General features: G+C 50.2%; 125 protein-coding genes and 1 tRNA gene (1 of these 126 running past the window's edge). 50 read left to right on the forward strand and 76 right to left on the reverse strand.

Annotated elements, in window-relative coordinates; all coding sequences use genetic code 11:
- Positions 1-180: 180 nt before the first annotated feature.
- Complete coding sequence (locus Q8P05_05430; GenBank protein MDP2666910.1) at positions 181-450, forward strand: hypothetical protein; 270 nt, start codon at positions 181-183, stop codon at positions 448-450.
- A gap of 68 nt (positions 451-518) precedes the next feature.
- Here Q8P05_05430 and Q8P05_05435 read toward each other — a convergent pair whose 3' ends face one another.
- Both Q8P05_05435 and Q8P05_05440 read right to left on the reverse strand, forming a co-directional pair.
- Entirely contained in the window at positions 519-2,711 is a 2,193-nt protein-coding gene (locus Q8P05_05435) for a DEAD/DEAH box helicase family protein (protein ID MDP2666911.1), read from the reverse strand.
- Positions 2,698-4,482, reverse strand: a complete 1,785-nt coding sequence (locus tag Q8P05_05440; protein MDP2666912.1) for a site-specific DNA-methyltransferase — start codon at positions 4,480-4,482, stop codon at positions 2,698-2,700. The genes Q8P05_05435 and Q8P05_05440 overlap by 14 nt, the downstream gene beginning before the upstream one ends.
- 148 nt (positions 4,483-4,630) lie before the next feature.
- Between Q8P05_05440 and Q8P05_05445 the strand changes: the two genes are divergently transcribed.
- Positions 4,631-5,614: a CAP domain-containing protein gene (locus Q8P05_05445; protein ID MDP2666913.1), complete on the forward strand. Its 984-nt coding sequence runs from the start codon at positions 4,631-4,633 to the stop codon at positions 5,612-5,614.
- A 5-nt stretch (positions 5,615-5,619) separates the two neighbouring features.
- Here Q8P05_05445 and Q8P05_05450 read toward each other — a convergent pair whose 3' ends face one another.
- The 4 genes from Q8P05_05450 to Q8P05_05465 are packed head-to-tail and all read right to left on the reverse strand — an operon-like array spanning position 5,620 to position 8,278.
- On the reverse strand, positions 5,620-6,132 hold the full coding sequence (locus Q8P05_05450; protein ID MDP2666914.1) for a hypothetical protein: 513 nt from the start codon (positions 6,130-6,132) through the stop codon (positions 5,620-5,622).
- Between the two features lie 18 nt (positions 6,133-6,150).
- Positions 6,151-6,681, reverse strand: a complete 531-nt coding sequence (locus Q8P05_05455; GenBank protein ID MDP2666915.1) for a hypothetical protein — start codon at positions 6,679-6,681, stop codon at positions 6,151-6,153.
- Positions 6,678-7,871: a thioredoxin domain-containing protein gene (locus Q8P05_05460; GenBank protein ID MDP2666916.1), complete on the reverse strand. Its 1,194-nt coding sequence runs from the start codon at positions 7,869-7,871 to the stop codon at positions 6,678-6,680. Before Q8P05_05460 ends, Q8P05_05455 begins: the two co-directional genes overlap by 4 nt.
- Positions 7,868-8,278, reverse strand: coding sequence for a hypothetical protein (locus tag Q8P05_05465; GenBank protein MDP2666917.1), 411 nt, complete (start codon positions 8,276-8,278; stop codon positions 7,868-7,870). Before Q8P05_05465 ends, Q8P05_05460 begins: the two co-directional genes overlap by 4 nt.
- A 126-nt stretch (positions 8,279-8,404) precedes the next feature.
- On the opposite strand from Q8P05_05465, the gene Q8P05_05470 reads away from it, so the two are divergent.
- Both Q8P05_05470 and Q8P05_05475 read left to right on the forward strand, forming a co-directional pair.
- Positions 8,405-8,608, forward strand: coding sequence for a hypothetical protein (locus Q8P05_05470; protein ID MDP2666918.1), 204 nt, complete (start codon positions 8,405-8,407; stop codon positions 8,606-8,608).
- A gap of 221 nt (positions 8,609-8,829) precedes the next feature.
- Positions 8,830-9,339 carry an SET domain-containing protein-lysine N-methyltransferase gene (locus Q8P05_05475; GenBank protein ID MDP2666919.1) on the forward strand — a complete coding sequence of 170 codons (510 nt, stop codon included), beginning with the start codon at positions 8,830-8,832 and terminating at the stop codon, positions 9,337-9,339.
- 130 nt (positions 9,340-9,469) lie between these two features.
- Here the strand turns inward: Q8P05_05475 and Q8P05_05480 are convergent, their stop codons facing one another.
- From Q8P05_05480 to Q8P05_05490, 3 genes are all read right to left on the reverse strand, one after another.
- A complete protein-coding gene (locus tag Q8P05_05480; protein MDP2666920.1) occupies positions 9,470-10,168 on the reverse strand; it encodes a hypothetical protein in 699 nt (232 codons plus the stop codon).
- Between the two features lie 576 nt (positions 10,169-10,744).
- The gene (locus tag Q8P05_05485; protein MDP2666921.1) at positions 10,745-11,137 is read right to left on the reverse strand and encodes a PIN domain-containing protein; all 393 of its coding nucleotides are present in this window, start codon (positions 11,135-11,137) and stop codon (positions 10,745-10,747) included.
- Entirely contained in the window at positions 11,121-11,339 is a 219-nt protein-coding gene (locus tag Q8P05_05490; GenBank protein ID MDP2666922.1) for a hypothetical protein, read from the reverse strand. The genes Q8P05_05485 and Q8P05_05490 overlap by 17 nt, the downstream gene beginning before the upstream one ends.
- Positions 11,340-11,487: 148 nt before the next feature.
- Here Q8P05_05490 and Q8P05_05495 point away from each other — a divergent pair, with 148 nt between their 5' ends.
- A complete protein-coding gene (locus tag Q8P05_05495; protein MDP2666923.1) occupies positions 11,488-12,081 on the forward strand; it encodes an HD domain-containing protein in 594 nt (197 codons plus the stop codon).
- Between the two features lie 81 nt (positions 12,082-12,162).
- On the opposite strand, the gene Q8P05_05500 is transcribed toward Q8P05_05495, so the two are convergent.
- Together Q8P05_05500 and Q8P05_05505 are read right to left on the reverse strand one after the other, a co-directional pair.
- A complete protein-coding gene (locus Q8P05_05500) occupies positions 12,163-13,257 on the reverse strand; it encodes an arginase family protein (protein ID MDP2666924.1) in 1,095 nt (364 codons plus the stop codon).
- Between the two features lie 4 nt (positions 13,258-13,261).
- Complete coding sequence (locus Q8P05_05505; protein ID MDP2666925.1) at positions 13,262-14,473, reverse strand: NAD(P)/FAD-dependent oxidoreductase; 1,212 nt, start codon at positions 14,471-14,473, stop codon at positions 13,262-13,264.
- Between the two features lie 121 nt (positions 14,474-14,594).
- On the opposite strand from Q8P05_05505, the gene Q8P05_05510 reads away from it, so the two are divergent.
- From Q8P05_05510 to Q8P05_05525, 4 genes are all read left to right on the forward strand, one after another.
- Positions 14,595-15,317 carry a 50S ribosomal protein L16 gene (locus Q8P05_05510; protein ID MDP2666926.1) on the forward strand — a complete coding sequence of 241 codons (723 nt, stop codon included), beginning with the start codon at positions 14,595-14,597 and terminating at the stop codon, positions 15,315-15,317.
- A 51-nt stretch (positions 15,318-15,368) separates the two neighbouring features.
- Positions 15,369-16,385, forward strand: a complete 1,017-nt coding sequence (gene dph2, locus Q8P05_05515) for a diphthamide biosynthesis enzyme Dph2 (protein ID MDP2666927.1) — start codon at positions 15,369-15,371, stop codon at positions 16,383-16,385.
- Positions 16,351-17,082, forward strand: a complete 732-nt coding sequence (locus Q8P05_05520) for a hypothetical protein (protein MDP2666928.1) — start codon at positions 16,351-16,353, stop codon at positions 17,080-17,082. The genes dph2 and Q8P05_05520 overlap by 35 nt, the downstream gene beginning before the upstream one ends.
- Positions 17,083-17,221: 139 nt before the next feature.
- Positions 17,222-17,830 (forward strand): hypothetical protein, encoded by a 609-nt coding sequence (locus Q8P05_05525; protein MDP2666929.1) that lies wholly within the window; start codon positions 17,222-17,224, stop codon positions 17,828-17,830.
- Between the two features lie 5 nt (positions 17,831-17,835).
- Here the strand turns inward: Q8P05_05525 and Q8P05_05530 are convergent, their stop codons facing one another.
- Positions 17,836-18,663 (reverse strand): hypothetical protein, encoded by an 828-nt coding sequence (locus tag Q8P05_05530; GenBank protein MDP2666930.1) that lies wholly within the window; start codon positions 18,661-18,663, stop codon positions 17,836-17,838.
- A 94-nt stretch (positions 18,664-18,757) separates the two neighbouring features.
- On the opposite strand from Q8P05_05530, the gene Q8P05_05535 reads away from it, so the two are divergent.
- Genes Q8P05_05535 through truD form a run of 3 tightly spaced genes read left to right on the forward strand, consistent with a single transcriptional unit; the run spans position 18,758 to position 23,222 of the window.
- A complete protein-coding gene (locus tag Q8P05_05535; protein MDP2666931.1) occupies positions 18,758-21,514 on the forward strand; it encodes an LAGLIDADG family homing endonuclease in 2,757 nt (918 codons plus the stop codon).
- Positions 21,515-21,523: 9 nt separating this feature from the next.
- Positions 21,524-21,955 (forward strand): GNAT family N-acetyltransferase, encoded by a 432-nt coding sequence (locus Q8P05_05540; protein MDP2666932.1) that lies wholly within the window; start codon positions 21,524-21,526, stop codon positions 21,953-21,955.
- 22 nt (positions 21,956-21,977) lie between these two features.
- Positions 21,978-23,222, forward strand: a complete 1,245-nt coding sequence (truD, locus tag Q8P05_05545; GenBank protein MDP2666933.1) for a tRNA pseudouridine(13) synthase TruD — start codon at positions 21,978-21,980, stop codon at positions 23,220-23,222.
- Positions 23,223-23,519: 297 nt separating this feature from the next.
- On the opposite strand, the gene Q8P05_05550 is transcribed toward truD, so the two are convergent.
- The 3 genes from Q8P05_05550 to Q8P05_05560 all read right to left on the reverse strand — a co-directional run bounded on the left by Q8P05_05550 (position 23,520) and on the right by Q8P05_05560 (position 28,570).
- Positions 23,520-24,275: a hypothetical protein gene (locus Q8P05_05550; GenBank protein MDP2666934.1), complete on the reverse strand. Its 756-nt coding sequence runs from the start codon at positions 24,273-24,275 to the stop codon at positions 23,520-23,522.
- Between the two features lie 265 nt (positions 24,276-24,540).
- Positions 24,541-27,585, reverse strand: a complete 3,045-nt coding sequence (locus Q8P05_05555; GenBank protein MDP2666935.1) for a hypothetical protein — start codon at positions 27,583-27,585, stop codon at positions 24,541-24,543.
- A 265-nt stretch (positions 27,586-27,850) separates the two neighbouring features.
- Positions 27,851-28,570 (reverse strand): hypothetical protein, encoded by a 720-nt coding sequence (locus Q8P05_05560; protein ID MDP2666936.1) that lies wholly within the window; start codon positions 28,568-28,570, stop codon positions 27,851-27,853.
- Positions 28,571-28,653: 83 nt separating this feature from the next.
- Between Q8P05_05560 and Q8P05_05565 the strand changes: the two genes are divergently transcribed.
- A complete protein-coding gene (locus tag Q8P05_05565; GenBank protein MDP2666937.1) occupies positions 28,654-28,935 on the forward strand; it encodes a transcriptional regulator in 282 nt (93 codons plus the stop codon).
- Between the two features lie 206 nt (positions 28,936-29,141).
- On the opposite strand, the gene Q8P05_05570 is transcribed toward Q8P05_05565, so the two are convergent.
- Genes Q8P05_05570 through Q8P05_05585 form a run of 4 tightly spaced genes read right to left on the reverse strand, consistent with a single transcriptional unit; the run spans position 29,142 to position 32,853 of the window.
- Entirely contained in the window at positions 29,142-29,918 is a 777-nt protein-coding gene (locus Q8P05_05570; protein ID MDP2666938.1) for a PAC2 family protein, read from the reverse strand.
- A gap of 1 nt (position 29,919) precedes the next feature.
- Entirely contained in the window at positions 29,920-30,867 is a 948-nt protein-coding gene (locus Q8P05_05575) for a S1 RNA-binding domain-containing protein (protein ID MDP2666939.1), read from the reverse strand.
- A gap of 51 nt (positions 30,868-30,918) precedes the next feature.
- Positions 30,919-31,602: a hypothetical protein gene (locus Q8P05_05580; protein ID MDP2666940.1), complete on the reverse strand. Its 684-nt coding sequence runs from the start codon at positions 31,600-31,602 to the stop codon at positions 30,919-30,921.
- An 18-nt stretch (positions 31,603-31,620) separates the two neighbouring features.
- Complete coding sequence (locus Q8P05_05585) at positions 31,621-32,853, reverse strand: DNA primase small subunit domain-containing protein (GenBank protein ID MDP2666941.1); 1,233 nt, start codon at positions 32,851-32,853, stop codon at positions 31,621-31,623.
- 106 nt (positions 32,854-32,959) lie between these two features.
- Between Q8P05_05585 and Q8P05_05590 the strand changes: the two genes are divergently transcribed.
- Entirely contained in the window at positions 32,960-35,623 is a 2,664-nt protein-coding gene (locus tag Q8P05_05590) for an HAD-IC family P-type ATPase (protein MDP2666942.1), read from the forward strand.
- Here Q8P05_05590 and Q8P05_05595 read toward each other — a convergent pair.
- The 3 genes from Q8P05_05595 to Q8P05_05605 are packed head-to-tail and all read right to left on the reverse strand — an operon-like array spanning position 35,587 to position 38,041.
- Positions 35,587-36,684, reverse strand: a complete 1,098-nt coding sequence (locus Q8P05_05595) for a hypothetical protein (protein ID MDP2666943.1) — start codon at positions 36,682-36,684, stop codon at positions 35,587-35,589. The two genes, Q8P05_05590 and Q8P05_05595, sit on opposite strands and share 37 nt — an antisense overlap.
- Before the next feature lie 25 nt (positions 36,685-36,709).
- A complete protein-coding gene (locus Q8P05_05600) occupies positions 36,710-37,297 on the reverse strand; it encodes a hypothetical protein (GenBank protein ID MDP2666944.1) in 588 nt (195 codons plus the stop codon).
- A gap of 12 nt (positions 37,298-37,309) precedes the next feature.
- A complete protein-coding gene (locus Q8P05_05605; protein MDP2666945.1) occupies positions 37,310-38,041 on the reverse strand; it encodes a hypothetical protein in 732 nt (243 codons plus the stop codon).
- Between the two features lie 54 nt (positions 38,042-38,095).
- Here Q8P05_05605 and Q8P05_05610 point away from each other — a divergent pair, with 54 nt between their 5' ends.
- Positions 38,096-38,668, forward strand: a complete 573-nt coding sequence (locus Q8P05_05610) for a hypothetical protein (protein MDP2666946.1) — start codon at positions 38,096-38,098, stop codon at positions 38,666-38,668.
- A gap of 8 nt (positions 38,669-38,676) precedes the next feature.
- On the opposite strand, the gene pcn is transcribed toward Q8P05_05610, so the two are convergent.
- The 4 genes from pcn to Q8P05_05630 form a co-directional block, all read right to left on the reverse strand.
- Positions 38,677-39,423: a proliferating cell nuclear antigen (pcna) gene (gene pcn, locus Q8P05_05615; GenBank protein ID MDP2666947.1), complete on the reverse strand. Its 747-nt coding sequence runs from the start codon at positions 39,421-39,423 to the stop codon at positions 38,677-38,679.
- A 69-nt stretch (positions 39,424-39,492) separates the two neighbouring features.
- A complete protein-coding gene (locus tag Q8P05_05620) occupies positions 39,493-40,221 on the reverse strand; it encodes a hypothetical protein (protein ID MDP2666948.1) in 729 nt (242 codons plus the stop codon).
- Between the two features lie 168 nt (positions 40,222-40,389).
- Positions 40,390-40,665: a DNA-directed RNA polymerase subunit L gene (locus tag Q8P05_05625; GenBank protein MDP2666949.1), complete on the reverse strand. Its 276-nt coding sequence runs from the start codon at positions 40,663-40,665 to the stop codon at positions 40,390-40,392.
- Between the two features lie 2 nt (positions 40,666-40,667).
- Complete coding sequence (locus Q8P05_05630) at positions 40,668-41,192, reverse strand: exosome complex RNA-binding protein Csl4 (protein ID MDP2666950.1); 525 nt, start codon at positions 41,190-41,192, stop codon at positions 40,668-40,670.
- A gap of 81 nt (positions 41,193-41,273) precedes the next feature.
- Here Q8P05_05630 and Q8P05_05635 point away from each other — a divergent pair, with 81 nt between their 5' ends.
- The gene (locus Q8P05_05635) at positions 41,274-42,215 is read left to right on the forward strand and encodes a stage II sporulation protein M (protein ID MDP2666951.1); all 942 of its coding nucleotides are present in this window, start codon (positions 41,274-41,276) and stop codon (positions 42,213-42,215) included.
- A 139-nt stretch (positions 42,216-42,354) separates the two neighbouring features.
- Here the strand turns inward: Q8P05_05635 and Q8P05_05640 are convergent, their stop codons facing one another.
- Positions 42,355-43,365, reverse strand: coding sequence for an SPFH domain-containing protein (locus tag Q8P05_05640; protein MDP2666952.1), 1,011 nt, complete (start codon positions 43,363-43,365; stop codon positions 42,355-42,357).
- A 68-nt stretch (positions 43,366-43,433) separates the two neighbouring features.
- Here Q8P05_05640 and Q8P05_05645 point away from each other — a divergent pair, with 68 nt between their 5' ends.
- Positions 43,434-44,681 (forward strand): DUF373 family protein, encoded by a 1,248-nt coding sequence (locus Q8P05_05645; protein MDP2666953.1) that lies wholly within the window; start codon positions 43,434-43,436, stop codon positions 44,679-44,681.
- Between the two features lie 28 nt (positions 44,682-44,709).
- Here Q8P05_05645 and lonB read toward each other — a convergent pair whose 3' ends face one another.
- Positions 44,710-46,680 (reverse strand): ATP-dependent protease LonB, encoded by a 1,971-nt coding sequence (lonB, locus tag Q8P05_05650; protein ID MDP2666954.1) that lies wholly within the window; start codon positions 46,678-46,680, stop codon positions 44,710-44,712.
- Between the two features lie 196 nt (positions 46,681-46,876).
- Positions 46,877-47,902, reverse strand: a complete 1,026-nt coding sequence (locus Q8P05_05655) for a hypothetical protein (protein MDP2666955.1) — start codon at positions 47,900-47,902, stop codon at positions 46,877-46,879.
- A 53-nt stretch (positions 47,903-47,955) separates the two neighbouring features.
- Between Q8P05_05655 and Q8P05_05660 the strand changes: the two genes are divergently transcribed.
- On the forward strand, positions 47,956-48,918 hold the full coding sequence (locus Q8P05_05660) for a ribonuclease Z (GenBank protein ID MDP2666956.1): 963 nt from the start codon (positions 47,956-47,958) through the stop codon (positions 48,916-48,918).
- Between the two features lie 25 nt (positions 48,919-48,943).
- Here Q8P05_05660 and Q8P05_05665 read toward each other — a convergent pair whose 3' ends face one another.
- Positions 48,944-49,690: an MBL fold metallo-hydrolase gene (locus Q8P05_05665; GenBank protein MDP2666957.1), complete on the reverse strand. Its 747-nt coding sequence runs from the start codon at positions 49,688-49,690 to the stop codon at positions 48,944-48,946.
- A 106-nt stretch (positions 49,691-49,796) separates the two neighbouring features.
- On the opposite strand from Q8P05_05665, the gene Q8P05_05670 reads away from it, so the two are divergent.
- From Q8P05_05670 to Q8P05_05680, 3 genes are read left to right on the forward strand one after another with little or no spacing between them, the layout of a single operon-like run.
- The gene (locus Q8P05_05670; GenBank protein ID MDP2666958.1) at positions 49,797-50,753 is read left to right on the forward strand and encodes a hypothetical protein; all 957 of its coding nucleotides are present in this window, start codon (positions 49,797-49,799) and stop codon (positions 50,751-50,753) included.
- Entirely contained in the window at positions 50,753-51,244 is a 492-nt protein-coding gene (locus Q8P05_05675; GenBank protein ID MDP2666959.1) for a hypothetical protein, read from the forward strand. The genes Q8P05_05670 and Q8P05_05675 overlap by 1 nt, the downstream gene beginning before the upstream one ends.
- A 42-nt stretch (positions 51,245-51,286) precedes the next feature.
- Positions 51,287-51,865 carry a hypothetical protein gene (locus Q8P05_05680; GenBank protein ID MDP2666960.1) on the forward strand — a complete coding sequence of 193 codons (579 nt, stop codon included), beginning with the start codon at positions 51,287-51,289 and terminating at the stop codon, positions 51,863-51,865.
- Between the two features lie 240 nt (positions 51,866-52,105).
- Here Q8P05_05680 and Q8P05_05685 read toward each other — a convergent pair whose 3' ends face one another.
- Positions 52,106-52,333 (reverse strand): hypothetical protein, encoded by a 228-nt coding sequence (locus tag Q8P05_05685; protein ID MDP2666961.1) that lies wholly within the window; start codon positions 52,331-52,333, stop codon positions 52,106-52,108.
- Positions 52,334-52,384: 51 nt separating this feature from the next.
- Here Q8P05_05685 and Q8P05_05690 point away from each other — a divergent pair, with 51 nt between their 5' ends.
- On the forward strand, positions 52,385-53,644 hold the full coding sequence (locus Q8P05_05690; protein ID MDP2666962.1) for a cation:proton antiporter: 1,260 nt from the start codon (positions 52,385-52,387) through the stop codon (positions 53,642-53,644).
- On the opposite strand, the gene Q8P05_05695 is transcribed toward Q8P05_05690, so the two are convergent.
- Positions 53,641-54,048, reverse strand: coding sequence for a hypothetical protein (locus Q8P05_05695; protein MDP2666963.1), 408 nt, complete (start codon positions 54,046-54,048; stop codon positions 53,641-53,643). The two genes, Q8P05_05690 and Q8P05_05695, sit on opposite strands and share 4 nt — an antisense overlap.
- A 54-nt stretch (positions 54,049-54,102) precedes the next feature.
- Between Q8P05_05695 and Q8P05_05700 the strand changes: the two genes are divergently transcribed.
- Both Q8P05_05700 and Q8P05_05705 read left to right on the forward strand, forming a co-directional pair.
- Positions 54,103-54,957 (forward strand): 50S ribosomal protein L11 methyltransferase, encoded by an 855-nt coding sequence (locus tag Q8P05_05700; protein MDP2666964.1) that lies wholly within the window; start codon positions 54,103-54,105, stop codon positions 54,955-54,957.
- A 2-nt stretch (positions 54,958-54,959) separates the two neighbouring features.
- Positions 54,960-55,559 (forward strand): hypothetical protein, encoded by a 600-nt coding sequence (locus tag Q8P05_05705; protein MDP2666965.1) that lies wholly within the window; start codon positions 54,960-54,962, stop codon positions 55,557-55,559.
- On the opposite strand, the gene Q8P05_05710 is transcribed toward Q8P05_05705, so the two are convergent.
- Positions 55,556-56,134 carry an HD domain-containing protein gene (locus Q8P05_05710; GenBank protein ID MDP2666966.1) on the reverse strand — a complete coding sequence of 193 codons (579 nt, stop codon included), beginning with the start codon at positions 56,132-56,134 and terminating at the stop codon, positions 55,556-55,558. The two genes, Q8P05_05705 and Q8P05_05710, sit on opposite strands and share 4 nt — an antisense overlap.
- 29 nt (positions 56,135-56,163) lie before the next feature.
- Complete coding sequence (locus Q8P05_05715; protein ID MDP2666967.1) at positions 56,164-57,222, reverse strand: hypothetical protein; 1,059 nt, start codon at positions 57,220-57,222, stop codon at positions 56,164-56,166.
- Positions 57,223-57,274: 52 nt separating this feature from the next.
- Here Q8P05_05715 and Q8P05_05720 point away from each other — a divergent pair, with 52 nt between their 5' ends.
- Positions 57,275-57,790 (forward strand): hypothetical protein, encoded by a 516-nt coding sequence (locus Q8P05_05720; GenBank protein MDP2666968.1) that lies wholly within the window; start codon positions 57,275-57,277, stop codon positions 57,788-57,790.
- 349 nt (positions 57,791-58,139) lie between these two features.
- Here the strand turns inward: Q8P05_05720 and Q8P05_05725 are convergent, their stop codons facing one another.
- Positions 58,140-59,543 (reverse strand): replication factor C large subunit, encoded by a 1,404-nt coding sequence (locus Q8P05_05725; GenBank protein MDP2666969.1) that lies wholly within the window; start codon positions 59,541-59,543, stop codon positions 58,140-58,142.
- 36 nt (positions 59,544-59,579) lie between these two features.
- On the opposite strand from Q8P05_05725, the gene Q8P05_05730 reads away from it, so the two are divergent.
- On the forward strand, positions 59,580-59,990 hold the full coding sequence (locus Q8P05_05730) for a hypothetical protein (protein MDP2666970.1): 411 nt from the start codon (positions 59,580-59,582) through the stop codon (positions 59,988-59,990).
- Here the strand turns inward: Q8P05_05730 and Q8P05_05735 are convergent.
- The 3 genes from Q8P05_05735 to Q8P05_05745 are packed head-to-tail and all read right to left on the reverse strand — an operon-like array spanning position 59,987 to position 61,500.
- Positions 59,987-60,415 carry a hypothetical protein gene (locus Q8P05_05735; GenBank protein MDP2666971.1) on the reverse strand — a complete coding sequence of 143 codons (429 nt, stop codon included), beginning with the start codon at positions 60,413-60,415 and terminating at the stop codon, positions 59,987-59,989. The genes Q8P05_05730 and Q8P05_05735 overlap by 4 nt on opposite strands.
- Positions 60,393-60,662 carry a hypothetical protein gene (locus tag Q8P05_05740; protein ID MDP2666972.1) on the reverse strand — a complete coding sequence of 90 codons (270 nt, stop codon included), beginning with the start codon at positions 60,660-60,662 and terminating at the stop codon, positions 60,393-60,395. The genes Q8P05_05735 and Q8P05_05740 overlap by 23 nt, the downstream gene beginning before the upstream one ends.
- A gap of 1 nt (position 60,663) precedes the next feature.
- Complete coding sequence (locus tag Q8P05_05745; GenBank protein MDP2666973.1) at positions 60,664-61,500, reverse strand: hypothetical protein; 837 nt, start codon at positions 61,498-61,500, stop codon at positions 60,664-60,666.
- Between the two features lie 363 nt (positions 61,501-61,863).
- Between Q8P05_05745 and Q8P05_05750 the strand changes: the two genes are divergently transcribed.
- Complete coding sequence (locus Q8P05_05750; GenBank protein MDP2666974.1) at positions 61,864-63,645, forward strand: hypothetical protein; 1,782 nt, start codon at positions 61,864-61,866, stop codon at positions 63,643-63,645.
- A gap of 111 nt (positions 63,646-63,756) precedes the next feature.
- Here the strand turns inward: Q8P05_05750 and Q8P05_05755 are convergent, their stop codons facing one another.
- Positions 63,757-64,869: an AAA family ATPase gene (locus tag Q8P05_05755; GenBank protein ID MDP2666975.1), complete on the reverse strand. Its 1,113-nt coding sequence runs from the start codon at positions 64,867-64,869 to the stop codon at positions 63,757-63,759.
- Between the two features lie 168 nt (positions 64,870-65,037).
- Between Q8P05_05755 and Q8P05_05760 the strand changes: the two genes are divergently transcribed.
- From Q8P05_05760 to Q8P05_05780, 5 genes are all read left to right on the forward strand, one after another.
- The gene (locus Q8P05_05760) at positions 65,038-65,250 is read left to right on the forward strand and encodes a hypothetical protein (protein ID MDP2666976.1); all 213 of its coding nucleotides are present in this window, start codon (positions 65,038-65,040) and stop codon (positions 65,248-65,250) included.
- 101 nt (positions 65,251-65,351) lie between these two features.
- The gene (locus Q8P05_05765; GenBank protein ID MDP2666977.1) at positions 65,352-65,930 is read left to right on the forward strand and encodes a hypothetical protein; all 579 of its coding nucleotides are present in this window, start codon (positions 65,352-65,354) and stop codon (positions 65,928-65,930) included.
- A 1-nt stretch (position 65,931) separates the two neighbouring features.
- Positions 65,932-66,207, forward strand: a complete 276-nt coding sequence (locus Q8P05_05770; GenBank protein MDP2666978.1) for a hypothetical protein — start codon at positions 65,932-65,934, stop codon at positions 66,205-66,207.
- Entirely contained in the window at positions 66,188-66,652 is a 465-nt protein-coding gene (locus tag Q8P05_05775) for a hypothetical protein (GenBank protein ID MDP2666979.1), read from the forward strand. The genes Q8P05_05770 and Q8P05_05775 overlap by 20 nt, the downstream gene beginning before the upstream one ends.
- Positions 66,645-66,953: a hypothetical protein gene (locus Q8P05_05780; protein MDP2666980.1), complete on the forward strand. Its 309-nt coding sequence runs from the start codon at positions 66,645-66,647 to the stop codon at positions 66,951-66,953. The genes Q8P05_05775 and Q8P05_05780 overlap by 8 nt, the downstream gene beginning before the upstream one ends.
- Here Q8P05_05780 and Q8P05_05785 read toward each other — a convergent pair.
- Entirely contained in the window at positions 66,943-67,386 is a 444-nt protein-coding gene (locus Q8P05_05785) for a hypothetical protein (GenBank protein ID MDP2666981.1), read from the reverse strand. The two genes, Q8P05_05780 and Q8P05_05785, sit on opposite strands and share 11 nt — an antisense overlap.
- On the reverse strand, positions 67,352-67,558 hold the full coding sequence (locus Q8P05_05790; GenBank protein MDP2666982.1) for a hypothetical protein: 207 nt from the start codon (positions 67,556-67,558) through the stop codon (positions 67,352-67,354). The genes Q8P05_05785 and Q8P05_05790 overlap by 35 nt, the downstream gene beginning before the upstream one ends.
- A gap of 168 nt (positions 67,559-67,726) precedes the next feature.
- Here Q8P05_05790 and Q8P05_05795 point away from each other — a divergent pair, with 168 nt between their 5' ends.
- Both Q8P05_05795 and Q8P05_05800 read left to right on the forward strand, forming a co-directional pair.
- Positions 67,727-68,296 (forward strand): hypothetical protein, encoded by a 570-nt coding sequence (locus Q8P05_05795; GenBank protein ID MDP2666983.1) that lies wholly within the window; start codon positions 67,727-67,729, stop codon positions 68,294-68,296.
- A gap of 66 nt (positions 68,297-68,362) precedes the next feature.
- Positions 68,363-68,761 (forward strand): DUF202 domain-containing protein, encoded by a 399-nt coding sequence (locus tag Q8P05_05800; GenBank protein MDP2666984.1) that lies wholly within the window; start codon positions 68,363-68,365, stop codon positions 68,759-68,761.
- A gap of 291 nt (positions 68,762-69,052) precedes the next feature.
- On the opposite strand, the gene Q8P05_05805 is transcribed toward Q8P05_05800, so the two are convergent.
- The 4 genes from Q8P05_05805 to Q8P05_05820 all read right to left on the reverse strand — a co-directional run bounded on the left by Q8P05_05805 (position 69,053) and on the right by Q8P05_05820 (position 75,117).
- Positions 69,053-71,497, reverse strand: coding sequence for a CDC48 family AAA ATPase (locus Q8P05_05805; GenBank protein ID MDP2666985.1), 2,445 nt, complete (start codon positions 71,495-71,497; stop codon positions 69,053-69,055).
- A 38-nt stretch (positions 71,498-71,535) separates the two neighbouring features.
- Complete coding sequence (locus tag Q8P05_05810; GenBank protein MDP2666986.1) at positions 71,536-72,345, reverse strand: NFACT RNA binding domain-containing protein; 810 nt, start codon at positions 72,343-72,345, stop codon at positions 71,536-71,538.
- On the reverse strand, positions 72,342-74,549 hold the full coding sequence (locus Q8P05_05815; GenBank protein ID MDP2666987.1) for a DNA topoisomerase I: 2,208 nt from the start codon (positions 74,547-74,549) through the stop codon (positions 72,342-72,344). The genes Q8P05_05810 and Q8P05_05815 overlap by 4 nt, the downstream gene beginning before the upstream one ends.
- 100 nt (positions 74,550-74,649) lie before the next feature.
- On the reverse strand, positions 74,650-75,117 hold the full coding sequence (locus tag Q8P05_05820) for an Lrp/AsnC family transcriptional regulator (GenBank protein ID MDP2666988.1): 468 nt from the start codon (positions 75,115-75,117) through the stop codon (positions 74,650-74,652).
- A gap of 113 nt (positions 75,118-75,230) precedes the next feature.
- Here Q8P05_05820 and Q8P05_05825 point away from each other — a divergent pair, with 113 nt between their 5' ends.
- Complete coding sequence (locus Q8P05_05825) at positions 75,231-76,022, forward strand: asparagine synthase-related protein (protein ID MDP2666989.1); 792 nt, start codon at positions 75,231-75,233, stop codon at positions 76,020-76,022.
- Here the strand turns inward: Q8P05_05825 and Q8P05_05830 are convergent, their stop codons facing one another.
- The 16 genes from Q8P05_05830 to Q8P05_05905 all read right to left on the reverse strand — a co-directional run bounded on the left by Q8P05_05830 (position 76,023) and on the right by Q8P05_05905 (position 86,655).
- The gene (locus Q8P05_05830) at positions 76,023-76,649 is read right to left on the reverse strand and encodes a hypothetical protein (protein MDP2666990.1); all 627 of its coding nucleotides are present in this window, start codon (positions 76,647-76,649) and stop codon (positions 76,023-76,025) included.
- Entirely contained in the window at positions 76,646-76,951 is a 306-nt protein-coding gene (locus Q8P05_05835; protein ID MDP2666991.1) for a hypothetical protein, read from the reverse strand. The genes Q8P05_05830 and Q8P05_05835 overlap by 4 nt, the downstream gene beginning before the upstream one ends.
- Before the next feature lies 1 nt (position 76,952).
- Positions 76,953-77,597 (reverse strand): hypothetical protein, encoded by a 645-nt coding sequence (locus Q8P05_05840; GenBank protein ID MDP2666992.1) that lies wholly within the window; start codon positions 77,595-77,597, stop codon positions 76,953-76,955.
- Positions 77,598-77,603: 6 nt separating this feature from the next.
- Entirely contained in the window at positions 77,604-78,119 is a 516-nt protein-coding gene (locus Q8P05_05845; GenBank protein ID MDP2666993.1) for a hypothetical protein, read from the reverse strand.
- Between the two features lie 39 nt (positions 78,120-78,158).
- Complete coding sequence (locus Q8P05_05850) at positions 78,159-78,539, reverse strand: Mov34/MPN/PAD-1 family protein (protein MDP2666994.1); 381 nt, start codon at positions 78,537-78,539, stop codon at positions 78,159-78,161.
- Positions 78,532-79,494, reverse strand: coding sequence for a hypothetical protein (locus Q8P05_05855; protein MDP2666995.1), 963 nt, complete (start codon positions 79,492-79,494; stop codon positions 78,532-78,534). Before Q8P05_05855 ends, Q8P05_05850 begins: the two co-directional genes overlap by 8 nt.
- Entirely contained in the window at positions 79,481-79,843 is a 363-nt protein-coding gene (locus Q8P05_05860) for a hypothetical protein (GenBank protein ID MDP2666996.1), read from the reverse strand. Before Q8P05_05860 ends, Q8P05_05855 begins: the two co-directional genes overlap by 14 nt.
- A gap of 195 nt (positions 79,844-80,038) precedes the next feature.
- Positions 80,039-80,458: a hypothetical protein gene (locus Q8P05_05865; GenBank protein MDP2666997.1), complete on the reverse strand. Its 420-nt coding sequence runs from the start codon at positions 80,456-80,458 to the stop codon at positions 80,039-80,041.
- Positions 80,458-81,069, reverse strand: a complete 612-nt coding sequence (locus Q8P05_05870; GenBank protein MDP2666998.1) for a hypothetical protein — start codon at positions 81,067-81,069, stop codon at positions 80,458-80,460. Before Q8P05_05870 ends, Q8P05_05865 begins: the two co-directional genes overlap by 1 nt.
- The gene (locus Q8P05_05875) at positions 81,048-82,166 is read right to left on the reverse strand and encodes a prepilin peptidase (protein MDP2666999.1); all 1,119 of its coding nucleotides are present in this window, start codon (positions 82,164-82,166) and stop codon (positions 81,048-81,050) included. Before Q8P05_05875 ends, Q8P05_05870 begins: the two co-directional genes overlap by 22 nt.
- A gap of 3 nt (positions 82,167-82,169) precedes the next feature.
- Positions 82,170-82,343 (reverse strand): hypothetical protein, encoded by a 174-nt coding sequence (locus Q8P05_05880; GenBank protein MDP2667000.1) that lies wholly within the window; start codon positions 82,341-82,343, stop codon positions 82,170-82,172.
- 39 nt (positions 82,344-82,382) lie between these two features.
- A complete protein-coding gene (locus Q8P05_05885; GenBank protein MDP2667001.1) occupies positions 82,383-82,544 on the reverse strand; it encodes a class III signal peptide-containing protein in 162 nt (53 codons plus the stop codon).
- Positions 82,545-82,556: 12 nt separating this feature from the next.
- Positions 82,557-82,724, reverse strand: coding sequence for a hypothetical protein (locus Q8P05_05890; GenBank protein MDP2667002.1), 168 nt, complete (start codon positions 82,722-82,724; stop codon positions 82,557-82,559).
- Positions 82,721-83,644 (reverse strand): type II secretion system F family protein, encoded by a 924-nt coding sequence (locus Q8P05_05895; protein ID MDP2667003.1) that lies wholly within the window; start codon positions 83,642-83,644, stop codon positions 82,721-82,723. Before Q8P05_05895 ends, Q8P05_05890 begins: the two co-directional genes overlap by 4 nt.
- A 3-nt stretch (positions 83,645-83,647) precedes the next feature.
- Complete coding sequence (locus Q8P05_05900; protein ID MDP2667004.1) at positions 83,648-84,841, reverse strand: type II secretion system F family protein; 1,194 nt, start codon at positions 84,839-84,841, stop codon at positions 83,648-83,650.
- The gene (locus Q8P05_05905) at positions 84,841-86,655 is read right to left on the reverse strand and encodes a CpaF family protein (protein ID MDP2667005.1); all 1,815 of its coding nucleotides are present in this window, start codon (positions 86,653-86,655) and stop codon (positions 84,841-84,843) included. Before Q8P05_05905 ends, Q8P05_05900 begins: the two co-directional genes overlap by 1 nt.
- 128 nt (positions 86,656-86,783) lie before the next feature.
- Here Q8P05_05905 and Q8P05_05910 point away from each other — a divergent pair, with 128 nt between their 5' ends.
- Positions 86,784-87,209, forward strand: a complete 426-nt coding sequence (locus Q8P05_05910; protein MDP2667006.1) for a hypothetical protein — start codon at positions 86,784-86,786, stop codon at positions 87,207-87,209.
- Between the two features lie 72 nt (positions 87,210-87,281).
- Here Q8P05_05910 and dnaG read toward each other — a convergent pair whose 3' ends face one another.
- Positions 87,282-88,754 (reverse strand): DNA primase DnaG, encoded by a 1,473-nt coding sequence (dnaG, locus tag Q8P05_05915; protein MDP2667007.1) that lies wholly within the window; start codon positions 88,752-88,754, stop codon positions 87,282-87,284.
- A gap of 24 nt (positions 88,755-88,778) precedes the next feature.
- Positions 88,779-89,165: a DUF167 domain-containing protein gene (locus Q8P05_05920; GenBank protein MDP2667008.1), complete on the reverse strand. Its 387-nt coding sequence runs from the start codon at positions 89,163-89,165 to the stop codon at positions 88,779-88,781.
- A 47-nt stretch (positions 89,166-89,212) separates the two neighbouring features.
- Between Q8P05_05920 and hjc the strand changes: the two genes are divergently transcribed.
- Positions 89,213-89,632, forward strand: a complete 420-nt coding sequence (gene hjc / locus Q8P05_05925; protein ID MDP2667009.1) for a Holliday junction resolvase Hjc — start codon at positions 89,213-89,215, stop codon at positions 89,630-89,632.
- Between the two features lie 30 nt (positions 89,633-89,662).
- Positions 89,663-89,821, forward strand: a complete 159-nt coding sequence (locus tag Q8P05_05930; protein MDP2667010.1) for a hypothetical protein — start codon at positions 89,663-89,665, stop codon at positions 89,819-89,821.
- Between the two features lie 71 nt (positions 89,822-89,892).
- Here the strand turns inward: Q8P05_05930 and Q8P05_05935 are convergent, their stop codons facing one another.
- The 6 genes from Q8P05_05935 to Q8P05_05960 form a co-directional block, all read right to left on the reverse strand.
- Positions 89,893-90,579 carry a hypothetical protein gene (locus Q8P05_05935; protein ID MDP2667011.1) on the reverse strand — a complete coding sequence of 229 codons (687 nt, stop codon included), beginning with the start codon at positions 90,577-90,579 and terminating at the stop codon, positions 89,893-89,895.
- A 6-nt stretch (positions 90,580-90,585) separates the two neighbouring features.
- Positions 90,586-91,302, reverse strand: a complete 717-nt coding sequence (locus tag Q8P05_05940; GenBank protein MDP2667012.1) for a hypothetical protein — start codon at positions 91,300-91,302, stop codon at positions 90,586-90,588.
- 22 nt (positions 91,303-91,324) lie between these two features.
- Positions 91,325-92,098, reverse strand: coding sequence for a GTPase (locus Q8P05_05945; protein ID MDP2667013.1), 774 nt, complete (start codon positions 92,096-92,098; stop codon positions 91,325-91,327).
- 12 nt (positions 92,099-92,110) lie between these two features.
- Complete coding sequence (gene pth2 / locus Q8P05_05950; protein MDP2667014.1) at positions 92,111-92,464, reverse strand: peptidyl-tRNA hydrolase Pth2; 354 nt, start codon at positions 92,462-92,464, stop codon at positions 92,111-92,113.
- Positions 92,465-92,507: 43 nt separating this feature from the next.
- Positions 92,508-93,497: a sigma-70 family RNA polymerase sigma factor gene (locus Q8P05_05955; GenBank protein ID MDP2667015.1), complete on the reverse strand. Its 990-nt coding sequence runs from the start codon at positions 93,495-93,497 to the stop codon at positions 92,508-92,510.
- A gap of 113 nt (positions 93,498-93,610) precedes the next feature.
- On the reverse strand, positions 93,611-94,123 hold the full coding sequence (locus Q8P05_05960; protein MDP2667016.1) for a hypothetical protein: 513 nt from the start codon (positions 94,121-94,123) through the stop codon (positions 93,611-93,613).
- A 119-nt stretch (positions 94,124-94,242) separates the two neighbouring features.
- Between Q8P05_05960 and Q8P05_05965 the strand changes: the two genes are divergently transcribed.
- The 5 genes from Q8P05_05965 to Q8P05_05985 all read left to right on the forward strand — a co-directional run bounded on the left by Q8P05_05965 (position 94,243) and on the right by Q8P05_05985 (position 99,011).
- A complete protein-coding gene (locus tag Q8P05_05965) occupies positions 94,243-95,319 on the forward strand; it encodes a DNA double-strand break repair nuclease NurA (GenBank protein ID MDP2667017.1) in 1,077 nt (358 codons plus the stop codon).
- Positions 95,320-95,393: 74 nt separating this feature from the next.
- Entirely contained in the window at positions 95,394-96,950 is a 1,557-nt protein-coding gene (locus Q8P05_05970; GenBank protein ID MDP2667018.1) for a DUF87 domain-containing protein, read from the forward strand.
- Between the two features lie 223 nt (positions 96,951-97,173).
- Entirely contained in the window at positions 97,174-98,463 is a 1,290-nt protein-coding gene (locus tag Q8P05_05975) for a hypothetical protein (protein MDP2667019.1), read from the forward strand.
- Between the two features lie 49 nt (positions 98,464-98,512).
- Complete coding sequence (locus Q8P05_05980; GenBank protein MDP2667020.1) at positions 98,513-98,734, forward strand: DNA-directed RNA polymerase subunit K; 222 nt, start codon at positions 98,513-98,515, stop codon at positions 98,732-98,734.
- Position 98,735: 1 nt separating this feature from the next.
- Entirely contained in the window at positions 98,736-99,011 is a 276-nt protein-coding gene (locus Q8P05_05985) for a hypothetical protein (protein ID MDP2667021.1), read from the forward strand.
- On the opposite strand, the gene Q8P05_05990 is transcribed toward Q8P05_05985, so the two are convergent.
- Positions 99,005-101,368: an SMC family ATPase gene (locus Q8P05_05990; protein MDP2667022.1), complete on the reverse strand. Its 2,364-nt coding sequence runs from the start codon at positions 101,366-101,368 to the stop codon at positions 99,005-99,007. The genes Q8P05_05985 and Q8P05_05990 overlap by 7 nt on opposite strands.
- Before the next feature lie 123 nt (positions 101,369-101,491).
- On the opposite strand from Q8P05_05990, the gene Q8P05_05995 reads away from it, so the two are divergent.
- The gene (locus Q8P05_05995) at positions 101,492-102,646 is read left to right on the forward strand and encodes an ATP-binding protein (protein MDP2667023.1); all 1,155 of its coding nucleotides are present in this window, start codon (positions 101,492-101,494) and stop codon (positions 102,644-102,646) included.
- Here Q8P05_05995 and Q8P05_06000 read toward each other — a convergent pair.
- Together Q8P05_06000 and Q8P05_06005 are read right to left on the reverse strand one after the other, a co-directional pair.
- Positions 102,643-102,903 (reverse strand): hypothetical protein, encoded by a 261-nt coding sequence (locus Q8P05_06000; GenBank protein MDP2667024.1) that lies wholly within the window; start codon positions 102,901-102,903, stop codon positions 102,643-102,645. The genes Q8P05_05995 and Q8P05_06000 overlap by 4 nt on opposite strands.
- A 12-nt stretch (positions 102,904-102,915) precedes the next feature.
- Positions 102,916-103,080 (reverse strand): RNA-binding protein, encoded by a 165-nt coding sequence (locus Q8P05_06005; GenBank protein ID MDP2667025.1) that lies wholly within the window; start codon positions 103,078-103,080, stop codon positions 102,916-102,918.
- Positions 103,081-103,184: 104 nt separating this feature from the next.
- Between Q8P05_06005 and Q8P05_06010 the strand changes: the two genes are divergently transcribed.
- From Q8P05_06010 to Q8P05_06030, 5 genes are all read left to right on the forward strand, one after another.
- A tRNA-Arg gene (locus tag Q8P05_06010) sits at positions 103,185-103,259 on the forward strand.
- 65 nt (positions 103,260-103,324) lie between these two features.
- Positions 103,325-104,704 (forward strand): site-specific integrase, encoded by a 1,380-nt coding sequence (locus Q8P05_06015; GenBank protein ID MDP2667026.1) that lies wholly within the window; start codon positions 103,325-103,327, stop codon positions 104,702-104,704.
- A gap of 178 nt (positions 104,705-104,882) precedes the next feature.
- On the forward strand, positions 104,883-105,236 hold the full coding sequence (locus Q8P05_06020; GenBank protein MDP2667027.1) for a hypothetical protein: 354 nt from the start codon (positions 104,883-104,885) through the stop codon (positions 105,234-105,236).
- A 66-nt stretch (positions 105,237-105,302) separates the two neighbouring features.
- Positions 105,303-105,398 (forward strand): NmrA family NAD(P)-binding protein, encoded by a 96-nt coding sequence (locus Q8P05_06025; GenBank protein MDP2667028.1) that lies wholly within the window; start codon positions 105,303-105,305, stop codon positions 105,396-105,398.
- A 12-nt stretch (positions 105,399-105,410) separates the two neighbouring features.
- Entirely contained in the window at positions 105,411-105,938 is a 528-nt protein-coding gene (locus tag Q8P05_06030) for an NAD(P)H-binding protein (GenBank protein MDP2667029.1), read from the forward strand.
- A gap of 20 nt (positions 105,939-105,958) precedes the next feature.
- On the opposite strand, the gene Q8P05_06035 is transcribed toward Q8P05_06030, so the two are convergent.
- The 3 genes from Q8P05_06035 to Q8P05_06045 are packed head-to-tail and all read right to left on the reverse strand — an operon-like array spanning position 105,959 to position 109,464.
- Positions 105,959-107,233, reverse strand: coding sequence for an ABC transporter permease (locus Q8P05_06035; GenBank protein ID MDP2667030.1), 1,275 nt, complete (start codon positions 107,231-107,233; stop codon positions 105,959-105,961).
- A gap of 3 nt (positions 107,234-107,236) precedes the next feature.
- On the reverse strand, positions 107,237-108,736 hold the full coding sequence (locus Q8P05_06040; protein MDP2667031.1) for a hypothetical protein: 1,500 nt from the start codon (positions 108,734-108,736) through the stop codon (positions 107,237-107,239).
- Between the two features lie 5 nt (positions 108,737-108,741).
- Complete coding sequence (locus tag Q8P05_06045; GenBank protein MDP2667032.1) at positions 108,742-109,464, reverse strand: ABC transporter ATP-binding protein; 723 nt, start codon at positions 109,462-109,464, stop codon at positions 108,742-108,744.
- 84 nt (positions 109,465-109,548) lie between these two features.
- On the opposite strand from Q8P05_06045, the gene Q8P05_06050 reads away from it, so the two are divergent.
- Positions 109,549-110,139 carry a MarR family transcriptional regulator gene (locus tag Q8P05_06050; GenBank protein MDP2667033.1) on the forward strand — a complete coding sequence of 197 codons (591 nt, stop codon included), beginning with the start codon at positions 109,549-109,551 and terminating at the stop codon, positions 110,137-110,139.
- A gap of 147 nt (positions 110,140-110,286) precedes the next feature.
- On the opposite strand, the gene Q8P05_06055 is transcribed toward Q8P05_06050, so the two are convergent.
- Positions 110,287-110,987, reverse strand: the 3' portion of a protein-coding gene (locus tag Q8P05_06055) for a hypothetical protein (GenBank protein ID MDP2667034.1). The gene runs 247 nt beyond the window's last position; 701 of the gene's 948 nt are visible here — the last part of the coding sequence; the start codon falls outside the window, past its right edge; the stop codon is at positions 110,287-110,289.

Genomic DNA, 110,987 nt, shown 5'->3' on the forward strand with positions numbered 1-110,987 from the left:
ATGACACCGAATGGCACAATGACCTCAATAAACGCATTCGAACTCTAGAGGCGTGGGTTAAAACGCAGAAAGGACAAATCGTAATCATGGCAGCCGTCGAATCAATTGTCTTGAGCGCGGCGGTTAGCTACTTTCTATGACTATCACACTCTACAACACAGTGGAGAGGGGGAATCTTCTATGGAAGACCGAATTAGTATAATGCTGGCCGGACTTTTTGGTGGAGCTATTGCTGGTTTCAGCTGTGCCGCAAAAAATGTTGGTCCAGGAGAAGTTTTCGACTGGCGAAAGTTTTTGCCCGCAATGGTATGGGGCGCTTTCCTCGGACTAATTGCTGCCGGTGCCGGATTAAACACGAACGAACTCGAAACAACGGGATTCTCATTCGTGGCATATACGTTCCTAAATAACATATACAAGGGTATCAAATCCTGGCTTGAAAGACGGTAAAACTTTTCTAATTCCAGGATTAGGGCATTCTACAACAGGAATGACCCTTTCCTGATATTTTTCAGTTATCATCTGAAGGAAAGAAAGTCCCACTTCTCTCCAAGATTTTTTTCATTGAATTCATAATTCTTGCCACCATTGTAGCGGCAGCTTCCATCTTTGAATACAACAATGCCACCATATAGCTTCTTTGAATGCTTTGTATTCTGAGTATCAATATACTTTCGCAGCGCTTCTGCTTTTTCTTTGGCATCTTCTGCAGTGCGACCGCCTTTAGTATCAAATAAACCTATTCGACCATCTTTCATCTGCACAATAAAGTCAACGTAGAAGGAGCGCTCAATGCCCTTAATGTCAGCGTAGGGTATCGCAAAATATTTTATCCCGTTATCTCCGTTTTTGTACCACCATTTAACTTTATTATTATGATCTTCCAGTAGCCCAATAAAATCCTCTTCGGGTTTTGATTCTTTCCCAGCATAGAATGGTTTCATAATAGATTTGTTCATTGGTTTTTCTTTGAACTTGCTCGTATAACTGATCAGTAACGGAACGTTCCAAACGAAATGTTTTTTCTCTTTCTTATCCATGACTTTTTCAACGACTTCAAGCCAATATTTTTCTTTTGCTTTGTTCAGTTGGTCGATAAAAGTTGGGTTATTTTCTTTGCTTAGGATAATCCTCTGCGCAGTTGTATAGTCCAGTATATTGAGTTTATTCTCAAAAAATTTGTATAGCGATGTCTTGATTACACGCATTGAGTCAGCCGGAGCGAAAGGGGAAGCTATCAACTTAAGGAATGAGTCAAAGCGTTCTTGTAGCTCACGCTCAGAAATTGCAATTTCTAATTCGCCACCGTGTTTAACATCCTGAACTTTATCTAATTTTTCAATTTTCCCATCTACTAATATCTCGTTTACCAAGGCAGTTGGTTTCATATTTAACTTTTTGCTCAATCTATCCTCATTTACAGTATCTTGAAATATACGGGTAAATTCTCCAGAAAGTCGTGTTTTTTCGCGGGCTCTCTTCAAATAAACTGATTGTAGATCAACTGGGTTATACAAATCAGTCCTTCGTTTTGCTTCTAACACAGTAATGTAATCTTTCGCAATACCCTCAGCTATTTTTATCTCAGATAAATTAGTGAATACATACCCTTTATTCAGACCCTCGCTTTCATAATGGCGCGCTTCAGGCATACGCATGATACGACCAATCGTCTGAATCGAAAAAGTAATACTTTTCCAGTCACGAAATAGGATAAGAATTGCTGCTCTTGGACAATCCCATCCGAGCGCAATAGCTTGTTTGAATATCATTACCTCAGTTTCATTTTCATTCTTTTCAATGTTCTCTAAATTTATCTTATTGTCCTTTTCGGAAAGATATATAGCGAGTTTTCGGTTTTCGGTTGTTATTCCTTGATTTCGAAGAATTGCAATAACATCATCCTTCTTGTCATTTGATCCTTGCCGGCTATCCGGAATTTGAATTAAGATCAATGGGTTAACTGCTGAACCTTCACTTCTATATTGCTTCACTAACTCGGCCTGTTTTTCTAAAGCACACTGAATGACAAACTCATCTGCACTTTTCATGCCGACTTTTTTCTGATCTATTTCAGGATTTATCTGTACTTCATTTTTTATCATGCCTTCTTCTTTGACATCTTGAAAATCAACTTCAACTTTGGCATTGATATTTGTTATCTGGGGGGTAGCAGAAACTTCTATTGTAACTTTTGGATTAATTAGCTCAATTACTTCTAAAGATTTTGGCGCTTTAGCGCTATGATGACTTTCATCAATAACCAATAAAATATCTCGACCGTTTTCTTTTGTATTTTCCACAATTTTCGATAAATTATTGTCATACTCATTTTCTCTTATGTAAATATTATCCGCTTTATTGATACTTTGCCAATTGAAAAATAGGATCTCATTTCTTCCGATCATTCGATCTTCAAGATCTTCGAAATCGGAGCACTTTAATATGCGAGTGTCTTCAAAATAACGCTCGAGTTTGTCCTTGCTTTGGTTATGTAATTGGTTAACTGAAATCCAAATGAATGCTAAATCTTTCTTTTTCTCTTTTGAAACTGCCAAGCGTTTCAAGAACTCCGCCATCATTATTGTCTTTCCCGATCCAGTAGGAGCATCAAACACGCAAATTTTGCTCTCAGTGTAGTTGAGTAAGTCACTCACTTCGGCGAAAAGCTTCTTAACAGCTTTTTCTTGATAATCCTTAAGAGTAATCATATTTGAATATTCTCCTATAAACATGCAAAATTACTTCAGGAATTGGCCGTAGTTTCACGCGAGACTTTATTGACTTGAATTCGCTTTCTGGTACGGAATCGTCAAACGAAAACACGTAAACATTAAACTTTCCGGGAATTTTTTGAACCTCCTTTACAAAATCGCCAATTTTCTCTTCATCGAAAATAATTCCCATGAATGTTTTGGGGCTCTTGAAAATTTTGAATCCGTCTTTTTCAAGAACTGGCGAAAAAGAGTTCTCCTTTAAACAAAGCATTTCGGTTGACTTTTCTACTATTTTACGCTTATTAGCATCAGTTGGCGAAGAATCAACAAAATCAGTTTTGAAATATTTTAGATTTCCGCCTAAGCCATTTATCTTTGAGCCCTTTAAGTTAGTATAACCTTTAATGGCTTTTTTCATCCTCGGTAAACAAACATCTGTGCAAATATTGCTCTCATTGTTAGTGCAAAGAATGAATTTTCTATTTCCACCATCTTGTTTATTCAACTCTAAAACGGCGTGACCGGTTGTTCCAGAGCCAGCAAAAAAATCAAGAATGAGGGGGGACTTTTTTGCAGTGTTTTTCAGCAAATATTCAATCAATATCGTTGGCTTAGGGTAATTAAAAATCGCTTTGCCCCCATCTTCACCAAATATATCTCTTATTTCTCGAGTTCCATCTTGTGTGTAAAACATGTTATAGAGAACAGAGCGCATTATCTTTGTCCTTTCTTTGCCAAACGCGTTCAAGAATTGCTTGACCATCGGACGATAGTAGTAGCCACGTTGATCCTTTTCTTTCTTGCAATTTATTTTATGCCAAACAATGGTTTTATTCTCAAATTCTTCTTTGGCCCTACTTTCACTAAATCTCCATTGATATCTCCCACCTTTTGGCCTAATCTCTTTTCCGTCAGGATCTTTTATGGGGTAATACATCGTGCGAATTGGAGTCGGAATGGACTGTTCTAAATCCTTGAGTTTATACACCCCGCGAGAATCGTTATCTGGATTTTTGTAAGATTTTAATTCATCTTCGGTAAGTGCCTCTTCGAACCGTTGAATAAACTGAATGTTTTTAGCATACACCAAAACGTATTCGTGGTCTACTACAAACGCTTCTTTCTTCAGGACTTCCTCTGTCGGTTTATTTGGATTTTGCTTACCGCCGCCACCAGCCTTATTTTTCCAAATCAACATCCCGACATAGTTTTCTGCATTAAATACATCATCACACAATAGCTTAAGCTGCGCTTGCTCGGCGTCATTTATAGAAATAAACATCACGCCATCTTTTTTGAGCAAATTTTTTGCTAATCGCAATCTTTTGCTCATGAAGGAAAGCCATTTACTATGGCGGTAGGAATCTTCATCATCAACAATTTTGTTATTGTAGATGAACTTATCGCCAGTTCCGCTATTGTATGGCGGATCAATATAGATAATATCAACCGACTCGCTATGCGTAAAATTCAGAACAGCTAAGGCATGATAGTTATCACCTTCAATCAGGACATTGCTCTCAATTGCTTGATTAGTAACAACATCATTACTGAGAATTGACTTCAAAACTGGGAATTTGTGGTTCGCGTCGGTAAAAGTTTCCTTAGTTTTTATTCCGTCCCAGTTGATGTAATAGTCAAATTTTTCTTTTATTTTATCCTGTTCCCAGACTAATCCATAGGTTTTTTGTTTCCGCAGCGCTTCAATTTCCTTTACTAAGTCTTCTCTTGTCCAACCGTTATAATCCCCATTTTTTCCACCCATACCCATAGTGCAGTATTTTCGGGTATTTTAATGATTCGAAAGAAGCCAACGTTTTGAGACGTTTACAAAAGATGACTTTATTTAGCGCAAAATTTACTCCAAAAACGATGACCAATTTATATATACCCCACTACTAAAATCTTCTCAAATGACATCAAACCTCAAAGATGACATAATGAATTGGCTAACGGACCGGGACTATAATCACAAATTACGTGGGATGAAGTTGCTGCAGGATCTGACAATAGCTGTCGTTCTCCTGATTTTATTCTTTGCAATTTTCCCATTTGCCGCTCAATTAAACCAAGACCCAGTAATCTTCTTCAGAATTGGGGCAGTAATTTTATTGGCAATATTATTCTTTTCTCTTAAATTTTTTCATAAGTCCTACCGCAATGCAGCTTATGGATTCAAAGGAGCACCAAATTTTGTAAAGGTGTTGCTCCTAATCTTCGTGCTACTTGGGGCACTCTATCTATTCCAAAATCAAAAAATAGTTGGCGGAATATTTAATGAAAAAAACAAAGATGAATTAATTGACAAACTAAATCCAATCTATTTTTCGAATACAATAACTGCCAAGAACAACTCATCCTCATTAGTTAGTACATCAGATAGCCATCCAGGATTAGCTGAATATGTTGGTGGAACTATCAGCACAGCTCAAGAGGTACAGCAAGAGTTATTTCCACCACCCAATATCGATGAAATTGAAAAGATAGTCTTTGAAAAAACAAACGCATTGAGGGGCAAAAAGCTCATTTGGAGCCCTAAACTGGCACAAATGGCCCGAGCGCATAGCCAGGATATGGCACAAAGAAAATACTTTGCCCACGATTCTCCCGAAGGATTGAGCCCATCTGATCGAGCCAAAAAGATTGGACTTAGTGAATATGGAATAGCAGAAAATATCGCTCAAGCACAGTACGGAAGCCTCTACTGCGGAGACAACCCCGTTATGACCGTTTCAAACGATGAAGATGTGGCCACGTGCGCAGTAAATGCATGGATAAAAAGCCCAGGCCATTACGCTAACATGATCGATCCCGAATTTGTTGAAATTGGGGTCGGAGTCGCATACGATGGAGAAGAGTTCTATCTAACTCAAAACTTTAGAGTACCTTACGACTGAATTTATCACAAAAATCCACTTCTTTTTAGCTGATCGCGCGCTGGATTCTTCGGATGATTCATAAATATATTCTCTAACTGAAAGAAAGCATTTTTTCCATTTTCAACCACTTCGCGCGCAAGCGTACGAACACGCTCATCAATTTCTTTTTGAGTCTTGTATTTATCCCACCAACTATTCTCACGATCAAAAAGAAGATTGTACTCTCCATGAATTTCGTGGGCCATTACATTCCTATCATTTTTGAACACAATTATGCTCTCATTCAACGTATCAGGGATATCTCCTTTTTGATGAAGGAAATTCAAATGCTCTTTACCACTAACTGGCTTCCCACTTGGATGTTGTGTTTTACGCTCTCCATATAGGGCCGACATGTAGAGTAGATTGTTGTCGATAAAAGCATCAGCGATTGCAGCAGCCTCAACAAAATAGCCTTTCTCTAATGGATCATCAATTTGATCCGAGTTTGTAGCAAGGCCATACGCTTTTGGTGGGTGAAATATTACTTTGCGCATATGAAATACACAATCGAATTATGCAGGAATTACGACATCTCTTCCAGTTGCCGGGCCGCATTCTTCGCTTGTTTGAGCATTATCTCCAGTGACAATAAACTTCACGTCGCCCCCACCCCAATAGCTTTCTTCATGCCAGTCAAATGTTTTTTCTACCGTTGAATGCGCAGTAATTGTCCCAACCGGATAAATCTTTGAAGTTCCGTAATGCCATTTTATTTCCTGACTAACCTTTTCCATATCCGTCTTGATTGTCACAACCACATTTTGTATATCTGCATCATTTGAATTTTTGAAAAGCATTTTGATTGTATAGCTGTGCTTGATTTGACCATAACCGGACTGCTCTTCTGTTCCATTTACAGAGTCTGATGGAAAAATGCATTCAAGAATTGGAAGCGATGGTTCATTTTTTGGAATAGGATTGTTATCTTCAATTTGTTGCACTGTTTGCTGGGGGGCTTGCTGAGGAATATTTTCCTGGACTGTTGAATTAACACATCCAACTGAGAGAATCACTAAAAAGAGTGCTCCCAAAAGCAATTTCATTCGGAAACACCATTGATCGCTTCTTCAAAATAGGGATATTGATATGCCCCTACGATGAACTTTGTTCCTTTAGTTCCTCGAATAAAGAATGAAGGTGTTCCTTCAACTCCTGCATCGATTCCAACATCGTAATCGGCAGATATTACATCATCGTATTTTCTGCTTTCATAGCAGGTAGAAAACTGCCCCTGATCCAATCCCAATGATTCTGCCAAGGAGTAGAATTTTGCTTGGTTAAATGTCGGATAATTTTTGTATAAGAGGTCATGCATTTCCCAGAATTTTCCCTGTTCAGCTGCGCATTCAGCCGCATTTGCAGCTATTACTGCATTGTCATGAAAGCTCAAAGGAAAATGGGCAAATGCGAATCTTGCCTTTCCCGTGTCGATATACGTGGATTTAATTTTTGGCCAGGTATTCGAGTAAAAGTTATTGTTGAACGTATCGTCAAAATCGCCAAACTGCACAATCCACATCTGAGCATTTTCGTTCCCGATCCAATGGCCCGAGATGGATTTTATATTCAAAACTTGGTCTTCGACAATAATTTGGTTCTCATTTGTTTCTCGCTTTTCGGTTTCAGCAATTTGCTTATCAATCGCGTTGATGATCGCATCATACGCATTGATGAGTGTTAAAACGCCTAATTCGGTTCGATGTTGAATTTTATCCGCTATCTCTTTAGCGGTCACAAAATTACCCCTATTCTCTTTCATCTCGGCAATATAGTTTTCCTTGTCTTCTTGAGAAAAACTAAGACTCGTATACTTTTCATTCAGAGAAATTTTTAGATCCTGTTCAATTCCGATAAAGAAGTAATCGAGGGAGCGGTAATAGGTGTTCATGTCGGCCTTTAGCGATTGGTCATAGAAGGGGGCATTCGTTACTTTCGCTAATTGTATTTCAGCCTCCCGGAAGCCGTTTTTTACTCTTGGAAGGAGATCAAGAGCATCCGAATAGTCACCCTGCTCATACTTGCCGATTAAGCGTCCAAACTCATAATTAGCATTTTCCTCATAGGCTACCGCAGTTCCATAATCCTTAAACGATTGTAAGAGTGCCGTATTTTGAGCTTCGACATCTTTCAGATCTGAAGAAGCAGAAAAATATTGATAGGCGAAAATGGCTGCAACGATGACCAAAATTCCAATGGCTGCCAAATAGAGTACCTTTGATTCTTGACCTTTCATTTCTTGTCCCCCTTTACACCTATTTTATAATCACCGGCATATTTTTTTCCAAAAAAATACATGCCTCCAATTAGAACTACTCCAATAAGACTCCAAACAAAAAAGCCGGAGAGGGCAACTAAAGCGGCCTCACCCCAGCGCTGTTGAGCACCCAGCCAATAGTTCAACTTAAACAGCAAAACAAGGGCAATGATTGAGAAGGCGAGTAAAAGGACCTTTTCAACAATCCAAAGCATGTCCGGAGAAAGCTCAATGTACCCCGAATATTTTACAAGCCCGAGCAAGACGGAGTATACAGCAAAGGCAATAATCACAGGGATGTATGTCCAAAGAAATGGATGGCTGAACCTCTCCATATCGGCCTTCGCATATGCGGGGCCTTTACCGAATAAGCTGTTCAGATTCATTTTTTGTTATCCTTCCAAAATCGTACATAATGGGCATATTTAAGGATTGGTTCTGGCCGCTAAGTCTTTACGGCGATGTCGCGGGACCGATCAAAGGTATATAAAGAAATGAGCTGGAAGCATGTTATGAGCATAGTAGAAAAGGTGGCTATCATCGTTATTGCAGGGTTGGCCTTCTGGGGCATTTCCGGCTTTGCAAAAGATTTCTTGATAGATAGTGGGTGGAAAGCATCCGATGCTTCATTTCCCGCCCTGCTAATTGCATTGGGCTTTCTAATTGTGGTTGGTGGCGGAACGCACCTTGTTCTAAATTTATTTGGAAATAAGTGACTTTTCTGTATTCATCGAACTCAAAAGAGGCAGTCTTAAATCTTTAGCGCACGTAAAAGTCTATACAAAAGTCCAGAAAAGAAAACGCTCTTCAACACGAAGTTCTAATCACGGCCCCCGCTTATAACTTACAGTTGAAACGCGGTTTTGCAGACCTGTTGAAATTTTTGATTTGTTTTCAGTATGGGAACGGTTTTATTCTTGAGGCGTTCATTTTGATTATGGTTTTACTCGCTTCTTATCGTTCGCCAAAAGTACGAGTTTTAAATTCAAGTAACATTGATAAAAAGGGTATTTTTGCAATTGCGAACATTTCAGAAGGGGAAACTGTTTTTGTAAAAGCTGGACATATCGTTGATAATCAAACAGCTAAAGAATTAGAAAATAAGTTAGGAGAATACTGTCTTCAAATATCTGATAATCTAAATCTTTGCCCAACCACAAAAAAGGAAGTAAAAGAAACTGCTATCTTTGTCAACCATTCATGCGACCCCAACATTGGACCACGCGGACAAATTGTTTTCATTGCCATACGCAACATTAAAGCCGGTGAAGAACTGTGCTATGACTACGCCATGACAACAGCACGACAATACAATCTGAAATGCGAATGTGGAACACGAGTATGTAGAAAAAAGATAACTGGAGAGGATTGGAAAATTAAATCACTCCAAAAAAGATACAAAAATCATTTTTCAGACTTTATTCTTCAAAAAATAAAAAAGCAATAAACTAACGACTCACCAAAAAGAGTTAAATACTTTGAATAACACTTTACTTAAGTCCAGAAAGCACCGCGCTTCAACGCGGAGTTATAGGAACGGCCCCCGCATAAAGCTCTATGTTGAAACACGGTGGAAATCATTCGAACGCTGGAAGAGAAGATAAGGGTCGGGAAGTATCCCCATAGTAATCTTCCCAATTGATCATGGCTTGCTTTAGGGTGTCCTTATTTTGCATCTCAGGAGGGATTACCAATTCAAAAGAGGCAGTGAATGGGATGTCAACTGTTTTTGAATAACTACATTCTTTTGCTGGATATTTTGTTGCGCATGAGGGTTTTTTTAGGAGATAAAAAATTTTAGTTACACGAGCTGAAAAATTTCCACTCACTACTCCATTTGAATAGTCTGAAAAAGAAATACTATTTGAAGCGAGCGTATTGGAAGAATTGGTTCGATCAATGGTGATCCGCGTTTGTGCAAAATAATCCCCATCCTTAAAAGTGGGTAATTCAATAATCAAATCCGCTACATTCAGGGATTGGTTAATTTGCTTAACTGAAAATGGGAACATTTCTTGTGGATTCAGAATAAATGTCAAACCGCCCTTATTTTCTCCATCCGCATAGGAATAGTTTAACACCAATGTTTCATCTATTGCATTAAATGTAAAATTCGGGGCAGTATTTTGTGGAGTAAAAGAAAAATGAATTTCATTATTTGAAGGAATAGTGTTGAACAAAGAAACCGCTATACTCACTACCACAATGAACAAAACTAATGCCCCCATTTCGAAAATTCTGTTAGACACCATACTATTCTTTGGGGATAATCTCATGATTTTTGAACAATATGAAACTATTTAAAGGTTGGTTACGGCCGATAACAAGATGCAAATAGAGGCAGTATTAAATCTTTAGCCAAAATAAAAATCTATACAAAAGTCCAGAAAAAAAACGCTCTTCAACACGAAGTTGCAGGAAAGGCCCCCGCTTGTTTTACTATTGAATGTCGACAATGCCCAAAACCCTGAGAAATTTAGTCAAGGTCGGATTCCAGGCCCTTTCAAAAGGGCTACGGCGTCGTGCTAAATGTATACAAGAATAGAACTAGATTAAAATAAGCCCAAACATAAGCGATTGCAACGCCAAAAATGCCAATTTGAACGACTTGCAACAGAATCCTTTTGACACGGTTCATAGATATTTCTCCAATTGCTCCAAACTCTTTTCCACGGATACTTACTTGAAATCATTTAAGAAAAGCGATAAATCTGTGTGCTTATCTACCAGTTCTTTTGCCAATTTTTCATCCCGATTGTTTGGAATAAACCACTCATTTTATCAAATTATAATCCTTGTGGTGCAACAGACTATTTGCTATCCCAACGCTTGCAGGCAATGATTCTTTCTTTTCATACATTCACCTTGTACACTTTTGGAAGGGTGCCAAAGTCCGAGTCGGCCGTTACTAATGCGGCATCGGACGCGAGTGCGGATTGGTAAATTATACTATCCACGGTACTCAATTTGTTTTTTACACACCATGTCACGGAATCAACCGCAATATCCTCATCCACCATCACTACAGCGCTATTTTCCCGCATAAAACGCATGGCTTCCCTGACGAAAGATGGGTTATTCAGTCTTCGGCTTAAAATTTTGGCTACTTCATGAAACGAAAGGGTGGATGTGAATATTTTTCCTTCTGGCGAATCGACTAATTGTCCTATCTTCTCCTGGGACTGGAGGAAGTAATCCAACCAGATATTAGAGTCGAAAAACAATCGATTATCGGTCGCGGTCACGTTCAACCCTCAGCTCTTTCAGTATTTCCTTCATTGAAATAGGGTTTTCCGCATCCTCAAATGCCCCATGCATGGATTTTCCCTTCTTCTGAATCAGCTTGTTGATTACCTGGTCATAGGTTTTCACGTGGTACGCCCCCTTGAGTGAGTCAAGGAACTTTTTGGTTTTCTGCTGGATTTGGATCGTTGTGGTTCCATCCATGAAACACCACCCATGACTATAGCACTATAGTATTTAATAATTGTGATGGTAAACCGCCGAGGAAGAAAGAAAAAGAACATCCCGTGCCTATTTTGTGCGCTCCTTTGTCCCGATCGGCTATATAAAGAATGAAAAGCACATACTGCTTGTGAAGCCTTCCAGATTATTTACCGCCATAGGGAAACTTAACACCCTCAAGCATCGCCAGCGCAGAGGATGGGTTGTCCGTGGGGTAAAAGGGGCCGAAAGCGTGGCCGATCATGCGTGGCGGAGCGCGGTCATCGCCCACCTCATCGCGCCCAAGGGATACGATCGCCAAAAAATGCTCCTCATGGCGCTCCTGCACGATACGTCCGATATTTATGGCCCTCATTATATCCCCACAGATTATATTACTAAGGAAAATAAGTTTTCGCAGGAACGCAAGAGTATGAAACGATTTGTCCAGCTCCTCCCTGGAAACGAAGGGGAAAAGTGGCTTGGGCTGTGGGAAGAGATGGAGAACCAATCCTCCAAGGAAGCCAAATTAGTGAAGGACGCGGAGATATTGGACATGCTCTTCCAGGCGTTGGAATACCAGAAAGCAGGGAATTTCAAGAAGGACCTGACAGAGTTCTGGGCGCGAGACATTAAACGATTGACTACTCCCCCTGGAAAGAAATTAGGTTTGGAAATCAGTCGGCAGTGGCCCAAGGCGGCGAAGAAAAGGTTTGATGCCAAAAAATACACGTACCATTATTGATTATTAATATTTTTGATGGGTGTTTTTTACTGATTGGCTTTTTGCTACTGCTGAATGTTAACCCACATAATCTCCTTCTTACTATTTTTTCAGGAACTTTTCCAAATACCACCAGAACAGAATCTTGTACGCCAGCAGGGACGCATGAACCTCGATGAGGGGCGAAAGGACATTTTTACTATTGTATTTCCCGGATGGTTTACGGAGCAAGGGGGCAATTTCGGTGATGTCAAATCCCACGAGAATTGATTTTTGTGTCTTGCATTGCTGGAGGATGGCAAACAAAACCTCCTGCAAACTTTCCATGCGCAAACCAAGAGGGAGGGGAGTCCCCGTGCCGGGAACGAGGGGGGGATCCAGGACATCCATGTCCAGGGAGATATACACGTATTTGGTTTTGATACTTGAGAGGATCATCCCCATTTGGGACGGGGAAATGAGGCCATTCATGATCATGTTGGACGGGGAGAATAGTCCTTTTTTCGGGGCATACGTCGTGTAAAAGGCCAATGGCTGGGTGGCGCAGAAGAAAATGGTTGATTCCCATTTGTTCTCACGGATGAAATCCGCCTCCTCCGAAGAAATGTGGTCGCGAATACCAATGTGGACCATGGGAAATCCTTTCTTGCGCGCATTATGCATCACGGAGGCATGGGAATATTCCTGCGCGTCATAGGCTTCCCGCATATCCAGGTGGGCATCGAAATGGATGATGGTCACATTTTCAGCGCCATGCACCTCATCCAGGGCGTTCAGAACTCCATTAGTGATGGAATGGTCGCCCCCTATTACCATGAGGAGCTTCTCGTCTTTCAAAATCTTTTTGGATATCGTTTGAACACGTTTTACCATTTCCTGGGTTATTTTTTTGATCTCCAGCCACGCCCGTTTCTTCTTGATGGCCTTGGATACGTCGCGCGGACATTCAATGATACCCGCATGATGCACTTTCACTTTTTCAGAGAAATCCGTATGAAAATAAGGGACTTCCGTCTCAATCTGGAAGGACGCATCCAGGAAAGCCTGGGGGCCCAACCAGGCTCCTTTCCCATACGTGCACGTGATATCGCACGCGACCCCCACCATCACCACCTGGGCGTCCGAATAGGTAAAATTGGAATTGAAGTTAGCAAATGTCTTGGATGGCAACCGCTTGAGAGAGGGAGATGGAATCATATCATTACCGCCCCATCCACGCGTTCTTAATAAGCCCGCCCGCCGACACGGGCCTACTCTCCTTTTCAGATGGGAAAAATAAGTGGGATAGGTCCTGCGACAAAGCGGGTTGGGTGTCCGCTCGGCAAAGCAGTCTTTTCCAGATAGGTTTGATGTGCATGAGAGCGCGCGCTCCTTCGGGAGAAGGATGGCGTTGAAGATGGGTCTGAAGACGATGATCATAGGCGGATAAAGATGCCCGAGAAAAATCCGCGCGGGAATAAGCTTCCCAAATGGTTTCCCCCGCCATCCAACTGGAGGTTAATGCATCCCCTATTCCCATCCCTGAGAATGAATGGGCGACCCCCGCCGCATCCCCAATGAGAAGGGCCCGGTTGAACACCCGTGGACGAGAACTCCCACGCAGGGGAATAACCTGTTCCTCCCAACCAGAAGAAAGGGAGTTGGGGGAGGAAGGGTGGGTCCATTCAAATGTACTCATCCATTTCTCCATCCATTCCACCAGATCCACGCGGTGGCGATCCATCCAGACAGGTGAAACGCAGGCGCCCACCGACACCTGGCCTTTTTCCAGGGGAACCATCCAAGTATAACCAGGACCTAATTCCTCATGGAAATGGATGTCTCCTTGTTTCGATTCAGTTGGGGAAGATGAAACAATTTTTTGCACCCCCATCATGGTGTGCCAGGCTGGATTTTCGAGCCCCCCTAATGACCGCGCCACTTCTGAAAAAGCCCCATCGGCCCCCACGACCATATCGCACGTCACGGTGCGGACTTGTCTCGTGGAAAGATCGGCGAGGCGCACCTCCACTTTATCTTGGAGAACATTCACCCCGGTGACCTGCACCGATTCCCTGAATTCACACCCTTTGGTGGCATGTTCGAAAAGGATGTTATCCACCTGCTTCCGTGGGACGGAAGCCATGGCCAAATGAGGCGTAGTCGGCCGGTGGGCCGATTCCCATTCCTTCCCTTCATGGAAGAATGCCAACCCCTCTAACGAGTGGGCTCCCTTTTCAACCACTTTATCCCACACTCCCAATCGGGATAGCACATCCATGGCCTCCGGTAAAAGAAGGGCTGCTTTCCCCGTATCGCGGGGAAAAATGGATTTGTCCACGAGGAGCACGCGCAAACCCTTATCCCCTAGAAGGCGGGCACACGCACTCCCGGATGGTCCGGCTCCGCTCACCACTACATCATAGTCCTGCATATACCCCTCGACTCCCGAAAAGATGTATAAAGGCAATGTGAGGGGACGAATGAAACTAGGCCCGGGGGAAATGGTTTATAAGCATTCTTCAGGGGGTTTGATTTAGAAATAGGTGATTCTCATGGGATTACGACCAGCCCACTGCTATCGTGGCACCGACAAACCCGCCTATACGCGGATCGCCATCAAGGTGCACCACAAAAACTTCATAGGAACCAACCCGGGGCTCCGTACGCGTCAATTCAACATGGGGAACCCCACCAAACCCTACTCCCATATCGTGGATTGGGTGGTGCAGGAACCCCATGTCCAGGTTCGTGACAACGCCATCGAAGCGGTGCGCATGGGATTCAACCGCCAGCTCGTGCACAAAATAGGGAAAGACAACTTCTTCATCCGAGTGAGGGTATACCCATTCCAAATTCTCCGGGAAAACAAGATCGCCCAAGGCGCCGGGGCGGACCGCGTGTCCTCGGGAATGAAACACTCTTTCGGAAAGCCCATCGGACGCGCCGTGCGCCTGCGGAAAAACCAGAAAGTGTTGAGTGTTCTTTGCGACGGCAGCCATGTGACGGTTGTAACCACGGCCCTTAATCGCGCGGCCACCAAATTCAACTGCAAGATGCTCCCCATCGTCCACCAAGACGTGACATCCATCGGCAACCTCCCCAAAAAGACGCGGGAAGAAAAGATCGAAGCCACCGTCACCACCCCTGTTGAGGGGGAAGTGGCGGCCGCGACCCCGGAAGTCGCCTCCAAGACGGGCGGGAAAGCCCCCGTCAAGGGTGTCGAGAAGAAGGATGCTGGGAAGAAGGGCGCGAAGAAAGATGCCAAGAAGAAATAAGGCGCATCATTTTCTTCTATTGCCAATCCACCCATTAGAACGCGTATCCCTATGGACCATTCCCTGCACCTGGATGAGTTGCTCGCCGACGTGACGCAGCGCCAACCCCGGATGGTGCTGCTCCAGATCCCCGAAGGACTGAAGTCGAATGTCATTGATATCGAATCGGCGTTCGCCTCCAAAAACATCCCCACCATCACGGTGCTGGACCCGAGCTTCGGGGCATGCGACATCGCGGATCACAAAGCCAAGCTATTGGGGTGCGATTTGTTGGTGCATTTCGGCCACAGTAAAATGCTCCACGCGGGGATGGATGTCATCTATTGGCCAGTGGAATATCCCTTGGAAGAGGGGATGATCCAGGGGTGCGTGAATGCATTAGGTAAAGATCCATTTTGGTCGACACGCAGGAGGATAGGGATATATGTCACCATCCAATTCCATCGCCATCTTCCTGCCATTAGAAAGGGATTGGAGGACGCAGGATATATAGTTTTTGTTGGGCAAGGGGACTTGAAAGACGGTCAGGTTTTAGGATGCGATGTGTCCGCCCGGAGGGAAATAGAAGATAAAATCGACGCCAACATCTATTTTGGGGATGGATATTTCCATGCGCTCGCTATCGCCTTTTCTTCCAAAAAACCCACGTATCTTTACAATCCATTCACGCGCACGCTTGAAGATCTCCAATCCCACAAGGAAAAATACCTGCGCCAACGCTTTGGGTTACTGGCGCAAGCCCGGGACGCGCAGACGTTTGCCATTATTCTCTGCACCAAACGGGGGCAATTGCGAAAAGCCCTGGCGTTGAAGATGCAACAGATGCTCGCCGAAGCCGGAAAAAAAGGCGTGCTCGTGAGCATGGAGCACGTGAGCCCGGATTCATTATTGGGAATAAAGGTGGATGCCTATGTGAACACGAGCTGCTCCCGCATCGCCACGGACGATTTCCAATCCTATGCCAAACCCATGCTCACCCCCATCGAAGTGGAAATATTGCTCGGGAAGCGGAAGCCCGAGGACTATGTGTTTGATGAAATACGGCATCTGGGGACCAAGGTGGCGTGAACCCCCAAAGCGGGCTATTGTACAAAAGTATAAATACCCCATTCGCGTCGCATCTTCCATGGGGAATGTTCGTCGGGTGCGAAAAGTATTGAAACAAGAGGGGGCGTCTAACTCGTTGCGTTTTAGGGCCGTGCGTCCTCCGGTTTGGCGTCGGGGAAGCTTGCGGTTGCAGCTTAATCATCACAAGGAGTTGCAGGATCTATTAACTCGTTCGACTCAAAATGTAATTAATCACAGGGATAGCATTATTGCTGGTCATATTCCCCCCAAACGGATTAATGATATTTTTAGAAACAAGTCCGGAGGATATGATGTCACCCCTTATACCCTCAGTATGCTCGGGCTGCCTCTTGGCACCACCGCATTAGCGGGAGGTGTTGAAGTAGCTGTTAGAGAACCTAATCCAGTTGGTTTATTTCTTGGTTCCTCTTTGAGTATGATTGGGGCACTTATTCTGAGTGGTGGATTAATAACTTTTTCAGAGACCCGAAAAGCCCGATTATTTAGTGTTTTGAAGAAAAAGATATTTATCAACAATTCCAAAGAACCTTGGACAAAAGCGAAAAGCGAGCGAAACAGAGAAGTGGTGGATGCGGCGATTAATGAGTTGTTGGCTTTGCGGGAAGAGAACATTCACCAAATGATTCAAATTCAGGACCAAATGGCACGGGCGAAGCCGCGTCCCTCTGAAAAATAGAACCGGAAAAATCAAAAAAAATATCGGAATTCATCTGCCCGCTAAAGCAGTAAGGGTTCTCCCGGAAACGACCCTAAACATTCCAGAAACATTGCCTAAGCAGGGAAACCCTTTTTATCCATGCATGGGTGTTCCAGGAATGACCAGATCTCCCCACTCGCGGATATTGCGTTCGATGAATCGGCCCGGCGTCACGTTAAGGATCGCGGTGTTGTACCGAAAGAAAAAGACCCGGAAGGAGATCGCCGCATACCTTTTCGAAAAATACGGGAAAGAATGGGAGATCCGCACGCCAAAGGAGATGGAATGGCTGATCGCCGGCCACCTCATCCGGTTTTCCAGAAAGAATTGGGTGCGCCTGTTTGAAGGGAAGGGAAGAGATGAGATCACGAAAGCGTATGAGGGATGGAAAGCCAAGCGCATGCAGATGAAAAACCCTAATCCGCGAGAGGGGAAATCGCATCAGAAAAAGACGATTGAATCCCGTCCGCGTAAACAAAACGGGCATTTTTCCAAGTCGCGCGAACTGGTCACGCAGATAAAAAACATATTGGAAAAGAAGGATAGGCGCGCCGTGACATACATCCTCTCCCGCCTAACGAATCCGCAGAGGGAGGTCGTGGAACTCGCCATACTCCAGCGACAGGATGTTTTCGATATTGCCGTGCAATTGAATATTGAACCGAGTGTGTTGTTCCACCGACTCCGCTTGGCCCACGCCCGGATTATCACACTGGCGGATTATTGATCCGCTTACTCTTTCCACACACCCTTCTTAGAAATGGATTTGGTGGAGGTGATGAGAGTCCCCTCGAATACGCCATCCGCGAGGGCCTCGGGAATATGGTCCACGTGCTTGCCCCAGATGAGAAAGGTGTCAATCCGGCTGCGCGCCATCACGAGGGCGGCGAGGGGATCCAGGATGAAAGGGGCTTCCGTATCGGCCATCCCCTGAGTGGCCATTCTGGAGAATTGGGCATGGGAAAAGATTTCCTCTGGAATACGAAAATCTGAGAGGAGGATGAGTTTTCCCCCCATTCGTTCGGCGAGCATGGCCGCGCGGGCCTCGGTAGAATAGGGACCACTGCTCCCCACCATGACCGGCAAGGCATCATTTTCCAGCACGCGAAGGGTTTCCTCTAAGTCCTCGCACACGTGGGGGTGGGCTTTGGAGAGTGTGCGCAACACCAAGGAGGAATGAATCCCACTCGAGGCCCGATTGAGATGCTCAATCTCGGAGGATGGAACCCCTAATTGGTGGGCGGTGCGCGCTGCCAATCGTGTTTGGGATGATTCCCCTACTACCAGGGCGACGCGCATCCCTTGCAAACGTAATCTTTCAAGCGTGGCGGACAAGGAATGCAACCAGGCGAGCTGGAATTTATTCCGGCGAAAGATGAGAGACCCTGGCACACATACGACAAGGGCATTCGCCATCGCGGGGGCATCGGGCGGGGGAAGAGACGAGGGTTGGGGAAAGGAGGGGGGAAAATCAGAAGGGATTGGCGGACTGTCTTCGGGCGCACGGGAACCGGAACCATTCTCCTGCTCGGCATCACGGAATAAGTCGAACATATCCATTGGCGACCCGCCCAAAAACGACAGCTGCTACACCGCCCACATGGATGGATGCGCCCTCCTATAAAAACGTGTCGAGCCCCCTCTAATCTACCCCATGCCCAAGGAAACCCTATTAGAGGCCGATTCCGCCGAGCAGGCGGTCTTCAAGAAGAAGCTGAAGGAGCTGTCAAGCTACAAAGGAAGGGGGACAGAACTCATTTCGGTGTACATCCCTCCCGGCACCGACCGGGGGGCGGTGATGAATCAATTGTCCACTGAAATGGGCCAGTCGGGCAACATCAAATCCCCTCAAACCAGGAAGAACGTGCAGACGGCGCTCAAGAAGATATCCAATTTTCTCAAGCAGACGGATTTCAAACTCCCCCCCACAGGACTCGTTTTATTCTGCGGGAATGTGGCAGAAACGGAAGGGCGAACGGATATCCGCCTGTTCACCGTGAAACCGGTGAAGCCCTTGCGGACGCGCCTCTACTGGTGCGATTCCTCGTTTCATTTGGACCCATTGCAGGAGATGATGGTCCCCACGGATTTGTACGCCTTGATCGTGATGGACAAGCGCGAGGCCACTGTGGCCTTGCTGGTGGGAAAACGATATGACATCATCGGGCATTTCACGAGTCACGTGGCCGGAAAATTTAGGGCGGGTGGACAGTGTTTAGACCCGAAAACACTGGTTGTTCTAAACGATGGAAATATTGTCCCAATCTCACGCGTTGAGCTAAATCAAGGAATAAAGAATGCAGACACGGAGACCTTCTTGGTCCAAGACGCTCCTATTATTGACAAATGGAATGTCCAAAAGAGGAAAGTCATGATTATCACTAAATCTCCACGATTTGAGATTGTTTCTTCCCCCGAGCACGTGTTTTTTACCTATGACAAAGAAAACGATTTGGTCATTGAAAAAGAAGCTGCCCTACTGGCTCCAACCGATATTCTGCTGATGCCTGAAAAAATATCAATTAAAGGAATGACCCAAAAATTGAAAACCGAAGTGGAAAATACCTACACCCTTACCCCTGAAGGGTTGAAGAAGCTCATTGCTAAACGAAATGAAAAAGGGCTTTCACAGAAAGAGTTTGGTAAAAACATCGGCATCCATCAAGCCACCATATCCTCGTTGGAACGTGGAATATTTAATCCACGATTAGCGTACTTGAAAAATTACTGCAATAAACTGGACATCCGTTTTGAAGAATTCGTAGCAAAACATACGAAGAAAAAACGCGTACTCCCTGACAGCCTAACGGAAGAAGTGGCCCAGATAGCAGGTTATTTCTTGGGCGACGGACACTATGAAGATGAACGGCTCGGATTCTCGGAACAGCGAAAAGAAGTCGCTGAATATTATGCAGAGAAATGCAGAAATCTTTTCCAGGCCCCCGTTACAATCAAATACCGAGAGAAAAAAGGGTACTATCAAGTCCGCGTAAGCGGAAAATCGGCTGTACGGTATTTCAAAGAGAACGTGTTTACCGCCAAAAATGCATTGGAGACGGAAATCCCTCCTATTATCCTGCGTTCAAAGGATTCAGTCGTAGGAGCATTCCTAAAGGGCCTATTTGACGCGGAAGGATATATCTCTTCCGAGCGCCTGGGCCTCGGAGTTAACAATCCTCTATTGGCTAAACAGGTTCAATTGACCTTGCTTCGATTTGGAATCATTAGTTCCGTCCACGAATATGATTCTAAACAGAACCCTTATTCTGATGAGCATCGTTTTACGGTCGACCTAACTGAAAAAGAATCCCTGGTTCGATTTCTCCATCACATTGGTGGGTTCACGGCTTCAGATAAGCAAGTCAAGCTAATCGAAAAGACAACCAAAACGAGCGAAAAAAGTAATGTACGCCAGCTCTTAGCTGGAGGAAAACTCATTCGAAAACTATTTGAGCAAGAAGGACTCAATACGCAGCATTTCAAAGGGGTCACCAATTTTTTCCGAAATGAACGCGAAATGAGTAAAGAGGTTTTTCGAAGACAAATACTCAATAAAGTAACAAACCCGGTCCTCAAAGAACAGTATCAGAAAATTCTGGATCGACAACTATTGCCCGTTCATATTTCGAGCATCGAAAAAGATCAAATTGAAATTCCCATGATTGACATTTCAGTTGAAAGACCAAACTTTTTTGCCAATGGGTTGCTGGTTCACAATTCCGCTCAACGCTTTGAACGCTTGCGCGAAGAAGCCGCGCAGGATTTTTATCGGAAAGTCTCGGAGAAGGTGAACGCGGCGCTGGAAGGAAAATGGGATAAACTCCGGGGGGTTGTGGTGGGGGGGCCGGGGCAGACCAAGCACCATTTCTTGGAGAAGGGGGAATTGGATTACCGGTTGAAAGAGAAAATACTGGGGACGCTTGACTTATCCTACACGGATGAATCAGGTATACGGGAGATCATCCAGAAGAGCGATGAGCTATTGCGGCACACCGAGATGGTACGGGAAACAAAAGAGGTAGAGCACTTTTTCCAGGAAGTGGTAAAGGATGGGCTCGTGACCTATGGTGAGAAAGAGGTGGAAGCCGCGCTCGAAGCCGGAAAGGTTTCACGGCTGCTGCTGTCTGAAGGGATTACGTGGCGCATCATCAAAGTGGTGTGCACCCATTGTGGGTGGGAAAAAATATTCACGCTCAAGGATATTCATGAAGAGTTCGACGAGAACAAGATAAAATGCGAATCCTGCGGGTCGGGGGTGGAGACGGTGGAAGAAGTGGATTATTTGGACCACTTGCTCGAGAAAGCCCACCTCATGGGGACGGAAACAATAGTGATCAGCACCGAAACCGAAGCGGGGGCGCAATTCTACACCACCTTCGGGGGAATTGGGGCGCTGTTAAGGTACAAATAAGGTGATGGGATGACAATACGACTAGCCACTCTCGCAAATTTGGAAACCATACTCCCCATCATGCGTAAATTAGATGACGAGAACAATCATTATTCCGAAGAGAAGGCAAAGAAGGACATCGAGGATCAGCACATGTATGTTTCGGTGCACCACAAGAAAATTGTTGGAGCGATGGTTGTGGACACCTACATCGGCACATGTGAAATTGTGCGGATTGTTTCAAACCAAAAAGGAAGCGGACGAGAAATGATCGAATATGTGATAGAAAAATGCAAGAAAGAGAAAATTCCTAAAGTATGGTGCTGGAGTTCCTCCCGGCATAACGTGGAGGGGTTTTACGAGAAAATGGGATTTGAAGAAAGATATTTGCTCCGCAAGCAGTGGCATGGAAAGGACTGTTGGCTATTTGGAAAAGTCATTCCGCTGGGCAAAGACCATTAAACTCATTGTTATTTGATTTAGTATGCCCCTCCCCTATCTCACAAAAACCCCTCCCCTGGGCGGGCAATTGAAACGCCGCATCGAGGATTTCATGGTGGAGGAGGTTTTGGAGGATGGAACAATATGCGCCATCGAGCATTTGCATACCATTCCTTTTCCTCGAGTTAACTTGGATATTCCTCCCAATCTGGAACCGCGGACGCATGATCAATTGCATCTCTGGATGGAAAAATTCAATATCGAAACCACCTTCGCCATTCGTCTCCTTTCGCGGGGAACCAGCACTGGGGTCAAGCGCATCGGGTACGCGGGATTGAAGGACAAGCGGGGGATCACGTGCCAACGTATTTCTTTGTGGAAACCGGATGTGGAGAAACTAAAGCGGTTTAATGTGCGGGGGCTATCTTTCCATCATGCGAGTTGGTCGGAAAAACGCATCGAGTTGGGAGACCTGAGAGGCAACCAATTCCGCATTGGGATAAGAGACATTGCATTCTCACCTGAGGAGACTAAAGCGCGCATCGAGGCATTCCAAACCCACCTGGGAAAGGGGCTTCCTAATTATTATGGGGAGCAACGCTTCGGGGGACATAGACAAGTGACGCATGTTGTAGGGAAATTATTGCTGCAAAACAAACTGGAAGAGGCCGTCATGACATATCTGACCAAACCAACGCCGGGGGAGGAAGAGGAGATTGCCGCGGCACGGAAAACCCTTTCTGAAACACATGACTTTTCCCGCGCATTGAAGATGTTTCCCGACAAGTTCCATTTCGAAAAAGCCATGCTGGACCATCTGCACACCAAGCCCAATGATTTCGCGGGAGCCTTCCAGAAGCTGCCGCAGAAAACGCGATACTTATTCACTCACGCCTACCAGAGCCACGTGTTCAATGCCATCATCGCGGAACGATTGACGCGAGGGCTATTTTATCCCATCGAGGGGGATGTACTTGTAGATGGGGTGCCTACGGCGATATTGCCAGGAATCAAAACCACGTTCGCTACTGGTTTAGCGGGAGAGATTGAAAATGATGTGATGACGCAGGAGGGCATCACGCCTGGTTTTTTTGCCCAAGCCAAGATGGGCGAACTCATGAGCTGGGGGATCCGCAAACCCATGATGCTGCGCGTGAATGATTTCCGATTGCTCCAGGTGGGAGAAGATGTTTGGTATCCGGGAAAAAATTTTGCCCGCGTCGCCTTCTCATTAGGAAAAGGGGCGTATGCCACCACGGTGTTACGCGAACTCATGAAAACAGAATGACTTCCTCCCCACTCTAAAGGGTGGGGTATCCAACAAATAAAAAACGTCACCTGCACGCGTGATCGCTCGCCAAACAATGGGCGACGAATGTCGCCGGCCAGTTTCGGCTGACCGCTGCGATTTTGGTCAACCTTTTCCTAAAAGGTTGAGGGCGAGGAATCCACCTTTTTCCCCGGGCTTTTTTCTAAAAAGCCCGATTGAATATTGAATAGGTTGAACCCGTTTGAATAGGTTGAACACGTGAAACAATGGCCAATTATTTTTTGCGGTTTGAGGGGAGGAAGGGGAAAAAAAATCTTAAGCAGTATTGGTGTCGGGAGGAACAGTTAATGCATTTTCATCTGGGAATTGGGTTTGGTTGGTGTCAGGGGAAACGGGAGGGGTGGTTGGATTGGGGTTGTTGGCCTGATCCAGGGCGGCATTGGACAAAGCAATGAGCTCAGGGGCATCCGGGTAAAGGATACGGAGGACCAGGAAGTTGAGCCCGGGAATGTCACGATCGTGAACCGGCTGGATGGCGATGTGATTGGGAGACAGGATAACTATGGGAGTGGCCCGCGAGGGGTCGGGGGAGAGAATCTCAAAAACAATCCCTTCATTTGGCTGAAGAAGGCGCTGGCACTCGTCAACGGGAATGAACACGCTCTGCCGGGCGGTACCATAGTCAGTTTGGCACCCCACCCATTCTTTGCCCTGAAATACTTTGGCCGCTGTTAACGTAACCTTCCGGTGGCTCACGAGAACGACTTGCTGCTGGATCAGAGCCTGGGCCATGAAGCTGTTCTGCTCTCCCCCATCACCTGATTCTTGAAGTATGAGATGGGGGGCGAGCACGAAACTCTCCTTCCGGGACAAAAAGGTTGTTATTTCATCGATAGGGGCCTCATTGGAGGCAAATGTGATCCCCTGATGGGTTAATTGATGGGTATAGCTGGGGGCGAAAAGGCTATCCATGAACGCTCCCGGGGAGAAGGTGCCCCAGTAGATCAGCGCCGCCCCCACCACGAGAAAAGCAAAAAGGGCATAGAGGGGCAGGTGGTTCCGGGCGGCCATTCGGAAGGGGTGTCAAAAAAACCTTTTAAGGCGAGGCTTTTCCAGGCCGTTTTCGCCCGGCCGCCCCGAGGGACGAGGGGGATTTTCAATCCCCCGGCGGCCAACACAACTCATAATCCGTACGATGATGAAAACCATTCCCAGAAACGGCACCGAGGGTATAGAGGAGCGTCGTTGACTTCAAGATGAAAAAAGGAAACTAAAAAAATAGGAAAGATGGGGGGAGGGAATGTTCCCTCCCGCCCATTTCACGAATGGTATGTCATTACATCCCGTCGATGGCGTTGATCAAAGCCTGCGCCGCTCGACCGGTGTCTTCCGCCGTGTACCCAGCGACCACGATGTTCGATCCGAACACACCCGAGACGAAGTCTCCTGGAGTGTTCAACTGATCGGCCACATCCTGGGCCAAGCTGTTCACGATGGGTCCGCCTACAATAATTTTGGGGCCGACCAATGTGGTGGCGGTCGTATAGACGCGGAGGTTCCCGTTCAGGGGAGCTGGCGTCATATACGTGAAGGGACTTCCGGGTACGGTGGAGCTGGTGCTCCCTCCCGCCTCAATGGTGGCGGTGTACTTGATCTCCTTCACCGTGACTTGCGTCCCGGTAGTGAAGGTACCTGTGTCGCCTTCATTGACCTCGATCTCTTCGCCGCCTTCCACAGTTGTTGTGGAGGAAGCGCCGGTCACGAGGAACTCGACCTCCGGTCGGTTCTGGGGCATCCAAACTTCAACATTATTGGAGTTGAGCTTGACTTTAGAGCCCCAATCCGTATACGCGGCTTGCAACGCGTTGTCGACATTCTTGTTCGACAGCGTGAAGGTCTGTCCATTGATTCCAGATCCGCCGTATCCGTAATTCACGTCGGACGCCGGCAATGTCAGGTCGGTGTCATCCACATCCGGCACATCGTCGGTCTGATTATCGATGTACACCTTGATGGGGTAGTTCGAACTGTTATTTTCGTCTATCACGAACTGGGACGAATAGATGGTTGTGCTCGAACCGTCCTGACCCACATCGTTGTTTTGCGGGTAGTAGTACGGTCGGTTGGCCGTATTATCTTCTCCCACATCCGTCCCTATGAGCGCCAAGCGTTTATTGTTCTGCATGGTGCTTCCAACGGGGATGGTCACGCCGCGCGTGCCTGCGCTATTCACATTCACCACTGGTGAAGCGACCGGGGTCGTTCCATCGGCGGTGTTGGAATTGGAGTCGCCCAACAGATAGAGGTACAATCCCTCTTCCCCATTAGTTGTCGTGCCCGTGACGGCACCATCCGATTCGATGACCTGGTACGCATAGGCGACAAAATAGGTATCTCCAGACAGCGGGAGCTTAATGGCCGCCGTTGAAATACCGGTTGAGTTCGCGTCGTCATAGAAGAACGCGTTCGTCAATGCGTTGGTCGGGGTATTGCCCGCTTGGACGGAAGCCGCTGAACCAGCCAGACCCCCGAGGAAGTCGGACGTAGACGTACTACTATTCAGGGCGGCTTTGGACATACGGACATATCCGTCGGCGCGCAGCATGACTCCGGCGGCGCCATTGCCCAAAATCGTGTAAGTGACTCCGTTAATGGTCACGTCACCCACTACATTCGTGTCTTTGGATCCCTGGTCAGTAATAAGCAGACCGCTCGCCCCAGTGTATTGGACTGCGACCCCATTCAAGAGCGTCCCGTCCGCGACATTGAAGTCCGTGGTGGTCTTGTTGATGTCGTAGTACAATGTTTTATTGCTGTTGTCGAAGGCGAATGACACCCCGTTGTTGAACGAGGAGGTATCGGTCTCCGATTGGGCGATCCAGAATGGAATATTGTGTTCCGAATCAGCCGCATCGCGGAAAGTGATTTGGTTATCCCCGATCTGGACATAAGTTAATTCTTCATCCTGCTGCAACCCATTGAAGGTCACCGAGAAGAATCCTTCTCCCAATGCGCCGGTGCCCTCTAACCAACTCATGGAGTAGGGAGCATTGTCCAAGTCGGCATTCAAATGCCCGTACCTGGCGCGCATGGGGTTTTCGTCATCGAACACGGAGGCCGGCCAACTGTCCACCAAAATCTCGGCGGTCGTGCTGGGCGAGCTGATGCTCGACTTTTTTCGGTTCTTGACAACCACTTTGGTCAAGCGGTTCGTGTCCGTCGTATTGGTGATGTTGACGATGTACGGCCCGTTCAGGTTTTCGGAATCGATGTCGTCGTGGTAGGGATAGTTTTCCCCGTCCTTCAAACGAAGGGAGGCTGTCCCCACTAACAAATCGACCGTTCCCTGATTGGTTCCCGTGGTCACGGCAGCAGAATCGACGTAGATGTCTCCGCTCACGACCTCATCGCCATCGGCGTCTTCGAAATCAACGAAGTTGCCGGCCGAAACAGTCTGTGTGTCGATCACATTACCTGCTTCGTCCAAGAGGTTGAACTTACCCTCATAGGAGGCCGCGGCTGGCCCGGTGGCCACGATGGACACAACCGTCACCGTCAAGGTCTGACCCTCATAATCTCCCTTTCCGGGGACCGTGAAGGATTCGCCCGCGACGAACGTCTGCTTGGCCTTGTCTTCGATCAAGCGGAGTTCTGAAACATCCCGCGCGGAATCTATGTCCACCTTCTGCACGAGGTACATCTTCCCGAAGAAGGGAATGCGGATGTTGTCGTCCGAACCGTCAACAAAGTCGGCGGTGGAGGCATCGGTTGTCCCGATAGGGATACCGGCACCCAAGTCCAAGGTGTAGTTCAAGTCGCTCGCGTCGATATCGGCGACGAGATCCTTAACATCCTGGTCCTGGTCGAACTTGGCGTTCAGCTTGACGCCAATCTTCTCTTTCACCGTGATATCGGTGGTGGAATCGTTGTACTTGTAGGACATCGTCTTGTCCGTCAAAAAGGCCAAGGGATCGACGCCTATCTCCTGCGTGTACTCGGCGGTCGTACCGACCGAATTCAGAGTAGCGCTATTGAATGTCTTCCCGCCCGTGACGGTGACAGTTCCACCCAGCGCCAGGACAGCCGACAAGTCAGTCACCACGACGCTTCCGCCGCCAGTGCCTCCATTGCCGGTAAAGGTCATTTCTTTCACTGCTTTTGACGCAGCGGCCACGGCGATGTTACCCGCCCACACGGCATCCGAAATAGCCGCGGTCTGTCCAACAACCAAGTTCACTACGGGAGACATTCCCGCGTCATACATGACGGACTTGGCTTGGGCCGACGTTATCTGGGCTGAAACGAAGGGAGCGGCTGCCGCCCCCAATAATGCCGCACCGGCCGCTATGGCGGCTAGCTTGCGAATTTTCAAACCATTCATCTGTGCTTCACCTCACATTCACACACGAGCGTAAAGCACCGATACGATATACCATACGATAGGCCGAAGGTATCGGTGTCTGGCTCATGAAGGATACCTCATTCTCAAGAGCTTTAAATATCTTTCGAGCTTTGTTCGGGCGCCTTGTTCTATTATATATGCTATTTATAATAGGCGAGCGTAAAACCCTCGTACAATCCCCATAAGCCCATACGACAATGCCCGATGGCTAAGGGAAAAGGCTTTGCGGGGCTGAGAAAGGGGGTTATTCCTGGGTTGGAGAAGGAGAGGCCGGTAAGGGGTTTGGGCTAGGAGGGGGGGATCTAAGCTCCTCCGCCTTCTGGGCCGCCTGAATCAGTTGATCGTGGAAATCGTCCACTTTCTGGCGGTTGAGGAGACTCATGATGTAAGAAGCATACCCTTGGACCATCTCCGTCATATCCACGAGCCCATCCTGGAAGTCCTGGAGGGAAAACTCTATTTTAGCGGGCTTAACGACCTCTACGGAGGCCGGGCCATAGAAGAACATCAGCCGTATGAGAGCCCTGAAGTCCCTCACGCTCAGATTGACGTCCGCAAACCCTGAAAACATGTCCTCCACCTTCATCGTGGGTTCGAGGCGGGTGGAATACACTTTAAAGAAGGGCTCCTTGGCTAACGTCTCGAGAATACGATTCAACTGCTTCCCCACCACCCCTTCGTCGATGCTCTGGACCTCGATGGTGATTTGAAGACGAAATTTGTTATCGTCCTCCTGCTCCAACCCCTTCCTCCGCAGCAATTCCTGGCCAATCTCCTCTTTTATGGCGAAAAGGGGCGGGGTGCCCTGCAATTGCACGAGCTTCAACTGGAGGAGCAGCTTCATTTCCTCCTGGACGACCTTTTCACCCATTCCTGACTTCTGGGAGAGCTGTTCTAAGCTCAAGGGTTGGGCCAACAATAGCTGACTGAGCTTCTTCTGAGCCTCCGTGAAATTCAACCCCATATGAGGAAAGAGAAGCAGCACCTATCTTATAAAAAGGGAGGGAATGTCACGGATTTAATAATGAAGAAAGGAAGGGAAATGGTATGACCTTTCTTATTCAGGCCGCCGAGACCGTTACCACGGGAGTGGCCGGGAATTTCACCTGGCTGGCCATCGGATTCGTATTCTTCATCGGGGCGGTGCTGGTACTCTACTTCCTCAAAAACATCATCGTGAACACCATCCTGGGATTAATCGCCTGGGCCATCCTAACTTACATCCTTCAAATCAACCTCCCCTTCTGGGCCTCCCTCATCGTGAGCGCGCTATTCGGACTCGCCGGGATTGGCGCGATGGTCGTGCTGGCATTCCTGGGGATTGTGTAAAAAACTTTTTGGAAAAAAGTTTTATCAAAAAACGAACTTTTTAGAAAAATGCTTCCTCATCAAACTTTTTGAAAAAAAGTTTGATCAAAAAACGAATTGGAAAATGTTTCATCAGATACTGAAATTTGAATTTGTGTTTTTATCCCACTGTGTTTTAATCATTCTTTTGAAAAATTTAATTTACTTTTTAAAAAAAAATCGTTCGCTCAGCGCACGTAGGGAAGGTTGGATTGGCCCCCGTGGCCCTCTTCTGCGGCCATGGTTTCAGCGAGCTTTTTGAAAGCGGTTTCGATCTCCTTGGCTTCGGCCTCGATGCGGTCCATTTTCAGATTGAATTTGAATTGCTTGTCGATGAGCGCCAACACGGATTTGCTCGCGCCGGGATCGCCATACACGAGCTGGGCGCTCGTTTCTCCCATTAAACATGCCCCGGGAATCCCTTGGACTTTACCAATGCCCAAAGTCAACCCCGCATATCCCCAGATGGTATCATCCGTGCCCGAAGCACGGGCCCCGGTCGCCTTCCATTTTTCGAGCGTCCCCTTATCCGTAGCAGAAACCACGACACCTGGGGTTATGGTCATGCGCTTATCCCCCACATTCAAACCCGCGAGGGTATAAATCTGCGACACTTTCAAGTCCTTGAGCGCGGCCACGAGGGCCCGGGCGAAATCGTATTGCACTTCCGAGGCCGTGGTGCCCTGCTCCAGATTGGGGATCACGGGGCCCGAGACGAAATAGAAATGCTTCCCTTTGGTTTCCAGGTGATAAATATGGTCGGTGAACAATTCCAAAATCCCGCTACGGGTGATGACCGCGGGAGGGAATGCGTCGCTGTACACATCCGCGATCTTCTTGGGCTTCAATTCCTTCACGAGATAATCCACCACAATCTTCCCCACTAAACCTATGCCAGGCAACCCCACGAAGGCCACGGCCTCCTTGGGCTGGGGCTTTTCCATCAAAAAGATTTGAGTGACCATCTCATGCCTCCTGACGGGCGAACGTGCACTGGCCATTCGACCCAATTTTTTGGGTGATGCGGGATTGAACTTGGGCCAACGCTTTCTCCGCTATTTTATAATCGTAAGAGACCACTTTCATCTGGTATTTCCCCGCCCCCAAATACTGATAATGCACGCTCGCCTCATCCGCGTCGCGGGAGCCGCTGAGCAGGGCGTCTTTCACTATTTCAACCCCATTGGGAAGGGTGCAGGAAATGGTGAGAGTTCCTTTCACCGCTTTCTCGGAGGGCTTCACGTTCTTCTGCACCACGTCCACTACAATGGGCACCCATTGGTCATCAACATCATGAACCGCTTTTTCCCCTTCCAGGGCGATGGCCTCAAAAGCCGCCGGAAGGTCACCATAATAGGCGATCAAGGGTTCCGCCACGGCCTGCCACCCGTCATCGAGATTCTTTTCCAGGGATTTAGCCATCACCTCCACGAGCTTCCGATTACGCTGGAGTTGTTTGTACTCTTCTATCTTCAACCGCTGCTGGCGCTCCCCCACTTTGTTCAAAGACAAATCGATTTGAAGCTTCTCAGTGTCCACCTTCTGGACTAAGGCCGCGCGCATCTGGCCCTCGCGCACGTGGTTGCGAATATTTTTTATCCACGAGGATTCGACTTGAGAAATGTGGATGAAACCGGTGGCCCCTTCATACTCGAGGAGGGAAGCAAACACCCCATAGTCAAGGACCTTGTCCACCTTCACAACCACAATTTCCCCATATTTGGGCCAGGTCTTCACGTGACGATTGCGGGAAGGAGGCGCGGTGGTTATAGGGGGACGCGCACCCGAAGAAGACGGTGGACGGGAGGATGGTCTGGAAAAGGGTCGGGACGCCCCGCCGCGGAAGCCCCCCCGGTTTCCCCCCGGACGCGGGCGGAAGGGACGACGGCCAGTGTTGGAACGGGTGAAGGCCATATAGATAAGGGTGGGTCCGAATACCCTTTAAAATGCCCCGCTTGAAACGGGTTACTCCCCCAACTGGCGGGAAACAAAGAGGTCGGCGATCTTCTGGGGCAGTTCGACGGATTCGCCTTGTTTGTAGGGACCATATTCTTTCATGTCAGTCCCCACAAAACTGGGGACCTCGGCGAGAATGGTGATGCGGCGCTTGGGAAGAATGGGGGTACCTTCCTTTTTTTTGTTTTCAGGAAGAGATGAAATGATTTCATCCTTTTTTGGGGAAAGGGAAGCAGGGGATTGTATTTTGGGAGCGGGATGGGGGATGTCCGATTCGTTTTTGAATCGCGCCGACCCGGGTTTGGGGGTATAAACGAACCCATTGGCTTCCAATACCTGATTGACCAGGGACCGGTGTTCCTGGAGCGCGACGAGGAGCGCTTGGTATAATTCCTTTTCGGGCCGTGCCATGTGGGAATCATCCGGGTCATTCGTCCGAGCGGAAAGGAGAACGGTGTTCAACAGTTTCTTCTCACGAACTGAAAACCATTCCTCCACGAGCTTCTTGAGGTTGCCAAAATCCTTGGCCTTGGTGGCATTCAAATCACGGAGGGAATCCAAATATTTTTTTCGCTCATCCTCAATGAAATCATGAAGGGTGGGGAAAAAATCCTCCGGTACCTCGACGAGGCGCGTGGTGTTCTTCTCCAGCCGGTAGATGCGGCGCAATTCTTCATAATCCAAGTTGGTCATGCGTGTTCCCACCCTCGCTCAGCGGAGTTCCGCCGCCCCCCATCCCACGAGATAGACGGCCATGGCCGGGGAGACGGTGATATCCTTTCCCTCATCAATGGGAGAAAGGGTGTCCGTTCCTATCTCTACGAGCGGACACTTTTTAACGAAAATCCTTCGATCCTTCCCTTTCACCACCGCCCCATCCCGGAAAGGGGAATACCCTTCAAACTCCTCCTCGGAAAGGGATTGGGCGAGGAGACCGGTGCTCCCGTGCAGGGTGTTGGGAACCCGCATGAGGCGATGAATATCGGAAGAGCATTGACGATCAATAGGAAGCCGCAATCGGTCCACCAGAGCGGCTAACACCGCATCCCAGAAGGGCTCGGTTTTCTTTCCCGGGAGCACGGGGAGTATCCCCGCGTGCACATCCCGCAGGAGAAGAGAACGGTCATTTAAGAATGTACGAATGGCCCGGGGGGAGGAATGGGAGAGGATTGACCACTCCGTTTCGTCTGCGTGCAGGAGGAGCGCACGCAATTCATCCAGGATGCGCGACGCATGACCCTTGGCCCGCGCAGGAAGGGGGCAATGGTATTGTTTTCCATCGAAGAAAAATCCTAAGGATGAGACATCCATTTCGTGGAAGGAAACATAGTCCATGAGTTCGATCCGCGCGGATTTAGGGAGCGAAAAAATGTGGGGGGAACGGACATGAACATGATATCCTTTGCTCCCTGAGAAATTGACGAAAATGGTTTTGCCCCAATCAAAACCCCAATCGTCCTGAAGCAAGCGAATAAGATTATTGGTTTTTTCTTTGGTAGCGCGCACGCACTCCCCGCACACCCACTCCTCCAGTTGCGTGCCTTTCCCGCACTGCGTGCACTTGGCCACGCGCCCTTTTCCTTGCTCGCCGCACGCCGGACATTCCCATGCGTCGTGTTGGGTTTTGCAGGGGGTAGGAATGTCGTCCGCGTCGAACTCATAGATGAGGTCTCCCCCCACCCATTGTTTCTTCTCCATGGGTTGAAGGGTTGGAAACACATATTCCGAAACGGACGCCGACACATACAAGGGGGATTGGTTCTGGAGAAAGGCATTGAATTCTCCATCGTCTGCGAATCCAGTGTGGCGGCGCTCGATCTTGCTCTGGGAACCATACCCGAATTCCCGCCGCGCGGCCGCATAAGGAAGGGAAATGGGATGCTCCGCGTAATAGCGGGCGAAGCACCCTTGGACCCAACTACGTGAAACGGCATTCCCACCCATCTGAAATAGAGTAGGGGAAAAGGGTCATTAAAACCCATCCCCGGGAGACCGCCGAACTCCAAGGAATGGCGCGCCTGTTTTAAAGCGGATTTCCGTGCGGGAAGACATGGCGGACTATTATACCCTGGCCCCCGAGGCGGTGCTGGAAGCCCTTGCGTCCCGACGGGGGGGATTATCTCCTAAAGAGGCGGAGGACCGGCTCACACAGTATGGTCCTAATACGATTCGCCTCGAGAAAAAAATAGATGTCCTGGAATTATTCATCCGACAATTCACGGGGTTGCTGGTGCTCGTGCTCATTGGCGCGGGAATATTATCCTATGCGGTGGGGGACCCCATTGACACGGTGGCCATATTCGCCATCGTATTGCTGAATGGATTGTTGGGATTCTTCCAGGAATACAAAGCCGAACGCGCCATCGAGGCACTCAAAAAATTGGGGGCGCTCCACGCCACGGTAAGACGCGGGGGGGAATGGATTGAAACGGACGCTCAAGCATTGGTTCCCGGGGATATCGTGCAACTCGAGGAAGGGGTGAAAATCCCGGCCGATATCCGGTTTATCGAGACGATTGAGACGAGTGTGGATGAAGCCCTTTTGACGGGAGAAAGCAATCCCGTGAACAAGCAAATCGAGGCTATAGAAGGAAACCCAGGAGTGGCGGATAGGGTGAACTATGGGTATGCCAACACCTCCATCGTGCGGGGAAGGGGAGTAGGAATTGTTATTGCTACGGGATTGCAAACGGAATTTGGAAAGATTGCCCAAAAATTGGAGGACGTGGAGGATGAACCCACACCCCTCAAACAACACTTGGATGTCTTCGCCAAACAAATGACGATAGGGGTGGTGCTCGTGATGGTCGCCCTGTTCGTTCTCGGCTATTTCATCCAGGGACGAGAATTAGTGGAGATGCTCCTATTGGCCATCGCATTAGGGGTGGCAGCCATCCCGGAAGGACTGCCAGCCATCACCACCATTACATTAGCATTGGGGGTGCAGCGCATCGCGCAGAAGAACGCACTCATCAAACATCTGCCTTCAGCTGAAACCCTGGGAGCCACCACCGTCATTTGCTCCGACAAAACGGGGACGCTGACTAAGAATGAGATGACGGTGGAATACGTGTATGCGGATGAAAAACTATATCATGTGAGTGGGGTGGGATATAGTCCGCGGGGGAATGTGGAATGGAACAATGCGCCCTTCACTCCCGAAAATGGGTCAGGGTTGGAAAAAGCCATTCAATGCGGAGTGCATTCCAACAATGCGCAATATTCCCCGCGCGAAGCCACCATTTTAGGGGACCCCACGGAAGGGGCGATGGTGGTGCTAGGACACAAGACTGGGATTGTTACCCAGTGGGAACGAGTGAAAGAAATCCCCTTCACGAGCGCGCGCAAGCAGATGACGACCATCCATGCAGTAGGGGGAAAGGCTTACCGCATCTTCTCCAAGGGAGCCGTGGAACGCATCCTGGATGGATGTTCTTTCGTCCTGGAGAATGGTAAAAAAATTCCCCTGACGCAAGGGAAAAAACAGCAGATCCAGACGCAGACGAATACGTTGGCCGCGAGCGCCTACCGGGTGTTGGGGTGCGCCTATTTAGATACGGAAACCATCCCCACGAATCCGGAAACTAATCTGGTTTTCGTTGGATTGCTCGCCCTCCGCGACCCCCCGCGTGAGGAAGCCAAAGGAGCTATTGCCACTTGTGTGGGGGCCGGGATACAGGTAAAAATGATCACGGGCGACCATCCCCTCACAGCAAAAGCCATCGCCGAACGATTAGGATTGGAAGGAGAGGTCATCACGGGTGAACAGATAAATGGAATGTCTGATGCGGAGCTCAACGAGGTTGTGCGCACGCATGCTATTTTTGCCCGCGTGGACCCGGAGCACAAATACAGGATTGTGGAAAGGTTACAACAGTCTGGACACGTGGTGGCGGTAACCGGAGATGGGGTGAATGATGCCCCGGCCATCAAGAAAGCGGATATTGGCATCGCCATGGGGATCAAGGGAACGGATGTGGCGAAGGAAGCCAGCGATATGGTTTTGCGGGATGATAATTTTGCTACCATCGTGAACGCCGTTGAATTAGGGCGCACCATCTATGCCAACCTACAAGGGTTTGTCCGCTACCTCTTGGGGGCGAACCTCGCGGAGATATTGGTGGTAGCCACAGGTTTCTTCCTGGCGGCGGGGGAAGTGTTAACCCCCATCCAACTGCTCTGGATCAACCTCGTCACGGATGCGTTTCCCGCGCTGGCATTGGGAGAAGATCCCCCCACGAAAGATGTGATGCGGAAAAAACCAAGGCCCAAGAGCGCGGGAATATTAGATCAAATGGGATCATTCATCGTGGTATCAGGCCTCATAGGAAGCATTGTGACATTGTTTGCTTTCTTCCATGGCCTGCGCATGGGTGAAACCTATGCGGGGACGATGGCCTTCACCATGATAGTCGTGTTTGAGCTGGTGCTCGTGTTCAATGCGCGTGAGGAAGGAAAAACGATGCTGGAACACTCGCCCTTCACTAACCTCTGGCTGATTTTGGCCGTGGGGCTCTCTTTGGGATTGCAACTGATGGCCATTTATGTGCCCTGGCTCGCCCCCTTCTTTGGAACCGTACCCCTATCCGGGGAGGATTGGGTTTTGATTGGAGGGTTAAGCCTGTTCGCCCTTCTCGTCCCCAAAATAAGCCATTTCTGGAACACCCATCGCGGGGCTCACTTGGTAGAAGGAGTTTCCCCTTCCTTGGGGTGAGGGGGGGAAGTGGACTCCGGAGGCATGGGGGGAGAGGGGGGAGTGGATTCCCGGGCATAGAATTGGAGGGGGTGGCCCACATTACAGGTGCGGGAGATGCATAATCCATGTTCCCTGATTTTGGCGCAGGAAGGCGCGGAATATTTCTTTCCCCCTTTCACTCCAGATAGATTTTCGACATGATACCGGGTGATGCGCTCATCGAAATTGGAGGCTTTAGCAAAGAGCTTCATAATATCCTCGTTGGGGAGGTTCACATTCACCAGGAATGTCGCCAGGTCAAACCGCGCCATGTGAGGGAGGTTGGCTCCCGCATCCAATTCGGAATACAGTTTGTCCATACATGGGGGAAACGCATCCCTATTCAATCCGATGCCGGAGAAAGAGAACTCTTTCCGCTTCACTTTCTCCACGCGCTGCAACCCTAATTGGGCTTTCTCCCTGAAAATAAGAGGCAATCCTTCCGTGTCTACGGGGAGAGAGGTGAACACGTGCGCGTGCACCACCTCGGCGAGCCAGCGGCAGGCCAGATTGGGTTCCAAATAGACATGTTGAGCGTGCACCCTCTGGTTGACCAGATGCAGTTGGGCATCACGCAGGGGGATGGATACATATTCGTAGAAGGGGATGCGGATAACCCCCTCATGAGGAATTATGTCCACGCGCTTCTCCAGGGTTTGAGCCAAATCCAGGAAAGCGGTGAGCTTGTCATTCTCCTGAATGAGATATTCGAACGTGAGATCCCCCATGAGAGAGGCAAAGCGTTCATGAAGAAGGGGATACCTCATCATTGAGATGAGGATTTTAGCGAGGGGGAATGCGACAATATCCCGCGCCAGGAATTCAGGGTAGGAAATGTCTTTTCGGGAGAGATGATTCTTTATAAATTCGGCCCGGGATTTGGCATCGTGCATGGCCGCAGCCTCGATTAATTGGAGAGCACTCTCGAAACCCTCCTCTTCCATGCGCGCGATGTCAGGAGCCACCTGCTTGAGGACATGCTTGGCCTCGGGGGCAAAAGGATATTTGCGCGCATACTGAAGCTGGGATACTGGAACCATGAATAGGTAATAGGACGCCACGGGATTAAAGGGTGCCGGGGGTAGAGCGCCGGGATTTTCTCCTTAAATTAAGGATGAGTGTGGGTTCAATGGTATGACGCATGGGACGGAATCCCAATTTCTTGAAAGAAGGGATGTCACGCGGGGCAGGGGATATTAGGATGAGGCCTTTGAACCCCAGGTTTTCTCCCAGAAGACGGACCTCTTTCAATAAGATGGTTTGTGCATCACTCTTGGATATCGACGGCCGGCCTTTCCTCGGTAATGGGACTTGGAAGGATAGGCGCAGAAATCCATCCTTGGGAATAGCCACAAGGGCATGCCCTTCCTCCAATTGAGACGGAATGGTGGAGCGGGGATCAGGGATGGGTTGGATATGCAGAATGCAGAGGCGATACCCTTTATCCGTGGGAGACAAATGGGTGCCAAAAATATTTCCATTGGCATCCCGAAAAAAATGTCGGATTGATCGTCCTTTCAAGTGGGATACGAGCACTTTTCGGATGTGGACATATGAACGGGTATGGGGCGGTCGTTTTCCGGTGACCGTTTTTCTATTTCCGGCTGGACGCGATGAACCACTCGGAGGACCAACCCTTTTTTTTCCACGCATCCATTCATCTCCTCAAAGAATCATGTGAGCTAAATAGTATTGCATGCGGGCTTGGCCGATGGTGTAAGTAACGCGCATGGGGGCGTCGGTCTTGAACTCCAAGGAGATCATGCTATCGGGATCGGCTTCCTTGACGATGTTGGAGAGGAAATTGAGGGAATATTTGGAGGTGACCTCTTCGAGCGCGGAATGAATGGCAATCAGCCGTCCCTCTTTGGAAACTGTCTTCAACTGACCCTGGTTGCCCTTGGCTTCGATGCGGAACTGCTTATCCTTGACTTTCAGGATGACACTGCTTCCAAATAGGTGGGCGTCCTTGAGGGCTTCCTTAAACAGGCGCGCATTAATTTCTACCTTGGCGTCGAACTTCTGGCCGGGGATCTTTATTTCCTTCTCGGATTCTGACACGTCAATGAGGGGCAGGTGGAAGGTGCGAACGAAATCCCCTTCCAATTGAATTCTTATTTCACTGTCCCCCACATCTAAGGTGAGCTGGTCGGTTGGAAATGAACGCGCGAGCATGCGGGCGAGCTCCACCACATCAATACCTACATACGTGGGTTCCAATTGGTATTGGGAAAAGGCGGATTTGTCAATAAAGCAATCCACTAAGACTATTTGGGAGGGGTCAACGGCCCGCAGACTAATACCCTTATCCGAAAAACGGAAATTCCCCTCCGAAATAAACGAGGCAATGGCGTCGACGGTGCGCTTGACGGTGACGGCATCCGGGCTGACAATCATGGAGGAACCCCCACTCATTTATACGGGATGTTAGTTAAAAAGGTCGGGGTCCGCATGCCAAAAACACTCATGGGAAAAGGAAAGGGTCACTTTATTGCCCACCTCCTGAGAGGGGCATTGGTTATAGGAATCATTCTCTCTTTCATACAGGGAAAAGGAGATCACGCCCTGTTTCTAATCCTGGGCCTCGCGGGGAGTGGGATTATCTATTATGTCACCTCCTCCTGGATCCAAGGGATAGGGGAATGGATGGATGTGCTTTTTGCCCTGTTGGTGGTGTTCGATACTCTTTTGGGGGTGGGGTTGGGATTCTACAATAATATCCCGGGGTGGGATGTGGCCACGCATTACACCACGAGCCTCTTCCTGGGAGTGGGGGCATTGCTATTGCTCGAACGCGCGTATCCCGCGATGCTATTCCAAACCAAAAAAGAATTAGTGGTGATGGCGATGGTGTTGTTCAGCCTAGGAATAGGGGGGTTGTGGGAGATAAGCGAATTTTGGGCGGACTATTTTTTCAACACGTCGAGCCAAATATCCTTAACCAACACCATGCAGGATTTGATGGTGGATGGAATCGCGGGAGGGGTAGTGGGAATCCTCTGGGTGGGGCAGCGGCGGGAATGATTAATGGATTATGCCGTTTCAATCCGCGGCGCGAGGAAATAGCGCAGTTTGGCTTCACCAATAGGATAGTTTAATTCGACGGGGGCATTCTCCTTGATCTTCACCACCACATCCGTGTCGGAGGCGGCCGCCTTGAGCATGTCGCTCAAATAATCCAATGGGAACATGGATCGGCACTCCTTTTTCACACTCAAATCGGGCAGGCTTACAGAGTCCTTTTTGGTTTCATTGAACAACTCTCCCTTTGAGGAAACCGCTTTCACGAAAAAGGCATCAATGCGCGCCCCCAACGTCAAATGGGTGGAGAGCAAACCCGCGTCCTTTAACGCGTCCTGCAACACCCCCGCTTTCACCTTCACGGTGGCGTCGAATTCTATTTTAGGGTTGGGCAATTCCCCTGAGGAAATATCGATAAGTGGGACTGAAAAGGTGCGCGTGGAGGAACCCCGGAAGGTGATGGATAACTTGGAGGAATCCTCATCCAGTTTCAATGCCACCTCATCCGTAGGTTTGGCGCGGGCCATCACTTGGTTGAGGTAATCCATATCCAGACCTAACCGGATGGTGTTTTCCACATCAAATGTTTTGAAGGCCTTTTTATCGTACTCGAAATCCACCATGGCAATTTGGGAGGGGTCCGTGGCTTTGAGGCTCAATCCTTTTTGGGATACCTCGAATTCGGCCTCATCGATCAAAACGGCAATCGCATCCACGCTCCGCTTAAGGACCTCGGCGCGCTCCAAAACCAAATGCATGCTACCCACCCCCAGTGATACCTAGGCTTATGTCCCCCAGGATTTAAAGTTTAACCGAAAAAAAGGAGGTTATTGGTCAAACAGGAGCAATTTCACATACCCCACATAGGGGATCCAGAACAAGGCTTTCCCATTGACTTTGTCCTCGGGAATGGGATAGGGAGAAGGACAAGGCTTCTGGGTGACGATTTGGGGAATGGCAGTTCCGGGGATGGGAATGGATTCGACTTTGCCACAATCCTGATCCAGGGAGGGATTGTTATCCCCTTTGGTGAGGAAAAAGTAATCATCCCCCGACTTGATTTTGACGATGGCACGATGAATGATTTCCAGACCCCGGTGGTCCGAGACATACACAAGGATGTCGGTGTCCCCCCGGGAGGGAACCAGGATGGTTTGATTATTGGCCTTGAATGTTAATTTCCAATCCCCCCCCGCCACGCGCTCGAAATCCGCCAAATCTTCTAAAGAAGTTTGACGCACGTCGACTGTATCTAACACCACGAGTGGTGCATTCACTGTTACACCTGAGATGCCCTGCAGAACAACCACATCCCCCCGCGCCATGGAAGGCAGCATGCTTCCCGAGACTACAATAACGAGGGGGGTGGCGGTTTGGAGGAGAAAGCCGATGATGGAATAAATAGCGAAAGCGAAAAAGAAGGAGAATAGAAGGTAAATAATCCAATTGAATATTGAATTGTTCCACGGGTTAAGAATGGGAACCACATAATCGTCCACATACGTGAATGGGTCCAGTTTCTGCCAGAACGAGCGTTTGGGTTTGGGGGGAGGCATTGGGAATGGGGGTCAAAATGAGATTATAAAGGTGTGTTTGTGGATGGAATGGGTGATTAATATGATGCTGTTTTCCATCCGAAGCTGGCAACTTCAGTTGGTTACAACGTGTAACCGCCTCGCTTCTCTATTTCGCTAATTATTTCAAAGGATGAAAACAACCCACGTTTATTTCAGCGCTTTCGTAAAGGATTCCTTGAGCTCTTTCAAGTCTTCCTGGAGGCGCTTCACGGCATCGAGCAACACCTTTTTGGATTCCTTTTCTTTAGTGCGGAGGATGAAATGGGAGTCCTGTCCCAAAGGGTGCTCGAGCTTGTAGGCCACGAATTCCACGTTGGGATCGTCCACGAGGTGGGCTTTCAATAGGTTGGCAAACGTGTGGGTTTCCCCGATGAGTTTGAACTCCACGTGATGGGCTTGCTTCTTCAGGAATTCGATCTCCATACTCACTCACTCCTTTTAGTCTCGGGAGGGGGAAGGATTTCCTCTCCCATGATGGTTGATTGCACAATCTGTTTCCGGGGCATGATAACCCCTAATCCTTCATCTGAAGTGGAAATCTCGATCGAATAGGGAGTGACCCCTACCACTTTGGCGCGCACGAAATCGCCAATGGAAAAATAATCGCTCAGGGAACGGATGAATTCCTTGGACACTCGTGCAATATTCAATGCCGCCGAGGTATCCGTGAGGCGCTGGAGTTTCCCATCCTTTTCAGCGTATCCCAATGACAGGATAACCACTGCGTTCTTCACTAAGGATACCCGACCGATGACTACTGAACCCACTTCAATCAAACGCTTTTGGCGGGGAGAAGGATACACATGAACCTCCCGCGCCTCCTCATCGAAGGCGGCGTCCCCCACACAAGTAGAGAAAACGTTGCCTTCCTCATCCACATGGGTGTTGGCGCCGGGGGCATACTCCTCTTCTACTGTCAGAATCTCTCCAGGGAATGTGGGGTGTTGCATGAAAAAAATCCTCTCAAGAGGGGGTGATAAAGCAAATCCGCCCGCAAATGGTTTATATACCCCAATGCCGGGGGTGGAAATATGGTCCTGGAAACCCTCCTTCCTTCTAACGTGGCCCGGGAACGACCGCATTACATGATGCTCATCGCCTTCCTTTTTGCTATCGTGGGGATGTGGCTCGCCTATTACGTGTTTCCGAATTCGGCCTCCATCCTGACGCTCGCCTTTATTGTAATCGCGGCCGAACCGGTTATCCGGAAAACATTAATGGATGAAGAGGATGAGGAAGCCAAAAAACCGGGGAGCGCGGCCACCTTCCTGGGAAGACACTTTGACCTAATCAAGATGTATTCCTGGTTTTTCCTGGGGCTGGTGTTGGCCTACATGACGTGGTACATCATTTTACCCTCCGGGGCGAATGGGGGTTGTTTAGCGGGCGAATACTGCGGGAACTTCCCCACCCAGGAAAGCGTGTTCGCGGAGCAGGAGCGGCAGCTGCAGGGCATCGGGCACTTGCGCTCGGAGCTCAGTGGGAATGTGGTGGCGACGACTGGGAACGTGGCCCAACTCCCACGCCCGGGGGACTTTTGGGGGGTGGCTGGATTTTTGTTCCAGAACAATGCCACGGTGTTGTTGCTGGCGGTGTTCTTCTCATTCCTCTTTGGGGAAGGCGCGCTCTTCCTCATTGGGTGGAACGCGAGCATCATCGGGACGGTGATGGGAAAGATTTCATCCGGGGTTATTCTCACGAGCACGACGAATGATATTTGGACCCTTTTTCATGCGTTGGGATATGGGATATACCAAGGCATTGGGTTCATCCCGCATGGGATTCCTGAGATTGGCGCTTATTACATTGGAGCGATTGCGGGAGGCATCATATCCGCGAGCATCGCCAAAGAAGCGTACAAATCCCACGAGTTCCGCACCATCGCCAAAGACGCCGCCGCCCTCATCATTACCGCCATTTTGTTACTGGTAGTGGCCGCGCTCATTGAAAGCTGGTTGTGGATTGGGTTCTGAAAAAGAAAAAACTGATTTCATCGTTTTAATCGATGGCCTTTGTTCTGTAAGGCTCTTCGCGTGCGTCGCCACTGGAATTGGGAAAATATGATTCCAGTCCCCAATTATTAGAAAGGATCCATTCATTTATCTTTTTCATTCATCTCTTTCGTTTGCGTTTGCTTTTACGCAAGCTCCGCTTGGGGGGGACTTTGGCTTCCTGCAGGAGGGTAAAGAATTTGGGGGCGTATTGCTCGAAGACCTCTTCCAACTGTTTCTTGGAATGGGTTTGGGTGGACTTGTTGGCCAAGGTCTGGATGAGACTGGTTAATTCCAGGGGAAGGATGAATTTGGTGGAAGCGCCCTGGCCTAATACTTCCAGGGCTTTGATATAGAAATAGGAAAGCGATTTGTCATCCAGGAGTTTGGCGGCCTCACGAATGGAATCGATTTCCGCCTGCATCCCCAGGGCGCGCTGGATTTGAGCTAATTTGGCCTGCTCGGCCGCGGCGCGGGATGAAAAAGCCTCCTCCACTTCTTTGGGAACCTCAATACTCTGGATCTCCACGCTTTCAACGGAAACCCCCCACGAGCGGGCTATCTGCTGGAGGTCTTTCTGGATCTCCGTATTGAGAGTCGCAATGTCCGAGATGAGCTCGGAGAGGAGCATGCCACCTGAAACATCCCTCAATTTGGCCTGCACGAACTGCTGAGCCCCTTTCGCATAATCATCCACCTCGATCACTGAATTAATCACGGACTGATCGTCCTTCTTCACGAAAAGATAGATAACCGCATCCACCTTCACCACGATGTTATCTTTAGTGATGATACTCTGAGGGGGCACATCCAATGTCTGCGTGCGGAGGTCCACGATCTTGAATGTCTCGAAGAGGGGGATAACCAAAGTCCACCCCGGCCCCCCGACGCGGCGCACCCTTCCCAAACGGTAAATGACCGCGCGCTCATATTCCTTGAGAGTAAGGAGGAAATCGTATTGGTTGACCACGAGGAGGAAGAGGATGAGGAAACCCAGGATGAGAACCGCCTGGGCGAGGAAAGTGGCGTTGACCGCGACGAAATAGAGCGCCACCACCCCCACGATGAGCGCGCCAGCGAAAATGCCCTGCTTGACCTTGTAGGACTCCACCTTCCCCAAACGTTTACCCATTGATCGTTGCTCCCTAAAAGGGGTAAAATCCCCATAGGTTTAATATTTCCCTGCTTTTAAATGGTTTTATGCCCGAACGCGCCATCGCCGTCATCTGCGTCGACCGGGACAACGATTTCGGCCGGAAAGCTGGGATTAATGGTCCCATCATCGGACGGAAGGACAATTTGAGAGCGGCCGTGAAACTGGCCCTCGCCGACCCCACCGACAGCGATGCCAACTGCCTCTTCGCCGCCATTCAACGGTATGACGAGCTCAAGGAGAAATATGAACGCATCGAAATTGTAACATTCGTGGGAAGTAAAAAATTCGGGTTCGAGAGCGACGTGAAGATCAACGACCAATTGGATGAGTTCATGGAACAGTTCCACGCGGAACAATTCGTTTTAGTTACCGATGGGGCGGAGGATGATCAAATCATCCCCATCCTGCAGAGCCGGGCCCCCATTCTCTCCAAGCAAATTGTGATCGTGAAGCAGGCCCGGGAAGTGGAATCCACCTATTATACGATAAAAGAAGCCCTCAAGGATCCTTTCCTCGCGCGACTCGTTTTCGGGGCCCCGGGATTGGTTATTTTGCTTTACCTATTATCCCCCACCATTGGGTTACAATTGGTGGCCGGGTTGTTTGGGGTTTATTTGATACTCAAGGGGTTTGGGTTGGAAGAAAAGCTGCTCAGCGGGATTAAGGAAGTCGCGAGCTCCATCAACGCGCAACGGGTGAGCTTCCCCTTCTATATAGGGGCGATACTCATCATCGCATTCGGAATATTCTCATCTGGGCCCCCGCTGTACCGCGCCTATTTGGAATACAACGCGGGAGAGTTAGTGGCATCTATGCAGAGCGCCTCAGTGGGAATGGATTTCGTGCTCCTGTTCGGGATGGTCACGGTGCTGGCTTATCTTGTTGGGAAAGGAGCGGATGCGGTGCAATTGAAGCGCGCGTATCTGCTGCGCACCTATTTGTTGACGGCCGTAGGGGTAATCATGGGAACCTTGTTGTTCGGCACCGCCAAAGGAGTATTGGTGGGAACCACAACCCTGAACTGGTTTCTCGTCCTCCTGCCATTGACATTCCTCTTCTTCTTCGCGGTTTACAAGGTGACGAATGTCCTGGACATCCGGAAACGGGTGACGCGGCTGCTCATCGGTTTGCCGGTGTACACCCCCACGGGAAAATGGGTGGGGAAGATAGAAAAGATTTCCAAAGACAAGGGAACGGCGGAATTCACCCTGAAGAAACAGAAAGTCACCCTTTCTCCGGAGGACTTCAACCTGAATAATGGAAAAGTTCTCCTGCGCCGGAATGTGCAGTGATTCTTATTAATACAAATTTGAGTACAGATCAAACCTTTGTTTTGGAGAGCAATTTTTCGATGGGTTTGTGCACATTGAAGGCGATGAGCTTGCCGAGCTGGCGGAGGAAAATAGTCGTTTTCGTCCCGCGCATGAACGCATGATCCAATACCTCCGCGAGCGTGGAAACGGGAATAATCACGATGCCATTCAACTCTTTCGTGGTCAACACCACATCCGCCGCATTGGCCTTGGGAATAATCACTTCCTTGAAACCCGCGCGGGCGGCCGCGTACACCTTGCTGGTGACCCCCCCCACGGGTAAAACCTCTCCCCGCACACTCAAACTGCCGGTCATGGCCAAATCTTGCTTGACGGGAATCCCTTCCAATGCGGAAATGACCGCCGTGGCCACTGATACGGAAGCGGAATCCCCTTCCACCCCCTCATAGGTTTGGAGGAACTGGATATGGACATCGTGCTTGGAGATGTCTTTTCCTGAAAGTTTCTTGATGAGCGCGGAGACATTCTGCACGGCCTCTTTGGCTATGTCCCCCAATTTTCCCGTGGCAATCAATTTGCCCTCGGCACTGCTCTGGGCGGGTGCTATCTCCGCCTCGATGGGAAGGATAAGACCAGCGTCCCCATCCGCGGAAACCGCGAGGCCATTTACGCGCCCCACGGCGACCCCCACGGATTTATACACCTCGTAATCGCGCTTTTGTTCGAGCATATTGGAGACCATCTGCTGCTCCAGGGTCCGCGCGGTGGTGCGGGCATCGTACACGTCCTCGGCCGACACTAATGGGTGTTGGCGCGCCTTAGCCAAATCCCCGGCGGCCCGGATGAGACCGCCTAAATCGCGGAGTTTCAATGTGAGTTTGCCCTTTCTCCCGGCGCGACGCTTGGCCTCGAACAAAATAATTTCCACCGCCCCCTTGGTGAAATGGGGGATCTTGCCATCCTTGGTCACTTCCTGGGCAACGAACTGGACGATACGCTTACGATTTTCCTGCGTATCATCCATATCGAGGTTCATGTAGACCTCGTAACCATATCCGCGAATGCGCGAACGTAAAGCGGGATGCACATTACGCAGAGCATCGTAATTACCTGCGGCCACCAGGACGAAATCACACGGCACGGGTTCAGTCCTCGACATGGCTCCAGATGACATTTCACTTTGACCCGTAATAGAATATTTTTTCTCCTGCATGGCCGTCAACAACTCCTGCTGGGATTTGGGAGTGAGGGTGGCCACTTCATCCAGGAAAAGAACGCCCCCGGAAACGCGGTGGATCATCCCGGGTTCTACTCTCAAATGGGGTGGGGTGCCGAGGCCGCCTGACTGGAGAGGGTCATGACGTATGTCGCCAAGCAATGCCCCCGCCCGCGCGCCCGTTCCTTCGATAAAAGGAGCAATTTTTTTCCCGGAATGATCTACCAACAATTTGGGGGTCTGCTTCACGGTGGGCCGGTTCATCTGCGCCCCCACGGCGACCGCGAAGATGAGGATACCCCCCAGGATGAGAGTGGCGGCATATACGACATCGGGCATCCACCCTAACGTCCATACGATATACGAGAGGATAAACCATCCTAAAGGGAAGAGGAGGCTAAGGAGGCGGGTGTTGTCCTCTTGCTTCTGGGCCTCTAAACGGGTCTGGTGGAGGATCTGTTTCCCTTCCCCGGCGCGCACCACGCGTACTTTTGGAGTGTTGGGGTCCTCATCATTGGGATAGATGAGGACGTCGTACAAGCGGGAGATGGGGAGGATTTCGGCCATGGCCTGGGCGAGCATACTTTTGCCTATGCCTGGAACTCCGATGAGGAGCACATTTCTTTTTTGGGCCGCGGCCTTGGTGATGATTTCCACTGCCTTGTCCTGGCCGATGACCTGGTTGACTAAAGAATTGGGAACGGGCACGTCTTCGGTGGACTCGAAATCCATGGGGACATCCAATTTGCCCATCTCCGTGAGAGGAGAAACGACTGGGGGAATACTCTTTTTTCGGGGCATAACGGAAAAGCCGACCTAACCAAATAGGCCCCTGAGCGCTTATAAAGGGTGTGGAAATGAAACCCTGAACAACTAAAGGGCACAATACTGGGCGAGATTTCAACAACCAGTTTTTTGCGAAAAGGGAAAGAGGAAATGGTCGCACCCTATTTTCAATAAAAGATTTGATTGGCCTTTTTTTATAATAAAAGTCGACTCATTTCTTTCGCCTTTTAATTTTGGCTCGGGACGCTTGCCATTTGGCGAAAGTCGAGTGTTTGCGCGCGAAATTCCAGAGTTGATCAGCGCTCGGGTTTGGAGGTAAACCCCGGAGGGTGAACAGGACTTTACTTATTTCTGCCGCCACCTTATTCTTGCTATTTTTCTTGATGATGTGTTGGCATTTTTTGAATACTTCCAGTAATTGCCCCTCATCCAATTGGTCAATCAATGCCCGCGAGATAGTGCTCGCGCGGATTACCACTTTATCGGTTACCCCTCCTACGCTATTTTGGACGATAATGCCACAAACAGGATTCATAGTTGAAATGGAGAGGAACGCCCGGATGAAATCAGCATCGGGAATAGAACCGGGTTTCTTACCCAAAGCTAATTTCCTGGTAATGATATTATAATGATTGAATAATTGAGGGGAAATGGTTCGAGTTGACGGAATACCCTTTTTACGGGATTGATGGGATAGAATTGAATGAGCGGTCCCATACCTCGCCAAAATGGAATCAGAAGGATTTTGATGATAATGACGAATACTCCTAAGAATCATGCGATGACGAAAAGCAGAAAATCTCCCCTCAAGGATTATCCAGGCCCGTAGTGTTTCAATGTTTGGATTCTCAAAAATTTTATGATATAGTAGAACGGCTGAATTATCAAGTTTAACTAATTGATTTAACTGTAAACGATTTTCGGGTGATATGGGGTGTTCTCCCCCAGTTACTACTTTGGCCGTCGCAAAAGCCTCTCGAATAAACTCCAATCCTGATCTTTGAAATTTACTCAATGGTGTACCCCTTATTCTGTTAAAATCAAAAAAATCTTGAACTAGAGGATATGAAATACCAGAGGCATCCTCTAACAGAACAACACTTTTACTGTTCAGAGTAGTTTCTGGGGGAAGATAATGCGCTCCTTCCGTGTGCGCCGTAAAATGGAATTGCACGCGTCTCTTGAGTGGAGCCTGTCTCCTGGGCGGAACCTTTTTCTTGGGCTTGGGGGCAGGCATGGGGAGGGGATGACGATCCAGGTTTATAAGCCATTTTGACCCGCGGGTATTCTATGACGATACGCCTGACCTTCCTGGGGACGTCTTGTTCCACTCCCGTGCCGCACCGGAATCTGAGTAGCTTGGCCTTGACCTACCGGGGGGAATGGTTTTTGTTCGACACCCCGGAAGGGGTTCAGCAGCAGCTCATGCGGGGGGGATTGAGTTATTTGAAATTAGGACATGTGTTCATCTCCCACTTCCATGGCGACCACACCTTGGGATTGCCGGGGCTGCTGGCCACGATGACTATTCATGAGCGCCAGGAAAAACTGCACATCTGGGGACCGCGGGGGATCCAGAAGAAGATTCAGGAAGCCGTGGCGCTGGGAAACTTTTTCCCGAGCTTTCCCATTGTGCCGCATGAAGTTCTGGAAGGAGAATTGGTTAGGGAGAAAGATTATACCATTTCGGCCGTGCGGTTGGACCATTCGTGCCCATGCTATGGGTTCCTGTTTGAAACCAAAGGAAAGGAAGGGGAATTCCAAAGAGCCAAAGCCCTGAAGCTGGGGATACCAGAAGGACCCTTGTGGGGGAAACTGCAGAAAGGGGAAAATGTGATGGTGGGGCGGAAGACCATTACTCCTAAAGAAGTGATGGACTATTCCAAAGGAATGCGGGGGGCCAAAGTGGGGTTCATCATGGACACATTCCCCCACCCCCATTATGTGCACGTGTTGAAGGAGTGGGGTGTGGATTACCTGGTGCACGAATCCTCATTTCTTGAAACAGAAAAGGAGCGCGCGGAGGAGGTGAGGCATTCTACGGCTCGGATGGCAGGCAGGGTTGCCAAGGAAACGGGGACCAAAAGACTGTTCCTCACCCACTTCTCCCCACGCTACCCGGACGAAAAAGAAATGGTGAAAGAGGCCACGAAAGTATTTCAGGATGTCACGGCGGCGCACGACCTCATGGAAGTGGAATTGGAGGATCGGTTTCCCGTGAAGGCGGTAAGGAAGCAGGGGAAGAAAAAATAGGCGGGAGGAATTTTAGGAAAAAATATCAGCGGGAAAACGAATAGTTTTCGGGCTTTCCAGAGAGAGGAGGGACGGTGCTCTCTGGAAGGAACTCAATGGCCTCATTGGGGTTCAGTATTACTGGTTTGGTCCGCAGGTTGCTCTTCTCAATCTTCTTGGCGAACTCCTCGGGAGAGGCCTGGATGAGGGAGAACGTGTTGTAGTGCATGGGAATGACCACTTCTGGTTTGAGCATCTTGGTGGCTTTTACCGCATCCACAATATCCATGGTAAGGTTGCCCCCGCCGATGGGAAGCAAGGCCACATGCGGATTCAATTCATCGGGGAACTCCTCCAGGAGCTCAGTATCCCCCGCATGATAAATGGCCACCCCATCTCCCGTCACCATATACGCCATGGGGTAGAAGGAGCGCGGGTAATGCGCCGTCTGTACATTGATTTGGATCCCCCGCAAGTGGAGTTTGGAGGCCACGGCCGCGGCCCGCTTGCATCGGGGGGGAATATCCAATTCGGATAACACGGAATCGTGAGCAACGACACAAGCACCATCGCGGTTGCAAAGGAACTCAATCGCCGCCTTATCGAAATGATCCTCTAATTCATTGGTGATGAGAATCAAGGATATGCGGGGGAGATTTTCTGGCTTCACCAGGGAAGGAAGAATCCTCTTGTAGGAATGGAAATTCTCACACCCGAAACCGGGGTCAATGAGCACATTCGCCTGGGAGAATTCCAACAAAAAACAGGAATGCCCGAGGTAGCGGATGTGCATATCATACCTCCAACGTCCCCCAAGTATAAAAATGACTTCCTCCGCTGTCGAAAGGTATAAACATCCAATTATGCCATCCATTACTTCACCCAGATGGTGAGACAGGATGGGCTTTTCAGCTAGCGACGAAAGGGTTGACCAAAAATGTATCGAGACCAAACCCAAAAAGCCTTTTTTTCAAAAGCTGAAGAAGAGATTAAAAGCCAGGTGCGTGCGTATTACTCCTATGCGTCACGCGTGGGGGTGGGGGGTGTTGTTCCTCCTGATAATGGGGGGAATGGTATTTGGACAAACCCCCAATCGCGTGCCTGAAGAACGAGTAGCGCTCCATACAATTGATGTCACCATCGACGAAGAGGGAAGGGCGGGGGTGCAGGAACAATATTTCTTCAGCTTCTTCGCGGGAGAAGACGATCAATTCGAAAGGGATTTCCAGGAAAACACTCCCTCCCTGTCGGCCTGGCGGGATGACTACGCATTCATCCATCCCCACATTGGAGTGGAGAGCGCCATTACCAATCTCGAATTCCTCCTCAACCAAACGACGACGGGACAACCCATTCTCACCCTGAAGTATGTTATCCCATCCGGGATCGTTCAGGAAGTCCGCACCGAGAACGTGGGACGATCCACGCTGTGGCGATTGTCTGATACGGCTCTGCTCTCTTTTATTTCGGGAGGAAGGATTGAAGTGGGTTCTCAAACCCTGATCAAGATCATCCTCCCCCGGGACGCGCTGGTGGACACCAAGAATCTTCCCCCGGGAGCAGGGGCCAACAATAATGTGATCACCCTCACCAATTTCCAGAGCAACTCCTTCACCCTCCAATACACCGTACTCGCCCCCATCGCGAGTCCGATTGATTCAGGGAAACTCGTCCGGGGATTTATAGATAGTCCATTTTTCCTGGCATTGCTGGTCATCCTATTGTTCGTGGTGGCGTATGTAGGGTTGAACCGGGAAACCATATTCTCCCAGGTGGAGAACTATGTGGTGGACCATACGGAGTTCAAGGGAAACCATTCCCCCGAGAAAGAATTGGACGCGGAGGAACTCCAGTGATGGCCGGGAAACCAAGCCCATTGTTTCTCACGGTGATAGGAAGCATTGGGACGGCTATCTTCTCTCCATTGACGGTGAGTGGGAATCCGGTTATTGTATTTGTACTTCCCCTCGCCATGGCGGGGGGATTATGGTTTGGAATTGAGGGGGGTTTTCTCATTGGATTGGGGATCTCTGTTCTGAGTGCCCTGCTCGTACAGTCCATCGACCTTTGGACGGGAATCATTTACGCCCTCGCGGCCGGGGCGGGGGTAAGTTTATTGAGGGTATTTCCAAAACCCACCTTCCTGCAGATACTTTTAGTGCTCGTGGGGGCGAGCCTCCTGTTTGAATTGCTATTCGACATCTCCATGGGAAAAAGTTTGGTACTGCACGATTCAACATTCTTGGGCACCTCCCCGGATGCGGGGTTGCGGGTGCTCGTGAATATTGGATTGCTGGGGATTGTGCTCGCGTATTGGGGGATTAAAGCAGAAGAAAAAAAGGCGTGATCCAGGAAAAGGGATTAAATACAGGCATTTACTATCATCCAAATGGATAGAGAAAATAAGTCGGGGGAAACGGAAAGAGGAATCGTGTTGCTCCAGCCGTCAGTCGAGAAAATAATCCGTTGGAACCCGAGAACGGGAGTTGAAAGGCGGTTATTTATCCTGGCTATAGGAACAGCGCGGGAAGGAAAACCGTTCTATTCCCATCCCGATTTGGGAAGCGTGATAAGCAACTTAAAATTGTCGCGCGGAACCCCCATTGGACACGTGGTGGTGGAGATAGTTCCCCGAAAAGGTGGGGAAAAAAAGATCAAGGTGAGCGAGGTCAAATTCCGAAACCCCACATTCGAATCGGCGCTCAAGCGGCGAGTGGGGGACACCCCCTTGCGTATTTATCTCACCCGGGCCACTCGAAGAAAGGCCTATGACATCGTTTCCGGGAAACGAATGAAACCACGAGGCATGCGAACTATCTGGAATAGGGTAATGGGCCAAGTGAAGAAGCCGACATCGAAAGGTGGGCCATATTGGCGCCGTCGTGCACGGGTCATCTGGAAACGGACGATTCCGCAACGCGTGTCTAATTTACCTAAAAAATTAGTCCGAAGAGGCCTCCCCAAATGACTTCCTCCCCGGCCTAAAGGCCGGGGTATCCACGTGGACAAGTGTTTCACTCGGCTCGCGTTATCGCTCGCCAAACATTGGGCGACGAATGTCGTCCTAAAAGGCGCGGTATCCACCTTTTTCGCCGGCCTTTTTTCTAAAAAGGCCGATTGAAACCAACACCCGCCTCGCGGAATTGTTTAGTTAAGAAAAAGTATATGATATAGAAACCAAAATATCATGGAACTAAATTGGAAAGGATCAGCGGAACCCGAAGTCCTCCAACGCGCCCCGCCAGAAAATGTCATAATGACCCCCGAGGACATCGGCCGTCTGGTGGGGGGTTAGGGCGGCCCAATAGAGCAGGAGGAGAATTCCTATTCCTAATGCGAGCCAGCGGCGGGGGGTATTTGGAAATAGAAGGTGGAGGGCAAAGTACCCCAACAGCAGCTCGAAGAGGAGGGAATAGCCTAAGAGACCGGCACTCATACATAATCTGGTCCGGGTGGTCATTAAAAACCCGATTCCTGAACTCCTGCCATGCTGGAACTGGTAATCAGTGTCATCGGGCTGACCATATTGCTTGGATTCTTCGGGAATGTGCTATTCCAACGCACCTCCATCCCCAACACATTATGGTTGCTGGTTTTCGGCATGGGGTTGGGGGCATTGGGATTCGTAGGGGCGGATTTCATCGCCTCCGCGGCCGGATTGATGGGGGCTATCGCCATCATCGGAATACTATCCGATGGGGGGCTGCATCTTGATTTGAAACATGTGGTGAAAGAAGGATTTTTGGGAAGCCTGCTCATGTTCACCGGGCTCCTGGGAACGACGGGAGGAATTGTTATTCTGTTAGGTGTATGGAACATCCCCCTGCCCATTGCCCTCTTCATCGCCATCGCCCTCGCGGGGACAAGTGCATCAGTGGTTATTCCCATTGTGCAATCCCTCTCGTTTGTCTCGGACAAACTGAAAACCATCCTCTCCATCGAGGCGATCTCGGACACCTTTTCCATTGTTGTGGCGCTATTCATGATCGATTTCCTTTTATCTCCCGGCACACCTTTGAGCGGAGCCGATGGGGTTGTGCGGGGGGTGGTATTGGAATTTCTCTCCGCGATATCCATAGGAATCATTTTCGGATTAGTATGGGGGCCATTCATTGGAAAACTCAAACGGTATGATTACTCGTACGCCGCGACCCTGGGCGCCCTGATATTGCTATATGCGTTTGCCGAATTATTCGGGAGCAGTGGAGCCATTGCCGTATTCACCGCAGGAATCATGCTGGCGAACGCGCACCTCATCTATCATGCACTCTTCCCCGAATTCACGTTCGGACGATTAGATGAGGATGTGAGCAAAACACACTCTCTATTCGCCTTCCTCATCCGCGTGTTCTTTTTTGTTTTCTTGGGGATGGTGGTGGGGATACCGGAGATTGATTATCTGATCATCGGCGCCGCCACCACCGCAATCATCGTGGGGACACGGTTCATTTACATCAACTTATTCATTAGACTCAAACTCCTTCATTTCCATGGGAATGAAAAGATGCTGACCTATTTCATGATTCCACGTGGACTATCTGCAGCGGTATTGGCGGTATTCGCATTAGCAAGTGGAGTGGCCTATGGGGAGGCCATCGTACAAATCATCTTTTCAGTGATCATCTTCACTATTCTTCTAACGACCCTCGCCACCTTTTCCCTTCGTGACAGGGGGACGAAAACGAATCCGGAGATGCTCCAGCCCATGAAACCACTGGCGGCAGGGACCGCGCCCACATTCGATTAATGTTTGGAAAAGCGGCGGGGGCGGCGGATACCTTTCTGCAGGATGCCCTGAAAGGGAATCTTTTTCCATTTCAATAGGTTCTGGAGGGAATAATCATCCGTGTACACCATCACTTTTTCTCCCCGCTCCTGAAACTCCCACGCCAAACCAATCACATGCTCATCCGCCTCCGAGAGACGAGAATCTCCAATCTCGCTGGCCCACCGTCTTACCTGTTGAAGGGTCGCGGGACAGGGGTCCCGGATGACCAAGGGAAAGTGGTGCAGGGCATTCTCGAGACGCATCCGGGGCTCCATCCCCTTGATCTCCGCTTCGCAGGGGGAAGGGAGAAAATAGTGGCTTCTTTTGGAGAAAGGAAAGCCCTCCGCGTTCATGAAGGCCGCGCTGTCCAAAACCGCTTTCATGTCATTAGAATGACGATGGTCTTCAAAAAGGAGAGGGGGGCCTAACCCATAGGTATGGGATTCAAGCAGAAGCTGGGAGAATTACTCGTGCATGCCCTCACGGAAGAGGAACGAATGATATTGCCGGCATCCTACCAAAAATTGGGACATGTAGGGATTATCCGGTTACCCGCGGGATTAATGGAGAAGAAAAGGATCATCGGGGAAGGCGTGTTGAATGCTATTCCGGGTATTCGCACGTGCTGCCTGAACCGGGGTCCCGTTCAGGGGGAATTCAGGCAACCGGATATGGAATATCTGGCGGGGGAGCATCACTTTGAGGTAGTACACAAAGAACATGATTGCATCTTCCGGTTTGATATCACCAAACTCATGTGGAGCATGGGAAACATGAATGAACGGAAACGTTTGTATCAAGCGGTGAAACCGGGAGAGGTGGTGGTGGACTTTTTCGCGGGAATGGGATATTGGAGTATTCCCATCGCCAAGCACGCGCACCCCGGACACGTGTATGCCATCGACGCCAACCCGTACGCCATCGAAGCCCTGCGGGAGAATAGACATGCTAACAAGATACCTGAATCCATTATGACGATATTACCAGGTAAATGCGAGGAAGTGGCCCCCCGATTGGGGAGGATTGCGGATCGGGTCATTCTGGGTTACTTGCCGGCGCCCCGGTTCGCGCTGTACCCGGCGTTCCACTGCCTAAAAGAAAAAGGGGGGATAATCCATTACGAGGGGGTATGTGGGTTGGATGCGTATGAGGGCCTTTTCCAAGAAGTGCGGGACATTGGAATGAGCGTGGGATTTGAGGTAGCATTGAAACACGCCCAACCCGTGAAGAGTATGAGTGCGGGGAAATGGCATTATGTGCTGGACTGCCAGGTTTCTCGGCTTGGGGAATGAATATGAATGACACACTCCCCACGCGATTCGAGATGGCCAAAAGGCACCATTTGCATACCCTGGAGAAGGCCATCGCGGAAGGAAAAATTGACAATCGGATGATCCCTTTTTCCAAGATGATGGCCGGGAACAAGGATTATTTCACCACCTCCACGTGCTCGGGGAGGATCACGTTAATGGATTTGGATACGGAAGAGCGCAAGCGGGAGGGCGCCTTCTACCGGAAATGGCATTCGACTGTCAAACCCCACGAGGTTTGGGAGGCGATTGAGGCCTATGAAGGGGAAAAGAATCTCTGGCTCAAGCAGGATGGGTTTGTCATGGTCATCGGGACGCATTCATTGGAGAAGGCCAAAAAAATTTTCAAGGTTTGCCAAGAGGCTGGAATCAAACGGTTCGGAATCCATCATATCGAGGAAGGAAAAATCCTCATGGAAGTGTATGGCACCACTCAAATGAGTATGCCAATAGTGATTGATGGAAAAAAGGATGTGGATAAAAACTACGTGTCGAAAGTCGTTGCTCTTGCTAACATTAAATGGAAACGGAATGAACAAAGGCGAAAACATTTCGAGAAGACATTACGAAAATATTTAAGTTAAACATCATATTTATGACGCAAAAAGGTCAATCGCATATTTAGATCTGAAAATAACTGAGGATTTGCTTTTTCCATTTTGGTCCCATATTTTTTTACTAAATCAATACTTTTTTGGATCTGCTTCTTTACCCACATCGGATCATTCCCTTCTAGAGTAAAAAGATTGTGAAGACGATCCGCCATCTTTACTGTCATACCTTCTTTCGTGCGCAAATTAAAGCTTCCATTTTCATCTTTTGAAACTTCCTTAACAATCGCCATCACTCTTGGGCCAAAAAGTCTTCGTACTTCGGCGTAAGAAGTATGTTTATCCTCCACGGTATCATGTAATAGCCCCGCTATCAAAATTTCTTTATTAGTAACGCCAGCTGCTTTCAAATTTGCCAACACGGCAAAGGGGTGCCATGCGTAGGGGGTACCATCCTTCCTTTTTTGTTGACGATGCCATTCTACACACTTCTGCATCGCTTTATTCAATCGACGAGAATGAGCACCAAAAACTGCATCAGCCAAACGAGATGAAAATGGGGGCTTTCCCACACTTGGAAGGGAAGAGGATCGTCTAATCGAAACCATGAGAAAACCAAAACATTGAATAATTTAAACTATTCCACCACGACAATATTTGGTGCATCCCGCGACAGACGCCACGCGAGCTCGGTGCAATACGCGCCCACATTCTCCACAACGATACGATCGCCTGGCGCGAGGGAAGCGTGGATTTTTCCCAATTCATCACTGCCGAACATCAGGGGGCCAGCGAGGCGGACATTCTTTTTCGTCCCATGGGAGGGGGATAATGGTTTGAAAACATAGGGAGAGAAGGTAATCTTGGGGAGCACGTTAATGCCAGCATCCAGGAATACATAGGAGTGGTCATCCACTTCCTTGAGATGTTGAACCACTGTAATGAGTACCATGGCATCCTCCACCAGGAACCGACCGGGTTCGAGGATCAGGGTTTTTTGGGAAAGGAATTGGCCTAAATGTATTGAGAGAATGCGCGCATACTCATTCACGGAATGACCCCGTTGCTTTAACCCATGTGGGCCTGGGATGCCTCCACCCAAATCTATGGTTTCTATTTGGGGAAGATCGGGGAGCAAACCCGCCAAACGAGAAGCGAAACGTTCATAGTCCTGGATAGACACGTTTGTCCCCGGGTGGGAGTGGAGGAGAGTGATGGTTATTCCTCGGGAATGGCACTCCTGAATGAATGGTTTCACTTCGGCCGGGGAGAAACCAAATTTGGATGGGAATAGCCGGACCCGTATGCCTGCGTGGTGAGGGATGATTTCCTGGGATGCCATCATTTCCAATTGGGATGGGGAATCCAGGATGATGTGGGCGCCTTGAGCATTGGCTTCTGCCATTTCTTTTGGGGTGGCTGCGCAGGCATTAAACAATTTGAATGTTGAAAAGGGAGCAACGGCCTGCAATTCCCTTTCCGAAACGGTTTCCATCCCGCTACCCAAATCATTGAGCGTGGAAAGGATACGGGGGTGGGGATTGGTCTTCACGGAATAACAAATTTTAAAATTGGCGGCAAGCGGAGAGAAAGCGGTATGTAATTCCTGGTAGCGGGCTGCCACGATAGCGGGAAAGAGGAGGAAAAAGGGGGTATCTTTTTTTTCTCGCGCCACGCGCCACGAATGGGAACTCATACGATGCCCTCCAGGGTATACCCTTAAAGGAGAATGGGAGCCCCCTCTTTTCATGGTCCGGAAACTAAATGGGCAAAATCATGCGAATGGGAATGGAAATGCACGCGTAACCGATGGCCCTCACACGGGGGATTGGCTCTGCGTGCACCGTCGGCATGAAACCCCCGCCGTGGGACGGGCGATCCTGGATTTCTCCCGGGTGGCCAATCGCGAACACTTCATGGGGCGATTGCTCCCATTCCTTCGGTCCTATGGGGAAAGGGTATCCATCGGGAGAAACGAGACCATTACTCGGAAGGATTTGTTCGAATTGGAAAAATTGGTGATGCAGGATGATTATGGTCTGGAGAGCGCTATTCTACACGTGGCCCCACGCAACCCCTATCTCGCCGAAGTTCTGGGCGACCCTAAAGCCTATACCGAATTCGTGGAAAATCATGTGCAAGTGAAGAAATGGAAGGAATCCCTGCGCACCATGGGAAAGACGAAGAATGAATCGCTCCGGGCCGTGAGCATGCTGCTGTTCTTGCGAACGGCGCACAAGGGAAAAGCGAATGGGAAAAACTAAACAAATAATCCTCATAATTATTTTTCATCATTAGTAAATTATTTTGAAAGGCAAATATCAATTAAACATTTTCAAAACCTTTTTTCAAAAAAAAAGCCTTTTTGATCAAACTTTTTCCTAAAAAGTTTGATGATGAAACTTCATCGTAAACACTATTTTCCGCCAACGCTTTTTCCAGCGGAAAAAGGGTTGTTACGATGCCCGCAAAACATCGTTTTGCTTGGTTTCCCAAAAAGAAATCGCTTTTTTGATCGAACTTTTTTCCAAAAAGAAAAGATTCGTTTTTTGATCGAACTTTTTCCCAGGAGATAGGTTTTTGATCGAACTTTTTTCCAAAAAGTTCGTTTCATTAAAAGAAACGCAAAGAGGTCTGCTTCCGGATGTCTTCTTCAGTTGGGGAAGGGGGTTGGGGAGACAGATTGGTTTCGGTAGTGGGATTATCCGTGTCGTTTGGAACTGTTTTTCCTGTGCGACTTTTTTTGGTAGATCCTTTTGGGGAAGCGGCCTTGTCTGTCTCGAGCTGGGCGAATATCTTCTTTACTTTTGGATGAGAGGGGGAGGTGTCCAAAAGGTAGGCTACTTCGTCGGGTTCCAGTTGAAAATGATGCGTGAGGGGGATGGCATAGGAAGGATCGGCGAAGAGGATGCGCAAATAGGGAAGATCTTGCCCCCAGCGGCGGCGCGACCCATGGGTTTTCTCCCCCAATTTAGACAGGAGGGATTTCTTGGCTGATCCCTTCCCGGCCGATAACCGTTTGAGGATGGAGGGGAATTGATAGGAGATGAAACCATGCGCCCGATCGGGAGTCACTAATCCCACGGAGGAAGCAAGGTCGCCCGAATACTTGAGGAAACCATAATGCTGGCGCCGGAAGATGCGGCCATCGAACATGTCGGCTCGGGACAATTGAGAATAGGCGTTGGCGAGGGAGGTAGGGGATGGGAATTGACGGGGAATATTCTCATCCACCCACTTCTTGAGGAGATCATGGTCCACCTCACTCGTAAACCGGGCTTTGCGAATCTCTTTCAGGGAAGGATTAGTGAAGAGGGTGCGGATCACCGAGAAGATATTGTCCAACCGTTCTCTATAGCCACTGCTCTCCACGTCTTCTAACGTGATGAGGTTGTTCTTCTTGGACATCGCTTCAAGATCCAAGAGAGCGGCGCGCACGTCCCCTGAAGAACGCTTGGCTAGCGCATTGATGGAATGCGCATCATATTCGATGCCCTCCTTCTCGCATACCTCACGGAGGAATTTGGCTAACGTGGGGGAGGGGATACGCTTGCCCATGAGGATCTTGCAATAGGAGCGCAAGGTCACGAGGTTTTTGTTACCATAGATCTCATTGGCAGTGAAAAAAATGGGGTTGCGGGCCTGCTTGATGACGTTAGGAAGCGCCGCGGCCCCGCCGCGATCTCCCCGGGAATGGATGCCGTCAATTTCATCCATAAGGACAAGGCGCAACGCCCCGTCGAAACTGGCGTTCTGGGCGGACGCCCCGATGATTTTCTCCACCGATTCCTTGTCCCGCGCGCTGGAGGCATTGAATTCCACGAGGGAAAATCCCATCTCTTTGGCTAATGCATAGGCGGTGGCGGTCTTACCTATGCCGGGAGGACCCACCAGCAAAAGAGGCTTCTGGGGATTCCCCTGCTTCCAGGATTGGGCCCACAAACGAACTTCGGTAATAATATCGGGATTCCCTATGATCTGGGACAACGCCTCGGGCTGCCAGCGGTGGAGAAGCATGCCAACTTATAAGCCGACAAATGCTTAATAGCGCGTATGGCCGCGCGCGTAACTGAACGACGACGGACACTACCGGTGCCAACAAAACGGGCCCGTCGACCAATTGGAGGAACCCCTCACCCCTTTGGTTTGCGCCATCGGGGAAAAAGCGTTGTTATTGATCATTGGGTGAATAGGCCAGGTGGGGGTCGCCGAGTTCGTGTTAGTGAACGAATAGCCATTGAGGATGCGCGATCCACGAGAGATGGAAAAATGTTCATTATCATCAGCCGAACTAATTTGGCGACTCAAGAAAAAACATTTCATGAGGTCACGTCTGAGGAATATGAAAGAATGGCTAAAAGTGTAGAGAATTTTATGCTCAGGCGCCGGGGAAAAAGGGTAGGAGCACAGGCCGTTTTGGAACATGCCCTCCTTGCAATCGCGCACTCGGCTTTCGGCATCTAATTCTTAACTATTACATTTATGGGTTGGCGGTTGGGGTATAACCCGTCGAAGCCTTCGAGGGAGCAGCTGTCCAATGTGACTTGCGCCTGGGGAAGGGTGGTGATGAATATGGCTCCTCCATTGCCGCGAATAGTGGTGTTTTGACAATGGATGGTTGTTTGGGGACGTTTGAGATGGAAATAGCCTATTTCCTGGATCCCCGGGCATAGCGTGAGGCGGGAGTCATAGAGGTTGATTCCCTGGAAATTGGCGTAGGACTGGCAGTCTTTAGGGTATGAATTCGAAATCACCACTTGGCCCGTGATGCTGCGGTGCTGGACGAAAAGAAAAAAGGCCAAGAGGGCGAAGAAAAGGATGCCCACCATCAACCAATCGAAGGATTCATGGTTCATGAAAATATACTCATAGGAATTCCACATTCCCATCGGATTTCCCTTTCATGTTTTTCAGGCGATCCGCGAGCTCCTTGACGGACGCATCATTGTTTGGGGGGTTGGAAGGAGGGGTGGATGCGTTGGAAACTCCTGGACGAGAACGCTTGCGAACGGTGTTGATGGCATCCATGGGGCCTTCGGCCATCTTCCCAATGAAATGGCAGGAGAGGCATTCTTTTCCCGCGGCGACCTCGCGGAAGGCCATGCCCCCGCACTGGGGGCAATAGGTGAAGAGCATGCTATTCCTCCGCCCCCGGAAACATCTCCTGCTTGGTTTCATGGGAGAGTTTGGCCTCTTCTTTTTCCACGAGCCGGCGCATGAGATGGAGTTCCTTATCCTTATTCTGGAGACGCTGGAGGCAATAATAGTAGGCGTTGATGATTGCGTCGAAATCAAGGCGGCGTTTGAAACCCAAGCGGGCAATCTCCTCGAAATAGAGATTGGTCAACCGAACCGCCACCTCTTCCGCGGACAATGCGGATGAGGAAAAACCATCCCCTTTTTTTGTTTTTGGAATAAGGCGTTCTTCTTGTTCTAAAGTATTCACATCCTGCTTGAGATGCGAGACCTCACGCATAATGTCTTGGAGGGAGGACGCGACCTTCTGGTTGACACGCGGGCGCTTTGAGATTTTCTTTTGCGCGGCCACGCGGGGGGCAACCGTTTTGCGTGTTTTGGTACGCTTTCGCTTTTGGGGTGCGGGGCTCTTTCCCTCAAGAACGGGTTTGGTTTTAGCCCACGCCTTAGTCGCCTCCTCAAATGATTTCCCTTTTTGTATTTGCTGCCGGACGAAGAGGTTGTACATGGAGAGCTCGCGCGATGGGCGTTTTCCCTGGAGCTTCTTCAAGTCCGAATGGAGCTTGGCCAACTCATCCTGGATGGCCTTATTCTGGTTGGATAACCGTTTGGTGGATTTGGCCAGGGACTTTGAAAGGCCTTTCCTGACCCCCTTCATTTCCTTGGTGGCATTGCGGCGGGACGCGGTGACATTCTCCCCCACGCTCCTCAATTGCTTCCGGATCTGTTTTCCCGCGGGCCGCGGGGCCTTTTTCTTGGTTCGTTTTTTTGTGGCCATAACAACCCCCTCACGCGAAATTAGGGCCTCCCACACTTTTAAATGAACCCCTCGCGGGCGCAACGCATAAAGGGGAAAGATGGGTAGAAGCAGGATGGAACCAGCCTGCATGGTCTGCGGAACCGCGATGTTCGCCCACCAATGCAAACACATCTGCCCCAATTGCGGGGGCAAAATGGACTGCTCGGACTTGTTCTGACGGCCTGGAAAAGGAAAAATCAGGACAAATGGGCGCTACATTAAAAACCCAAAACGGGTCGTGGGAATATGCCTCCTCGACGTAGAAAAAGATTCTCTAGACGGCGTATCTCGGGACCGCGTAATATCAGAGATCCCCCGGGGCAAGGGTTTTTATTTCCTGAAATGAGAACCACCCCCACTCCTACTCCAACGGGTAAAAAGAGTCCACCGCGACGCCCGTATGAAGGGTTGGATGGGATTCCACGGCTTCCACAGCATAGAAGGGGTTATACGGCGCAGCAGGCCGCCGTCGATCCCCATCGGTATGTTACGCGCGAAGCCACCCAGAATCTTCGCACGACACCCAAGAAGCGGAAAGAAACTCCGGGAATGAAACTTCCTCCACGAGATATTGATTCGCTCCAACATAGTTTGCGCACCGTTCGCCGGTTGATGGAAGAACGGGAGAAAGAAATCAGGAGAGAAAAATTTGGCCCGACACCAGTGTATATCCATACGAAAAAAGATCCTATTTACCAACGATTGGCGGCGAAAGAAAAAACCATTTTCGATACGCTCATGGATATGCGAATGAGCCGGAATGTGCCACCCCCAAAAAGAGAAATTGAGCCAATCGCGGGCCTAGTGAAGAGAACACGTGATTCCTTTTTGCGGTATAAAAAATCCTGGCCCGAAATGAAGGATACCGAAAGGATTGTCGCGGTAGAGCGGGCCCAAAAGCGGATTAACCAACTGTATCAAAGCACCCCCACTCTTGTTCCGGGCGAATCAAAATCACGAAAATTGAAAATGAAAGAATTCCCCGATGCACGGATACGTTATATGCAAGGGCTGCTACGCGAATTCCGGAATGAAACGGAGGCGGCTGAAAATCGGTTGAAATTGTCTAAACAATTAAATCGACCGGTCAGCGAATGGGTCCAATTAGAAAAAAAGTTGATTGAATGGGAGAAGCAACAAAGTGTCGTGGTTGGCATCCTTTCTGCTTGGAAGCATGGGGGAGCGGTTCCTACTTTGATTCCTGAAGTCTATACCCCCCCTGAACTCAAGACAGCGCTGATAGGGGATGGGAGTGTGATGCCGGTGACGACCTATAGATCCTTATTGAAGGAACGGGCACGGCGGAAGGCATATCGAAAGAGGAAGGGGACCACCAGTCGGGGAAGGGACAAAAAAGAAAGAAGAAAAGCGAAGCGGAAGGAATTAGAGAGGCAATTGGCTCTTATTCGGTTAAGAGGGGGTAAGCCGCCCGAATGGTATAGCGGGAGAGGATCGGTGTTCTCACCCGCAGAAAGAAGAAGAGTTTCCACAAAGATTAGTGAGAGGAGAAGGGGTGAAGGAGTAAGGGCCTATGACACTCCCATCGGACCCCAACGGCCCAGAGAGGCTCGAGCAACCCAAACGATTCCAGAGAGGAAAGGACCACGCATTCCATTGCTGCCACCCATCCCTGTTGGAAGGAAAGGAAATCCGTCGGTCCCTTTTCCTGGGGGATCAGTAGTAGAAGGGCTTCGGAACAGGCCAACACCTGGATTCCCGCCCGGCCGAGCGGTGAGGGAGTTGGTTTTAGCTGAACATATTGCCAACCGTGATGCCACACATATCGCTAAATTAATCCAAGAGCGGGATCAAATCCAACGTGAACTCGAATCGACCATGGGGGAGATGAGCGAATTAGCCCAAAGACGAAGAATTGCAAGGGCGATCGAACGGGCACGACGCAAACGATTCGAAAAAAGAAAAAGAGAGAATACAGCGCAGGAAGCCTTCAGAGAAGCTAGGAGAAGAGAAGATGTAAATAGAGGAAGCAACAACGGCCCGCGGCGATTGCTCCCTAAAAATCCGAATTATCCAACCGAGGTCGCCGAGCCCGCGCGGCCGGAGAAGAAAAAACCGTGGTACCGGCGCGTCGCGAATTTTTTGGGGTGGATTAACGAGAAATGATCATCTCCTTTGGAAAGGATTGAAACCGGACGCGAGCAGGTTCCGGATGGGCGTGAATAAGGGTTGGGGGAGGTTTTCCCACGCGCACCAGCGCCACTCCGTGATGTTGGCTCATTTCATCACCGCTTCGGGGAAGTTGACGGTGATGCGCTTGGACCTTCCTCGACCGGAGGTATCCGTGTGAGTGGTGATGGCCTTCTTCTTCTCCAATTCCACGAGGATCTCACGCACGCGGCGATCGCTCAACCCAATGCCTTGGGAGGCGAGACGCACGTAAAGATCATTGGAGGGGACGTGACGCCCGCCCAGGGCGAAGAGGGATTTCAACACGTGCTTATGGGAATCCGTGAGAAAGGGAATGGCTTTCTGCACGGCACTCGTTTCGGTATCCTCAAAAGCGGCGCGCACGTGTCCCTCATCGATGACACAAGCATTGGCGCGCTCGGCCCGGCGCGCGGCCTTGCGCAATGTTTCGATGGCCACGCGGCAATCCCCACCCCGTTTGGCGGCGTGGGCGGCAATCAGACCGGCCATTTCGATAGGTAATGCTCCAGGGACAAGCGCTTTTTCGGCGCGCTCGCGGAGGATATCCTTCAATTGGATGGGGGAGTAGGGGGCGAATTCTATTTTTTCATGAGCAAACGAACTCCGCACCCGGGCATCGAGGCGCGCGGGGATGGAGGGATCATTGGAAATAAGGATTATGGGGATGCCGGGGATATTATGCTCGGGGATGCGGAGGAGATCATACAACAGTTCGTTCCCATCATTCGCCAATAGTTGATCAAACTCATCAAAGACCAATACGGGGATGAAGGGGGCAAATTTCAATCCCTCCAGAACCTTGGCATGCAACTCATTCGTGCTCATCCCCCGCGCGGGGACCGGACGCTCGACCTGGCGGGTGAGCTCGGCGAGAACAGCCTGACGGGAGTTGTAGCCGAAGCAATTGAAATAGATGGGCTTCACCCGGGAAGAGAATTCCTTGAGCTGGCCCATGACGAACGACAGGGTAACCGTTTTCCCGGTGCCGGGAGGACCCCAGACGAAAACATGGGCGGCTTTGCCCCCATCGGCCAATGGTTTGAGGGCGAAAACGAGGGCATTGACCTGCGTCTCCCGGTGGGGAAGAGCATCGGGGAGGTGCTGGGGGTCTAAAACGTGTTCATCCTTGAAGATGAGGTTCTCGCGCGACGCGCGGGCAAACACATTCTCGCGGGCCATATCCAAGAAGTGGCGCCATTGGTTATAATACACTCGTTTTTCACGGCGGTTGGGAGGGTGGGGGGAGAAGATGGCCGAATGGTGGGGGTTTTCTCGGCGGTCCACCCCCCTTCTTTTTGTTTAAATAGCGCCCCGCCGCAGACCCTGCAATCCCCATTGGAGGTTGATATGATGACCCTTGAAACCTGGATGCACCACCGCAAAAAAAGGCTGTTGACCGAGAAGAAGGAGGCGCTCTTCCAAGCGATGCGGAGCACCCCCGATTTTCATCGGAAACGGGCCGCGCTCTATGAAACGCTCACCCGCCTTGAACATTATAGGAGAGAGGAGCGGATGACGCCCCATGCCCTCGCCTCATTGGGCATTCCCTTCGCTATCTGAAATACTTTCCCCAACGGCTGGCTCACCCCCTTTTTGGGGGAGGAAAACCTCCCCCAAAAATTTTCCCTATCCTTTTAGGCTTACCGTGGCCCCCTCCCCGCATGGGCCGCGGGTTCATCTCCTTCCTCTTCCTCGTGCTGCTCCTCCCCCTCATGGTGGTGCAGACCACTCTGGCGCCACGCCCCACGCTTCCTTCGGGGAGCGAGGCCCTCTCATTGCTTACCGCCCGAACGGAACTGGAGAACACCACCCAGGCGATCATCCGGTTTCATTTACATGACGGGTTGCGGCACCAAATACCACCCCCGACGATCAGGACGCGGATTAATAGTGAACTATTCGCCTACTATCAACGCGCCTCCCTAAATGCACGGGCGCCCATGCAAATAGAATTCGGGTTTATGGCGTGGGACACGACGCACACGCTTGCTTTGCTCGACCGGAACCATATGCTTCCCTTGAGTGTGGAGGAAATAGACGCGCGGTCGCACGTGTTCGTACTGCCGCTCTCCGCGGATGAATGGTATGGAGAATACGCCTACACGGGAGGCCTGTTGGGGGGAGAAGCGGTCACTGGAAAAGTGAGAGGGGTGCGAAGCGCGACCCTTTTTGCATTGCCCCCAGGAAGCCGGGTGTGCAGCACTAGTTTTTTGGAAAACATCCCGTGCGGGGGGACATAAGATGCACGCCCTCGAATTCATTCTGGTGTGGACGGCCCTGCTGGCGGTACTCGGAATAATGGGGGGATCCCTTTCCACGCATGCGGAAGCAGGGGAACTAGCCCAAACAAAAATAAGTATTCAGGCGCAGGCATTGCGCTGCAGCACCTTATTGGATTCGCACACCGCCTCCTTCCTCCGAACACCCATGACGGGATGCACGCGGTTCCCATTTGCGCAGAGGGAATCCCTGGCTTGGTCAGCCTACCTGGGAGGGGATGCCAATCATTACGAATGAAAAAGGGATGATGACCACCCTCGAGGCCCTCACGGTGTTCGTGGTGTGGATGATAATATTAGTTCAGGTGTGGAGTGCGAGCGGGGAAGGGGTGAGTGGGTTTACTCAAGAATGGAAAGTCATGCGGGCGCGAGCGGCCACGCAGGCGCTGGGAGACTATTTGGTGCTCCAATCCCACCCTAACCCATGGAGGGGGTGCGCGCACTATTCATTGGCCGAGAAACGCGTGCGCGTGAATGAGATAAACGAGTCCTGTTTGAGACGACTGACAGGGGAAAATCCTCCTCCGGAAACCATTTACGTGGGGGTGTTGGATAATGGGATTAGGAAGACGTATTTCGAGCGACCGGTGAATGTGGGAGAAACGTGTTGGGGAGTGAGGCGGGGCATTATCGTCCATGAGACGGGAGAGTTTGGGGTGCTGGAAGTGACTAGTTGTGCGTAAAGGATTCCTCCTCTGGATGGAATTAGGATTGATGCTCCTGCTCCTGGCAGGATGGTATGGGGGGACGCTAAACCTTCCCTCTTCCCCTCGTATTGAGGCAGGGGAAACGGCCTGCCACGATCTAATACGCGTTTGGAGCGGGGGAAATGAAATAGGGCTTCGCGACGCCCAGATCCTGTTTCCTGGAAAAACGGTTCATATTTTTTCCTGGGACAAACCAAATCAATCATTCACCATTGCCTGCGAGGGAACCCGCTTCAATAGGGGGGAGTGGGAAGAGCTACATATTTTCATCGAATGAGAATGCCATCCACCTCGCGGAAGAAGAGGATGTCATCCCCTGGAGCAATAGAAAGATTTCCTTGAAGGGGGAGGGGGGAAGTAATGTGCCAGTGCTTGGGTTGGGAAAGATGGGGGGAGTGGAGGAGAAAATCCATTCCAGTGGCCTCGAATTGAATCTCCAATCCCTCAAAAGGGGGAACCCTGAAAAGGAATTGGGAACCCGGAGAGGCAAATGACAACGCGTCCAATTGTTCCTGCAGGGATTGGGTGCGAGCGGAGAGGTCGCGGGATTGCACCATTAGGGTGTGCGCGTCCACATTCACTAAGACGATGGGGAGGAACACCGCTAATGCGCCGGCCATGGCCGCCCAGAGGAGGAGGGCCTCCAGGGATATTTGGGCGGGGGAACCAAACCGTTCATTTGATCTTGTCGATCTGCTTGAAGATGTCATTCGTCTTATCCTCCAGTTTCTTCACGCCCGTGGCGCTGGAGGACTGGAGTTGAGTCACGAGGAGGAGGACCACGGCCACCACCGCGGCCATCACGATGATGAGCTCGATGGAGACTTGAGCGCGTTGCTGGGAAAAAAAGGAGGGTTGGGGAGGTTGAAGGGGGAAAGCCATGCCGGATAGATCCAGCAAAAAAGGTTTAAATCTAGGGAAAATTTTTGGGAATCCTGGGAAAAAGATTCTTTGGGAAAAGGGCATGAATGGGCGGACTCAGGAGATATTGTCGAGAGGGGGGAGGGGATTTAAAGAATCCTTATAATGGAAACGCCCCCTCGTGATGGTATGAATACCCGGGAATTGACGGATCTCCTTATCTCCTGGATCACCCTTTCGGCGGCCTTTGCCCTGGTTTTCTCGAATGGGGGGTTTGGGTTGACGGGTTTCCTGCCCGCGCTCGCCATCTCATCCATCGCCGTGGGAACGGGGTTCCTGGTCCATGAACTGTCGCACAAGTATGTGGCCATCCACTTTGGGGCTAAAGCGGAGTTTCGGGCCTGGAACTTGGGGTTGGCATTTGCCTTGCTGGTGGCTTTGCTCGCGCGGTTCATATTCGCTGCGCCGGGAGCGGTATATATCTATGGAAAAAACCTCACCCTGAAGGAGAATGGCCTCATTTCCCTTGCCGGGCCGGCGGCAAACATCGTCATAGGGGTCATCGCTATTGGAATCGCCGTCGCCTATACGGGGAGCCAAATAGGGAGCGTGGCGGGATTCGTGGGGACGATCAACTTCTACCTGGCGATGTTCAACATGCTGCCCATATTCATATTGGATGGGGCGAAAGTATTCGCCTGGAGCAAGCTAGTGTGGGCGGCCGTATTTATCCCGCTGGTGATATTTCTATTCTTCTGAGGGTTTTCCATTTTTAGAGGAGGAAAGGGAAAAGCATTAATTAGGGAAGACCTTGGTGAGAGCACGATGCCAAAGGTTATCCCGGAAGACTTCTCGGTGGATATGCGAACCATCCTCGCCAAAGAACGCACCATCCTCTCCCACCAGCGCCTCCAGATCAACCTCATTGGGATAGGATTAGGATTGTTCGCCACGGGATTCACGCTCCTGCGGCTCGTTCCCACCGAAACCTTTTCATTCCGCATCATCGAGGCCGTATTCATATTTGGAGGGGGAATACTATGCACCCTGTCAGTCATGCAATACTATCACCTCAACAAACAGCTCAAAGAGTCCGAGGCTATCGAAGAATACCTGGCGCGGGAATTCAGGGTGGAACACATGGAGATGCCAGCGTACATCCATAAGCATCCGGCTCGAACCAAATCCATCGGGAAAACATTCTGGGATGCATTCATGCGCTGAAAAGACATGCATGCCCGCCTATTTTATTTAAATTTTTCCTAAAAAGATCGTTTTTTTGATGAAACTTCATCGTAAACGGTGTTTACGATGCCCGCAAAACACCGTTTTGCTTGGTTTCCTAAAAAGTTTCTTTTGATGAAACTTCATCGTAAACACCTTTTTTCGCCAACGCTTTTTCCATCGGAAAAAGGGTTGTTACGATGCCCGCAAAACACCGTTTTGCTTGGTTTCCTAAAAAGTTTCTTTTGATCCACTTTTTTTCTAAAAAGTTAATCTCTAGAAAAACTTGGATTACCCCACATAGTTTGGCTTGAAACCGGTGGGGGAGCGGGCTTTGCGGTACTCCGCGTAGGCTTCCTGGGCTTCCGGCGCCACGGAGGAGGTGGTCTTGGCTAGGATGTCTTCGAAATGCCCTTTGGTCACAATGGGTTTGTCGGAGGACGCGCGGGCGTCAAATAGCTTAATCACGTTTTCTTTCAGGGAATAAAGGTGGGATTTAGATAGGTCTTTGACGTGGAATTTTTCCAAAAGGGAATCATGGAGGGAATCCGAGGACAAATCCTCCACGGCCTTCTCGACATGCGCAACGAGTTCAGGAAGAGTGAGCTTCTCCTGTTCGGCTGACTCAAGATAAGCCAGAATGGCATCCCGGATGTACCAGCGACGCATCTCCTCTTGCATGGCGAGCAGAGCGGCTTCCCGGATTAATCCCGAGAGGTCGGCTCCCGAAAAGCCGGGGGTGCGCTTGGCAAGTTCGGAAGCGGAAACATTCTTGGCCACCGGGACCCCGCGTAGGTGGACTTGGAGGATGGATTCGCGCGCGCGCTCATCGGGAAGCTTGACCTCGATGATCTTGTCGATGCGGCCTGGCCGTAATAGACCTGGGTCAATGAGGTCGGGGCGGTTGGTGGCCGCGATGAAAATGACATCCTTCAATGATTCAGCACCATCTAATTCCGTCAGGAGCTGATTGACCATGCGCTCCCCCACTCCGGAATCGCCGCCCATGCCCCGAATGGAAGCGATGGCATCAATCTCGTCAAAGAACACGATGACCGGGGCCACCTGGCGGGCTTTCTTGAAGACTTGTCGGATGCCTTTCTCACTTTCGCCAATCCATTTAGATATGAGCTCAGGCCCCTTGATAGAAATGAAATTGGCCTGGGACTCGGTGGCAATAGCCTTTGCCAATAAGGTTTTACCGGTGCCGGGAGGGCCATATAAGAGAACGCCCCGCGGGGGACGGATGCCCATTTGAGTAAACGCACTGGGCTTTTTGAGAGGCCACTCGATGGCCTGCTGTAGCTCTTTCTTCACATCCTGCAGGGAGCCGATGTCCTCCCATTTGACATTGGGAATTTCAACCATCACCTCGCGCAGCGCGGAAGGTTGGATCTCGCGCAAAGCATCCTCGAAATCCGCCTTAATCACCTGCATGCGCTCAAGCACCTCTTCTGGGATGGTTTCCTCCTGCAGATTGAAATCAGGAAGGTAGCGGCGTAACGCCTTCATAGCGGCCTCCTTGGCCAAAGCCGTCAAGTCCGCGCCCACAAAACCATAAGTGATGTTGGCGAAATGATCCAAATCCACGTCCTTCGCCAAGGGCATTCCGCGCGTATGGATCTGGAGAATTTCTTTTCGCCCTTCCTTATCAGGAACGCCTATTTCTATTTCCCGATCAAAACGACCAGGGCGACGCAGGGCTTCGTCGATGGAGTTAACGCGGTTCGTCGCGGCGATAATAATGACATTGCCGCGCGCTTCCATCCCATCCATGAGCGAAAGAAGCTGCGCCACTACGCGACGCTCCACTTCTCCCACAACCTCTTCCCGCTTGGGGGCAATGGCATCAATCTCATCAATGAAAATAATGGAGGGAGCATTCTCATCGGCTTCCTTGAAGTACTGACGCACGCGCTCCTCCGCCTCCCCGACGAATTTACTCATAATCGAAGGCGCCGAAACCGAAATGAAATGCGCTTGCGTCTCATTGGCTACGGCCTTGGCGAGCAAGGTTTTTCCTGTGCCGGGTGGGCCGTGCAATAACACCCCTTTCGGAGGTTCGATACCCAGTTTGCGGAATAATTCTGGGTGGCGCATGGGGAGCTCAATCATCTCGCGGACTTTGTGAACTTGGTTGCCTAATCCCCCCACATCCTCGTAGGCCACCCGAGGAACGCCCTCTATTTCCCCCTTCACGGGCTCGTCCTTGAGGATGAATTGGGTGTAATCGGTAATTTTCACTATGCCACGGGGGTTGGTTTCTACGACGCGGTAAATGAAGCCAGAGCCGAAGACGGTGATCCACACATTATCCCCTCGTGAAAGGGGGCGGCCAATGAAGGTCTTCTTGAGGATGCGCTCGTACCCGGAAGCGATGATATGCACATCCTGAGTGGGGGCCAACACTACTTTTTGGGCTTCCTTGAATTGAGCGGGGCGGACGGAGACCTTTTCCCCCAGGTTCACCCCCGCATTATAGCGAATGAGATTATCCATGCGGATAATATCTTTTCCCTCGTCCTCGGTGCGGGCCGGCCAGACGATCGCCGCGGTCTTCTTGGAACCCTCGATCTCCACGATATCCCCGGAAGTGATAGCGAGGAGTTGTTTGGATTTGCGGTCTAGCGTGACGATGTTCCGCCCTACGTGAGTGGGAGAAGGTTCCTGCACCTTCAATACGATGGGTCGGCGTTCAGTGGCATTGGGTGCCTGAGGAGCGGGAGGGACAGCCATGACGTATTATTCTTATGAGAATAGCGAATATAAACCCTTCAATTTTCAACGGGACGCATGCTTAAAAGTCCATTGGGGAGGGTGCGAATGATGTCATCCAGGGGAGGAAGAATACCATCCCATTTTTTCCTGAGAAACGCAAGATAAGATTTAGCGACCTCGGATTTTGATTTCTCACCGGGAAGGATTTCCATAATATGATGCGCATGAGTTTGGACGGCGGTCAGGGGACCCCCCATCATGCGCGGACCATGAGAGGAGGGATGAACGCCCATGCCCATCCGGAGGAGAGGGGTATGCCAGTGGCGCTGGCCATAGATCATGAATGCCCCCTTCCCCAGGCTTTCCCCCGCAGGGGCTTTTTTGCTCACCTGCTCGGGGTAAACGGAATATACTTTTACGGAGAAAAGGCCTTTTTTCCAGATACTGGAATAGAGACCGGCGAACGATGCAGCCTCGCGGATATCTCCTTCCTGGGCGCGCAAGCGGCCTTCTTTCAACAGACAGTGAGGCGCGCCATGCGTGTCAGCATGGAAATAAAGATCCTTTTCCTCCATGTGGCGCTTAACCAATACCTCATTGGAATGCGCATCCCTCCCGCCGACGATAAGGAGGCCATTCGAGGTGAGACACCAGTGGAACTTCTCATACCAATCCACCTTGCGCCGGATGAGGGGTTTGGGTTTTTGTTCGACCACGGATTTTTTATCCAACAGCGCCCGCTTCTCCTCGACAAGACGTAATCCTTCCCGGGCGCCCGCGATCTTCTGTTTGAGACGTTTGGCTTTCTCGAAGAACGCAGTGGCATTGGCTTGCGCGGACTTGGAAGCGTCCAAAACGATCTTCATACATCCTCTGGAGGGAGAGGGGATTTTTTAGGTTGCTTGCGTGAAGGTGAAGCCGAGCGGGAATGGGAAAGAGTTTTTGGGGGGGCTGAGGGTGGGGGAAATGAGGGGTTTGGGGGGGAAGGGGAAGAGGGACTTGTTTTAGGTGCGGCAGCACTAGCGAGGGCGATAGCCGCTTGCTTGCGTTTCCATTCATCCTTGGAAGGGCAATCCATGTTGAGACAAATTTCGAGCTTGAAACGAGAGCCCGTGAGAAGGATCATGGGGGCATGGCAATGCGTACATTCCTTCTTCAGGGAGGAAAGGTTCCCTTTCTGGGGAAGAGGATAGGTCTGCGTGCAATTGGGATAGTTGGAGCAGCCGAGGAAACGTTTGCCCGTGGCGCCCGCCCGACGAATGACCAGGTTTCCCTGATCGCGGGGGCAAATGGCCAACACATCCTGGTGGATGAACGCCTTTTTCAGTTCGACGGCGATATCCATCTTGTGCTGGAGGAGTTGAGCGAGCACATCCTTCAACATCTTTCTGGAATCGTCCACCACTAGCTCCTTTTTCTTCTGCCCATCCGCGACCTGGTCCATTTCTTTCTCCAAGTCGGCCGTCATTTTGGGTTGAGTGACGATCTCGCAATGCCGCTCAAGAGAATCGATGACCGCGAACGCTATCTGATTGGGTTCCACGCTCTTGAGGCCGGAGATGTATTTTCGGGAGTAGAGTTTTTGGATCACGGAATGACGCGTGGATTTCGTTCCGAGTCCTTGGTCCTCCATTATCTTCAACAAACCGGATTGGGAGTAGCGGGTGGGGGGAACGGTTTCTTTCTTGAGGAAATCTATTTTTTTGATGGCCACCACATCGCCCGATTTGAGAGAAGGGAGAATGACTTCCTTGAGCACTGAATAAGGATAGACGGCTTTCCACCCTGGAGAAAGAATAGTCTGCCCATTGGCGATGAAAGGTTCGTCCAGGATGGATAGTTCCACATTCATGTTTTCGGTGTGCGCGGCCTCCAGGAACGTGGCTAGGAAACGCCGGGCGATGAGATCGAAGACCTTCCATTCCTTCTCACTCAACCGGTGGTGGGGAGGAATCTTAGTGGGGTGGATGGGGGGGTGGTCCTTGGATTCCTTGGCGCCCCCGGAAGGGGATAATGGTTTCTGGAGAATCTGGTCCACAAAAGGGATGTAGGCGGGATGCGCTTTCAATTCACCTAAGAGCTCGTGCAAATCTAAAGTATTGGGATACACTGTGTTGTCGGTGCGGGGATAGGAGATGTAGCCCTGCATGTAGAGACTTTCCGCGATGTTCATGGCTTGGCCCGCGCTCAAACCTAATACAGTGGCGGAGCGGAGGAACTGGGTGGTGTTAAAGGGCAATGGTTTGGCGATCGTGCGCTGGCGCTTGGTGACTTTCTTTACTACCCCCTGATGGGTGTTGAGGAGCTTATCATGGATGGATTTGGCTTTCTCTTCCTCCCAGAACTTGCCTCTGGCATGGGTCGCATCGAAGGAAATGTTGTCCTTCTCGGCATGGGCGATGAGCTCCCAAAAGGGTTTGATTTGGAAGGCCTGGCGTTCCTTCTCGCGGTTCACGATGATGGCGAGCACGGGGGTTTGCACGCGCCCCACGGAGATGAACTCTTTGCCCACGCGATTGGCCATGAGGGAAACAAAACGGGTTAGTACGGCGCCCCACACTAAATCTATTTCCCTCCGGGAATCGGCGGAATCGGATAAGTGATAATCCACGGGGGACAACGTAGAGAAACTTTTTTGTAATTCCTTAGGGGTCATGGCGGAAAAATAGGCGCGTTCCACCTTCACGTGAGGGTTGGTCTCCTGGAGGATGCGGAGAGCCTCCACTCCAATGCTTTCCCCTTCGCGGTCCGCATCCGTGGCAATGATAACGAGCGTGGCCTTCTTTCCCATTTCCCTCAAGAGAGATGCGATGGCCGGATCAGATGGGAGGTAGTCGATGGGGGCCTGTACGAGGGTTTGAAGATCGGTGCCCTTCCAATATGAAAAACGTGGGGGAAAATTCACCTCAACGACATGGCCACGGAGAGGGAGAACCATGTGTTCCTTCCCCTGACGGGTGAAAGAAAACGATTTTGCATGGCCGCGCTGGTTCATCTTAATCGGGGAATCTGAAAGAACCTGAGCGATGCGCTCGCCCGCGATGGACTTCTCGGCGATGATGAGAATCATAGGGGAAACAAGGGAGGAATCGGTTTAATAGGGGGGAGGGGAAAACTTGAAAAACACAAAAATGGGGAACATTGAGAGATAATGGAAATGGGTAATGGTTTCAGAACCGCTTCTGGAAAGGCAGTGCCGGGAGGGAGTGGAGTTTTTTTTCCACCACCACGGGGAGGGAATGGAGTTCCTTAATCCCATCCACGTAACCCAATTCATCCAGGAAGCGCTTGGTGTGATTCATATCGGGGCATACCGCTTTCACCATGAAGGCATGCTCGCCCAAGAGCTCATGGAATTCGAGGATGGGTTCGAGGTCAGTGAGGCGTTTAACTATTTGTTTGTTCTTGCCTGGATCAGTCTTGAGGAGAATGAAGATGGGTTTACCGAAACCCAACGCATCTAGGTTGAGATCGGCTTTCACGGATTGAATAATCCCCTGGCGGCGTAAACGCTCGAAACGCTTCTTGATGGCCACATCCGTGAGCTTGGTCTCCCGCGCCAGCTGGGAGAACGAGGCGCGCCCATCATCGAGGAGTCGTTGAAGGATGAGGATGTCCACTTTGTCCAGGTCGCGCATGCTCCATAAAGGGGAGTGGGCTATTAAAATGGTTCGGAATTCGAACCCCTTTTGAGAGGTGAGTAAAACGGGCTGGGAGGGCCTAAAAAAGGAGTTGTGGGGGGTATTATCCTATGATTGGGAATGAACTAACCGGGATGGTGCCCCCATCGGAACCGGATTTCGAACGTCTGGGCCGAGCGCTGACGAACGCGATTCGGAAAATAGTTCCAGCGGGAGAAAAGGTGGGGATTGCCTTCTCGGGGGGATTGGATTCGGGGGTGCTGGCTTGGGTTGCTCGGGAGGGGGGGATGGATATTCAGTTGATTGTATGCGGGACCGCGGGATCGCATGATGTTTCAAATGCAATAGCGTACGCAAAGGATTGGGGTTTATCTGTGTCGGTGGAAACGCTTACTGGAGAAACGATACGGAATGATCGCGAACAAGTTAAACGTATATTGCAAACGGAAGATCGCCTGCAAACCATGTTGGGGGGAATTAATCTGGCTATGGCCCGCCGGGCCCATGCCGAAGGGTTGACTCACGTGATTGTTGGAACGGGAGCGGATGCTATTTTTGCTGGATTTTTCATTTTCCAAAAATACAGGGACGATGACAGAGGATGCGAGCAGGTTCGCGCTGAAAAAATGGAGACATTGCAAGGTTTGGATATCCCGCGGGAAAACGCCTGCGCGAGGGAATACCAAATTAACCTGCATGCACCTTACATGGATCCCATTTTCATGGAGGAAGCCCTGAAAATCAGTGCCATCCGGAATCTGCAGGGGAAATACGGGCCGCTGCGGAAAGGCGTGTTGCGCGAACTAGCGGAAAGGATGAGGGTTCCCGAAGCGATCGTACGGGCACCCAAGAAAGCCATGCAGTATGGGAGCGGTGTTTCTAAAATAGTGGGAGGGCTCTGATTAGATAGTGCCCATCACATCTACTTCCACATATTTGGGTTTGGGAGGGGGCAACGCATCCACTCCTAACGCATCGGCGACGAGCAAATCGCATTCCGCCGGATTTGCCGCATTTACGGTTGACTCGATTACTTTTCTGATAACGAAGGGTTGCTTCAATGTCAGCGTGATATCCCCCACCGTGCGGGTGCAGGTGAGAAGGGCATAGGAACGCTTGTTGCTCAGGACTTTTCCGCAATTAATCCCGCAACCAGGCTCATAAACGATCTCGATATCCCCACTTTCATCAAGATCGGCCGTGCACGACAACCCGAAATTGTTTGTCATGTAGTTAGAGGTCACGGTCCAATAGGATTGGACGGCTCTCGCAAAGTCGACATTGCTCAGGTCGGGACAACTGATGCCATTAGAATTATCGTTTTTCATTTTATCGTAAATGGCATCCGCCGCGAAATTCTGGAAGGCATTACGGGCGAGGAAATGATCCTTGGCGAGGAGTTGTTCGGCGAGAAAAACCGTGTCCCGAGTGTGATCCAGGCGGGACTGGGAGGTATTGGAATAGATGAGGCTGATCAACAAAAGCACCCCCATGAGGGCGATGAATGCTGAAAAGAATCCCCTGTTCATGGAGCCACCACGCACCGGGTCATCGAATCCCATGAGCTGGAATCAGAAGGATTGAGGAGATTGGTCGTCACGATCGGGCGGAAGGCCACGTCACAGGCGTATTCGGCATTTGGGGGAATGGTTGGGTTGGGGGTGGGGTCGCCATAGAACCAGGCGATGGCCGCATCACGGGCCTCCAATTCGAGGGAGACGGATAATTTGGAGGGGAGAGGATTAAGGGAAGTGGAGATAATCACGAGGAGCAGGATTACCAAGAGTGCGGCGAACACCATGTCGATTGTGAAGATGAATCCTTTTCGCATGTTATCGCTTCCACACCGTAATCCGCACCCTATTCAAATCGACCCCGCATAACCCATCCATGCATTTTCGCAGACCAATGGGATCGGGATGGGCATCAAATAGGAGCATTTTCCGCTCGATCGAAAAAAATGGTTGTCCGGGTGGGCGCGGGGCGAAAAGCATTTTGTGCTTATAACCTGGGGTGTCCAACCGGAATAAATAATCATTGAACAAATCCAGAACACTCAATCGGGCGCCCGCCGGACGGTCGACGAAGCAATTGAGCATGGGTGATAACTCGTAATCAGTGGCCCAGGCCGATGATTTCAATGGACCCACCACCCCTAAGTTTGAGATTGACCGGGTGGTATTGGGTCCGCAGCGGATATTTTCTGCCCACTGTTCGTCAGTAGAGAGAGTACAATTGGTAAACTTGAATTTCCTACTTTGCCCATCAAAGCACAAGGAGACGACTATTTCAGGATGTGAGGTCAAAGCGGCGGCAGCCAGGTTGGTCACCCGAACGAGCTCGGCGTACTCTTTTTCCTCTTGAGCCAGATAAACCTGTTTCTCGGCCTGGCCGAGAACCAAGCCCAGGGCGAGGGTGAACACAACAGCGGCGAGCACCACGTCGAGGGTCCAGAATTGTCCACGGGGATTAACCATTATCCATCACCTGATCGAAAAATCATATCCACAGTTAGTAAAATCCAGTTTGGCCCAACGTTGAAATTGCTCGGGCGCGATGAGATTCCGGTCGACATACACATCGTCCGCCAGCCCGGTTTGGGTGGAGGGGATGACAATCGACAAGCCATCCTGCTGGTCAGTCGCATTGGGATTGTCAAAGAATTGGAAATCGAAAAGGCAATCGTATCCGCCCGCTTGAGAAAGGCCCTTCACGGGGAGGGTGGGTATCGTGCCCGTGAATTTGGTGTATTGGTTGGTTTTCTGAGGGAGATTGATACCGCCTCCCAAGCCATAAGGGATATTGGAATGAAAATGCTGATGAGTATAGATGGTGAGCTCGGCCACGGCATCCAGGTTTTCGCGGGCCTGTTGGCGGATGCTGATCTCCAACTGGGATTTCTGAAACCCATCCACCACTCCCGTGAAAGCAAGGAGGGCGACGAGAACAATGATGAGGGAGAGGACCAAATCCAGCCCAGTCTGCCCGCGGGAATACATGAGGGGAGGAACAAAACCGCGCTTTTAATGCTTGCACCTCTATTCGATGATTGCCAGGGGGACACGGTGGCCCTGGTTATCATAGGCGCGGAAATCGGACAGGGAGTAGGGATGGCCCAGGATGAGATGGATCTTTCCAAAGCGTGCAAATATATTGCGGTCGGCCGAGGATGCGCGCATGTCGGGGGAAGGGTGGGAATGCACGATGCCTAAGACGAAGGGATCGTAGGGGGATAAATCCAATCGGATCTGGGAATGGGTCTTCCCAAATTCGGCAGGGAGGATCACGAGCTCGGAGATATGTCGCGGCCGTTGGGGAGAAGAGGCAACCAGGCAGATGAATTCATCCGGGTATACTTTCTTGGCGGCCATCATCAGATTGGCGAGGACGAGAGGGGAAATAGTATACGTCTCAGGCATAAAACCATATGATAGGGAGGAGTAACACCCACATCCCCAAGGAGGGAGGTTGGTGATAAAAATGAATCATCTGGCGCAGGGAAAAGGCCAGCACCCCCACGGCAATGGCGGCAAAACCACCGAAGACCAATAATCCCACCCATTGCAGAGCAGTCCAGAGTGAAGGAGGAATAGAGAAATGCGCAGGAATGAGCGGCCATATTCCCCATGCGAACACGAGAGCAGCAAGGATGAGGAAGAGCATGGATAGGATGTCGGGGGGAATGTCGAAGGACACCCAGGCCGCAGGATAGGAACGCACACGCCCTTCCAGGAGGACGAAGCCTAAGCTGAAGATGAGGTTGGCTGAAATGAGGGAGAGGGAACCCCGCTCGCCTAACCACAACGCGCCGGCCAACCCGGGACCTAAACCGGGGAGGAAACCCATGACCGTTCCCATGGTCGCGTGTGTTCCGCTTTCGCCTAAGGACTCTTTTCCAGTTGAAGGATTTTCATGCGGCCAACGATTACCAAAGAAGCCCGTGAACCAAGCGGGGAGCGCGAGAGGAATTGTCCATTCGTGCAGGGTCAACCAGCCCGCGAGCATGGCGACGCACCCTAATGATAAGTAGGCGAAACGGCCCATGGGAAAACGAACAACGGCTAAGAGGATGGCCGCGGCGAGGATGAATGGGAGATAAGCTTCGAGGGAGTAAAAATGATCTCGGTAAACCGCAAATAAACCCAAACCGATGGCGCCAAATCCCCATCCAATGAGCAATTCATGAGGAGGAAAAAAAGAAGAGGATTTGGTTATGGACACTAATCCCGCGGCCGCCAAACCAATGACAGCGTACCCTGGAAATAGGGGAAAGAGGACACTTCCCCAGATAAGCAAAGGGATGAGCGAAGGCAAACCCCCCCGGAAAAGGAATAAACCAATAATAACGAAAAGTAGGATTTCAAACCCGGGCACAGGCGCTCACCCTTTCCACGACGCATAACCGGCCGCGTAATGTCTGCTCGATTCGGGCTTGGATGCGACAATTATCCTTAGTGAAAAGAGAGGGGAATGGAGCGGGGTGGCGCCAGTAGCAGGTTACCTTACCCTGGTTGGAGGCATCGAAGACGAGAGCGGTTCCCGAGGAACGGATGTTGGAAAGGGTGGCATCGAAAATGACGCGGGAGGGAAGGGGAAGCGTGTGAATGGATTGAAGGTTTTCAAGCGAGCGGATGGAAGACTGGTCCTGGAAATGAAGTAAAAGGATCATGCCTAGGCCCAGGAGGATCCAGGGAAGAGGGGCATTCATGCGGGGGAAGGCCATGGAAAAGGATTAAAGGATAGGGAAAAAAAATGGGTTTTCCTCACCCCCTTGAATGGCGAAGTATGAGTTTTTTTACGAAACTTTTTGGAAAAAAATTGATCAAAACAACCTTTTTTGGAAAAAAAAGGGTAATCAAAAAAACGATCTTTTTTGGAAAAAAATATCTTTTGACCAAATATTTTTCATAGACCCGAATTAGCAAGTGATGGGAGTAGGTGTCGGTCCGGATTGGCCACAATAATAAGGAGAACCGTTTTCATTGACGAGGAAGAAAGAAACCGTTCCATAATTATTGGCGGGGTCGATGGCTTGGCATACTTTTGTGCACCCGCCTCCCCCGCGCAAAGCAACACCGGTATCGGATGTCATGGTGCCGCGGAGGGTGACATGCATGGTGAGGTCATTGCTAGGATCCAGGGTGGGTTGGATTTGGATGATGCGGAGAGGGAAATTATTTTGTTCGAGATAAGGGAGGAGGGCAATCTTCACATTGGCGGCGGCATGCGTAAATTGCTGGTTCTCCAGGAAAGGCAAGCCCACCCCCAACCCAACAAGAAGAACAAAGGCAATGATGAGAATGGTCTCCAAAGAGGCTTGGGCGGCGGGCCCGCGCATCATCTCACCACCACGTTCACGTCTGGGAAAGAACCCGATTGGGGATAAACAACATCGATGCGGAGCGTTTGGGAAAAGCCCCGCGAGCCGGATTGGACGATGAAAGGAGTTCTGGATTCGGCATTGCACAATAATTGGTTGAAACGATCGGGAAGAAGGATTTGGCGGGCGCACTCATAAGGGGTAACAGTGGCGGCGGAACAACCATGGACAAGCAAATTCTGCGGCCCTAATGACCCTGAAATATCCGACCCATCATAATTGAACACCGGGCGGTACAATTGTGTGGCGACGCTCAGGTAACCGGTAGAAGAATTGCCGGGGACGCAGATGAAGCGACTGTGCTTGGGGAGGAAGAGGGTGATGGTTTGGGAGGCATTGGCGTCCTGTTGCGCCCCGAGAGTGGCGAACAATTGATCGATACGCTCGAGGTCGGAAGTAAGTGAGCCCACTTTGGCCACATCCTCCATGGATTGCTGGAGACGCTCGCCCAGGGGGACAATAATGGTCATCACGATGATGAGGGCTAGGAGGAGAATGAGGACGAATTCGATGGAAGCCTGGCCCTTCTGCCGGGGGAGAAGATGGTTCACGGGAACCACCAGACCCAAGGAATATCCCCCAATAGGTTGAGGAGGAGATAGGCTAACAGCACCGCGGGAACAAAGGGAGCGGAGGCCTTGATGCGGATGTGGTTTTCCAACTCCCCTTTTTTGACCAAAGACTTCAATTGGGATAATTGGTCATCCGTCAATCCCGCGGCACTCAGGGGGTTGGCTAACACGAGTGAATGGACGGGGGGAATGAACCACTGCATGACCTCCGCGGGGGTTTTGGCCTTAATAAGCGTTGCAAGGGGAGGACGGGTTTTTCGGGCTGGCTTACCGTGTTCCACCACGATCAGCTCGCCCGGGATCTCCCCCTCATGAAGGGAAGTGATAGGGCGAATCTGCACCAGCACATGCTTTTTGGCGAAACCGAACCAGGAAATAAGTAATGATATTCCGGCGAGAGCGAGGAAAGAAAGGGCGAGCGTGGGAAAGAGGGCGGGATTGAGGAACAAAGAAAAGGCCCCTCCCACGGCTATGAGGTATTGAAGGGGTTTGGGGGAGAAAGAAAGGATGAGGAGGACGGGGAGTATTTCCCACGTGGCGGTGGGAAGGAAGTAGAGAACGAAGCCTGACCAAAGGATGATGTGGGAAGAACGGAGGAGAGCGGACAAGGATTGGTTGATCCATTCCTGACGAAGGGACTTGTCCTTCAACGCGAGGAGGGAGAGGAAAGCCGTGTAGGGGATGAACATGATGATGGAAAAAAGGAAGAGGGAAAACATGAAAATGGGCCAATCCGAAGGACGGAAGAGGGGGAGGCCTTCCCACACGAAAGAAATGCCGAAGAAAGAACCCAGGAGGAAGGGATTGTAAGGGTTGAGGGCGGCGAGACCGGTGAAGAGCTTCACATCCCCTCCCGCCCAGGCTCCAAGCTTCCAGAGGAGGTAGGCGGCGAGGAAGGTAAGCAGGATCACGGCTCCTGTGATGAGTAACTGATTCAGGTCACCGGTCTGGAAAAAGGAAGCCAGGGCAAATAGGATTCCAAGAAAGAGAAGGGAATAGGTAACCCCATCCGGGATGATGCGCTCCTTGAAATCGGTGTAGGTGCCGACGGCCAAGCCAATGAGGGACAAGAAAAAAGAAATGAGGGGAAACATAGGTTATCCCCCAAGGAAATTCAGTATGGCTTCCTGGCGCAACTGCTCGATGTTCTTCTCCGCGACCTGTGAAATGGCCGCCACTTGGAATGCGAGCAAGGCCGCGACGGTGGCCAAGAGAATGCCGAACGCCACCGTCAGCAAATACTCGAGTGCCACCTGGGCTTTTGCATCCATGGGAATCACGAAGCGATTACTCCCGGTTATTATCTTACATTATCTTACTACGTGCGTGGTGAAATCATTCAAATTATTCGACACGATGGTATTGGTTTGTCCGGATGTCGTGATGATAATCAACAGCACGATCGTGGCGATCAGCACCGCCCCGCCAATCAGCAGCAGGTACTCCAATGCCCCTTGTCCTCGGTTATCCATATTCTCCCTCCTTCATGAGATGTTAGACACGATGTCATTCGTCGTTGATCCCACTTGCGGGGACAACTGGTTAAGCACTTCTTTGGCGATGAGCGCGGCCGTGGTGGCCAGCAAAATGACGATGCCGGCGACGAGGACCAGTTCGATTGAAGCCTGGGCCTTTTGTTCGTTCCACATCATGCGCTCACCCCTAGGAATGCTCCGATCACCACGCGGGAGACGAAGAACACCATGTAAGCAACCAGTAGCAACAAGGGGGCGTATAAAAGGCTTTTGGATACTCGGCCGTCGCGCATCACCCCCACGATGACCGCGGTGGCGATGGCGAGGATGAAGATGTAGCCCTTCAAGGCGAGAACAATGAGGTCGCGCGCGTTTTGGATGGCCAGGAGACGGATGCCGGTTAACCCCCCTGCTTGAGAGGAGGTGGTGATGAGGAATTGGACAATAACGGAGACCAGGCCGAAGATGAAAGGAGCTACGATAATACCAGCCGTGACCATGAAGATGACCTGAAGAATGGTTTTGGTTTTCCGCTCCTGGGCGATGCGGTTCATCTCCCGCACATCCCCCGCAATGTCATCGAGGATGTCCGCTAGCGCCGCGCCCGCGCGGACCGTATCCACGATGATGGTGATGACCCGGCGAATGAGCTTGGACTCCACCACGCGCGACATGGAGAACATGGCATTCTCGAAATTCTCGCCTTCCTCGAGTTTACGCAATACCTTCTTCATCTCATCGGAGAGGGGACCATACTGGGAATTGGCGACCTCGCGCAAGGCATACTCATACGTGGCCCCCGTCTTGAGGGTGTCGGAGATCTGCTTGAGGGCATCGGGAAAACTCTCCTCAATGAGTTCGATGCGGCGGCGCCCTTTCAAATAAGGAACACCAATCATCATGTCCAGGACGATGAACAAACCCAAGAGAGCGAAAATAGGCTCGTTGATTCCAATGATCTGAGTTCCGAAGAAGATCAGGGCGCCCGCGGCGAGGGACGCGATGAATGATCCCAATACCCAGAGCATCACCGGAACATCGATGCCGGCCTGGAGGAGGTAATATTCGTAGTGGTCGATGAGCGTTCTTTTTTCCATGGTTCACACCCTCGGCTGGGACACATAAAGGTAGTAGGCGATCATCCCCAGGATGGCAGGCATGAGGAGGAAGAAGTACATGAGCACGACGATGGGAGTCAGAGGGATCGCGAAACCTAATGGAAGGCCGCTGTTGGCGATCGCAGCCATAACCCCCACAAAAACAGGAGCGACGATGCCCATAAAGATGAAAATGACCCCGAAGAAGTTGAGGCGCTCGGCGTAATCGCGGACCTTCATCTGCAACTCAAAACTTACATCGGTGGCGATCGTGCCCATGATCTCGGAAAGGTTTCCTCCCGTGCGGAGGGCCCGGATGACATGACGCAAGGCATTGGCGAGGGGACGCGATTGGGTGCGGGCCGCGAAATGGCGCAAGGCATCCCGGGTATCGGTGCCTTCCTCTATTTCCGCAATGGTGCGAGAAAATTCCTCGGATAACACCCCATAATCGGCCTTGGCAATCGTCTGAATAGTCTTATACAACCCTATCCCCGCCCGCAGTTCGGTGGCCATATGACGCAAAGCAAAAGGGAGTTCGGTGCTGCATTGCTCCCCCCGCTGACGGGCAATTTCAGAAGGTATGAGGAAACCGACGATGATGGTGAGGAGGGAGAGAAAAATGGCCCCCAACAAAGGGAGTAGGATACTCAAACCGAGTATGAGAGGGGAGAGCTGCAACCCTTGTTGCTCGCCCAGGAAACGGAGGAGGAAAAAGAGGAGCTCGCCGAAAACGAAGGAGACGATGAACACCAACACCGATGCCACCGTGATCATCGCCACCCATTGGCGCGCGGAATAAGGGAGGTTGGCGGAGTATAAGTAATAGTTGAGCGTCTTCATCTGGGGAAATTTCTCTATCACTTTCCCCAGTCGCTCGAACACACCCTGGAAGGAAAGATGCATGCCTCCCAGGAGACGAGCGAAAGGACTTTTCATGTCACGCAAGGCTTCTATGCCCTGCACATCCACCTTCTTCCGCTCATCGGAGATGATGCCCTTGAGTTCGCCCAGGCGCCCATGCACCTCGTTGAACTCCAATCCTTCTTTCTTGTAGCGGTCCTTCATCCGCTCAACAATTTTCTCAATCTGCTTCTCCTGAATCACATCCTCATTGGCGGATTCGAGAAAGCCCTTTCGCTTCTTCTTTTTCTGCTCCTCAATCCGTTCACGGATACCGGAGATGTCGGCGGGCATCAGAGTTCCCCCACGTACTGCTGGGCGGCATGCGACACATCCGCCATATCCCTTAACCCGCGATCCACCATACTTTGGAGGAAACGTTCCCGACGTTTTAATTCTGCCTCCAATTCCTCCACGGATTTGCCGGATAGGGAGGAAAGCCGGTCTAAATACTGAACGGGAAGGCTGGAACGCTGGAGCTCATCCTTGATGGGATCCCAGGAGAACACCGCATGAGTTTTTGGTTTTCCCTCGATGACCCCCGTGACCTCTGAAATCTCGGTGATGCGGCGATAGGAACCGCGATGGGCTGAATGAAAGAGGTTTTCAACAATCACAAAATTCAAGCCGGAGAGCATGGCCTGGGGAACATCCATGGGGGGACTAGTCACGCGCACTAATGTTTCGGCCGCGGAGTTGGCGTGGATGGTTCCTAAACTACCATCATGTCCCGTATTCATGGCGGTGAACAAGGAGAAGGCCTCGTTGTGCCGCACTTCCCCCACGATGATACGATCGGGACGCATGCGCAGGGAATTTTTAGTAAGGATGTCCAGGGTGATTTCCCCTTTCCCCTCCAACCCGGGAGGACGCCCTTCCAGGCGGATCCAGTGACGGAGGGGAAGGTTTAATTCAGACGTGTCCTCGATGGAAATGACGCGTTCGCTGGCGGGGATGAAGGAACATAAGACGTTCAACAAGGTTGTCTTCCCTGAACTCGTGCCCCCGGATATCAGCATGTTGGCGGGTTGCGTGCGCATCCCATCGACGCACAACCAAAGGAAGGCAGCGGACTCCACGTTCAACGTTTTGTAGGAAATGAGGTCGATTAAAGAATAAGGGTCCTCCCTGAATTTTCGCACCGTCAATGTGGAACCTGAAACCGAGGCGGGAGGAATGGTGGCATTCACGCGCGACCCATCGAGGAGACGCGCATCCAAAAGAGGAGAGGAGATGTCCACGCGTCGTCCTATCTCCCGGGCGATACGGTTGATGATGTCTTCAATTTCCCCATCACTTGAGAACTGCACATTGGTCATCATCATGTCGTATTTACGATGAAAAACATACACGGGTTGAGTGGGACCGATGACCATTATTTCCTCGAGGAGATCATCCTTGATCAGGGCATCAATCAACCCATAACCCACCATCTCGGAGACTACTGCTTCCGCATAAAAGGAGAACTTATGGGAAGGAACCTTCAATTCGGGGGAAACGCGCAGGATGTCCTTGACCTGTTGGGCGTAGACATTGCGCTTCTGGATGGGATCACGAATACGGTAGGGGGTGATGCTGATGAGACGGGTCGTGGCCTCTTTCAAGGTGTTGATGATGGCGCGCTCGCTGATGGTGGGACGGGCGACGGGCACCCAATAGTAGAGCAGAGGCTCATCCTGGACGCGGTAAATCTTGGTTTCCCCATATTCCTCCAATAATGTCTTGGGCTTCCCCTCCATGACCTGCTCGAAAGAGGTTTCGGATGCGGTTTGAGCATCCTTGAATGATTGCACCAACCCTTTTGTTGGGAGAGCGAGATCTTCCTTGAGGGGGGGCAAGGAAATGTTTTGGGGGGAATCTTGCGGGAGGGAGGCGGGAGCGGGAGCGTTTTCCGTGGGGGAAGCATTGGAGGGAATGGAAGAACGGAGCTGATTGATTTTCTGGAGGAGCGCATCCAGGTTTTCAGGCTGCGTAGGAGGGGGAATTTCATCCGCGACCCGGGAGACGAGGGGTTTGGAAGAGGAAGCGGAGGGCGGAGTGGAAGGGGGTTTGGCTCCCTTGCCGGTTACCAAGTCCTTAAGGTAATCTTTAGTAGATTTGCCAGCCATATATGCTCCCACGGGAAGGAAGAATTGGCCTATATAAAGGCGAGTTTTGGGGGGAAAAGAAGGAAAGGAGGGAAGGCCCCCGTTTAAATAGAAGAAGGGAATGGTGGGAGAAGCAGGAGCGTGGAACGATGCGACGCATCATGGTTTTCCGGTTGGGTTCAAGGGATGTTCATTTACCGAAGCTCTTCGGAGCATTCATCATGCTCGCCGCCACGCTCATGCTTTTGCAATCCCTGACAAGTATGTTTGGGTCATGGGAAAACGTGAAGGAAATCCATGGGTGTATCGATGCCGCCAACGCGGGGGCCGCGAGCATCACCACGTGCCAGACCCAAGCGTATTATGCGTTCGGAATATTATTGCGCGCGGGACAATACAGATTAACGGATATGCAGATCGCATCTGGATTACTGACGCCCATTGCGATGGTGTTCTTCTGGGTCGCCATGCTGATCATCGGGGTCGCGTTCTACCGCTCCTGGCGGATGACGTTGCCGGTGGAAGAAAATACTTTTCGAGTGAAATCATCAGCGACATGGAAGAAGAAGCGATAAAAAAAGAATGGGGGGAAAATGGCCCCCCGGTTATTTTTTATTTGATATTGGTTGGATTAGATGACGGAATGCTCATTCCAAAACCAATGTTTTCACGGGCGAATCCGCGAATTTCCCACGCTTCACGCCCACAACTAGATCAACACCGGCCTTTCCCGCGGCATCGACGAGACGCTTGGTGATGATCCCATCGTACACGATGACATGGACGTTTTTGGCATCCTTCAATTTGGCCACGAGGGTGCGCACGGGAACCTCTTCCAACACCTTATGTTTGGCATCCAAGAAAAGGGAAATCTTCTTCCCCTTTACCTTTTCGAGGAAAGGGAAATAGGCCCCCTTTTCTTCAGACGAGATGATGGGCGCCGATTCGGTGACGCTCGGTATGTCAAAGGTGGGGAGCTTTTCCCTGTTGGATGGTTGGAAGGAACGACGCTCGCTTTCATGGGTTGGTGGTTGAGGAACATCCCCAAACGTGCGGTGAATGCGCACCGGTCCGCGAGTGGAAGGAGGGTGGCGGCCGGCTTTCCGCGGATCCATCCCGGATGGGGGGCTGATATCGCGGAAATGAGTTTGAGTCCCCAATCCCGGGGTGGGGCGTCTGAACCCTACTGCGGGGGAAGGAGCAGGCCATTGGGAAAAAGTTGGTTGGGGGGTATCCGGGCGGCGCTCAGGAAAGGAACGCTGGCTCCTCCCTAACTCGCGAGAGGAAACCCCTTGGTCCTGCAAGAACTCCTCAATTACCCGGCGGCGGCGGAGGGCCTGGATGATCTCCTTCTGCTGGAGCTCCTCCACTTCCTTCCCATCGGGGGCCTGCGCCACCGTTTCGACGCGGGCCAATTGGATGAGCTTGCGCGCATTCAATACTCCCCCACGATCGCCATCCACAAAGAGGACGAGGGGCTTACGCTTGGAGAGGGCAATGATATCGGATGCAATTTTTGATCCTCCCATTCCAATGACGTTTTTGAAGCCATGACGGAGTAAATTCAAAACGTCCGCACGACCTTCCACCACAATCACTTCCTCCGCCGTGTCAATATCGGGACCCGCGGGAAGTTTTTCCCGGCCGTACTCCACGAGGTTGCCCACGCGGAGCTGGGAACGAATTTCCTGAGTTAGAGTATCTATTTCGGGAGCGGAATCCAGCTTCATGCGCTGCAACAGCTCCTTGGCCCGCTTGGCGATGTCATCGCGCTTGCTCTTGCGCACATCATCAATGGTTTGAGTGACAAAGCTGGATTCGCAGGGACCCACTTTGTCCACGGTTTCGATGGCGGCCGCCAATACGGAGGTCTCCGCCATGTCCATGGAGGTGGGCACATGAATCTCTCCCGAGGTGTTACCCCCATCCTGGCGGACGGACACTTCAATCCGACCGACACGCCCCTTTTTCTGGAGCTCACGGAGATCCATTTCCTCACCTAAAAGGCCTTCGGATTGCCCAAAGACCGCGCCCACGATATCGGGCTTGTCGACGATGCCTTTGATTTGAAATTTAATCTTGATGAGGTACTTGACCGCATCCACATATGTTTTTGCCATGTTGGTATCACTCGCAGTGTTTGTTCAGTTTTCTTTTGGAAGACGTCGGCGGGCGAGTACGCGAAACAGGTCGCGTTGAGAAAGGCCTATTTCAAGCACCTTGCGGTGGGAGGAATGGCCCCTCACGATGTTGGTGGGCGCGCCCAACAGGCGCGCGCATTCGTGTTCTATTTCACGATTAGCCAACCCGCCTTGAGGGGACGCATGGACGTGGAGAATCCATTCTCCGGTCCAGGCATCCGGTTCAACAAAACCGAAGACAGGTTTCCGAGTTCGAACCCGGACCCGTAAAAGGGTTTTATTGGAAACAGGTTTGAGGCCACCTAGTGAATAAACGTGAATCATCAATTGCCCGCCCGAGCGGACTTCTATCAATAATGGCTGGAATGGGTTTTTTAAACAAAATGGCATTTGGGGGCGAAAAAGGCCCTTAAATAGGCCAAAAGGATAGGGGGGGTATGACATTCTACACCAAGGGAGCTAATGCCGAAAGGGAATTATTGATGCTCCTTTATGCCGCGGGAATGGCCGTTTGTCGGGCCGCGGGATCGGGAAAAGGGAAGAATAACATCCCCACTCCCGATGCTATCGCTTTGCGGGGAGGGAAGATCTATGCATTCGAATGCAAGGCCTGGAAGAAAGGGAGCCTGCACATCTCCCACCAGCAGATGAATGATTTGGAGGCATGGTGCGGAATGGCGGGAGCGGAGTTGGTGATCGCGTGGAAGATCCCCCGGAAAGGGTGGTGGTTTTTCACCAAAAAGGATTTGCGGCCACTGGAGAAGAGCTATGGAATAACGCAAGGAGAAGCGTTTGCCAAGGGGAAGCGAATCGCGCACTTTACGCATGTTCCACTAGTGGTGGGGGAACTGACGTAGGCTTAAATGCCTGTAGGAGGGGAATAGGGTATGGAACCCCTGGAAGTCATCATTGAGGAATTAGAACAACTGCGGAACAAACAACCCTCCTACCGGGCCCGCGTGTACCTGGAATGGGCTATTGAGAATCTGAACAAATTCGACACCCTTGAAAAAGAAGGGATTGTCAATCGAAGCAAGAAGCAGTGATTATTCCATTGAAAAAAATATTACTCCATTGAAAAAAACCCTAATTGCAAATCTTCTTGGCCCGGCATGCCTCACACCAGCGTAGCGACGAACATTAGAGTGACCCCGATCATGCCCATGACGATGAAGATGAGCACGGAATCGATGGCGATGGTGGCGCCGAAGTTGACGATGAAGAGGTAGAGGTCGGCGAGGATGAAGAGCAATCCTACTCCCAGGAGGAGCATGCTGGTGAGCCTGTTCTGCGTGCCGATGCCGCGGAGTTTTATTTCATCCTGGTCAACCTTGACCTGCTGCATATCCTTCCCCAATTCATTCACGCGCATGCGGATGCGCTCGGAGAGATCAGTGAATTTCTGGACCACATCCACTGTCTGAGTTTCAAAGGTACGGCGCTGCTTGGAGACCTCATTCTCATAGGATTGGAGATCGGCTTTGATCTGCTCGAACATCTGGTGGCCCACGGCCTGCATGGAGGTTTGGGTTTCCTTCTGAATGAATTGCTTGAGGGCCTCTTTCTCCTTTTCGACGTCCAGCTTGACGAGCTTGTTAATTTCGTTCTGGAGGAGAGCGAAGGTATCGGCCTGGGCGAGGAGGAGGAGACGCTGGGCCTTCTTGGGTTCGACCCCCAATTGGTTGAGGGTTTGGATGATGGCATCCTCGGATTCGCCCTCGCGCACCATGTTCTGGATAATTTCAATGATGCTGGGAGGCGTTCCGGGTTTGGGGGTGGTTTGAGTAGGAGGAATCGAGGGCATGGAGGGTCACCCGGAGGGAGCATCGCCATTCGCACCATTCTCGACGAGGAAGATGTCGAGCACGTGGGCCTGCTCCACGATCACGAGGGTCTGATTCAAAACGCGTATATTAAGGGATAGGTCTTTCGCCTCGGAGGAGGGGGTAAAGGGAAGAGTGACGGAGGCGCATGTCCCGGGCTGTATAGTCCAGGATTGGGGGGAGGGATTGGGAGCGATGGAGGAATCACTGAGACGCAACTCCACGCGAAGAGGAATGGGAAAATTTTCCTGATTGCATGCCCGAACAACGGGTTCCACGGGAACATCCACGAAACCAAAATCGGGATATGAAAACGTGAGGAGCACATTGGGGGGCACTTGATTGGCCCGGGCGGCGATCACGAGCTGTTGGGATAAATGATAGGGGGCGGAGGCCTCGAGGACGATAAACCCCTGGTCGGCATACTCGGGGAGGAGCAGCACGGGGATTTGGTCTTCGGGTTGCAAGGAGGGAATATGGTGGAGGGGGATCTTCTCCCCCGCTTTCACGTATACGATTTGGATGTCTCGAATGAGGTGGACGGATTCATTGCGGATAGTTACAATGCCATCCTGGTTGGTGGGATCGGGATGCAAGGAGAGACCGGTGTTGAAGGAGAAGAAATAGAGGAGGGCGAGGCCGAAGACGAGGTAGAGGACAATCATCACGCGCACGACGCGCTTGCGCCGGTCTTCGGGGAGCATGCGAGAAAAAAGATTGGACGCTTTAATTGGCTTTCCCTGGAAAAATGGGTTTAGCGCCCTGCTGCCAATCCAGGAGGAGCTTGAGGGCCATGGCACGGGTATCAGGCAACCCCCCCTTCCGGAGACGATTGAGTTTTACCGCTAGATTTTCGAGGCACTCATATCCATCCGCCCCTTCGAGGTCTACACCGTATTGGCGTTGAATCCACGTGCCCCAATGGGGATGGGTAGGCAACCATTCGAGCAATTGCTCAGCGGCCGTCTGAGGATTTTTTACCTGGTTGGGGGATTTAGCATTCACTAATACGAGACGGAATTCATCGCGTTCAGCCAGGGGAATAACCCCAGGTGTGTCAAGGAGGTAAGTATCCTCTTTCAGCTTGATCATGCTCCGCCCTCGCGTGAAACCGGCTTGTTTGGAGGTGGGGGCGGCATGGCGGCCGGCGAGAGCATTGATGACGCAGGACTTCCCGGCATTGGGATAGCCGACAACCGCTATTTTGCCCCCATGAGGGAGGAGGGAGAATAGGAGGGTGCGGAGGAGACGGATGTTTTTTTTGGGAGTGCAGGAGATAGAGACAATTTTCAGGTCGTCCGAAAAGGTGCGGGTGACGCGGGGAATATCCTTGGGAAGCAGATCCATCTTGTTGAGGATGAGCACCACTATTTTTCCGCGACGCACCAGCTCCTTCTCGAGCGGGCGGTTCTGCATGATGTCGGCGAAACGGGCGTCGACTACTTCCAGGACGACATCGGCCTCTTTGATGGCCGCGAAAGCGTGCTTGGCGAGACCCATTAGGAAAAAAGGTTAAAGCAGCTTTAAATGACCCGTGTATTTGTCCACATCCGACTCCCGGGCGGGACCAATGCCAATACAGGTTTTAGTGCCAGGAGTTACTTGCGTGTGACCCGCGTCGGCGATAAGGGCGGAAGGGAAATGGTTCTTCACCTGCTCAAACAAATGAAGCAGCTCTTCCTCGGAAGACACTTTAACCACGATCTTCTGCGCCCCCTCATCCAACCATTCCTGCCAAGCCGAACCATACTTCCTTTCCTGGGACTTGAGAAAGGCCTGGAGGGACGCATGCGCGCACTGGGCGGCGAGCTTGCCCTTGCCCAATTTTAAGTCGGAACGAATGACGAGGACTTGAGTGTAAGCCATGATATGAGGAAGAAACTATGATTGGGTAAATAAACGAGGGGGGTTACTTTAGGCGGAGTTGAAGATAGTATTGGAATTTTTGGATTATTCTTTTCAATTCTTTGGACATGTTTCCTTTCGACATGCCTAATTCTCTCGCCAAATCTTTCGCTAACTCCCCATGACCAAAAAGTCGGATCAACAATATGCGTTCCTCCGGAGGTAATCGACTCAGGGCATATCGAATAGGTTCCGCCCACTCCATGCGATTGCTTTGAACTACCGCGGATGGGTCCTCAATGAATTGGCGGATGAGTTGTGAGCGTTCACTCCGCCTTTCGACGGGAACATCCATTGATACTACCTTCTTTTTGCGTCGAAGTGTCCCTTGTTGCTCATTTAGAAATTTCCAGCTTTCAAATTTGGCAACCTTTTTCAGGTAGGGATCCAACTCCCCTTTCTCTGGGTCGTAGAGGAACAAGGCTTCGCACAATTCCATTAAAATGGATTGATAAACTTCCTCACGATGGGGTAAGCGCCACAATTCACGCATGATCAATTCTTTTTTGGACTCCACTATTTTTATCGCTTCTTCCATGGTCGCGACATTCTTTTTTTCACGGAAAGCCAAAGCGGGATTTTGAAGGATTCCCTCCCGCTCGAGTGTATTGAGGATGCTCCTGGCTAAATTGGAAGGAAGAGTGGTACGGAGTTCTTCCGCAAATGCCTGGTAAGCGTCTCGGTATTTTTTTCGGTTTTGAACATCCAATTTGGGGGCATGTTTAAGGAAAATTTTATGGCCCGTTTCGAGCAAAGCCATTCGGTGGCTGACCTCTTTCTTATATTCTCTTAGGAATTCAGGGATCTGTTCCTTGGGAAGAGTGGCCATGATTCCCCTTACCTGCGTGTCGTGGAGCTTTTTGACCAAAGGCGGCCGTTTTCTCTCCTCGCCTCTGCTCCAATGGGGTATTCTTACTCCTGCCGTCGACTCGAAACGCAACCGTGCCAAATTCTGAGCGGCCCTTTTAGCATTAGGAGTGCGCGAGGGAGGCATTATGGTAGAACGAATTATCTCTATAAAAATGACATACCCCCGGCCTTGACCGTTTAGGATTAAGCTGTTTTGATGAAACTTTTTACTAAAAAATTTCGTATGAGGGAAAGGAGCTAGCGGGGGCGGTAGATTTCGGTGTCATTGGTGACGGTGGTGGAATACTTGGATTGGGCGATCTCCTCGCGGGCCTGCTGGCGGAGAACTTCAAACGAGGGTCGGGGTTCTTCTTCCGCGGGAGGGGAAGCAGGGGTTTCGGGGTTTCCATCTGACGAAGGGGAAGTGGGTTGGGGCGTTTTGATGGTTTCTCCGGAACGGACTTCACGGAGGGTCACCGTTTTGGTGATGCCATTATCCTCCCATAAGGAAGCGAATGGAGTGGGGGAATGGATGTCGAGCCACACCTTGCGCTCGGAAGGATGCGCATACCCCTTTAATGTATACAACCGGTTGTAGGCGATCTGGACCTTGCTCTCTTGGATGGCATCCACGGTGAACAAGTAGGACCCATTTTTCAACACCTCGAACTGGTCCCCTTCCTTCACGGAATGGGAACGAAGTTCTCGCTTCTTGGCGAATGGCGGCTTCCAATCCTGGCGCAACTCTTCCACTTCGATGACCGCTTGCATACAACTATCACTCCTAAATTGACGGATGACACGAGAACGGCCTCCATGTTTTTAATGGGAATAGATGACGGGAGTCAGGTTTCCATGGACTTAAAAGCCTGGCACGCCCTAAAGGGAATATGGGTTTCCTGCAATGGCTGGATGAGGTTATTTCCCATATCCGACGGAAGCAAGCGGACCACGAGACCATAGGGAAAACCATTCGGGAACTCCCTCAAACGGTGGACCTGTCAGGGGAGGGGGCCCTCCGGAGACCCATGACCAAAGCGGGGGTGCAGGGGAAAGTAGGGGGAGTGGATTCAGGGTTTGTGTCCCAGTCATTCTATGCCATGGACCTGATGCTCGTGCGGGCAATGGGGGTGTGCTTCACCTATGAACAAGGGAAGATGGTGCGCGCGGAATATTGGCCGGAACACCCGGGGATGCCCCAGCCCATTGTGGATACGAAAGGATTGGAGCCGGATGAATTCAGGCGGTTTGTTTCACTGACGCGAGTAAGGGCCGAAATGGACCAGGCGAGGGAACTCATCGCGAGGTGCCGACCAGATGTCATGTTTCTGGATGGGAGTTTGATCCTGCACCCCGCAGATAAGCCTGGGAATGAGAGCAAGCTGAAGGAGGAATATGAGATAGCCATCCGGAGTGGGGTGGCCTTGTATTCGGCGGCGGAGAAAGCCAATTGTTTGTTGATTGGGGCAGTGGAAGACTCGCGATCGACGAGGTTGAGTGAGATGCTGCGGAAGCAGTACCCTCACCACCCAATATTGGGAAAACAATTGGGAAAAGAACTCCAGGACGCGCCCCTCATGGATAAGGTGTTGCACGCCGGAGAAAGAAGCATCGCTTTCCGTGTGGCAGAGGATATCATGAAACACCCCATCCTGATGGACTATCCATCCGAATGGGGGGCGCGGATGCACGCGAGCTACATCAAACCGTCCCCATGGGATTATCCCCTGCGGATTGAGTTCTTCAGCGGGAAAGAGGGGTTGACCGCGGCCGCGGACGCGGCAGCATCCCAGGCGTTTGCGCAAAGCAGCCTGCACAAGGAATACGCGTATCCCTCGGTGCTCATCGAAGCGGACATGCGGGCGGGACTCAAGCCGGAGGAAGTGGATTTGGTGAGCGACAAAATCTTTTCTAAGATTGGACGGCACACCATTCACTTGAGGCGAAGGGACCGGCGGCCGTTCTGACAAAACAAACAGGATGGTTATAACGGAAGTCCGGCATCCAAATGGTTAAAACAAGGAAGCGGGGTTTCTCTAGCATGGTTGACGAGACAATTGAAGTGGGGACGGTAGTGTCCACGCCCGAAAGCCCTTCCCCCACGCGGGTGGATTTTGTGGTGACCAAGGGGAAGGTGCATCGGGGGCAATATGTGGAAATCCCATATGGAGAGGGCACCATCATCGGGTTGGTGGAAAATGTGCTGAAGACCAATAAGTATTTCGAGCGGGCCGATGCAGTGAAGGAATTCGAGGCCCAGGGAGCCAAGCTTTTTGAACAATTTCCGGTGCATGATTGGGAATATACTCTGGCGCAGACCAACCCATTAGGATTGTTCACGGCTGAAAATAGGATCAAGCGCATGACCTATCCCCCTTCCCCGGGAAGCAAGGTGTTCATCGCCCACCCCACTAGTATCACGCGGTTCTTGGCCCTGGATATGGAGGCCGGGTTGGAATTGGGGGAAATGGAATTCCATCCGGTGAAAGTGAGGCTGAACCTATCCAAAATGTTCCAGAAACACGTAGCCATTTTGGCAGTTTCCGGCGCAGGAAAATCGTGGTCGGTGGCTTGCCTGCTTGAGGAATTGCTTAAACGGAAGAAAGAGCATGGGCGGATGGCCACGGTGGTGTTCGATGTGCACGGGGAATACACTAATTTTGCCCAGCCGGTAACGGAAAAAAAATATACTGATTTCTCGGGGAAGACCAAAATTATCCGGGCACGGGACCTGCGGATTGGAGTGCCAAAGATTAGCGCGGGGATGTTCTTCGCGCTGCTGCCCCATGCTTCCCCCGCGCAGAAGCGGGAGTTGATGAAAATCCTTGGGCACTTGCGTCAAAAAATGGTAGAGGGGCATGGGCCCTATGATTTGCAATCTATCAAGGAGGAGCTGTTAGGGGAACTGCAAGAGAAAGAGGGAAAGGAAAGCACGATTCAAGCATTAATCGGGTGGATGCATGAGTTGGAGAGCCTGGACCTATTCGGGAAAGCGGATAACCCATCTTTGCTTGATTTGGTGCAGCCGGGGATATTGACTATTGTAGATTTGAGTGATGTCATCCACCAGAGGAAGAAGCAGGTGATTGTGCATTATCTGGCGTCCCGGCTGTTTAATGAGAGGAGAAACAAAAATATCCCCCCCACCCTTATTGTATTGGAGGAAGCGCATAATTTCATCCCCAACCAAGTCAAGCGGGAGGAGAGTATTACTAAGAGTATTATGCGCACGATCGCCCGGGAGGGAAGGAAGTTTGGGGTGAGTTTGTGCCTTATATCCCAACGACCCATTCAATTGGATACGACGACGCTATCGCAATGCAATACGCAATTACTCCTGCGCATCACTAATCCTTACGACTTGAAACATATTGGGGAGAGTGCGGAGGGGTTGACCTCGCAGAGCATGGGAATGCTATCATCTTTACGCGTGGGGGAAGCCCTTTTGATTGGGGAAGCGGTGAACGCCCCCACTTTCTTCAAAGTAAGGAATAGGGAATCCCAGCCCTCGCGGCATGAAGGGACGCTGGAGCAAGCGGGGATTGCTTTTGAAAAAGGGTTAGAAAAAAATAGGAAAGAGACGGAAGATTTATTGTGAAGGAGAGGGGGAATTCCCAAACGAAATTTCTTATTATGTAGCATCAATATACATAACATAATTTCTTTTTTGTCCAAAATAGTATTTTTCTTTTATGTCGCAACAGAGGAGGAATTGAAGTAGATACTCCTGAATTCACAAAAACCTGTAACTCGCTCCACGGAACCAATGGCGGTTCACCCTTCCGTAGCGACTATATAAGCCGCCACCCAGGACCTTGAGAATGACTCCCCCTACGTATAGTCTGGTATCAGTGTCCACCCGCTCCGAGAAAAAAGGAGTGGAGGTCATCTTCGCTTCCCCCCAGAAGCGCCTATCCAAATTCTATCCTTTCTTCCCCAGCCTCTTCCTCCCGCACCACCTTCAAAATACATTCGATGAGCTCCTTCCCCAGCTCGACCTTCCCAAATATCAAACCATTACTCACCCTCATTCCCTCCAGGTGACGGCCACTCATTTTGAGGACCTCAAGCGCATCGCGCACGCGGTGTTCCAGCACACCGCCTATTATCCCTCCCTCCTCGAACCCGAGCGCCAATTCCTACTGCTTCAGGGATGGCGTTATTTCCAAGGATTCGATGACCACGGCAACCCCCTTCCTCACCTATTTGGGGACACCCGCCTGGACGAGATGACGGACAGCCTGCACCCCACCCTGAATGCGCTTCGCACGCACAACCCGCATGTGTGGAAAGACATTATGGAACGCCTCGCCCTCTCGCATGAATTGTTCATCCCCTATACGGCCGTGCCCCCCTCTCCCGAAGAGCGGTTGAACACTCTCCTCGAAAATCATTTCTTCACCCACACGCATGCCCAACCTATCACTCCCGGACAACGACTCACCACTTCCACTTGGAGCATGGGCGAAAGGGAATTGGCCAAGAGACGCGTATTTCAAACGCCCCTCGAAGGGGAAGGACAATGCGCCTGCTGCCGCCCCCAAATGGCCATCGAATCGCACGTGCATCCCGGGACGCTCGTGGAGGCTATCGCCACCCAGGATGGGGTGTACATCCACACCCACCAGGAAGCAATGAGCACTGCCTATGATACTACTCATGATCATTCCACTCGACGCATTTCTCATGCCCGGGAATGGGGATTACGCATCCTCCCCATTGGTCCCTTGCACCGGGAGGAAAAAATCCTTATTCCCCTCACCGATGCTCTCGCGGCCCACCACCAAGGATTAATCACCATTCATTTGCCCGAGAATGCCGCGTGGCATTGCCACCGCACTCCTTTTCTTCTCGCCCGGTTGAAGAACGCATTGGATGAGCGCCTCAGTTCCCACCAGACGCAGGAAACCATGCTCCTCCAGCCCTACCTCCAACAATACCAATTGGCCTTCACCCAGTATTCCCAAACCAACCCCACTGTCCAATTCCACCATGCCGCTTCCACTATCATCCAAAATCTTTATGGGGGCCTCGCCTGGCACCTGGTACAAGGACCCACCCCCTGGAGGGATGCCACCATGGCTCGCCTCCTCTCCCAATCCCTTCCCTGATCGCACGAAAGGGGTTATTTAAATACGTTTCTCCGGGGTCTTCTCGTATATGGAAGGCAAAACCATCCCCACACTCACCCGGTTTGAAAAAACGCGCCTCATCGGGGCGCGCGCCCTCCAACTCGCTTTCGGTGCCCCCACCCTGCTCGACACCAAAAAGATCACCTCCCCCTATGACCTGGCCAAAATGGAGTTTGACGAGAAAACCATTCCCCTATCCGTGGTACGTATGCTCCCCAATGGCCAGCAGATTAGGATTGAGGTGATCTGATATGGGAAAAGCCGTTCCAAAAGGGATCAAGAGCCGCGCCCATTTAGTCATGAAAGAATTTCCAGAGAACGTAGGGGTTGTATTCGAACACAACAAGACATTCCTCAATGAACTGAAACTCCCCATCTCCAAATGGACGCGCAATGTGATGACAGGTTTCGTCACCCGCACCAAGAAAAAAGAGGCCAAGGCCGCCCAACAAAAAGAAGATGCCCGCATCAAACGCGAAGCCAAAGCCCAACCCAAGACCGAAGAGCCAACACCCCCCGCTCAGTGAACGGGGGTCCCGCCCCCTAATGGTTTGAGCAGGGGGATGGTAATCCCATCCTCATCCTTCTCCCTCTGCAACACATACAAAGATCCGGTCGCCGCCTTCTCTATTTCCGGAGCATGGGTGATGACAAATACCTGATCCACCAGTAATGGGAGTCGCTCCCGCAGCATCATGGCCAGCATGTTCACGGATTTAGAATCCAGATTGTGCGTGGGCTCGTCTAAAATAACCCAACTCAATTGCCGCGTGAGCACGAAAGCCAAGGCCATGCGTAATGCCAGCGCGGCCGCGCTCCGCTCGCCCCCCGACAAAGCGGATTCTGCCGCCACCCAATTCCCCGACCGCTCCTGGAGCATGAGCACATAATCACTGTCCTCGATCTTCAATCGCGCGGTACGGAAATCCTGATAGGGGTACACTGAGGGCCACATCTCATCCAAAGCCGCATTAATGGCCTCCACCACGGACGTACGCAACTGTTCCTGCGTCACCTGCAACGCATGAGAGAAAATCCCCAACTGTTCCGTGATTTCCCCCGCGCGGGCGATACGAACCCTCACTTTTTCCTGTTCGCCCATCACCTTTTCCGCATCCCTCACACGCCCTTCTAACTCTTCCACCATCCTGAAAATCCAATCCTTTTCCTTTCGGGCGTTCCCCCATTCATTCTGGATTATGGATAATGCTTTATGCGCCTCCACCACCTCATCCTGTTCCACGGCGATAGCTTCCGCCTGTTTCTTTAGGTCATCCATCTCCACACCCAATTTTCCCAACTCGACCACGGATGTATGATTTTGCACGGCTTTCTCTAACTCCAGGACCTGCGTCCGCCATCCCTCCAATGCCTCATTTGAAATGGGGGGACCCATTGCCTCCACTTGCTTCTGAGCGGCTTCCCATTCAATAGTGGCCCGCCCCATTTCTTCTTCCGTTTTGATCAGATCGGCTTCTTTGCTGAGAAGAATATCCAACCGCCCCACATGGGATTGCAAACCCTTCATCACGGCATCCACCCCCGACATGTCCTTCCGAAGGTGTTCCTGCTCTTTCTCACTCGCCTCCAGTTCCTGCGCCAGTCCCGCCCGCCTTCCCACGATGTCCGCCAATAGCTGTTTCTTGTGCCCCTCCTCCATTTCCCGCTTGCACGTAGGGCATTGGGCATGAAGAGCTGCTAAACCTTTCTCTTCGTCCTCCAGGAAATGCATCCGCTCCTGGAGCACCTTGATCTTTGAATGGGCATTCTGGAGGGCTTGTTGAGCATGTTGCTGGCGCATCTCCAGATCATGCCTCTGTCCCATAATTTGGGTATGCTCCCCCCGCCATTCGGAAAATGTTTTCCCACTCAAAAATGAATGTGCCTCTCTAATCCTATTCTGCAGAAAATCGACCTTCTGCGCGGCCTTCACCATAACCTGTTCGCGCTGCCGATACAATTCTTGGGCGGCCAAGGCCGCGGTGGCTTGTTTGGATAAACCTTCTTTCGACTCCAGCAACAATGGCAATGCCTTCCCCGCCCACTGGGGATACGCGGACTCGAACGCGGCCACCTGCTCGCGTAGCATCTCCTGACGCGCTCGCTTCTTTTGGAGGATGTGATTCAAGGCTTGCGTCCGCTCCCATTTTATTTCCAATTCCTTTACCCGTTTTTCCTCACTCGCCACTTTCTCCCTGAAACCTGATTCCTTTTCCTCCCATTCCCGCATGGAGGACTGGTGCGCGCTGATCTTGAGACGCAGCGCATTCACATCCACCTCCTCCAGCATTCTGGAAAACTGCTCCAGGGAACGCTGATGACCCTCCATGCCCTTCCTGAAATGAGATACCACCGCATGGGCATTCATCCTCACCGTTTCATATTTCTGGAGGTCCAACAGCTCATCGAACTTCCTCTTCCTATCCCCCGGGTTCATCTTGAGGAAATAGTCCAGTTGGTTCTGCTCCGAATACACCGCGCGGGTAAACAATTCATACGAAACATCCAACTCCTTCTCGATACGCTCAGTGACTTGCGTGGGCTTGGGACCCGCGATCAAAGTCTCATTGGCCCACAACCTCGCCTCATTCGAGCCCGTGCGCTTAAGGAGACGCTCCACCTTGTAGGCTTTTCCATTAACCGAAAAACAGACTTCCACCCGCGCCTCGTCCATGGGAACAGGCTTACGCATCAGCACATCCTCCCCATTCAGGCGATTGGATTTTAAGGCAGGAAATGTGCCGAACAACCCATAACACAACCCATCCGTCACACTGGTCTTCCCCGACCCGATGACTCCCACCAGGACATTGGTGCCCTTCCTAAACTTTAATGTAGACTCCTTGTGGGTGCGCCAGTTCTCTAAGGTAATGGAATCAATCATGCATTAGCACTACGGCCCTTCAGGATTAATAGGTACCGGAACCTATGGCGTTTTCCCAAAAATAGCTTTAAAAGGCCAATGAATCTTATATTATCATTAAACAATTTTAATTAATGATTGTATATGACCAACCCTTACGACCCACAAAACCCAGCCAAACCCGATTATTTTGGTGGACGCAAGCACATCCTTGAAATGGCCATCCAACGCATCGAAAAAGCATTGATGCAACGCCAATCGGGAGGAATCATGGTGTATGGTCACCGGGGAGTTGGGAAAACATCGCTCGTCCATAAAATAATGAACCTAACCGATAAACAAACTAATAATGAAGCCATCACTATATACCGTCGCCTTGGAAAAACGATTTCGGACACGGAGCTATATCAGATTCTAACCGAAGAACTCATCGAAAAAATTGATTATAGAAAAAATCTCATCGACAGGACAAAGGATGCCGCAAAGAAACTAAAATCGATAAAAGCCTATGACATCGAGTTTGCAATTACAAAGGAATTCAAACAGAAAAGTCCCTTTCACCAGTGGCGCGCGCTAATCCGCGACATCAAGAATGTCCCTTTTATTCTCATCGCAATTGACGATGCCGATCAGCTATCGCATGAAGCATTAGGAGAATTGAAAACGATCATAGAAGATCAGAAGAACACTCCGGTTTTATTGCTTATCTCTGGAGGGATTGAATTCGAAAATAAATTAGTGGACGATTATTCCCCTATCGCGAGAGCCTTTTCCGGCGCTGCTTTCAATCTAAGCGAATTCATTCTAGAAGAAACAAAGGAGGCACTTGAAAAACCAGTGCTTGGAACCACCACAAAATGGGACGTTGAAGCCATCCACGAGGTACAAGAATTATCTCGCGGTTACCCTTATCTTGTCCAATGCATTGCCAGTGCGAGCCATTTGGATAGCGGGATTATCACCCGAAAGCGCGTGATCGAAAAAATCGATGCCGCATTGAAACTAGGAAGCCCGTGGTTGAATCACGAACTTCAAAAAGCTTCAGATCATGACATAAATTGTTTTCTGCGAATAGTTGATTTAGATAAGGACATTTTCAAAAGTAATGAGATGACAAAAGTAGGAATTCAACCAGTATATATCAGCCGACTCATCAATCTAGGAGTAATCGAACAGATAAACCGCGGGAGATACCGCTTATTGAAGCCACCCATCGTTGCCTTCTACCATAGTCTCAAACGAGGATTAATCCCATCTATAAATAGAAAAGGAATGCAGGGGAAACTACCGACCAGTTAAACCAGGGTCATGCCTTCCACTTCAGCGTTCTCCACCGAGGGAAGGGATTCGATTTCTTTAGTGAGGGCTTCCAAGGCCCCATCCTGCTTCTCGGGAATCAGGTACCCGACTTTCAACACGATGATTCCAAAGCCCACTTCCACCCGTTGAACGTCCTTGAAATCCCCATTGGCCACGGCCTTCAATTCCTTCTCCGTGACCTCTAATTGTTCCAAATCCTTAGGATTCACCTTGTAAATGACAAACGTCTTACCCATATGGAAATCTCCCTACGGACCCACGAATTCGCCCTCTTTGCAGGCGAAAGAACGCACGGTTTCCCGACACCGCTGACAGCGAACAATCTTTTCCTTTTCATGCACGGGGCACCGGAATTCGATATAATTCCCCATCACCTGGGTGTTGCAGGACGAACAGATCTTCATAGAACTCATGCCCTCCCCAACGTTTAAAAACGGAACTCAGCCCCTGGGCCTCCACTTGGGGGCGGGGTTGGTTTAATACCCCTTCTCCTTCTGGATACTGAAAGGAAACGGCTGGCCCCGTAGCTTAGTCTGGATAGAGTGTCGGGCTTCGGACCCGAAGGTCGGGGGTTCAAATCCCTCCGGGGTCGCTAAATCGTAAAGTCAACGTGCGCTAAAAGTCTTTTTAGGGAGCAACCGCACGCAGATGATATGAATGCCCCCAAAACCAACCGACAATAGCATACACGGATACCACGAAAAATATCACAGAGTCCTCTATCAACTCTTTCCCGACAAATTCCCAAGACCTATTCCAAAGAGAGAAGGCGTATCCAAACAGATAGAACCCTTTCAGATCAATTTGATCAACAAGAAAGTTCTATATGATCTATACTTGTTTCAAGAAGCATCCGACCAAACAGGGGTTGCTCGACGATGGACACTCTTACGGCTCCTATCCAAAATCAGTCTCCTGCTAGAAGAGACTGACGGGTTTTCAGGGGACTTACCTGAAAGGACATTCCAAAACATGCTCTCGCATGAAAAAGGAAAAGAAATTGTCCTGCAACTCGCCAACAAAGTACGAAGACAAACACAATGGAACCGAACAACCGAAAACTTTCATCTTCGTGCACTCAAACAGCTCCTTCGACACATGAATGGAGGCGATTCCACTCCACACTGCATCTCATGGCTTAAGTTCAAACGAAAAAAGAATGATTCGGGAGAAGATCCAAGCAAGGCACCCAAATTGATTAAACGAGAAGACATTATCACCGAACCAGAAATGGCAAAACTCTATGAGAATGCTTCGCACACCATGATTAAATGTGCACTCGCCTGCTTATGGGAAGGATTACGTGCCTCCGAATTATTGAATTTGAGAAAAAAGAGCGTTACCTTCGAAGAAAATACGGTCAACCTTTCAGTCCAAGGAAAGACGGGCTCTCGAATCGTAAAATCAGCGACAGGTGCACGATACATTCGTGATTGGTTAAGCCAACATCCAGATCCTTCCCCCGATTCGTGGCTCTTTGTGATCGTTTCAAACAAAAATAAGGGTCAACGTTACGGATATTTTCCATTGGGAAAAGAAATTCACAACACGCTTCGTCGAGCTGGCATCATCAAGCGCGGAAATTTGCACGTGTTCAGGCATTCACGTGTCGTTGACATGCTTCTCAAAGGATATTCCCCCGCTATTATCCAAAAAGTGATGGGATGGTCAAGCTTAGATATGCTCCAAACCTATGGCCATCTTGTCGATGTGGACGCTCACAATGAAGTTTTACGAATTGAATTAGGAGGAAAACCAAGAGAAGCAAAGCCTTCCATTTTATCCGCCAGAGTTTGCCTCATTTGCTCAAAAGAAAACGATTTGAGTGCAGATAGCTGCGTGAGATGTTCCAATGCTCTAACCGACAAGGGCCTTGTCGAAAAGAACCGAGAATACCACGAGCTAAAAGACAAAGTTCAGGAACTCCAAGAAAGCATGAGTCTTCTAACTGCTTGGATGAAACGATTTGGCAAAAGTGAGCCATCTCCAAGAGAAGCCAAGGAATTTCACGACGAATGGATAAAAACTATTGAATAAAAATATTCAACAGAGCCGGACCTGTTGAAAAATAAGGCCTTTTAGAATCGAGATTAAAACAGGTTTGTGAACTATAGATAGTATGGTTAATGCTCCTCCGCTTCGACATGTAGTGAGACAACACTTAGATTCAAGGGTTTTGTTACGACTGCGTCTTTTTTTGTTGATTATAGTGGTTATGGCTGGCATTGTTGTGTATGATATTTACTTGGGTGTTTCCGAACTTGTTTTTTTCATCCCCATACTTATCATTGGATTTGGGGTGGGACTGTTTAGCAGTCGCATGACCAAATTAAGCTGGAACAAAGAAAAGGGAAAAGTCGTGGGGCAGATGGACGCAATAGGAATTGTCGTATTGGTGGTTTATATTGGGATAGAGGCAAGTCGGGAATGGATTCTTAGTCAATGGGTTGAGGGTCTTCTTTTGAGCGCATTGGGATTTGCCTTTATTGGCGCGGCCATGGCCGGACGCTTTTATCAAATGCGGATAAACATTTTGAAGATTCTCACAGGGGAACAGAAACTAAATTAGCATATTCAGTGCCCTGAGACATCGGCATTAAAAATATTAGATGCCCGATATTTGCGAGGTGGTAGCATGAGAATTGCATTATTTGGCGCAACAGGGAAAACAGGAATGAACATTGTTCGGCAGGCGCTCGAAATGGGCCATGAAGTAAAAGCCTTTGTCTGAAATCCCGCGAAGATGACTATTCAAGATGACAAACTTTCATTGGTTGAAGGTAACGTTGTAGATTCGAAAGCAGTAGAGCAAGCGGTTGAAGGGAGTGATTTGGTTATTTCTGCTCTCGGTCCGACCCCTGATGCGAATGAGATGATTCTGGCAAAAGGAACGGAGAATATCATAAACGCGATGAAAAAAAACGATGTAAAAAGGTTGATTGTAGAGAGTTCGTGCCCTCTGTCTGGATCACCTGAAGGGATGGCTTTTCTGAAAGGATTTGGTATGACCGATGATAAGATAGCATCAGTCAGACCCATGATTGACGACAAAATTAGACAAGAGACCATTGTTAGGAAAAGCGGATTAGACTGGACAATCGTTCGACCATTAGCTCTAACAGACGGACCAAAAACCGGTACGTATCGTGCAGGAGAAACACTAAATATCAAGCAAACGGATAACATCTCGCGAGCAGACGTCGCGGACTTCATGCTAAAAAGTGCAAAAGACAATAAGTGGGTAGGTAAGATAGTTGTGGTTGCATATTGATACGAAAAAATAATATTTCCTTATTCGTATCGCAGCGCTTCAATGGGTCTTAACCGTGATGCATTCATTGCGGGAACGAGACCTGCAATGATTCCGATGATCGTTGATAGAGTGATTGCAATAATAATTAATTCGGGTGAAACAAATATAGTGGATCCCTGTCCCCCCGGTACTGATAAGAGGCCGGTACTCGATACGCCCACCGAAGCGAGTGTGCCTAAAATGACTCCAATAATTCCCCCTACTAATCCAAATAATCCCGATTCCATTACAAAAAGAGTTAGTATTTCATTGTTGGTCGAACCCAATGCTTTTAGGATCCCAATTTCTTTCGTTTTTTCCAGGACGGAAGTAAACATACTATTGGCCACACCCAACGCTCCCACGATCAATGAGATGGCGGCAATGGCGCCTAGGAATAGGGTGAGTGTTCCAGTGATAGCACTTACTTGCTCCTGAAGTGCTTGCGAAGAGGTAACCGTAAAATCTTGATTTCGTTCCGTCACTCTTCGAGATATTTGTAAGGAGGCAGTAAGGTCATTTACCGTTTGATCAACCTGTTCGGAGTCCGAAACTTTTGCTTGAATGCTCGTATACGTATCGCGATTAACATCATCCGACAATACATTCCATGCTCCATTCAAGGTGGTATAAACAGTTGAATCGCCCTGTCCAAATCCACTTCCGGACGGCGAAAGAATTCCCACCACCGTGAAGGGCTTTCCTTCTAACGTGATAGTCCTCCCCAATGTAATGGGTTGCTTGAACACAGTAGTAGCAACGTTCGTTCCAATCACTACCCCGACAGAATCACTCGGCGTAAGAAAACGGCCAGCGGACAAAGTTAGATTGGACGTCTGAGTCCACGTGACAGGATTAACACCCTGAAGACTCACATTAGTCGTTTCACCCAGAAAAATAATTTCGGCTCGTCCAGAAACGATTTCAGTGACAGCCGTAACATAGGGATGAGTGTCAATAATGATGGCATCTTTCTTGGTAAGCGTGGGCGCCTCGTCCGTGGAAGCAGTAGTTGTCATACTGACTCCCCCGCCTCCTCCCCGAAAACCACCACCAAATCCTTGTGCACGGCTGAAGCCCGGAGTAACCGTAATAATATCGGCTCCAAAACTGGAAAGTTGTTGGGTTACACTCGCTTGCGCCCCTTCTCCGATGGAGATGATTGCCACTACTGCCGCCACTCCAATAATGATTCCCAACAAGGTAAGCCAGGATCGAAGCCGACGATGGACAATACTGTTTAGCGAGAGCGCAAAGGAATCCGCAACTTTCATACCTTACCTCCGTTCCGGTTTTCGCGAATCGGATGATGTACGACCTTTTTCAAGTTCCCCTGATTGAAAGAAATGGATAAACAAACCAGCCGATACAACAGCTGCCCCCAGGACTGCAAGTTCATTTCGACCGAGTAGGAAAATGGCTACCAGAAATAAGATTATCACTCCTATTATTCGCACGGCAAGCGCTTTCCAATCCTTTTTGGCACGCCATTGATTGTAACCAATTCCCCCTCCCACGAGAAGAATCAATAACCCCCATGCAATCAAAGGGGATGCGCCGGTAGGGACGGGAGTAGTATTCGACCCATTTCCAACCGAGGTTGCAGGTAACGAAATTGTTTTTTGTACGCTTTGTCGTTCTCCCGTGGTATCCGTGTAGGATATCTCCATCTCCAGCGTGCGTGGGATCAATTCACTTGTTGGAGTGGGGCTGCGCGAAACACTTCCGGATGAAGTAACGCTATTCGGAGAAGATGATGGAGTGCTTTTGCTGGCTAAGGGAAACGTCGCAATCGTGAAATCCCCTTTATTGAGATTACCCAGGATCGAGACATTGCTTCCTCCGCTTGAACTTCCAAGAGGAGTTAAAAGTTTGGCTACGACTGCCCCTGCATTGTTGGAACCAATATTGGCAATGCTCACGGATAATTGTGTCGCCGTCATTTCGGCACTCACTTCAAAATCAGTAGTGCCTCCTACAATGACTCCTATTTCCGAGCTTTGTTCCTGTGTTCCATTGCTATCAATGAAGGATAAATCAATCGTCAAAGGGTAAATTCCTGTGGCAATGTTAGGATCGGCTGCTACCGTGTACTGGATATTGACTTTTTCTCCCGGCTGGATAATGGAAATGTATCGTTTGTTGTCCGATCCAACGGGTAAAATCAGTGAGCTTTCTTCAGCCCATGAAAAAGAAATATTTGAGATGGGAGACCCACTTACGTTAGTTAAAGTAAAGATAACATTCGTTTGGTTTCCAGGATTCACGACGCGCGGTTCCAAGACAACGTCAATATTTTTCTGCACGCCGGTAACGGGAACAATGATTTCATGCAGTTCGGTTACGGGAAGTCCATTTCGCAAATAGGAAAGGGAAAGGATTACGGGATAATGCCCAGGTATGGTATCTTCTTTGACGCGAAATGAAAAAATGAGTGTTTTGGTTGCACCAGGTGCAATAGCGGATTCGACATCTGTTAGACTTACTGGTTCAAATTGATCTCCCACATCCAAAAAGGCATTCAAATCTTGAATGGTAATACTGGACCCTTTGTTATGGATGTCCACTGCAAGACTGACGGTGTCTCCTGCGTGGATAGTGCTTGGAAGAAAGTTGGTCTTTTGAATTTCGGCCAGGAAAGCAAACTCGCCCGGAAAATCTCCAAGTTGCGCATGGACGGAGGATCCTGCACTCAACAAAAATAATCCTAAAATAAAATAGAACACAGGATTCCTACTCCATTGGCGTGTCGTTGTTTTTCCATCTGCATCATTCATTTGTTTCATCTCCCTGTCCTATTTTTTCCATCATAATGAATTTGACCATCTTTCAATTCAATGACACGATCCGCATACTTGGCAATATCCGATTCATGCGTAACCAACACGATGGTTTTTCCTTGCTTGGCATGAAGGTCCTCGAAAATATCCATGATCTCATAACTCGTTTTCGAATCCAAATTTCCGGTGGGCTCATCTGCCAAAATCATGGATGGATCGGCCGACAAGGCGCGCGCTACTGCCACGCGCTGGCGTTCTCCTCCAGAAAGCTGGGAAGGATAGTGTTGAATTCGATGGGATAGGCCGACTTGATCCAGAAGCTTGGTAACGGTCGTATTGATTTCATTTTTCTCAAACTCATGAATGCGCATGGGCAAAGCAACATTCTCAAAAACATTAAGGGTAGGATAAAGATTGAAAGTCTGGAATACGAAACCAATGGCTTTCCCCCGAATGCGTGAGACTTCCGATTCGGAAAGAGCGGAAATGGACGTTCCTTCCAGGAGGATTTCACCTTTTGTCGGAATATCCAATGCCCCTACCATATTCAATACGGTGGACTTTCCAGAGCCGGATGCTCCCATAATAGCTACAAATTCTCCTTTTCGGATCGTAAGACTGATTCCTTTTACGGCTGGAACCTGCACCTGGTCCATCTGGTAGATTTTCCAGGCATCTTTAATCTCCAAAATAGGGATATCCGTAGAAAATCGTTTAATCGCCATACTTTATATGGGAGTGCAACCATTAATAGATTGACCTGTAACGAGATGTAACGAGTAATCTCTTCAATTGAAATAGGGTGAAACATGAAACAAGCTGAAACGATTTATAAAACCAAAAAAAGATACCTTGCACTAATGATTCTCTGTTTCTTCTACGGAGGATTCACCCTTATTATGGCGCTGATTGTGGGATATTCTACTTTCTGGAGAAGCCAAATCGCCGATCCGAGTCTATTCCAGCGTAGTATCTTTGATCGTGGACCTGCTGATGCCAATCGCTTTTTACCCCCGGATTTTAATCGCGCATTTGTCGAGCGCCTTCCCCTCGATCCTTTTTCAATTCTCACATCGCCCCCTATTTTGCTTTTCATATTAGGTGGGGTTCTCTCTATTCTTGCAGGGCTAGCTATTTGGAATTTGATGAGAGAAAAGGAAATTAAGAAAATCAGAGAGGAAACGGCAAATCACTTGTTGCTTCCAGAAGAACTCCAAGTGTTGGAAGCCTTGAAGAAATCCAACATGGAATCCACACAATCTCGAATAACAGCAGAAACAGGATTGAGCCGTGTCCAGGTGCATCGCGTGATCAACCGATTGGAGGCCAAGGGAATCCTCGAAAAGCACAAGTATGGACTGACAAACAAAATTATTTTGAAAAAAGAAATATTCGAATAAACTCAGAGTGCAAGCGCTGCTGTTTTTTTGCCTGATTGCATAGGCATATGCCCTTCCCTCCGTTGAAAAGGGAAAGGGATACACCATTTGCACTTTCTTTACCCGCCATTAAAAGACAACCCCGGAGCACCTTTTCACCCTTGCTACCTAATTATTCCCAAAGTCTGAATTCTCCAAGAGGTCTTTGGATTCTTTTATTTTGATTTCCTGATCAAAGTGGTTCAATCTGTGGAGAACTCTTTCGAGCATTATTTGGTCTCTTTTCTCACTGTATATTACGTGGAGTATGTTATTGATTGTTTGGATGGTTTTTTCGTCGAAGTTGGCTTCTCTTCTATTTTGGATGTCGGAATATGCAGACAGGAGGGTGTTGAGCAGTATGTTTTGTAATTCGGTTGAGATGTAGTTTACATAATTGAAGTCGTAGTCTCTTCGTCTCAGTCTTTCCATTTCTGTTTTTTGCATTCTTTCCTTAGCTTTTATTTCCATTTGTTTCAGTTGGTTAATTCCTTCGACTTGCTCTTGAAAATAGGCGGCCTCTTCGTGGTTGTTCTTTTTCTTCATTTTCTTAGCAAGAATGCGCATTCCTTTGGCGGCGTGTCGTTCTTGCCGCTTGAGGTGCGTAATAAAATATTTTCTACTGAATTCGACTTGTCTTAATCGGTTGTTCCACGTTTCCATCATTAACTGTTTTATTTTTTCAATCTCAATCTCTTGTAAAGGGCCAAGAGTAATGAGAATGTTGTTGAAGAACGTTTCAATAGGGCTTTCTGTGATGAAATATTTTTTTCTTTTTGCGTCCGAACCAATTCTAATTCCCTGAAATCCTTTTCCATCTACATTAACGT

The sequence above is a fragment of the Candidatus Diapherotrites archaeon genome (genome assembly GCA_030688545.1).
In the GTDB taxonomy this organism is placed as follows: domain Archaea; phylum Iainarchaeota; class Iainarchaeia; order Iainarchaeales; family VGJJ01; genus VGJJ01.

Bases quoted from the DNA above. Each gene is read 5' to 3' on its own strand.
- Q8P05_05430 (MDP2666910.1), top strand. From the start codon at position 181: ATGGAAGACCGAATTAGTATAATGCTGGCCGGACTTTTTGGTGGAGCT.
- Q8P05_05435 (MDP2666911.1), bottom strand. From the start codon at position 2,711: ATGATTACTCTTAAGGATTATCAAGAAAAAGCTGTTAAGAAGCTTTTC.
- Q8P05_05440 (MDP2666912.1), bottom strand. From the start codon at position 4,482: ATGGGTGGAAAAAATGGGGATTATAACGGTTGGACAAGAGAAGACTTA.
- Q8P05_05445 (MDP2666913.1), top strand. From the start codon at position 4,631: ATGACATCAAACCTCAAAGATGACATAATGAATTGGCTAACGGACCGG.
- Q8P05_05450 (MDP2666914.1), bottom strand. From the start codon at position 6,132: ATGCGCAAAGTAATATTTCACCCACCAAAAGCGTATGGCCTTGCTACA.
- Q8P05_05455 (MDP2666915.1), bottom strand. From the start codon at position 6,681: ATGAAATTGCTTTTGGGAGCACTCTTTTTAGTGATTCTCTCAGTTGGA.
- Q8P05_05460 (MDP2666916.1), bottom strand. From the start codon at position 7,871: ATGAAAGGTCAAGAATCAAAGGTACTCTATTTGGCAGCCATTGGAATT.
- Q8P05_05465 (MDP2666917.1), bottom strand. From the start codon at position 8,278: ATGAATCTGAACAGCTTATTCGGTAAAGGCCCCGCATATGCGAAGGCC.
- Q8P05_05470 (MDP2666918.1), top strand. From the start codon at position 8,405: ATGAGCATAGTAGAAAAGGTGGCTATCATCGTTATTGCAGGGTTGGCC.
- Q8P05_05475 (MDP2666919.1), top strand. From the start codon at position 8,830: ATGGTTTTACTCGCTTCTTATCGTTCGCCAAAAGTACGAGTTTTAAAT.
- Q8P05_05480 (MDP2666920.1), bottom strand. From the start codon at position 10,168: ATGAGATTATCCCCAAAGAATAGTATGGTGTCTAACAGAATTTTCGAA.
- Q8P05_05490 (MDP2666922.1), bottom strand. From the start codon at position 11,339: ATGGATGGAACCACAACGATCCAAATCCAGCAGAAAACCAAAAAGTTC.
- Q8P05_05500 (MDP2666924.1), bottom strand. From the start codon at position 13,257: ATGATTCCATCTCCCTCTCTCAAGCGGTTGCCATCCAAGACATTTGCT.
- Q8P05_05505 (MDP2666925.1), bottom strand. From the start codon at position 14,473: ATGCAGGACTATGATGTAGTGGTGAGCGGAGCCGGACCATCCGGGAGT.
- Q8P05_05510 (MDP2666926.1), top strand. From the start codon at position 14,595: ATGGGATTACGACCAGCCCACTGCTATCGTGGCACCGACAAACCCGCC.
- dph2 (MDP2666927.1), top strand. From the start codon at position 15,369: ATGGACCATTCCCTGCACCTGGATGAGTTGCTCGCCGACGTGACGCAG.
- Q8P05_05520 (MDP2666928.1), top strand. From the start codon at position 16,351: ATGAAATACGGCATCTGGGGACCAAGGTGGCGTGAACCCCCAAAGCGG.
- Q8P05_05525 (MDP2666929.1), top strand. From the start codon at position 17,222: ATGACCAGATCTCCCCACTCGCGGATATTGCGTTCGATGAATCGGCCC.
- Q8P05_05530 (MDP2666930.1), bottom strand. From the start codon at position 18,663: ATGGATATGTTCGACTTATTCCGTGATGCCGAGCAGGAGAATGGTTCC.
- Q8P05_05535 (MDP2666931.1), top strand. From the start codon at position 18,758: ATGCCCAAGGAAACCCTATTAGAGGCCGATTCCGCCGAGCAGGCGGTC.
- Q8P05_05540 (MDP2666932.1), top strand. From the start codon at position 21,524: ATGACAATACGACTAGCCACTCTCGCAAATTTGGAAACCATACTCCCC.
- truD (MDP2666933.1), top strand. From the start codon at position 21,978: ATGCCCCTCCCCTATCTCACAAAAACCCCTCCCCTGGGCGGGCAATTG.
- Q8P05_05550 (MDP2666934.1), bottom strand. From the start codon at position 24,275: ATGGCCGCCCGGAACCACCTGCCCCTCTATGCCCTTTTTGCTTTTCTC.
- Q8P05_05555 (MDP2666935.1), bottom strand. From the start codon at position 27,585: ATGAATGGTTTGAAAATTCGCAAGCTAGCCGCCATAGCGGCCGGTGCG.
- Q8P05_05560 (MDP2666936.1), bottom strand. From the start codon at position 28,570: ATGGGGTTGAATTTCACGGAGGCTCAGAAGAAGCTCAGTCAGCTATTG.
- Q8P05_05565 (MDP2666937.1), top strand. From the start codon at position 28,654: ATGACCTTTCTTATTCAGGCCGCCGAGACCGTTACCACGGGAGTGGCC.
- Q8P05_05570 (MDP2666938.1), bottom strand. From the start codon at position 29,918: ATGGTCACTCAAATCTTTTTGATGGAAAAGCCCCAGCCCAAGGAGGCC.
- Q8P05_05575 (MDP2666939.1), bottom strand. From the start codon at position 30,867: ATGGCCTTCACCCGTTCCAACACTGGCCGTCGTCCCTTCCGCCCGCGT.
- Q8P05_05580 (MDP2666940.1), bottom strand. From the start codon at position 31,602: ATGACCAACTTGGATTATGAAGAATTGCGCCGCATCTACCGGCTGGAG.
- Q8P05_05585 (MDP2666941.1), bottom strand. From the start codon at position 32,853: ATGGGTGGGAATGCCGTTTCACGTAGTTGGGTCCAAGGGTGCTTCGCC.
- Q8P05_05590 (MDP2666942.1), top strand. From the start codon at position 32,960: ATGGCGGACTATTATACCCTGGCCCCCGAGGCGGTGCTGGAAGCCCTT.
- Q8P05_05595 (MDP2666943.1), bottom strand. From the start codon at position 36,684: ATGGTTCCAGTATCCCAGCTTCAGTATGCGCGCAAATATCCTTTTGCC.
- Q8P05_05600 (MDP2666944.1), bottom strand. From the start codon at position 37,297: ATGCGTGGAAAAAAAAGGGTTGGTCCTCCGAGTGGTTCATCGCGTCCA.
- Q8P05_05605 (MDP2666945.1), bottom strand. From the start codon at position 38,041: ATGATTGTCAGCCCGGATGCCGTCACCGTCAAGCGCACCGTCGACGCC.
- Q8P05_05610 (MDP2666946.1), top strand. From the start codon at position 38,096: ATGCCAAAAACACTCATGGGAAAAGGAAAGGGTCACTTTATTGCCCAC.
- pcn (MDP2666947.1), bottom strand. From the start codon at position 39,423: ATGCATTTGGTTTTGGAGCGCGCCGAGGTCCTTAAGCGGAGCGTGGAT.
- Q8P05_05620 (MDP2666948.1), bottom strand. From the start codon at position 40,221: ATGCCTCCCCCCAAACCCAAACGCTCGTTCTGGCAGAAACTGGACCCA.
- Q8P05_05625 (MDP2666949.1), bottom strand. From the start codon at position 40,665: ATGGAGATCGAATTCCTGAAGAAGCAAGCCCATCACGTGGAGTTCAAA.
- Q8P05_05630 (MDP2666950.1), bottom strand. From the start codon at position 41,192: ATGCAACACCCCACATTCCCTGGAGAGATTCTGACAGTAGAAGAGGAG.
- Q8P05_05635 (MDP2666951.1), top strand. From the start codon at position 41,274: ATGGTCCTGGAAACCCTCCTTCCTTCTAACGTGGCCCGGGAACGACCG.
- Q8P05_05640 (MDP2666952.1), bottom strand. From the start codon at position 43,365: ATGGGTAAACGTTTGGGGAAGGTGGAGTCCTACAAGGTCAAGCAGGGC.
- Q8P05_05645 (MDP2666953.1), top strand. From the start codon at position 43,434: ATGCCCGAACGCGCCATCGCCGTCATCTGCGTCGACCGGGACAACGAT.
- lonB (MDP2666954.1), bottom strand. From the start codon at position 46,680: ATGCCCCGAAAAAAGAGTATTCCCCCAGTCGTTTCTCCTCTCACGGAG.
- Q8P05_05655 (MDP2666955.1), bottom strand. From the start codon at position 47,902: ATGCCTGCCCCCAAGCCCAAGAAAAAGGTTCCGCCCAGGAGACAGGCT.
- Q8P05_05660 (MDP2666956.1), top strand. From the start codon at position 47,956: ATGACGATACGCCTGACCTTCCTGGGGACGTCTTGTTCCACTCCCGTG.
- Q8P05_05665 (MDP2666957.1), bottom strand. From the start codon at position 49,690: ATGCACATCCGCTACCTCGGGCATTCCTGTTTTTTGTTGGAATTCTCC.
- Q8P05_05670 (MDP2666958.1), top strand. From the start codon at position 49,797: ATGGGCTTTTCAGCTAGCGACGAAAGGGTTGACCAAAAATGTATCGAG.
- Q8P05_05675 (MDP2666959.1), top strand. From the start codon at position 50,753: ATGGCCGGGAAACCAAGCCCATTGTTTCTCACGGTGATAGGAAGCATT.
- Q8P05_05680 (MDP2666960.1), top strand. From the start codon at position 51,287: ATGGATAGAGAAAATAAGTCGGGGGAAACGGAAAGAGGAATCGTGTTG.
- Q8P05_05685 (MDP2666961.1), bottom strand. From the start codon at position 52,333: ATGAGTGCCGGTCTCTTAGGCTATTCCCTCCTCTTCGAGCTGCTGTTG.
- Q8P05_05690 (MDP2666962.1), top strand. From the start codon at position 52,385: ATGCTGGAACTGGTAATCAGTGTCATCGGGCTGACCATATTGCTTGGA.
- Q8P05_05695 (MDP2666963.1), bottom strand. From the start codon at position 54,048: ATGAAAGCGGTTTTGGACAGCGCGGCCTTCATGAACGCGGAGGGCTTT.
- Q8P05_05700 (MDP2666964.1), top strand. From the start codon at position 54,103: ATGGGATTCAAGCAGAAGCTGGGAGAATTACTCGTGCATGCCCTCACG.
- Q8P05_05705 (MDP2666965.1), top strand. From the start codon at position 54,960: ATGAATGACACACTCCCCACGCGATTCGAGATGGCCAAAAGGCACCAT.
- Q8P05_05710 (MDP2666966.1), bottom strand. From the start codon at position 56,134: ATGGTTTCGATTAGACGATCCTCTTCCCTTCCAAGTGTGGGAAAGCCC.
- Q8P05_05715 (MDP2666967.1), bottom strand. From the start codon at position 57,222: ATGAGTTCCCATTCGTGGCGCGTGGCGCGAGAAAAAAAAGATACCCCC.
- Q8P05_05720 (MDP2666968.1), top strand. From the start codon at position 57,275: ATGGTCCGGAAACTAAATGGGCAAAATCATGCGAATGGGAATGGAAAT.
- Q8P05_05725 (MDP2666969.1), bottom strand. From the start codon at position 59,543: ATGCTTCTCCACCGCTGGCAGCCCGAGGCGTTGTCCCAGATCATAGGG.
- Q8P05_05730 (MDP2666970.1), top strand. From the start codon at position 59,580: ATGGCCGCGCGCGTAACTGAACGACGACGGACACTACCGGTGCCAACA.
- Q8P05_05735 (MDP2666971.1), bottom strand. From the start codon at position 60,415: ATGGGAATGTGGAATTCCTATGAGTATATTTTCATGAACCATGAATCC.
- Q8P05_05740 (MDP2666972.1), bottom strand. From the start codon at position 60,662: ATGCTCTTCACCTATTGCCCCCAGTGCGGGGGCATGGCCTTCCGCGAG.
- Q8P05_05745 (MDP2666973.1), bottom strand. From the start codon at position 61,500: ATGGCCACAAAAAAACGAACCAAGAAAAAGGCCCCGCGGCCCGCGGGA.
- Q8P05_05750 (MDP2666974.1), top strand. From the start codon at position 61,864: ATGAGAACCACCCCCACTCCTACTCCAACGGGTAAAAAGAGTCCACCG.
- Q8P05_05755 (MDP2666975.1), bottom strand. From the start codon at position 64,869: ATGGCCCGCGAGAATGTGTTTGCCCGCGCGTCGCGCGAGAACCTCATC.
- Q8P05_05760 (MDP2666976.1), top strand. From the start codon at position 65,038: ATGATGACCCTTGAAACCTGGATGCACCACCGCAAAAAAAGGCTGTTG.
- Q8P05_05765 (MDP2666977.1), top strand. From the start codon at position 65,352: ATGGGCCGCGGGTTCATCTCCTTCCTCTTCCTCGTGCTGCTCCTCCCC.
- Q8P05_05770 (MDP2666978.1), top strand. From the start codon at position 65,932: ATGCACGCCCTCGAATTCATTCTGGTGTGGACGGCCCTGCTGGCGGTA.
- Q8P05_05775 (MDP2666979.1), top strand. From the start codon at position 66,188: ATGCCAATCATTACGAATGAAAAAGGGATGATGACCACCCTCGAGGCC.
- Q8P05_05785 (MDP2666981.1), bottom strand. From the start codon at position 67,386: ATGACATCTTCAAGCAGATCGACAAGATCAAATGAACGGTTTGGTTCC.
- Q8P05_05790 (MDP2666982.1), bottom strand. From the start codon at position 67,558: ATGGCTTTCCCCCTTCAACCTCCCCAACCCTCCTTTTTTTCCCAGCAA.
- Q8P05_05795 (MDP2666983.1), top strand. From the start codon at position 67,727: ATGAATACCCGGGAATTGACGGATCTCCTTATCTCCTGGATCACCCTT.
- Q8P05_05800 (MDP2666984.1), top strand. From the start codon at position 68,363: ATGCCAAAGGTTATCCCGGAAGACTTCTCGGTGGATATGCGAACCATC.
- Q8P05_05805 (MDP2666985.1), bottom strand. From the start codon at position 71,497: ATGGCTGTCCCTCCCGCTCCTCAGGCACCCAATGCCACTGAACGCCGA.
- Q8P05_05810 (MDP2666986.1), bottom strand. From the start codon at position 72,345: ATGAAGATCGTTTTGGACGCTTCCAAGTCCGCGCAAGCCAATGCCACT.
- Q8P05_05815 (MDP2666987.1), bottom strand. From the start codon at position 74,549: ATGATTCTCATCATCGCCGAGAAGTCCATCGCGGGCGAGCGCATCGCT.
- Q8P05_05820 (MDP2666988.1), bottom strand. From the start codon at position 75,117: ATGCGCGACCTGGACAAAGTGGACATCCTCATCCTTCAACGACTCCTC.
- Q8P05_05825 (MDP2666989.1), top strand. From the start codon at position 75,231: ATGATTGGGAATGAACTAACCGGGATGGTGCCCCCATCGGAACCGGAT.
- Q8P05_05830 (MDP2666990.1), bottom strand. From the start codon at position 76,649: ATGAACAGGGGATTCTTTTCAGCATTCATCGCCCTCATGGGGGTGCTT.
- Q8P05_05835 (MDP2666991.1), bottom strand. From the start codon at position 76,951: ATGCGAAAAGGATTCATCTTCACAATCGACATGGTGTTCGCCGCACTC.
- Q8P05_05840 (MDP2666992.1), bottom strand. From the start codon at position 77,597: ATGGTTAATCCCCGTGGACAATTCTGGACCCTCGACGTGGTGCTCGCC.
- Q8P05_05845 (MDP2666993.1), bottom strand. From the start codon at position 78,119: ATGTATTCCCGCGGGCAGACTGGGCTGGATTTGGTCCTCTCCCTCATC.
- Q8P05_05850 (MDP2666994.1), bottom strand. From the start codon at position 78,539: ATGCCTGAGACGTATACTATTTCCCCTCTCGTCCTCGCCAATCTGATG.
- Q8P05_05860 (MDP2666996.1), bottom strand. From the start codon at position 79,843: ATGGCCTTCCCCCGCATGAATGCCCCTCTTCCCTGGATCCTCCTGGGC.
- Q8P05_05865 (MDP2666997.1), bottom strand. From the start codon at position 80,458: ATGCGCGGGCCCGCCGCCCAAGCCTCTTTGGAGACCATTCTCATCATT.
- Q8P05_05875 (MDP2666999.1), bottom strand. From the start codon at position 82,166: ATGTTTCCCCTCATTTCTTTTTTCTTGTCCCTCATTGGCTTGGCCGTC.
- Q8P05_05880 (MDP2667000.1), bottom strand. From the start codon at position 82,343: ATGGATGCAAAAGCCCAGGTGGCACTCGAGTATTTGCTGACGGTGGCG.
- Q8P05_05885 (MDP2667001.1), bottom strand. From the start codon at position 82,544: ATGGATAACCGAGGACAAGGGGCATTGGAGTACCTGCTGCTGATTGGC.
- Q8P05_05890 (MDP2667002.1), bottom strand. From the start codon at position 82,724: ATGATGTGGAACGAACAAAAGGCCCAGGCTTCAATCGAACTGGTCCTC.
- Q8P05_05895 (MDP2667003.1), bottom strand. From the start codon at position 83,644: ATGGAAAAAAGAACGCTCATCGACCACTACGAATATTACCTCCTCCAG.
- Q8P05_05900 (MDP2667004.1), bottom strand. From the start codon at position 84,841: ATGCCCGCCGACATCTCCGGTATCCGTGAACGGATTGAGGAGCAGAAA.
- Q8P05_05905 (MDP2667005.1), bottom strand. From the start codon at position 86,655: ATGGCTGGCAAATCTACTAAAGATTACCTTAAGGACTTGGTAACCGGC.
- Q8P05_05910 (MDP2667006.1), top strand. From the start codon at position 86,784: ATGCGACGCATCATGGTTTTCCGGTTGGGTTCAAGGGATGTTCATTTA.
- dnaG (MDP2667007.1), bottom strand. From the start codon at position 88,754: ATGGCAAAAACATATGTGGATGCGGTCAAGTACCTCATCAAGATTAAA.
- Q8P05_05920 (MDP2667008.1), bottom strand. From the start codon at position 89,165: ATGCCATTTTGTTTAAAAAACCCATTCCAGCCATTATTGATAGAAGTC.
- hjc (MDP2667009.1), top strand. From the start codon at position 89,213: ATGACATTCTACACCAAGGGAGCTAATGCCGAAAGGGAATTATTGATG.
- Q8P05_05930 (MDP2667010.1), top strand. From the start codon at position 89,663: ATGGAACCCCTGGAAGTCATCATTGAGGAATTAGAACAACTGCGGAAC.
- Q8P05_05935 (MDP2667011.1), bottom strand. From the start codon at position 90,579: ATGCCCTCGATTCCTCCTACTCAAACCACCCCCAAACCCGGAACGCCT.
- Q8P05_05940 (MDP2667012.1), bottom strand. From the start codon at position 91,302: ATGCTCCCCGAAGACCGGCGCAAGCGCGTCGTGCGCGTGATGATTGTC.
- Q8P05_05945 (MDP2667013.1), bottom strand. From the start codon at position 92,098: ATGGGTCTCGCCAAGCACGCTTTCGCGGCCATCAAAGAGGCCGATGTC.
- pth2 (MDP2667014.1), bottom strand. From the start codon at position 92,464: ATGGCTTACACTCAAGTCCTCGTCATTCGTTCCGACTTAAAATTGGGC.
- Q8P05_05955 (MDP2667015.1), bottom strand. From the start codon at position 93,497: ATGCCTCCCTCGCGCACTCCTAATGCTAAAAGGGCCGCTCAGAATTTG.
- Q8P05_05960 (MDP2667016.1), bottom strand. From the start codon at position 94,123: ATGCAAGCGGTCATCGAAGTGGAAGAGTTGCGCCAGGATTGGAAGCCG.
- Q8P05_05965 (MDP2667017.1), top strand. From the start codon at position 94,243: ATGGGTTTCCTGCAATGGCTGGATGAGGTTATTTCCCATATCCGACGG.
- Q8P05_05970 (MDP2667018.1), top strand. From the start codon at position 95,394: ATGGTTGACGAGACAATTGAAGTGGGGACGGTAGTGTCCACGCCCGAA.
- Q8P05_05975 (MDP2667019.1), top strand. From the start codon at position 97,174: ATGACTCCCCCTACGTATAGTCTGGTATCAGTGTCCACCCGCTCCGAG.
- Q8P05_05980 (MDP2667020.1), top strand. From the start codon at position 98,513: ATGGAAGGCAAAACCATCCCCACACTCACCCGGTTTGAAAAAACGCGC.
- Q8P05_05985 (MDP2667021.1), top strand. From the start codon at position 98,736: ATGGGAAAAGCCGTTCCAAAAGGGATCAAGAGCCGCGCCCATTTAGTC.
- Q8P05_05990 (MDP2667022.1), bottom strand. From the start codon at position 101,368: ATGATTGATTCCATTACCTTAGAGAACTGGCGCACCCACAAGGAGTCT.
- Q8P05_05995 (MDP2667023.1), top strand. From the start codon at position 101,492: ATGACCAACCCTTACGACCCACAAAACCCAGCCAAACCCGATTATTTT.
- Q8P05_06000 (MDP2667024.1), bottom strand. From the start codon at position 102,903: ATGGGTAAGACGTTTGTCATTTACAAGGTGAATCCTAAGGATTTGGAA.
- Q8P05_06005 (MDP2667025.1), bottom strand. From the start codon at position 103,080: ATGAGTTCTATGAAGATCTGTTCGTCCTGCAACACCCAGGTGATGGGG.
- Q8P05_06015 (MDP2667026.1), top strand. From the start codon at position 103,325: ATGCCCCCAAAACCAACCGACAATAGCATACACGGATACCACGAAAAA.
- Q8P05_06020 (MDP2667027.1), top strand. From the start codon at position 104,883: ATGGCTGGCATTGTTGTGTATGATATTTACTTGGGTGTTTCCGAACTT.
- Q8P05_06025 (MDP2667028.1), top strand. From the start codon at position 105,303: ATGAGAATTGCATTATTTGGCGCAACAGGGAAAACAGGAATGAACATT.
- Q8P05_06030 (MDP2667029.1), top strand. From the start codon at position 105,411: ATGACTATTCAAGATGACAAACTTTCATTGGTTGAAGGTAACGTTGTA.
- Q8P05_06035 (MDP2667030.1), bottom strand. From the start codon at position 107,233: ATGAAAGTTGCGGATTCCTTTGCGCTCTCGCTAAACAGTATTGTCCAT.
- Q8P05_06040 (MDP2667031.1), bottom strand. From the start codon at position 108,736: ATGAATGATGCAGATGGAAAAACAACGACACGCCAATGGAGTAGGAAT.
- Q8P05_06045 (MDP2667032.1), bottom strand. From the start codon at position 109,464: ATGGCGATTAAACGATTTTCTACGGATATCCCTATTTTGGAGATTAAA.
- Q8P05_06050 (MDP2667033.1), top strand. From the start codon at position 109,549: ATGAAACAAGCTGAAACGATTTATAAAACCAAAAAAAGATACCTTGCA.